Here is a 113,049-nt window from a genome sequence, read left to right on the forward strand (position 1 = left end):
AGGTGGCATCGCGCGGCGACAGCCCGCCCTCGATGTTGCGCTCGACGTTCTCGACCACGACGATGGCGTCGTCCACGACGATGCCGATCGCGAGCACCAGCCCGAACAAGCTGAGCGCATTGATGGAGAAGCCGAACACGTGCATCACCGCGAAGGTGCCGACGATCGATACTGGCACGGCCAGCAGCGGAATGATCGAGGCGCGCCAGGTCTGCAGGAACAGGATCACGACCAGCACCACCAGCGCGATCGCTTCCAGCAGCGTGTGGATCACGGCCTCGATCGAGGAACGCACGAATTGCGTCGGATCGTAGACGATCTGGTAGGACACGCCTTCGGGCATGTTCTTCTTGATCTCGGCCATGGTGGCGCGGACGTGGTCGGAAATCTCCAGCGCATTGGAGCCCGGCGCCTGGAAGATCGGGATCGCGACCGCCTGCTTGTTGTCGAGCAGCGAGCGTAAGCCGTACTCGGACGCGCCGAGCTCGATGCGGGCAACGTCACGCAAGCGCACGACTTCGCCGCGCGAGCCGGTCTTGACCACGATGTCGCCGAACTGCTCCTCGTTCGCAAGGCGGCCTTCCGCATTGACGGACATTTGCAGGTCGATGCCCCTGACGTTGGGCGAGGAGCCGACCACGCCGGCGGCAGCCTCGACGTTCTGCGCCTGGATTGCCTTGACGATGTCGCTTGCGGTCAGCCCATGCTCGGCGGCTTTTTGCGGATCGACCCAGACCCGCATCGAATAGTCGCCGGCGCCGTAGAGCTGGACGTCACCGACACCGTCGATGCGCGCCAGCCGGTCCTTGACGTTGAGCACCGCGTAGTTACGCAAATACGTCATGTCGTAGCGGCTATTCGGCGACAACAGATGCACGACCATGGTGAGGTCGGGCGACGACTTCTTGGTGATGATGCCGAGTTGACGCACCACGGCCGGCAGGCGCGGCTCGGCCTGCTGCACGCGGTTCTGCACCAGCTGCGTCGCCTTGTCGGGATCGGTGCCGAGCCGGAACGTCACCGTCAGCGTCATGGCGCCGTCGGTCGTCGCCTGGCTCGACATGTACAGCATGCCTTCGACGCCGTTGATCTGCTCCTCGATCGGCGTGGCCACGGTTTCCGCGATCACCTTTGGATTGGCGCCGGGATAGGTCGCGCGCACCAGCACTGATGGCGGCACTACGTCGGGATATTCCGAGATCGGCATCGCGAACAGCGAGATCAGGCCTGCGAGGAAGATCAGGACCGAAAGAACGCCTGCAAAAATCGGACGATCAATGAAGAACTTCGAGAGATTCATGGTTTTGCCCCTGGGCAATATTCTGCGGTTCTCCGACAGCTCTGCCGTCATTCCGGGGCGTGGGCGAAGCCCGCGAACCCGGAATCCAGAGGCGAAGTGATCGGAGTCTCGTAACTGCCGGATTCTCAGGTGCGCAATTGCGCACCTTAGTTCGTGCTATGCGCGCACCGGAATGACGGAGAACACTAGCGTTGCACCACGTCCTGGTTGCTGTGGTTAGAGGCCTGCTGCCCGCGCGCGCCCATTGTCGCCACCTCGGTCTTGAGGAGAGCGCCGGGACGCACGCGCTGCAGGCCGTTGACGACGATGCGATCGCCGGGTTTCAAGCCCGTTGTCACGATGCGCAGTCCGTCGACCGAGCCGCCAAGCGTGATCGACCGGTAGGCCGCACGGCTGTCGTCGCCAACCGCCATCACGAACTTCTTGTCCTGGTCGGTGCCGATCGCGCGCTCGTCGATCATGACCAGCGACTGCTGCTTCGGCTGGCCCATGCGCACGCGGGCGAACTGGCCGGGGATGAGACGCCCGTCTTCGTTCTGGAACACGGCGCGCACACGGATGGTGCCGCTCTGGCTGTTGACCTGGTTGTCAATCAGCTGGATATGGCCCTTGGCCGAGAGGCCGCCGGAGGTCGCCATCTCGACAGGGATCTGATCGAGATTGCCGCGCTTGCCGGAGGCATCGGCGATCGAGTTCAACGCCCGCAGCACAACCTCTTCATCCGCATCGAACGAGGCGTAGATCGGATTGACCGAGACAAGCGACGTCAGGACCGGAGAGGCGGTGCCGGCGGCGACGAGATTGCCGACGGTGATCTCGAACTTGCCGACGCGGCCGTCCACTGGCGCCCGCACCTCGGTGTAATCGAGATTGAGCTTGGCGGTCTGCAGCGTCGCTTCGGCCGCCTTCACATTGGCAATGGCTTCGCGATTGGCGTTGTCGCGCTGGTCGTAATCGCGCCGCGTGACGACGGCGTTGCCGACCAGCTGTGCGCCGCGCTCGAGCTCGCTCTGGGTGAAGACCACGCGCGCCTTCGCGGCCTCGAGCTGGGCGTTGGCCTTGTCGACCTCGGCCTCGTAAGGCGCCGGATCGATCTTGAACAGGACGTCACCGGCCTTCACCAGCGCGCCCTCGGTAAAATTGGTCGACAGGATCGCGCCGGCAACGCGCGGCCGAAGCTCGACGCGGTTGATGGCCTCGAGCCGGCCCGAGAAATCGTCCCACAGCACGGTCTGCCGCGGCTCGATCATCGCGACAGTCACGGGGACGGCTTGCTCGGTGGCGGCGGCCGTTGCGGTCGCTTGTGCTGCATGAAAGTAATGGCCGGTCGCGATCGAGCCGGCTGCGGCGAGGGCGCCCACGATGGCAACGCCGCCAACAAGACGGCGGAGGCGGCCGGGGCGAGAGGTATTTTCGGACGGGGGCATTTGCGCGCTCCAGATATGTAGTGTTCACTACAGATGTGGAGCTGGATATCGCAGCGCAAGATACTTATGTACCATTCACTAAGAAAATTGTAGCCCCTTACCGCAAGATTGGGAAGGCGGAAGAGAAAATAAAGCGAGAACAAATAGATAGGATCAGGCGTTAGGTTCAGGGACGACGCCGATACCGAGGAGAGCAGGCACATGGGCATGGGACGCCCCCGCGAATTCGACGCCGAAGTGGCGTTGGATCAGGCGATGGAAGTGTTTTGGCGCCATGGCTATGAGGGCGCCACGATTGCCCAGCTCACGGAGGCCATGGGTATCAACCCGCCTAGCCTCTATGCCTGCTTCGGCAACAAGGAAGGCCTGCTCAAGGCCGCGCTCGACCGCTACACCAAATTGCGCAACGTCTGGATGGACGGGGTCGTCGCGGCGCCGACCGCCCGAGACGTCGCCGAGCGGATGCTGACGGGCATCGCCGAGAAGCAGACCGATCCCGCCAATCCGCCCGGCTGTCTCCTGGTGCAAGGCGGCATTGCCTGCGGCACCGGCTCCGAGAACGTCCCGTTCGAGCTCGCTGCCCGCCGCGCCCAGAACGAAGACCAGCTCCGCGACCGTTTTGTGCGCGCCAAGGCCGAAGGCGATCTCAAGCCGACGTCGGATCCAGCGGCACTCGCGCGATATGTGTCGGCCGTGTCGGTCGGCATGGGCGTGATGGCATCTTCGGGCTCCGACCGCGAGGCGCTGCGGCAGGTCGCGACCGTGGCGGTGCAGGCGGTTGAGGCGCAGTCGGAGCGCAGGTAAGGCTCCCAAAGGGGATCAGCCCTGCGACCTCGCACAAGAGTAGGCAATGTTCGCCCTGACATTTCTCGGGACCTCGGCCAGCGTTCCATCCGCAGAGCGCAACCATCCGGCGCTTCTGCTGGAGGCCGCGGGCCAGCGCATGCTGATCGATTGCGGCGAGGGCACGCAGCGACAGTTGCTGCGAAGCGGCGCCGGCTTCCGGCGGCTCGATCGCATTCTGCTGACGCACGGGCATCTCGACCACGTGCTCGGCATCCCCGGTCTGTTCTCGACATTGGGGCTGCGGCACACCTCCGACGTGATGACCATCCACGGCGGGCCAGGCACGCTCGATATCGTCATCCGCATGCTCGCAGGCCTGTGGGGCGAGGGCCGGGCGCCGATCGCAATAGAGTTCGCGCCGCTCTCTGAAGGGCATGTCGTCGACGCCGGCGACTTCACCATCAACTGTTTTCCGGTCCGTCATCGCGACACCGACAGTTTCGGCTTCGTTTTTCAAAGCCCTGCGCGCCGCCATCTCTTGTCCGATCGCCTCTCTGCGCTTGGTGTGCCCGATGGTCCCATGCGCGGCGAGCTTGCCGCGGGTCGGCCGATCATGATCGAAGGTAGCCGGACGATCGATCCGGAGGATGTCCTGGGTCCGCCGAGTGGCGGCAACAAGCTGGTCGTGATCGGCGACACCGAGGCCACCGAGGGGCTATCAAGACATGCCGCGGATGCGGACCTGCTGGTGATCGAGGCGACGTTCCTGGATCGGGATGCGCCGACCGCGCGGGACTACGGCCATCTCACCGCGGCGGAGGCGGCTCGGTTCGCGGCCACGAATAACGTTCGGCAGCTTGTGCTGACCCATTTATCAGGCCGCTATGAGGACGGAGAGATCCTGGCCGAGGCGGCAAAGATCTTTCCGAACGTCAGGATTGCCGCAGACTTCGATCGTATCGCTGTTTAGGCAGTGCATTGCGCGCTCAGCCCAACAGGCCCGACTTGATCGTGATATCCTGCACCGTGCTCGTCAGCCGCATCAGCTTCGGCAGCGCCTGATCGCGAAAGGTCGGCATGTCCATGCGCATCGCATCCACGGTGACGCTCAGTCCGGCAATCACAAAACCCTGCGCGTCCAGGATTGGCATCGCCAGCGTGCGCAGGCCATAGGCGTTCTCGCCGTCGGAGACGGCATAGCCCTTCTTCTTTACCTGATCGAGCCGGGCGAGCAGGGCGTCGAGATCGGTCAGCGTTCGCTCCGACAGCTTGACGCGGGGCCGTGACTCCAGCCGCTCGATCTGCTCGTTGCGCTGAAGATGCGCCAGCATGGCATGGCCGAGCGCGGCGCTGTAGGCGGGGATGCGCGTGCCCGGCCGACGATCCATCTTGTGGCGGTCGAGGCCGGCGCCGACGCGCGCGAGATAGATCACGTCGCCGCCATCGAGGATGCCGAGCGAGGCCGCATCGCCGACCTCGGGCACGAGGTCGCGCAGCAAGGGCTCGACGATGGTGCGCAACGATCCGTGCGACAGCACGGTGTAACCGAGGTCGAGGCAGGCCACGCCGAGACGGAACCGGCGGCTCTGCGGTACCGCCTGGAGATAACCGAGCTCGATCAGGGTCTGGATCAGCCGGAACGCTGTGCCGCGATCGAGATCGGCGCGTGCGGCAACTTCACTCAGCGTCAGCTCGAACGCCTCGCTGGTGAAGCTCTTGAGCACGGCAAAGGCTTTGCCTACGGACGCGACATGATTCTTGGGATTTTTGTTCTTGGGATTTTTCGGTGTAGCTTCCGGTGCGCGTTTCGCCGCCTTCTTTTCGACCTTGGCCATGCCCGTACGCCCTGCGATGACAGCCACAGCCCTTGACGCGGCGGCAGCCTGATCTTACCAACGGGTCAGATTATAACAAATGTTCGCATTCCGAACAACATCGATCTGACGATCGGAGGAAGCTTTGTCGACATCATCGCTGCACCCCCAGTCCTTGCACCCACATGGCGTGTTCTCCGCCGCGTTGACGCCGCTCGACGCCGAGCTCGCGCCCGATCATGCGCGCTTTGTCGCGCATTGCCGCTACCTGCTGGACGAAGGCTGTGATGCCATCGCGATGCTCGGCACCACGGGGGAGGCGAACTCCTTCTCGGTCTCCGAGCGCACCACGCTGCTGGAGGCCGTGATCGCCGGCGGCATCAAGCCGAAACAGCTGCTGCCGGGCACCGGCGTCGCCGCGTTCACCGAGACTATCGCGTTGACGCGCCATGCGCTGTCGGTCGGCGTCGATACCGTGGTGATGCTGCCGCCGTTCTACTACAAGAACGTCAGCGATGACGGCGTCTATGCCGCCTATAGCGAGATCATCCAGCGCATCGGCGACAAGCGCCTCAGGATCGTGCTCTATCATATCCCGCAAATGTCGATGCAGCCGATCTCGCACGCGCTGATCGAGCGGCTGCGAGCGGCCTATCCGTCGACCATCGCCGGCATCAAGGATTCCTCGGGCGACTTCGCCAACATGACCGCGATGGTCGATCGGTTCCCGGGCTTTTCGGTGCTGACCGGCGCCGACCCGCTGCTGCTCCCGCTGCTGCGCAAGGGCGGCGCGGGCTGCATCACCGCGACCTCGAACCTCGTCGCGCGCGATCTCGCCTATGTCTTCAAGCATTTCCGCGACAGCGACGACGACGCAAGCCTTGCGGCTGCACAGGCGCGCATCGTGAACGCGCGTGAGCTGGTCTCGCGCTTCGCGCAGATGCCCTCCCTGAAGGCGCTGATGGCCGAGCGCACCGGTCACGCCGGCTGGCAGCGCCTGCGGCCGCCGCTGGAGACCTTGCCGGCAGCTCAATTGAAAGAGCTGCTCGCGAATGCCGCGGCATTCGCGACGGCCGCTTAAGGCGGGCGCGAGCGGCGAGGCGATCCGATGTCCGAGTCTTTCCAGGACGCGCTGACCGGGCTCGCCGCCATCCGCCTGCTTGCCGACGACCTGACCGGCGCGCTCGACACCGCGGCGGAGTTCGTTGGCCTGTGCGGACCGTTCGACGTCATCTGGGAGGATACGCCCGCGGCGTCAGGCTCCCCGAGCCTCGCGATCGACAGCGGCACCCGCGAACGTTCGAAAGCCGAAAGCGTCGCGATCGTCGCCCGGCTGGCGCCGCTGCTTCGCGACGGCACGATTGCCTACAAGAAGGTCGATAGCCTGCTCCGTGGCGCCTGGGCGGCCGAGCTCGGCGCCTGCCTGAGCACTGGTCACTGGGCATCATGCGTGGTCGCGCCTGCCTTCGACTATCAGGGACGCCGCACCGTCGATGCCCAGCAATATGCGCGCATGATGGACGGCGACTGGCATCGCGTCGGCGACAATCTGCTGGACCAGTTGAGACAGGATGGCATCGAGGCGCAGCGCGGCAGCGCCGACACGCTGGCGCAAGGCGGCGTTCAGGTCTTCGATGCTGGAACCGACCTCGATCTCGATCGCGTCGTCGAGCTGGCGCGGCGGATGCCCGGGCCGGTGCTGTGGTGCGGAAGCGGCGGGCTGGCCGGTGCACTCGCGCGTGGCCACCGCGCAGATGCACTTTCGAAATTCAAGCGGCCGGTGCTGGGCCTGTTCGGCTCGGACCAAGCCGCCACCGCATCCCAGCTGGATGCATGTGGCGACGCTGCTGTTGCGCTCGCCGAAGGTGACGGCAGTGCGCTCGTTCAGCGCAAGCTGGCCGAGCGCGGCGTGGCGTTGGTGAAATTCTCGCTTGCCGAAGGATTGTCGCGCGCCGATGCCGCGCAACGGATCGCGCGCGAGCTGACGGCGCTGGTCGCGGAGCTCGATCCGCCTGGAACCCTGATCGTTGCTGGCGGAGAGACGCTGAAGGCCGTATGCCTTGCACTCGGCGCGCACGCGCTGCAGGTGACAGGGCGGATCGTGCCGGGCTTGCCGCGCTCGACGCTGCAAGGCGGCCGCTGGGCCGGCGTCGATGTGATCTCGAAATCCGGAGCGTTCGGCGGGCGCGATCTCTGGCGCGATCTGCTCCGGGACAATCATTTGCTCAATATGGGGAGCCCGACATGACCTCTCGTCATCTTGCCATCACCATGGGCGATCCCGCCGGGATCGGGCCGGAGATCATCATCAAGGCCTGTGTGGGATTGAAGGATCGGATCGCGAGTGGCGATCTGCGTCTGCTGATCATCGGCAGCGGCGCTGCGCTGGACGGCGCGAAGGCCGCGCTCGGTGCCAATGTTGCGATCCCGCAAGTCACGGCCGACGATCGCGGCTGGCCCAACCTCTGCTACCTGCAAGCCGACGCCGAGGGCGACCCGATCAGGCCAGGTGTGCTCAGCGCCGATGGCGGCCGCTTTGCCTACAAGGCGATCGCGCAGGGCGTGCGCCTGACGCAGGCGGGCCGGACCGGAGCCATCGTCACGGCGCCGCTCAACAAGGAAGCTCTCAACAAGGCTGGCTATCACTTTCCGGGGCACACCGAGATGCTGGCGCATCTCACCGGCGTGCGCGGCTCGGTGATGCTGCTGGCCCACGGCAACATGCGCGTCAGCCATGTTTCGACCCATGTGGCGCTGGAGGACGTGCCGAAGCGTCTGACACCGGAGCGGCTGCGCATGGTGATCGATCTCACCAATGATGCGCTGCTGCGGCTCGGCATCGCCAGGCCCAAGATCGCAGTCGCTGCGCTCAATCCGCATGCCGGGGAGGGCGGCCTGTTCGGCCGGCAGGATATCGACGTCTCCGTGCCGACGATTGCGAAAGCGGTCGCCGACGGCCTCGACGTCGTCGGTCCCGTGCCCGGCGACACCATCTTCGTCAAGCTGCGCGCCGGCCAGTACGATGCGGTGGTCGCGATGTATCACGACCAGGGGCACATCCCGGTCAAGCTGCTTGGCTTCCAGGTCGATCCCGCCACCGGTCGCTGGCAGGAGCTCTCCGGCGTCAACATCACGCTGGGCCTGCCGATCATCCGCACCTCCGTCGACCACGGCACTGCCTTCGACATTGCCGGCAAGGGCATCGCCAACGAGCACAGCCTGATCGAAGCCATCGACTATGCCGAGCGTCTCGCCGCCGGCGCCGCCGCTTCCAGGTCCTGAGATCGAGCCCACCATGACCAACGCCTTCACGCCCATCGAAATTCTCCGCCCCACCATCCTGGAGTTCGGCAACGGCACGATCACTGCAGCAGCGCGCTTCGCCGAGCGGATCGGTGCCAAGCGGCCGATGGTGGTCTCCGATCCCTTCAATGCGCGTCGCGTCGACACGCTGGCCCTGCCGGGCGCAGTCAAAGTGTTCGGCGACGTCAAGCCCGAGCCGGACCTGCCCAATCTCGAGAAGGCGGTCGCGATGGCGCGCGACGTCAAGCCCGATCTCGTCGTCGGCTTCGGCGGCGGCAGCGCAATGGATATCGCCAAGCTGGTCGCCGTGCTCTGCACCAGTGATGTCGCCTTTGCCGACATCGTCGGGCCGGAGAAGGTCGCCGGCCGCAGCGTCGCGCTGATGCAGATTCCGACCACCTCCGGTACCGGCAGCGAGGCGGGTACCCGCGCGCTGGTCACCGATCCCGTCAGCCAGAATAAGCAGGCGGTGCAGAGCCGCTTCATGCTGGCCGATATCGCCATCGTCGATCCTGACATGACGATGACCGTGCCAAAGGAGATCACTGCAGCCACCGGCGTCGATGCGCTGGCGCACTGCGTCGAAGCCTATACCAGCCGCAAGGCGCATCCGACGATCGATCTCTATGCGCTCGAAGGCGCGCGGCTGGTCGGGCGCTATCTCAAGCGCGCGGTGGCCGACGGCGGCGATCGCGAGGCGCGCGCCGGTCTGTCGCTGGCCTCGCTGTATGGCGGCTATTGCCTGGGGCCGGTGAACACCACCGCCGGACACGCCGTGGCCTATCCGCTCGGCACACGGCATCACATTGCCCACGGTCTCGCCTGTGCTGTGATCTTTCCGCACACGCTGGCGTTCAACATGCCGGCCGTCGAGGCGAAGACGATCGCGGTACTAGGCGCGCTCGGTCTCCCGGAGTGTAACGATGCCAAGCTTGCGTTCGATGCGACCTATGCGTTCTGCAAAAATCTCGGCGTCGAGATGCGGCTGTCGGCGCTCGGCGTGCCCAGGAATGATCTCGGTGTGATGGCCGACGAGGCGCACGCCATTCGCCGGCTGCTCGACAACAATCCGCGCGATCTGAGCCGGGATGCGATCCTGAGCATGTACGAGGTCGGGTTCTAGCTAGCTATCTCCGCCGCGCGCCCGCGGCAACTCAACAACAATACTGTAAAAGGTGAGGAAACTTCGATGAGATCGATGTGGCTTGGTCTTGCTTCGGCAATTCTGCTGGCGATGTCCCCGGCGAGTGCGCAGGACGGCTATCCGTCCAAGCAGGTGAGCGTGATCGTGCCCTTTGCCGCCGGCGGCACCGCGGACATCTTTGCGCGCATGGTGTCGAACCATCTGCAGATGAAGCTCGGCAAGCCGTTCGTGGTCGAGAATGTCGGCGGCGCCGGCTCGATCCTTGGCGTGACGCGGCTGGCGAAGTCGGCCGCCGACGGTATCACGCTCGGGCTTGCCAGCACGTCGGCGCTCGCGATCAATCCGTCACTGTACGGGCCGAAGCTCAGCTATCAGCCGGACAGGGACCTGGCGCCGGTCGCCCAGATCAGCGTCGTGCCCAACGTGCTCGTCGTCAACCCCAGCAAGATCGCGGCGCGGACCGTGCCGGAGCTGATCGCCTATCTGAAGGCGAACCCGGACAAGGTCTCGTTCGGCTCGGCCGGCGTCGGCACCTCGCAGCATCTCGCCGGCGAGCTGTTTCAGCAGATGACCGGCACCAGGATGGTGCACGTGCCCTACAAGGGCTCGAGCCAGATGCTGACCGACCTGTTGAGCGGCCAGATCGATCTCGCCTTCGACAACGTGCCGCTGCTGCTGCCGCAGGTGAAGACCGGTCAGCTCGCGATGCTTGCCACCGCAACGCCGAAGCGCGCCGCCTTCGATCCGGAAGTGCCGGCCGTGGCCGAATTCCTCCCCGGTTTCGAAGCGGTCGCCTGGCACGGCTTCTTCGTTCCGGCCAGCACGCCAAAGCCGATCGTCGAAAAGCTCTCGGCCGAGATCCGCGCCTACATGCAGCAGCCGGAGACGGTGCAGAAGATGGCCGAGCTCGGCGCCACCGCAGTCGCGGTCGATTCCGAGCCGTTCGCGGCATATATCGCCTCCGAGACGGAGCGGTGGAAGAAGGTGATCGAGGCTGCGAATATCAAGGTGGAGTAGGGGGCGGGGCGCGTGCTTGAAGCTGTGGCGGCTGCGCTTGATCCGTTTACAGCCGCGCTTGCCAGCCTAGGGCTGAGCAGGTAGAAGGCTGCCACGCCTGAGCCGCGATTTGCGCCAAACGCGCGGCCGGCCGCAGTCGGACAGATCGGTAAGACCTTGAATTTGTTCGGCTATTCCGTTGGGGAATGGTGTAACGGTAGCACAACAGACTCTGACTCTGTTTGTCTAGGTTCGAATCCTAGTTCCCCAGCCAATTCCAGGCACTCCCACAGGTCTGAATTACCTCTGATCCGACGGCCCGCCGTGCCGCGGCTCGCGACGGTTTGCTTCATCCCGACATCGCCATTGCCAGTCGGATCGGGGCAGATCCGATCGTCCTTGACGTACAACCCAAGGAGATCAGTGATGCCCTATATCGACGGTTTCGTGCTGGCTGTCCGCAAGGACAAGATCGAGGCCTACAAGGCGCTGGCCCGAACGGCTTGCGCGGTGTGGATGGAGCACGGTGCGCTCGACTACGTCGAATGTATCGGTGACGACGTGCCTTACGGCCAGCTCACGTCCTTTCCCCGCGCGGTGATGGCAACGGAGGATGAGATCGTCGTGTTCTCGTGGATCGTCTACCGCGACCGGGCGACTCGCGATGCCGTCAACGCCAAGGTGATGGCCGATCCGCGGCTCAAGGCCGCCGACATGCCGTTCGACGGCAAGCGCATGATCTATGGCGGCTTCACGACGTTGCTTCAGGCGTTGGCCGAGCGTGCTTCGTAGGGTGGGTTAGCCTTGCGGCCGCGCGAAGCGCAGTCCGCTGGCGTAACCTACCTCTTTCGTGTCCGCGGAAATAGACGTGGTGGGTTACGCCGAGCGGTTTGCGCTTCGCGCAATCCGCGGGGCTAATCCATCCTAGAGATCTGCGCAGCCGCAAGACAGCGATGATAGTCACTCCGGTTGTTATCCCTGCACCGAACGACGCCAGACCGAATGCGGGAAGCAGCGTGCGTGATCGCTGCTCCCTTATCCAGCATCGTCGCAATTCGTTTCACCTTGCCGGTATCCGGCTGGCATGCCATCCTCTCGTCGCCAGGTATAAATCAAACGGAAGCGGGGCGCCTCGCCCACGCTTTCCAAAAAATCTTGGTTGGGGAAACCCTTTGGGAGGTCTGATCTCATGACATTGAAGCATGTCACGGGGCTGCTTTGCGCGGCCGCGATGTCCCTTGCGTTCGCGGCCGGCGCGCGCGCCGAGGACAAGGTGGTCAAGATCGGCGTGATCATGCCGATGTCCGGCGGCACCGCCTCGATCGGCGCGCACGCCAAGGCGGCGCTCGAAGTCGCCATGGACATCATCAACAACGCCCATCCCGAGCTTGGCAATTTGCCGCTGGCGAAGAACGCAGGCCTTACCGGCCTCGGCGGCGCCAGGATAGAGGCGGTCTTCGCCGACAACCAGGGCAACCCGGCGACGGGGCAGAACCAGGCGCTGCGCCTGATCACGGAAGACAAGGTCGCGGCCGTGTTCGGCTCGTATCAGTCCGGAGTGACGCTGACGTCGAGCGCCATCGCCGAGAAATACGGCATTCCCTTCCTGAATTCGGAATCGGTCGCCGCCAATCTCACCGAGCGCGGTTTCAAATGGTTCTTCCGCACCACGCCGATCGCGACGGACTTCGCCAAGATCTACACCGACTTCCTCGCCGACATGAAGGCGACCGGCGCCAAGACCGACGCGATCGCGCTGGTCCATGATAACACCGAATACGGCACCTCGGTCGCCAACACGATCAGCGCCGCCTTTAAGGAGAAGGGACAACCGGTCGCGCTCGACGTCGCCTATCCCGTCAATGCGACCGATTTGCAGGGGCAGGTGCTCCAGCTCAAGGATAAGAAGCCCGACGTGATCATCATGATCAGCTACACGTCGGATGCGATCCTGTTCGCCAAGACCATGCAGTCGCTCGACTACAAGCCGGCGATCCTGCTTGCCGACGATGCCGGTTATTCCGACCCCTCCTTCATCAAGGCGGTCGGCAAGATCTCGCAAGGCGTGTTCAACCGCTCGTCCTGGGTCGTCGGACCGCCGGGCTCGGTGTCGGCCGTCATCGCCGACATGTACAAGAAGAAGAGCGGTGAGGAGATGGATGACACGGTTGCCCGCCGGATGCAGGGCTTCTTCGTGCTGGCCGACGCCATCGACCGCGCCGGCTCGACCGACCCGGCAAAAGTCCAGGCCACTCTGAAGGCGACGGACCTGAAGGCCGACCAGCTCATGATCGGCTACAAGGGCGTCAAGTTCGACGACAAGGGCCAGAACATCCTGGCGTCCGGCGCCATCATCCAGCTTCAGGACGGCGAGAACTACGTCTCGGTGTGGCCGAAGGCGAATGCGGAAAAGCCGCCGGCGCTGCCCTACAAGGGCTGGTGAGATTTTTTAAAGGCGGGGCCGCGCGCCCCGTCTGTCCTAATATGATCTGATCAGAGCAACGCGGCTGATGTCCTTTGTCCTCGTGCAGGTGATTGTCGGCGGCCTTCTGCTTGGCGCTGTCTATGCCCTGTTTTCCTCCGGCCTCACGCTGGTGTGGGGCATGATGAACATCGTCAATTTCGCGCATGGCGATTTCGTCATGCTCGGCATGTATGTCGCCTACGTAGTTTATACGTTGATGGGCGGCGGGCCGATCCTCGGTGCGCCGCTGGCAACGCTCGTTCTCGCAACCGTCGGCGTCGTCGTCTACTTCGCCCTGATCCGCGACATCATGAAGGGGCCGATGCTGGCGCAGATTCTCGGCACCTTTGGGCTCGCGCTCCTGCTGCGCTATTCCGTGTTCTGGTGGTTCGGCGCCAATTTCTTGTCGATGCCGCAGAACATCGTCGGCGGCACCTATGCGTTTGCAGGCCTGCGCATCGAGGCCTCGCGGCTGCTGGCCGGCGTGGTCGCGCTGCTGGTGACGCTCAGCCTGCATCTGTTGCTGACGCGCACCTCGCTCGGCTCGAAAATGCTGGCGGTGGCGGAGGATCAGACTGCGGCGCAGCTGATGGGGATCAGGCCCGACGCCATGCAGGCGATCGCCTGGGCGATCGCGGCCGGCGCCACGGGGCTTGCCGGCGCGCTGATCGCGAATTTCTTCTACATCGTGCCGACGGTCGGCGAGACGCTCGGCATCGTCGCCTTCGTCACGGTCTCGCTCGGCGGTTTTGGCAGCGTGCCCGGTGCGCTCGTCGCGGGTCTTCTGATCGGCGTGATCGAGTCGCTCTCCGGCTATCTGATCGGTGCGGTCTACAAGGACATCATCGTCTATGTCATGTTCCTGCTCTTCCTCTGGTTCAGGCCACAAGGCTTAATGGGCAAGACCTGATGGAGAAGTCCTGATGGGGAAGATGTGATGCGGCGCCTGATCTGGCTCTCGGTCGTCGCAGCGATTGCGATCGCCTATCCGTTGCTGTTGTCCTCGCCGTTCCAGCAGCGCCTCGGTGCGCTGGTGCTGCTCTACGCGATTGCAGCGTCGGCCTGGAACATCGTCGGCGGCTATGCCGGCCAGGTCTCGGTCGGCCATGTCGTGTTCTTCGGCTGCGGGGCCTATGCCGCGATGGGGTCCTACGCCAAGTTCGGCCTGTCGCCGCTGTTCGGCGTTCCCGGCGGCATCGTGATTGCAGTGGGGCTCGCCGCGATCATCGGCGTGCCGACGCTGCGGCTGTCGGGGCACTACTTCAGCATGGCGACGATCGCAGTCGCCGAGACGATGCGGTTGATCGTCACCAACACCGACTGGCTGGGTGCGGCGGTCGGCCTCTCGGGGCCGACAGTACCGCGCAACATCTTCGATCTCTCGTTCCTGTCGTCGCTGCCGTACTATTATCTCTTCCTCGTCATCCTCGCGGTCACGCTGCTCGTCACCTGGTGGATGACCAACAGCCGGATGGGATTTTACCTGCGTGCGATCAAGGATTCCGAGCGCGCCGCGCGCTCGCTCGGCGCCCCCGCGAGCCGCACCAAGCTTTACGCCTACATGCTGAGTGCCGCGTTCACCAGCGTCGCCGGCGCGCTCTATGCGATGATGTTCGGCTTTGTCGACCCCGAGTCAGGCCTCGGCATCCTGATCTCGGTGAAAATCCTGATCATGGCGGCGCTCGGCGGGGCAGGGCTGTTGTTCGGGCCATTGGTGGGTGCGGCGATCCTGGTGCCACTGGAAGAGATCTCCAATAGCTGGCTCGGCGGCAGGGGCGCAGGCCTCACCTTCGTGCTCTATGGCGCGATCATCGTGCTGATCGCGCGATTCCAGCCCGGTGGTCTGCTCAGCCTGTTCACGCGGCGCAGGAAACCAACATCCGACACGGGAGCAAGCCATGCTCCTTGAGGCGCGCGGCATCACAAAAGCGTTCGGCAGCTTCAAGGCGGTGGACGATGCCTCTGTGACATTGGAGCAGGGCGATATTCTCGGCCTGATCGGCCCGAACGGCGCGGGCAAATCCACCTTCTTCAATTGCCTGACCGGCGATCTCAAGACCACCTCCGGCCGCGTGCTGTTCGAGGGACGTGATATCACCGATGTCACGCCGGAGCTGCGCGCCGGGCTCGGGCTTGCCCGCACCTTCCAGGTGCCGCAGACCTTTGAAGGCATGACCGTGCTCGAGAACGTCATGATCGGTGCGTTCCTGCGCACCGCGCATCGCCAGGAGGCCGAGACCAAGGCGCGCGCCGTGCTGGAGCGCGTCGGCATGAGCCGGCTTGCGGATGCGCCGGCGCGTTCGCTCGGCACGCCCGGCCGCAAGCGTCTGGAGATCGCCCGCGCGCTCGCGACCGAGCCAAAAGTGTTGCTGCTCGACGAGGCCATGGCCGGCCTCAACGCGCATGAGGTGAAGCTCGCGATCGATCTCGTCCGCGATATCCACCGTTCCGGCATCACACTTGTCATCGTCGAGCACATCATGGAGGTGATCATGTCGTTGGCCAGCCGCGTCATGGTGTTTCACCAGGGCAAGGAAATCGCCCGCGGTAGCCCACGTGAGGTCACCTCGAACCCGGCTGTGATCGAGGCCTATCTCGGCAAGCGCGCGGCGAAGGCCGCCGCCGGCCACACGCCGATCGAACTGATGGGCGGGCCGGACCTATGAGCGGACCGTTGCTCAGGATCGAGCGTCTCGAGGTGCGCTACGGCGACTTGATTGGTGTCTCCGACGTCTCGCTGGAGGTGCCCGAGGGCAGCGTCTTCGCGCTGCTCGGCTCCAATGGCGGCGGCAAGACCACGACGCTGAATGCGATCGCCGGCCTCATCCCCGTGCATTCAGGAACGATCAGCTTTCGCGGCGAGGACATCGCCGGCCAGAAGGCCTTCACGATCGTGCGCAAGGGGCTGGCGTTGTCGCCGGAGGGCTGGCGGCTGTTCGTGCAGCAGAGCGTCGAGAACAATCTCATGCTCGGCGCAACGCCGCTGCACGACAAATCGCGCCAGGCCGCGCTGCTCGAGCGCGTCTACGAGATCTTCCCGCGGCTGAAGGAACGCCGCAACCAGCGCGCCGGCACCATGTCGGGCGGCGAGCGGCAGATGCTCGCGGTCGGCCGCGCCCTGATGAGCGATCCGAAGCTCCTGATGCTGGACGAGCCCTCGCTCGGCCTCGCGCCGGCGGTGGTCGAGTCCATGTACGAAACGTTTGGTCGCCTGCATGGCGAAGGCCTGACCATCCTGCTCGCCGAGCAGTCGATCGAGCTCGCACTGGAGGTCTCGGACTTCGCGACCGTGCTCCAGGTCGGCAAGAGCGTGCTGTCCGGCACCGCGGCAGCCTTGGCCGAGGATCCGCAGGTGCAGAAGGCCTATCTCGGGGTCGGGTGACCGATCTCGGCTTGAGCTGGTCAGTGTTCGAGAGCGAGACGCCCGCTACTTGATCTTGTCGTAGGCCGTCGCGAAATCGCCGAGCGGCATCGGGATTGCGATGGTCTCCTTGGCCATGTTCTGGAAGGAGACCTTCAATTGCTTGCCCGACTTCAGGCTCGCAAGCAGATCCGGCGCGATCGGCGTCGAGGCATAGCAGCCGCGGTTCTCGCAGGTCTGGATCGGGAGATCGACCGTCTTGCCCTCGTCGACCTGAAGCTTGGCGCCGACCGGCAGGTTGAGGCCGAGCGGCAGCTGGAGCAGGGCGACCGGCGTACGGGTGTCGGGCGCGATGCGGATGTTGATCAGGACAATAGTCTGGCCGGTCTTGGTCAGGACCGCGTTCTGCTCGATCGCGCATTCGAGGGGAGCATCGCGGCTCGCGCTGGTGCAGCGCGCGATCCAGCCGGGCTGCGCCGGAGCGCCTTCGGCCTGCTGCGGCTGGGTCGGTGCGGGCGCGGGCTGCGTGGCAGGCGCCGCGGGAGCTGCGTTCTTCTTGGCGCCCTGCTGGGCGTACGTAACACCCGTCGACAGCAGAAGGGCGGCGGCGAGAACGACAAGTCTGGATTGCATGGGCATGGCGAGACCGCGTTGGCGTGAACCGAGGGGCTCGCTGTAGCGTCGCGGGAGCCGCGGCGCAAGCTTACTCGGCGGCTTCCTTCACGGTGCCGTGCTCCGACCTCTCGTGTCCTTCGCCCTCGGCGGAGCGGCCCGAGAACAGGTTCGAGAACTTGTCGAGATAGAGGTAGACCACCGGCGTGGTGAACAGCGTCAGCGCCTGGCTGACGATCAACCCGCCGACCATGGCGTAGCCGAGCGGCTGGCGGATCTCGGCGCCGGTGCCGTGGCCGAGCATCAGCGGCACGCCGCCGAGAAGTGCTGCCATCGTGGTCATCATGATCGGACGGAAGCGCAATAGCGCGGCTTGGCGGATCGATTCCTCCGGCGTCTTCCCGTCGCGTTCGGCAGCGATGGCGAAGTCGACCATCATGATGCCGTTCTTCTTCACGATGCCGATCAGCAGAATGATGCCGATCAGCGCGATCAGGCTGAAGTCGAAGCCGGCGGCCATCAGGATCAGGAGCGCGCCGACGCCGGCCGAGGGCAGGGTCGATAGAATCGTGATCGGATGGATGTAGCTCTCGTAGAGGATGCCGAGGATCAGGTAGACCACGACCAGCGCCGCGAGGATCAGCAGGGGCACGGTGCCGAGCGACTGCTGGAACGCCTGCGCCGTACCCTGGAAGCTCGAGTTCAGCGTCGCCGGCGCGCCGAGATCGGCCATCGCCTTCTGCACGGCCTCGGTGGCCTGGCCGAGCGCCACGCCTTGCGCGAGGTTGAAGCTGATCGTGATCGCCGGGAACTGACCCTGATGGCTGATCGAGAGCGAACGGACCGGATCGGTGGTCCAGGTCGCGAACGTCGACAGCGGCACCTGATCGCCGGTCAGCGGCGATTTCAGATAGAGCTTGTTAAGTGAATCGAGGTTGCCCTGCATCTCCGGCAGGATTTCCAGAATCACGTGATAGCTGTTCAGCTGGGTGAAATACTGCGTGACCTGGCGCTGGCCGAAGGCGTCGTAGAGCGTGTCGTCGATCAGCTGCGGCTGGATGCCGTAGCGCGATGCGGTGTCGCGGTTGATCTTGAGCTGGACCGTGGTGCCCTGGGTCTGCTGGTCGGTCGCGACGTCGCGCAGCTCCGGCAGCGTCTGCATCTTCGCGAGAATCTTGGGCGCCCACGAATTGAGCTCGCCGAGGTCGGCGTCCTGCAAGGTGAACTCAAACTGCGTGCGGGTCGGACGGCCACCTAGGCGGACGTCCTGGGCCGCCTGCATATAAAGGCGGGCGCCGGCGACCTTCTCGAGCTGGGGACGCAGCCGCGCGATGATCTGCTGCGCCGACGCCTGGCGTTCGTTGCGCGGCTTCAGGGTGATGAACATGTTGCCGTTGTTGCCGGCCCGGCCGCTGCCGCCGATGTTCATCGCCGTCGTCGCGACATCGGGATCGGCCAGCACGATCTTGCCGAGCTCGACCTGCCGCCGCTGCATCTCGGCGAAGGAGATGTCCTGGGAGGCTTCGGAGGTCGCGGTGATCAGGCCGACATCCTGCTGCGGGAAGAAGCCCTTTGGAATCAGGACGAACAGATAGACCGACAGCGCCAGGGTGGCGAAGAAGATGACGAGCGTGGTACGGCGCCAGGCGAGAGCGCGGTCGAGTCCGTATTCATAGCCGCGCAGCATCGCGTCGAACGCGCGCTCGCTCCACTGATAAAACTTACCATGGGTCACTTCGCCATGTGAGCGCAGGAAGCGCGAGGCCATCATCGGCGTCAAGGTCAGCGACACGAACATCGAGACGAAGATGGTCATCGCCAGCACGACGGCGAACTCGCGGAACAGGCGTCCGATGATGCCGCCCATCAGCAGCAGCGGGATCAGCACCGCGACCAGCGAGACACTGATCGACACGATGGTGAAGCCGATTTCCTTGGAGCCTCTGAAGGCGGCGGCGAGCGGCTTTTCGCCTTCCTCGATGTAGCGCGTGATGTTCTCGAGCATCACGATGGCGTCGTCGACGACGAATCCGACCGCGATCGTGAGCGCCATCAGCGACAGGTTGTCGAGCGAATAGCCGAATACCCACATCAAGGCGCAGGCGCCTAGAAGCGCCAGTGGCACCGTGATGGCGGGGATGACGGTTGCCCAGAAACTGCGCAGGAAGACGAAGATCACCATCACCACGAGAAAAATGGTCAGCAGCAGCGTAAACTGGACGTCCTCGACGGCGGCGCGGATCGTCGTGGTGCGGTCGCTGATCAGCTCGATCTTGATCGCGGGTGGGATTGCAGCAACGAGCCGAGGCAGGGTGGCCTTGATCCTGTCGACGGTCTCGATGACGTTGGCGCCGGGCTGCTTGAACACCACCAGGAACACGCCGCGTTTGCCGTTGGCCCAGGCTGCCTGCTTGGCATCCTCGGCGCCGGTGACAGCCTGGCCGATGTCCTTGATGCGCAAGGGGCCGCCGTTGCGGTAGGCGATGATGACGTCGTTCCAATCCTTGGACTGCAACAATTGGTCGTTGGCATAGATCGTGTAGGCGCGCTTGTCGCCGTCGATATTGCCCTTGGGGCTGTCGACCGTGGTGATCGCGATCGCGCTGCGCACGTCCTCCAGGGACAGGCCCTTGGCCACGAGTTTCGCCGGGTCGACCTGCACGCGAACCGATGGCTTCTGCTGGCCGCCGATGAACACCTGCGCGACGCCGGAGATCTGGCTGATCTGCTGGGCGAGCTGGGCGTCAATCGAATCGCTGACAGTGGTCAGCGGCAGCGTGTCCGACGTCGCCGACAGCAGCAGGATCGGCGAGTCCGCCGGGTTCACCTTGCGATAGGTCGGCGGCGAGGGCAGGTTCTTCGGCAGCTGGCCGCTGGCGGCGTTGATGGCGCCCTGCACGTCGTTGGCGGCGCCGTCGATGCTGCGGTTGAGGTCGAACTGGATGGTGATCGAGGCAGTGCCCAGATAGCTCGTCGAGGTCATCTGCGCGATGCCGGGAATCTGGGCGAACTGGCGCTCCAGCGGCTGCGCAACCGACGAAGCCATCGTCTCCGGGCTGCCGCCCGGCAGGTTGGCCGTAATCTGGATCGTCGGGAAGTCCACCTGCGGCAGCGGGGCGACCGGCAGCAGGGGATAGGCCACGAGACCGACAAAAAGAATGCCGGCCATCAGCAGCGATGTGCCGATGGGATAACGGATGAAAGGTGCCGAAATCCCGCCTTCGGTCATTCCTGCTGAACCTTGCTTTTCTGAACCGGATCCGAACTCGCCACGGCCGTCGACACGAGACTTCCGGGCTGCACTTTGTATTGACCGCCGGTGATGACTTGTTGACCTGGGCTCAATCCTTCCTCGACGACCGAACGTCCGTCGATGGCGTAGTTGACCTTGATCTTGCGAGCCTCGGCCTTGTTGTCCTGGCCGACGGTATAGGCGTAGAGGCCGTTGGTGGAATGCAGCACCGCGTCGTCGGGGACGATGGTCGCATCCTTCAGGGTCCGCACCAGCAGGCGTGTCGACACCGATTGTCCCGGCCACAGCGTGTGTTCCTTGTTGGCGAACACCGCCTTGAGCCGAATAGTCCCGCTGGTCGTATCGACCTGGTTGTTGATGACGGCGAGCTTACCCTCGGCCAGCGTCTTCTTGCCGTCGGTGGTGAACGCAATCACCTTGAGCTCGCCGGACTTCTGGCCCTCGCTGATATAAGGCAGCTGGTCTTCGGGCGCTGTGAAGATCACCGTGATCGGCTCGACCTGGGCGATGGTGACGACGCCGGTCTGGGTCGAGGCGTTGACGATGTTGCCGATATCGACTTGGCGCAGGCCGGCGACGCCGGTGATCGGCGACTTGACCTGGGTGTAGTCGAGCTGGGTCTGGGCGTTGGCGATCGCGGCTTCGTCGGCGGCGATCTGGGCGGTGAGCTGGGCAACGGTGGAGCGTTGCGTATCGGTTTGCTGCCGCGTCGCGAATTCACCGAGCTTGGTGTAGCGCTGCAGATCGAGATTGGCGTTGGCGAGATTGGCCTCGTCCTGCGCCTTCTTGGCCTTGGCCTGATCGAAGGCGGCCTGGAACGGGCGCGGATCGATCTCGACCAGGAGATCGCCTTGCTTGACCATTTGGCCCTCGGTGAAGGCAATCTTGTCGATCTGGCCGTCCACCCGGGTCCGGACTTGTACGGTGTTGAAGCCCTGCACCGTGCCGAGGCCGGTGAGGTAGACCGGGAAGTCGGCCTTCTGGACCGGCGCAACGCTGACGGGCACGGCGGGGGCCCGCGGCGGACCCTTCTGCGCGGTCTGGGCTTTCGCGGCCTCAGACGCCGAGAAGCGCTGCCAACCGTAATAGCCGCCTCCGGCCACAGCTGCGATGATGACAATCCACAGGATCGGCCGTGACTTTTTCATATCTATTCGTATCGGCTTGTATGCCCAAAGGAACGAAATGCGACGCCAGCAAACGGGTTCCCGGCGCCTGTTGTATAATACACGCCAAGTTCCAGTGTAAACAGCACTATCGGTTGAGAATCCTAAACAATTGGAAAGCTTTGCACCCCTTAGGCAGACGGGTGACGCCGCGGTGTGCAGTGCTGCATTTTCCCGCTGTAAGCCGGCAAAGTGCAAAAGCTGGGCAGTGCTCGCGGACCGCGTGAGTGGTCACTCATGCGCGTGGCGTTGCACGCGGCAGGACGCATCTTCAAAGTTTCGGAGTGATCGCAATTAGGACGGTTCTAAACCGGCCGTGTGCCGTTTCGGTTGTCAGGAAAATCAGTGTCGTTCATATCGGCCCGCCACAACGGGAGCATATGATGGACGAGCTGAACGGCAAGCTGATCGCGTGTCAGATTCTGATCACGGGATTGATCGCACGCGTCGCCAATGAGCAGCGCGATCCCTTGCGCTTCCTCACCGACTTCCGAGACGAGATCAAAGCCGTGGTCAACGGCGTCAATATCGCCGGCATGGACAATTCCGATCGCGTGCGCGCGACCGCGCAGCGCAACGTCGACGAATTGTTCTCGCTGATGAAGCCGCCGAGCAGCGACTGACGGCTGCGCAAAATGACGCGCGAAGACAAGCGCGGCTGTGTCTGGCTGCTTCAACGTGTCGCGCGACATTTTCGGTTATTTCAGATTCGCAATTTTAGAATCGATTTGAACTAGAGCGATTCAAGTGGTCGCGCGCGCCTGCTCGCATTGACCTGATTTTTCGTGATGGATAGCACCACCTCGTCGTTCGTCGCGCATGTTGCGTATCGACGAACTTTAAATGGGGTGTGTTGGAATGGGGCTCGCGGTGGCTCCGCGATCGTTGCGTGCGATCGCGGCAAGAAATTCATTTGAACTCGATGGCAATTCCGGCAAGGCGGTGTCGGCCGTTGCCGGCCTGATCGCGGTGGCGTCGATGTCGAGCGGCGCGCAGGCGCAGCAGTCGAGCCTGCCGCCGGTGAATGTCGATGCACCGGTCGAGCGTTCGCGTCCGGCGGCCTCGAAGCCGACGCCGGAGCAGGTCCGTGCGCGCAACGCGCTTCGCCGCGCCGCGCAGCGCCAGCAGGCGCAGCAGCAGGCTGCCGCCGCCGCACCGGCGCCGGCCGATGCCGTCGATCGCAATCCCTATGCCGATCCGGCTGCGCCCTACAAGGTCGACCACGTCCAGGCCTCCGGCAGGTTTCCCGAGCCGATGCTGAACACGCCGAAGACGATCACTGTGCTCAGCAAGGAAGTGCTGGAGGACAAGAACGCCACGACGCTGAAGGAGATCGGGCGCTCGACCGCTGGTGTGACGCTGGGATCTGGCGAGGGCGGCAACGCCTTCGGCGACCGCTTCTTCATCCGCGGCTTCGATGCGCGCAACGACGTCTTCATCGACGGTATCCGCGATCCCGCCGTGTCGATCCGGGAGAACTTCTTCACCGAGCAGATCGAGATTTTGCGCGGACCGGCATCGTCCTATGCGGGCCGCGGCACCGCCGGCGGCGCCATCAACATCGTGACCAAGCAGGCCGGCGACGTCAACTTCAAGCGGATGGATACCGAGTTCGGGACCGACAGGACCAAGCGCGTCACGCTCGACGTCAACCAGGTCGTCGATCCCTCGTTCTCGGTGCGCACCGGCGGCCTGTTCCAGGACGCCAATGTCGCCGGCCGCAACTACGTGACTGACGATCGCTGGGGCACCTTCCTGTCGACCAAGTATACCCCGACCAACGACATTAAGATCACGACGAACTACGTCCACACCGATCTCAGCGGCCTGCCCGATTTCGGCGTGCCCTATTACAAGCAGGGCAACGTGCCGGTGACGTCGGCCGGCATTCCGCGCGGGACCTGGTACGGCTTTCTCAACCGCGACTTCCAGACCGCGCGGCAGGATTTCGGCACTGCGACCGCGGAGTACAAGGTCAACGACGCCATCACACTGAGCAGCAAGGTGCGCGGCGAGCATTCGCTGCTCAACTATATCGGCACGCTGCCGCAGAACCCGGTGACGACCAACATCAATCCGCTGCTCTGGACCACGACGGCGAGTGCGCAGAGCCGCTACCAGACCGTGGATGTGTGGGCCAACCAGAACGAGGCCACGTTCAAGCTCGACACCGGCGGGGTCAAGCACACGGCGGTGTTGGGCGTTGAATACACCAACGAGAACATCTCTATCGACCGTTATTCGGGCCTCGCATCGGAGCTGGCCGGCGCCGGCTTCACGAGCAACGGGGCTCTCCCGGGGATCAATCTCTACTCACCCCAGTCCACTTATGTCGGTGGCTTCGGTACGCCGTCGCTGACGGGCAATCCGACACGCTATGGCGTCAACACCAGCAGCGTCTACGTCATGGACACTGCGAACTGGCAGGACACCATCATCGTCAATGGCGGCATCCGCTATGACGGCTACAGCATGAGCTCGTCCACCAACGCGGCCTATCTGAAAATGAACTCCGATCTGGTCAACTACAACGTCGGCCTGGTCTACAAGCCGACGTCGATCGGCAGCATCTATGCGGCCTATGCGACCTCGGCCAATCCGTTCGGGTCGGAGCTTGACGCGACCGCCACCGATTACGGCGGCGTTCCCGCCAACACGACCGTTCTGCTGGGACCCGAGCGCAACAAGGCGGCCGAGGTTGGCACCAAGTGGGAGCTCGCCGATCGTCACCTGCTGGTCAGCGCGGCGCTGTTCCAGACCACGAAGGACAACGCGCGCGAGACCAACGCCGCGGGTTTGCTGACCTCGAATGCGGCCTACCGCATCCAGGGCATCGATATCGAGGCCGAGGGCAAGATCACCGATCGCTGGAGCATCTTCGGTGGCCTAGTGCTGATGCAGTCCAAGGTGACGCAGAGCAACATCGCCTCCAATCTCGGCCTGCAACTCGCCAACGTCGCGCACCAGTCGTTCAGCATGCTGACCAAGTACAAGTTCGACGGCGATTGGGAAGTCGGCGGACAGGCCGTGTACCGCTCCAAGGTCTATGGCGGCACGTTCGCGGCCAACACCGGCAACGAGCTACCGAGCTACTGGCGCTTCGACGCGTTCGTCGAGAAGAAGATCGACAAAAACTGGACCATGAAGTTCTACGCGCAGAACCTCACCAACAAGCTCTACTACGACACGCTCTATCGCAGCGCCGTGCCGTTCGTCGCGGTCGCGCCGGGGCGGGCGTTCTATCTGATCACGACGGCCAAGTTCTGATGAAGTTCTGATGAAGTTCTGATTGCGCCGATCCAAACCCGGGGTGCCTGCTACGGCAGGTATCCCTCTGCTTCCGTTACCCATTGCGATGCGCGAGAGCCGGCATTGCAGGGTCATACACCGGCTCCAGTTTAGAACGCCTACAAACTCGAATTTAGAACGGTTCAAGCTCGAGTTTAGAATCGTTTTGATCTGGATCGATTCAAGGTTGCTGCTGCCGTGACTTCGTTGACCCCCTTTGCCCCGCTCGTTACCACCAGTGTGTCGCATTGTCGCAATGCGACACACTGCAGAAATGGAATGGGGCGTAGGATGGGTATGGCGAGAACTCCGCGGTCGTTGCGTTCGACCGCGGCGCGGGGATCATTTGGCAGCAATTTCGATGCCGCGGCAGGCAAGACCGTTTCCACCGTTGCAGGCTTGATTGCGGTCGCGTCCGTCTCGACCGGCGCGCAGGCTCAGCAGTCAACTCTGCCGCCCGTGAACGTCGACGCGCCGAAGGAGCGGCCGCGCTCCACCGCGGCGAAGCCGACGCCCGAGCAGGTCCGCGCCCGCAACGCGCTGCGCCGTGCCGCACAGCGTCAGCAGGCCGCAACCGGCCCGGTTCTCGATGCGGCCGGTCCGGCGCCCGATCGCAATCCCTATGCGGACCCGGCTGCGCCCTACAAGGTCGATCATGTCCAGGCAGGCGGCAAGTTTCCGGAGAAGTTGGTCGACACGCCAAAGTCGATCACTGTTCTGAGCAAGGAAGTGCTCGAGGACAAGAACGCCACGACGCTAAAGCAGGCCATTCTCAGCACCGCCGGTGTGACCCTGGGCACGGGCGAGGGCGGCAACGCCTTCGGCGACCGCTTCTTCATCCGCGGCTTCGATGCCCGCAACGACGTCTTCATCGATGGCGTGCGCGATTCCGGTGTCAGCGTTCGTGAAAATTTCTTCACCGAGCAGGTCGAGATTTTGCGCGGGCCGGGATCGACTTTCGCAGGCCGTGGCACGGCCGGTGGCGCGATCAACATCGTCACCAAGCAGGCGACCACCGAGAAGAGCTTCTACAACATGGACACCACGTTTGGCACCGACAAGACCAAGCGTGTCGTGCTCGACGTCAACCAGGTGATCGATTCGACCTGGTCGGTGCGTGCGGGCGGCATGTTTCAGGACGCGGGCGTCGCCGGACGCGATTACGTCAAGGACAATCGCGACGGCGCATTTGTGGCCACGACCTGGAAGCCGATTGATGCGGTCAAGATCCAGGCCAACTACATCCACACCGAGCTGACCGGACTGCCGGATTTCGGTGTGCCCTACTACCGGCCGAGCACGGCCAGCACCGCGGGCGGACCGTTCCCCGACTTCGGCGCCAATCGCAACAACTGGTACGGCTTCGCCAACCGTGACTTCTTCCGGACGGGGCAGGACATTGGCTCGCTCAATGCCGAAGTTCAGATCACGCCTGATTTGCTGATCACCAACAAGTTCCGGGATTCCTATTCAACCCAGAATTACATCGGTACGCTCCCGGAGGGTCCGGTTCTTGCCACGCCGCTTTCGGCCTCGACACTCAGCGCCAATCCGCAGAGCCGCTTCCAGACTGTCAACGTGATCGCCAATCAGACCGAGGCGACCTACAAGTTCAACGACGATGCCGGCTTCAAGCACACCGCGCTCGCCGGTTTCGAATACGACAATGAAAGGTTGTCGATCGACAAATATCTCGGTCTTAGCTCCGAAACCCTGGGCGGCTTCAGCGGAACCGGATCGTTATCCGGCGTTAGCGTCTTCAATCCGCAGTTCACGAATCTTCCGTTCGGAATTCCCGGAGGTCTGTCGGGTTTGCCCACCAAGGTCACAATCGACACCAAGAGTGTCTATGTGATGGACAGTGCGAACTACAACGATCTGCTCATCCTGAATGGCGGCTTCCGCTATGATGACTACAACATCAAGGTGAGCGGGTATGGCACCGTTGGCGGTGTCGCCAATACCTTCGGTCAGCAGCAGCAAGAGTACGGATTGCCGAACTTCAATCTCGGTCTGACGCTGAAGCCGCTGCCGAACGGCAGTGTTTATGTTGCCTATGCCACATCATCGAACCCAGTCGGTGCTGAATTCGACGGGACGAGCGTTCAGTATGGTGGCCTTGCTCCGTCACTCAACGGGAATCCGAACCAGATCTTCGGTCCCGAAAAGAACAAGGCGATCGAGTTGGGGACCAAATGGGAGCTGTTCAACAGGCATCTGTTGCTGACCGCTGCGTTGTTCCAGACCGAGAAGGACAACGCGCGTGAATCCCGCAATGTGGCAGGGGCCGGAGGAAGCATCGTATCCCTCATCACTGCAGGTGCAGCCTATCGCATCCGCGGTATCGACCTCGGCGTCGGCGGTAAGATCACCGACAAATGGAGCGTCTTCGGCGGTCTGGTGCTGATGCAATCGGAAGTCACGAAGTCGCTAATTCCGCCTGCGAACCCAATTCTCTACGCGACGAACGTCGGCCTGCCGCTCTCGAACGTGGCGCATCAGTCATTCAGCATGCTCAGCAAGTACCAGCTGAACGACACGTGGGAACTTGGTGGCCAGGCGGTGTACCGCTCGAAGATTTACGGCGGCACATTCCTCGCGGCCAACCAGGGCACGTCGATCCCGAGCTACTGGCGGTTCGACGCGTTCGCGGAAGCCAAGATCGACAAGAACTGGCAGCTCAAGCTGTTCGTCAACAACATCTTCGACAAACGCTACTATGACGCACTGTACCAGAGCGCCGCGCCCTTCGTGCTGGAAGCACCGGGCCGCGCCGCCTACCTGGTGATCTCTGCGCGCTACTGATGGAGAGATGACGAGGTGCCATGCTGACATGCATAGACGGTGTCCTGAGCAAGGATGACGTGGCGGATTTCCGCCGCATCATGGACGCCAACGAATGGGAGGACGGCCGTTCCACCGCGGGCGCGCAGTCGGCCATGGTCAAGCGCAACGAGCAGTTGCCGCCGGATAGCGAGGTCGCGCGCAAGCTCGGCCATCGTATCATCTCGGCGCTGACGGCGAACCCGCGATTTCTGGCCGCGGCGATCCCGCTTCAGATCTTTCCGCCGCTGTTCAACCGCTATGCGGCGGACAGCGGCCACCATTTCGGACTGCATGTCGACAACGCGATCCGCGGCGACCGGCTGACCGGCCTTCGCATCCGCACGGATCTCTCGGTCACGCTGTTCCTCAGCGAGCCCGAGGATTACGACGGTGGCGAACTTGTGATCGAGGACACCTACGGCTCGCACGAAGTCAAGTTGCCAGCCGGGGACTGCGTGCTCTATCCCTCGACCAGCCTGCATCTGGTCACCCCGGTGACCAGAGGGGCGCGGGTTGCGTCTTTCTTCTGGGTTCAGAGCATGATACGGGAAGATCAAGCCCGCAGCATGATCTTTGACCTCGACACCGCCATTCAGGCACTGGTGGCTCGGCTCGGGCGTGACGATCCCGAAACGGTCAAATTGACGGGTATCTATCACAACCTCATTCGCATCTGGGCCGAAGTATGAAGATCACATCTTTCCAAGCAAGCCTCGCTGCAGCCGTGCTGCTGGCGGCCACCTGGCTCGCTGCTCCTGTTTCTGCCCAGACGCAAACCCAGCCGGCCGCGCCGGCACGGCCGGTTGCGGCACCGGCACCTGTGGCGGCTCAGCCGGCTCCGGCTGCTCCCGCCGTCGCGGCACAGCCCAGCGCGATTACGGCACCCGCGCCATCGATTGCCGCCCCCACGGCGGCTAGGCCTGCAGCCGCCGCGCCCAGCGCGACCGAGGCTGCCGTGGCCCCGGCATCCGACACGGGTGGCACTGCGAAGGCCGGCATCGTGCCGGCGATGAAGGAACTGTCGCCCTGGGTTATGTTCATGTCGGCGGACATCATCGTGAAGGCGGTGATGATCGGGCTTGCCTTCGCCTCGCTCGTGACCTGGACGGTGTTTATCGCGAAGTCGATCGAGCTGTCGGTCGCGTCCGCCAAGCTCCGTTCGGCGTTGAAGAAGGTCGCGGAGGTGCGCTCGCTTGCGGAAGCCCAGATGGCGCTCGGCAGCAAGGAGGGCATCCTGCCGTCGTTCCTGACGGCCGCGCTGCGTGAGGCGCGGATGTCGGCCGGCCTGTCCAGCGATACCGGCATCAAGGAGCGCGCGGCCTCGAGCTTCGCCGAGATCGTGCGCGCGGAGCAGCGGCGCATCCGCATCGGAATGGGCTTCCTCGCCACCATCGGTTCGACATCGCCCTTCGTCGGCCTGTTCGGCACCGTGTGGGGCATCATGAACAGCTTCATCGGCATCTCGAAGTCGCAGACCACCAACCTCGCGGTGGTCGCGCCGGGCATCGCCGAGGCGCTGCTCGCCACCGCCATCGGCCTCGTCGCGGCGATCCCCGCCGTCATCATCTACAATCACTTCTCGCGCGTGACGAAGAGCTATCTCGAGCTCGTCAGCCGCGCCTCGGGTGCTGCGGCCCGGCTGTTGTCGCGCGATCTCGATCGCAGTCACGGCAGCGCGCATTCGCGCGCGGCGGAGTAGGCCATGGCAGTCTCGCTCACCGACAACGATGACGACGACGATTTCGCGGAAACGCATGAGATCAACGTCACGCCGTTCATCGACGTCATCCTGGTGCTGCTGATCATCTTCATGGTCGCTGCACCTCTGTCGACGGTCGATCTGCCGATCGACCTGCCGACCTCGAGCGCGACGCCACAGAAGAAGCCGGACAAGCCGACCTATGTCAGCATCAAGCCCGATCTGACGCTCGCGATCGGAGAAAATACGGTCAAGCGGACCGATCTGGTCAGCTCGCTCGACGGGATCGCCGACATGAGCAAGGACAAATACGTGTTCCTCCGCGCCGACAAGGCCGTGCCTTACGGCGAGTTGATGGGCGTCATGGAAATCCTGCGGTCCGGCGGCTATTCTCGGATCAAGCTGGTGGCGCTCGAAGCACCTCCTGCGGCGGCTGGGCCGGCGCAGGGGGCGGTCCAACCCTGATGGCAGCGCGATGTCCGACCCTGTGATCGAGGCGAAACCATCGCGGCGGCTCTGGATTCTGGCCGCGATTGCCGCGATCGGCCTGCATCTCGGCGGGGCCGCGCTGGCCCTCGCCAACCTTCGTGCCGACGACGGTGACGACGGCCTCGGCGCCAACGGCGCCGAATATGCCGTCGAGATGACCTCGCCGAAGCTCCCGGAGACGGATCTGCCGCCTGGCCCGGACAGCGAAGCCTCGCAGTTCCAGCCGCAACAGATGCAGCAGCAGGCCGAGGTGAAAGAGACTGACCTGCCGAAGGAAATACCTCAGGAAGCCGAAGACCCGGACCGCCTCGTCACCGAAAACGACTCCAAGAAGCCGGTCGAGGACACCACCAAGGTGGCCAAGGTCGAAACCCAGGCGGTCGAGGAGATGCCGAACGCGCAGGAATCGGCGAGGCAGGCCCTGAACGAAGACGCGCGCGAGGATGAGAAGGCGGCCGCCCCACACCAGGGCATCGGCAAGGATATTCGCAAGCTGACGGCCGAGTGGGGCAAGCGGATCAGCGCCTATTTCGAGCTTCACAAGCGCTATCCCAAGGACAAGAGCAAGACGACGACGGTCAAGCTCAGCCTGGTCCTGAACCGACGCGGCAATGTGGTTTCCGTCGACGTGGCCGAGTCCTCGGGCGATCCCGCCTTCGACAGCGAGGCCATCTCCATGGTGCGCCGCTCTGATCCCGTGCCGGTCCCACCGGCCGACCTCACGGACGATCAGTTCGCCTTCAGCCTGCCGGTGAATTTCAAGAAGCCGTCGAAATAAGCGGCCAGAGCATGATCCGGAAAAGTGCGAAGCGGTTTTCCGAAAAGATCATGCTTAAACAATAGGCTAAAGCGCGATGACGTCATCGCGCTTTAGCCGTCAGCGCCAGTAGAGCTTGATCGAGACGTAGACCACAATCAGGCAGGCGAAGATCAGCGCCACCGGGAGGGGGCGCTTCTCGGTTCCACCAAACATCGTCGCCCCGAACCTGGCGGCCTTCTTTGGCTTGGGGGCCGGGCGCCGGAAGGCGGTAACATTGTCCGCCACCGGCTCAGCCGGCCGACTGCGGACATCGGGCGGGTTCCCGGCGCCGCCCATCTCCAGATAATAGGATTTGTAGACCTCGGCGATGGTGGCCTCTGCCGCTTCGCCCTCGCTCATTCGCTGCAAGAGCTTCTTGTAGCCGTCGAGGAAGCCCTGTGCGTCCTCGGGCAGAGCCGACAACCCATTCAGCTTGGCCATCATCTTCCAGGTGGCGAAATCGGCGCGGGCACGGGTGTCGGCGCGTCGCGCGATCAGCATATCGGCAGCTTTGACCAAGTTGGCCTCTAGCCCTTCGGCTTTGTCTTCAAGTGCAGGATATTCAAGTGCAGAGTCTTGAAGTGCAGGATCTTTAACGCTTCAACTACGCATTGCCGGTCAGCAAGAGAACAGCTTGAATCACATAACCGGTCAACGTTCGCAGTATTGCTGAAATAACATCAAGATTTAGACCGAACTGGGAACCCGCCAGCGGCAACAGGATCAAGAGCGCAATCAGGATCATCATGCCGAACGGCTCGAGCCGCGACAGGGGCAGGGCGAGCGGCCGCGGCAACAGCCCGACCGCAACCCGTCCGCCGTCGAGCGGCGGGATCGGCATCATGTTGAAGACCGCCAGCACGGCGTTGATCAGCAGCGCATTCTTGAGGTTGTCGAATATCCATTGCGCCGAACCGGCCGGAGCCCAGGGCAGCGCATGGAGAGCGAGGCCCGCTGCGAGCGCCAGCAGGATGTTGGTGACGGGGCCGGCCAGGGCGACCCAGACCATGTCGAGCCTGGGATTCTTGAGATTGCGATAATTCACCGGGACCGGCTTAGCGTAGCCGAACAGGAACGGCGAATGCGCAAACAGCAGCATCGCCGGCAGGATCAATGTGCCGAACGGGTCGATGTGGCGGAGCGGGTTGAAGCTGACGCGGCCGAGCTGGAAGGCCGTGTTATCGCCAAGACGATGCGCGACGAAACCGTGCGCGGCTTCATGGAAGGTGATGGCGAGCACCAGCGGCAGCACCCACACCGAGAGGTCATAGTAGGAAATGTTCACGTCGCGTATCCCGGTTTTGCCTGTCGCCTTGCAGACGACCCGGCCAAACCGGCGGTGCAGCAACGCTTCACCTCAACATAGGGTGGCCGGTTCCGAAATGCCACGCTGCAAATGATCGGTCGGGCCCGGCAGCCTTGGCACCGAGGCTTGTCTTGGCGCGGTGCCTGCCGCCGGAGGGGCTACGTCGGGATCGTCCCCATATATTGGATTATACTTTCCTCGAGCGTGACCCAGCCGATCTTCTCGCTGACCCAGATATGCTCGGTCGGTGTGAAGGCGTTGCGGTCGTCGAAGGTCGCGAGCGCCACGCCCGCCAGCGTACCGTTGCGGCGCCAGGAGAATAGCCGCGTGCCGCATGTCTTGCAGAACACGCGGTCGATATTCTCCGACGACGCATAGCGGCCGGTGTCGCCCTCGACGGTCAGCGCTTTCTGGTCGAACTGGGCGCGGGCGAAGTAGGGCGAGCCCATCGCCTTCTGGCACATGCGACAATGGCAGATGCGCACGTTCAGCGGCTCGCCCTCCGCCTTGAACCGCACCGCGCCGCACAGGCATCCACCTTCCCGGATCATGGTTCAGGCCACCCGCCATTCGCTGACCTGGCGGGCCATGTTCCAATTGAGCTCATCGAGTTCGTCATCCATCCTGGTGTTCGGCCGGCTCACATTGGTGAAGGCGGCCCAGCAGAAGCCGCCATGGGTTCTGACCGCAATGGTGCTGGTACCGGGCAGGCTGCCATTGTGCCACCAGTTTCCTGACTTGTTGATGCAAAAGCCCTTGGCGTAGTCCGCACTGTAGCTCGGCGCCGTGGTCATGACCTCGATGCTGCGCGGCCGCAGGATGTTCGCAGGCCGGGCATAGCCGTCGACGTGCATCAGGAATTGCACGAGGTCCGTCGGCGTCGCGATCCAGCCGCCATGGGAATCCATCCGCCGGACATTCATCTCGTAGGGACTTTCGACCTTGCAGTAATAGGCGACCTCGCCGGGCTGGCGCTGATCGCGGGTGTTGCCGGCGATCGTCATGTCGGTGACGCCGCAGCGCCCGAGCACCTCGGTGCGGACGTGTTCGGCGTAGTGCTGGCCGGTGAGCTTCTCGATGACGCGGCCCAGCACGCAATAGCCAAAATTGGAGTAGGCGTAGTGCTGCCCCGGCGGACGGTCCAGCGGCCGGTTCGCCAGCGTCCACGTGATCAGCTGCGCATGGTCCATGTGCGGATGCGTGAACATGGGATCGCTGTTGTCGTTGGTCCAGCCGCCGCCGGTATGCGTCAGGAGATGCTCGAGCGTGATCTGGTCAATGCCGCGCGAGTAGGGCGGCGCGCCGTAGTCGGTGCCGAGCAGCGCGCCGGGGCCGAACACGCGGTCGGTGAGCTTGACGCGATTCTCCTCGATCAGCCTGAACAGCGTGACCGAGGTGATCATCTTGCTGACGCTGGCGATGCGAAACAGATGCTGCGGCGTCGCTGCTTCATTCTGCTCGCGATCGGCAACGCCGAAGGCGACCTGATGGACGATCGCACCCGCATAGCCGATCGCGAAGGAGAGCCCCGGCACCTCGAATTTGTCCATGAAGGTCTGCGCCAGCCGGCTCATCGCCGTGCGCTCGGCCGGCGAGGGCGGGCGGATGCTCGGCGGGTTGGGTGCGAGCTGCGCGAGTGTCGTCGATGACAGCAGCGGCAGCGCGCCTGCGCTCGCTGCGAGCTTCACAAAATCCCGACGTCCTAGGTCCATGGTCAGCCCCCTCGGACGGCCAGTGCTTCAGTAGGTCGCCCGTCCCCCGGAAATATCAAAGACCGCGCCGGTGGAGAAGGCACAATCTTCGGATGCAAGCCACGCCGCCATCGCGGCGAGCTCTTCCACCAGGACGAAGCGCGCTTTGGGGATCTTCGCCAGCATGAAGTCGATATGCTGCTGCGTCATCTGGTCGAAGATCGCCGTCTTCGCCGCAGCCGGCGTCACCGCGTTCACGAGAATGTCATGGGCGGCGAGCTCCTTGCCGAGCGACTTCGTCAGCGCGATCAGTCCGGCCTTGGACGCCGAATAGTGCGAGGCGTTCGGATTGCCTTCCTTGCCGGCGATCGAGGCGATGTTCACGATCCGCCCGTATTTCTGCTTGAGCATCACAGGCACGATGGCCTTGCAGACGATGAAGGGGCCGTCGAGGTTGATGCGCAGCACCTTGCGCCATTCCTCGAGATCGGTCTCCCAGACCGGCTTGTTGACGCCGGCGATGCCGGCATTGTTGACGAGGATGTCGATCTTGCCGAAGGCGGCAAGCGTCGCGTCGCGCGCCTGATCGACGCCGGCGGTGTCGGTGACGTCGACCTTGAAGACACGGGCGTTGTCGCCGATCTCCTTCGCCGTCTTCTCGGCCAGCGCGGCGTCGAAATCCCAGATCGCGACCCTGGCGCCGGAAGCTACGAAGCGCTCGGCGATCGCGCGGCCAAAACCCTGCGCGCCGCCGGTGACGACAGCGACGCGGCCGTTGAGATCAATCTTGTTCATGAGATGTGATCCCCGGAGTGATCAGAGCATATAGCCGCCGTCGACGACGAGGTCGACGCCGGTGGTGAAGGCGCTTTCGTCACTGCCGAGATAGACCGCCATGGACGCGATCTCGTCGGCGGTGCCGAGCCGGCCCATCTTCTGGCGGGAGACGAACATCTCTTTGCCCTGCGGCCCTTGGGCTGCGGCGCGATCAAGCATCGACGGCGTCTCGACAGTGCCGGGGCAGATCGCGTTGCAGCGGATGCCCTTGGTGATGAAGTCGAGCGCGACAGCGCGCGTCAGCAGCGACACCGCTGCTTTCGACGAGCTGTAGACGTAGCGGTTCGCCGGCGGTCGCAATGCCGCGCAGGACGAGATGTTGACGATGCTGCCGCCACCGCCCGCGAGCATCCCGGGCAGGAATGCCTTGATGGTCCGGTGCATCGACTTGACGTTGAGGTCGAACGAGAAATCAAAATCCTCTTCCGAGCACTCCAGGATGGTGCCGTGATGCACGAAGCCGGCTGCATTGAGCAGAATGTCGATCTTGCCGATCCGCTTGGCGAAGGCGTTGACGTCGGCGGTGTTGCGCACGTCGAGCTTTGCGGTCTCGGCGATGCCTTCCTTGGTCAGGCCCGCGATGCCGGCCTCGTTGATGTCGGTGGCGATGACGGTTGCGCCTTCACGCGCGAATGCGAGGGCGCATGCGCGCCCGATGCCTGCGGCTGCAGCCGTGATGACGGCGCGCTTACCCTTGAGGCGGTCTGCCATGTTATTCTCCCTTGTGTTCATTCGAATGCCAACCCCACGTCATTGCGAGGAGCCCGCGACAAAATTGCAAGGCAATTTTGCGCTGGTGCGACGAAGCAATCCAGGACTGTCTCCGCGGAGATATCTCTGGATTGCTTCGCTTCGCTCGCAATGACGGTGTGGCTGCTAGTGATTATCCCGCGCCACACCGAAGGTGCCGGCGACGTTCTGGTAGCGTGTGGCGATCTCCACGCAGGCGCCGGTGGCGTGCTGGCCAACCGTGTTGCGATAGAGCTCCTGCCACGGCGTCTGGTTCGCCGGATGCTTGAAGCCGCCATTGGCCTTCAGCTCGGCGTGGCGCTTCTTCAGCTCGTCGTCCGAGATCAGGATATTGGCGCTGCCCTTGTTGAGGTCGATGCGGACCTTGTCGCCGGTCTTGAGGATCGCGAGCCCGCCGTTGGCGGCCGCTTCCGGTGAGGCGTTCAGGATCGACGGCGAGCCCGAGGTGCCCGACTGGCGGCCGTCGCCGATGCAGGGCAGGGAGTGGATGCCGCGCTTGATCAGGGCGGCCGGCGGCTGCATGTTTACGACCTCGGCGCCGCCGGGATAGCCGATCGGGCCGGTGCCGCGGATGAACAGCACGCAGCGCTCGTCGATGTCGAGCGAGGCATCGTCGATCCGCGCGTGATAATCCTCCGGGCCCTCGAACACGATGGCGCGGCCCTCGAAGGCGTTGAGATCCCCGGGGCTGCTCAAGTAGCGGTCGCGGAATTCCTTGGAGATCACAGAGGTCTTCATGATCGCGGAATCGAACAGATTGCCCCTCAGCACCAGGAAGCCCGCATCCTTCACCAGCGGCTTGTCATAGGCCCGGATCACGTCGTTATCGGGCTTGGGCGCATCCTTGCAGTTCTCGCCGATGCCGCGGCCGTTCACCGTGACCGCGTCCTCATGGATGCGCTTGTGCTTCATCAATTCGCGCACCACGGCCGGCACGCCGCCGGCGCGGTGGAATTCCTCGCCGAGATAGAAGCCGGCCGGCTGCATGTTGACCAGCAGCGGCACGTCGTGGCCGAATTTCTGCCAGTCGTCGATCGACAGCTCCACGCCGATGTGGCGGGCCAGCGCATTGATGTGGATCGGCGCGTTGGTCGAGCCGCCGATCGCCGAGTTGATGACAATGCAGTTCTCGAACGCCTTGCGGGTCAGGATGTCCGACGGCTTGAGGTCTTCCCAGACCATCTCGACGGCGCGCTTGCCGGTCTCGTAGGCGATCTGGCCGCGCTCGCGGTAGGGGGCGGGGATGGCCGCGCAGCCCGGCAGCGAGAAGCCGAGCGCTTCGGCGAGCCCGTTCATGGTCGACGCCGTGCCCATGGTGTTGCAATGGCCGACCGAGGGCGCCGAGGACGCCACGATCTCCATGAACTCTTCATAATCGATCTCGCCGGCGGCAAGCCGCTCGCGCGACTTCCAGACGATGGTGCCGGAGCCGGTGCGCTCGCCGGCATGCCAGCCGTTGAGCATCGGGCCGCCCGACAGCACGATCGCGGGCAGGTTCACGGTCGCCGCCGCCATCATGCAGGCCGGGGTGGTCTTGTCGCAGCCGGTGGTCAGCACCACGCCGTCGAGCGGATAGCCGTAGAGGATCTCGACCAGGCCGAGATAAGCGAGGTTGCGGTCGAGCGCCGCGGTCGGGCGCTTGCCGGTCTCCTGGATCGGGTGGGTCGGGAATTCCATCGCAATGCCGCCGGCCTCGCGGATGCCTTCGCGGACACGGTGGGCAAGCTCGATATGATGCCGGTTGCAGGGGGAGAGGTCGTTGCCGGTCTGGGCGATGCCGATGATCGGCTTGCCGGACTGCAGCTCTGAGCGGGTGAGGCCGTAGTTCAGATAGCGCTCCATGTAGAGCGCCGTCATCCCCGGATTATGCGGGTTGTTGAACCATTCCTGCGAGCGAAGGTGGCGGCGGGTGCCGTTACCGGCGGGCGCATGCCCATTGGTTGGCTTTTTTGTCATTGGTTTCTCCTTCAATGCAAACGCGCGGACCGACGTCCGGGATGTCGATCGATGCGATGCCCGGCAGCGCGAGCATGTAACGACGGCCCGCCTGCTGGCGAACGTTTCCTCACAAATGCGATACTACTCATGGGTCGTTGGTAACGCTATCATTTTGTACGACTGGCGCCCATTCCGGCGCGCGCGGGCCGGCTGCTGGCCGCTGCGTCTGCGAGCTCTGCCGCTCGATCACGGTAAAGCCGAGATCGAGCACGGGCTCTTGGGGACGCCTGCCTTCAATCGCCTCGATCAGCATCGCGGCAGCGGCGCTGCCCATTTCGTAACGGTTGGTCCGCACACTCGTTAGCGTCGGCACCGAGGAGGCCATGAATTCGAGGTCGTTGAAGCCGACGATCGCGATCTGCTCGGGGACCGCGATCTCCCGGCGCCGGCATTCGAAGAGCACGCCGAGCGCGAGGTCGTCATTGGCGCAGAACACCGAGTCGATGCCGGACTCGCGCGCGAGCAGATCGGCGAACAGCGCGCCGCCCAGCGTCACCGAGGTCGGCGTCGCCGTCGTCACGATCAGTCTTTGGTCGAACAGGCCGGCGTCCTTCATGGCCGCGACATAGCCGTCGAGCCGGCGCTGCACCCGCGGATCCATGCGTGCGCCGACGAAGCCGACCTTGCGGTGGCCCTGCGCGAACAAATGAGCAATCGCCGCGCGCGCTGCATCATAATGGGAAAAGCCGATCATCATGTCGACCGGGTTGGGCCCGATCTCCATGATCTGCACGATCGGGCAGTCCGCCGCCTCCAGCATCGCGCGCGATTCCGTGGTCTGGTCGATGCCTGTGACGATCAGTCCCGCCGGCTTCTGCGCCAGAAACAGGCGCAACAGCTTCTCCTCCTGGAGAATGGAGTAGCGTGTGTTGGACAATTGGATCGAGTAGGGGCTGCCTTCGAAAGCGTCATAGATGCCGCGCAGCACGTCGGAGAACACGTTGTTGGTCAGTGACGGAATCAAGACCCCGATCACCTCGGTGCGCTGCGAGGCCAGCGCGCGTGCCGCCAGGTTGGGAACATAGCCGAGCTCCTGGGCCGCGCTTTCGACCCGCGTCCGCTTGGCGACCGACAGCGCCTCGGGATTGCGGAAGAAACGGGAGGCGGTAATCGGGCTGACGCCGGCGAGCTCGGCGACTTCTGCCAGCCGAATCTTGCCAGACTTGGTGCGCTTTCGACCCATTTGTTGCTCTTAACACAGCCACTCCCGCAAACAAAGGATCGTTGACAGCGCTACCAGCAACGACTAACCAAAGACAAATTGCCAAAGCCGCACAAACTGCTGACAATGTCGCCTGTTAAGAAGGGCTTCGGGTCGGCGAAGTTCAGAAAAAACAAGACGGTGGCGGCGCCACAGTTGCGTCGTCTAAGTCGGAGGAGGGAGCTAGATGTCGTCTGTGCAAATCCGCGACGTGCGGAAATCGTTCGGCAATTTTGAAGTCCTGCACGGCGTCTCGATTCCGATCGAGGACGGCCAGTTCGTCGTTCTGGTTGGCCCCTCCGGCTGCGGCAAGTCGACGCTTCTGCGCATGCTCGCAGGCCTCGAGAACATCACCTCCGGCACCATCTCGATCGGCGACCGCGTCGTCAACAATGTCCAGCCCAAGGAGCGGGACATTGCGATGGTGTTCCAGAACTACGCGCTTTATCCGCACATGACGGTTGGCGAAAACATGGGCTTCTCGCTGAAGCTGCGCAATGCCGGCTCCGACGAGATCAACAAGCGCGTCAAGCGCGCCGCCGAAATCCTCGCGCTGACGCCATTGCTCGAGCGCTACCCGCGCCAGCTCTCCGGCGGCCAGCGCCAGCGCGTCGCCATGGGCCGCGCCATCGTGCGCGATCCCCAGGTGTTCTTGTTCGACGAGCCCTTGTCGAACCTCGACGCCAAGCTGCGCGTCGCCATGCGCACCGAGATCAAGGAGCTGCACCAGCGGCTCAAGACCACGACCGTCTACGTCACCCACGACCAGATCGAGGCCATGACCATGGCCGACAAGATCGTCGTGATGCATGACGGTATCGTCGAGCAGATGGGCACGCCGCTCGAGCTCTATGACAAGCCGGAAAACCAGTTCGTCGCCGGATTCATCGGCTCGCCCGCGATGAACTTCCTGAAGGGGCATGTCCGCGTCAATGGCGTGGCGACCTTCGAGGGGCCGAACGGCGTCAAGCTGCCGCTCAGGAACGCCCCGGCCGGCTCGGATGGCAAGCCTGTGGTCTATGGCGTCCGTCCCGAGCATTTCACCATCGCCGATGACGGTGCCGACGCCGAGATCGTCGTGGTCGAGCCGACCGGCTCGGAGACGCAGGTGTTTGCGAAGGTCGGTGGCGAGCAGGTCGTCGCAGTTTTCCGCGAGCGTCACCAGTTCAACCCGGGCGACAAGGTCAAGCTGAAGCCCGATCCGACTTTGGTGCATCTGTTCGACGAGGCGACGGGCAAGCGCATGTAGCGGCGTTTCGTGACGTAAGACGGCCAAATACAAATATAAAATTCAGGGAGAGAACGATGAGCCATTTCGACAGGCGTAGTGTGCTTAAAGCCAGCCTGGGCGGCGCAGCTTTGCTCGCTGGCCCAGGGATCGTCCCGGTGCGTGCTGCGGAGTGGACCAACACGCCGGAGCCGAATGCCTCCATTCGCGTGCTGCGCTGGAAGCAGTTCATCCAGGCCGAGTTCGACAAGTTCGCCGAGCAGACCAAGAAGTTCTCCGAGAAGACCGGCGTCAAGGTGAAGCTCGAGGCCGAGAGCTGGGAAGACATCCGGCCGAAAGCCGCGGTTGCCGCCAATGTCGGCGCGGGCCCCGATCTCATCGTCGGTACGCTCGACGATCCCTTCAAATTCCCCGAGAAGCTGATCGACATGACTGACATTGCTGATTATCTCGGCAAACAGTATGGCGGCTGGTATCCTGTTGCCGAGCGCTACGGCAAGAAGGGCAACAGCTGGATCGCCATTCCGCAAGGCGCGACCGGCGGCTGCCTGAACTACCGCATCAGTCACGTGAAGGCCGCGGGCTTCGACGAATTCCCAAAGGACACCGACGGCTTCCTCAAGCTGTGCCAGGCCCTGAAGAAGAACAACACGCCGGCCGGCTTCGCGCTCGGCCATGCCACGGGCGACGCAAACGGCTGGTGCCAGTGGGCGCTGTGGGCGTTCGGCGGCAAGGTCGTCAACGACAAGAACGAGGTCGTGATCGACTCGCCGGAGACGATCGCTGCTATCGAATACGTCAAGCAGCTCTATGCGACGTTCATTCCGGGCGTGCTGTCGTGGAACGACTCGAACAACAACAAGGCGTTCCTGAACGGCGAGCTCAGTCTCACCCTGAACGGCATCTCGATCTGGACCGTCGGCAAGAACTCCACCGATCCCAAGCAGCAGGAGATCGCCAAGGACATGAACCACGCGCCGATGCCGATCGGGCCCGTGGGCGTGTCGACCGAGCAGCAGAACGTCCTGGTCTACTACGGCTACAAGCACTCGAAGTATCCGAAGGCGGTCAAGGAATTCATCAAGTTCATGATGGACAAGGAGAACTACGACGCGTGGGAGGTCGCCTCCAACGGCTACGTCTCGCCGCCGCTCCCGGCCTATAACGACAACCCGGTCTGGACCTCCGATCCCAAGATCACGCCGTATCGCGACTGCCTGAAGCGTTGCCGCGACAACGGCTATGCCGGCGATCTCGGCTACGCCTCGGCCGCCGTGATGGGCGACTTCGTCGTGGTCGACATGTTCGCGGAAGCCGCCTCCGGACAGGCCACGCCGAAGGAAGCAGCCGCCCGCGCCGCCGAGCGTGCCAAGCGCTACTACCAGGTCTGATCAGCCACAGCCGGCGGCGTCCAGTTCGCTGGGCGCCGCCGTCGTCGTTTCCGTGAGGGGAGTCCGACATGGCAGTTATGGCCGAGCCCGTCGCCGCGCAGGTCAAGCGCAGCAGCCTGTGGTCCAGAGCATTCGAAAGCCGAAACTTTCTCGGCGCGATGTTCATGGTGCCGGCAATCGCCATCCTCATTCTGTTTCTGGCTTATCCTCTGTTGCTGGGGTTGTGGCTCGGCATGACGGATACCAAGATCGGGGGCGTCGGCCGTTACATCGGCTTCGCAAACTTCGTCTCGCTGGCAAAGGACTCCGTGTTCTGGCTGTCGGTGTTCAACACGATTTTCTACACGGTGGCCGCCAGCGTCGTGAAATTCGCGATCGGCCTTTACCTGGCGCTGCTGCTCAATGAGCGGCTGCCGTTCAAGTCGATGATCCGGGCGATCGTGCTGTTGCCCTTCGTGGTGCCGACGGTGCTCTCGGCGATCGCGTTCTGGTGGATCTATGACAGCCAGTTCTCGATTATTTCCTGGGTGCTGATCAAGGCCGGCCTGATCACGCACTACATCGACTTCCTCGGCGATCCCTGGAATGCGCGCTGGTCGGTCGTCGTGGCCAATATCTGGCGCGGCGTGCCCTTCGTGGCGATCACGCTGCTCGCGGGATTGCAGACCATCTCGCCCTCGCTCTATGAGGCCGCCAATCTCGACGGCGCCACCAATCTGCAGCGCTTCCGACACATCACGCTGCCGATGCTCTCGCCGATCATCGCGGTCGTGATGACGTTCTCGGTGCTGATGACCTTCACCGACTTCCAGCTGATCTACACCATCACCCGCGGCGGGCCGATCAACGCCACGCACCTGATGGCGACGCTGTCGTTCCAGCGCGCCATCACCGGCGGCAATCTCGGCGAGGGCGCGGCGATCTCGAACGCAATGATCCCGTTCCTGGTCGCGGCGATCCTGTTGAGCTTCTTCGGGCTTCAGCGCTCCCGCTGGCAGCAGGGCGGAAGGGACTGACTATGAGCACAGCGGACGACCAAAGCGTCGGAATGGACTACCTGGAAAGTTTTCCGCGGAAGTTTCTCCGCGTCTACCTTCCGCTCGGCCTGATCATGGTCTTCCTGCTGTTCCCGTTCTACTGGATGACGGTCGCGACCTTCAAGCCGGATGCGGAGATGTACGACTACGAGAAGTACAATCCGTTCTGGATTTTGCATCCGACGTTCGAGCACATCACAAAACTGTTCTTCGAGACCGACTATCCGCTGTGGATGTGGAACACCATCATCGTCTCGGTGTCCTCGACCTTCATCTCGCTGTTCGCCAGCGTCTGCGCGGCCTATGCGATCGAGCGTCTGCGCTACAAGGGCTCGCGCTATGTCGGCCTGGCGATCTTCCTCGGCTATCTCGTCCCGCCCTCGATCCTGTTCATTCCGCTGGCCGCGATCGTGTTCCAGCTCGGCTTGTTCGACGGCAATCTGGCGCTGATCCTGACCTATCCGACCTTCCTGATCCCGTTCTGCACCTGGCTCCTGATGGGCTATTTCCGCACCATTCCCTACGAGCTTGAGGAATGCGCGCTGATCGACGGGGCGACGCGGCTCCAGATCCTGACCAAGATCACGCTGCCGCTGTCGCTGCCGGGGGTGATCTCGGCGGGCATCTTCGCCTTCACACTGTCCTGGAACGAGTTCATCTACGCGCTGACCTTCATCTCCTCGTCGGAAAACAAGACGATTCCCGTCGGGGCCATCACCGAGCTCGTCAATGGCGACGTCTACCATTGGGGTGCCCTGATGGCGGCGGCCCTGACCGGCTCGGTCCCCGTAGTTATCCTTTATTCCTTCTTCGTAGAGTACTATGTGTCGGCGATGACCGGCGCCGTGAAGGAATGATCGCGGGGCCTGCCTGAGAACGCGCCAAGAACGTCTCAAAAGGGACTTTCAGGAGCGGCGCGTTCCGGCCAATAAGAAGGAGTAGGCTCTTGCACATTCTGGTTCTGGGCGCTGCCGGCATGGTCGGCCGCAAATTGTGTGAACGGCTGTTGCGCGACGGCCGGCTCGGCAAGAGCGACATCACCAAGCTGACCATGCACGACGTGGTCGAGCCCAAGAAGCCGGAGAAGGCCGGTTTCCCCGTCGAGACCGTCTCGGGCGACTTCGCCGTCCCGGGTGCTGCCGAAAAGCTGATCGCCGGCCGCCCCGACGTGATCTTCCATCTCGCTGCGATCGTCTCTGGCGAGGCCGAGCTCGATTTCGACAAGGGCTACCGCATCAATCTCGACGGCACGCGGATGCTGCTGGATGCCGTCCGCCTCGTCGGTGGCGGCTACAAGCCGCGTGTGGTGTTCACGTCCTCGATCGCGGTGTTCGGTGCGCCGTTTCCGGATGCGATCGGCGACGAGTTCTTCCACACGCCGCTGCTCAGCTACGGCACCCAGAAAGCGATCGGCGAGCTGCTGCTTGCGGATTATTCGCGCCGTGGCTTCCTCGACGGCATCGGCATTCGCCTGCCGACCATCTGCATCCGTCCCGGCCTACCCAACAAAGCGGCTTCGGGCTTCTTCTCCAACATTCTGCGCGAGCCGCTCGCCGGCAAGGAAGCGGTCCTCCCGGTGTCCGAGGACGTCCGCCACTGGCACGCCACGCCGCGCTCGGCGGTCGGCTTCCTGCTTCACGCCGGCACCATGGACCTCACCAAGGTCGGTCCGCGCCGTAACCTGACCATGCCGGGCTTCTCGGCCACGGTCGGTGAGCAGATCGCCGCGCTCAGGCGTGTCGCCGGCGACAAGGTCGCGGCGCGCATCAAGCATGAGCTCGATCCTTTCATCGCAGGCATCGTCGGCGGCTGGCCGCGCAATTTCGAGGCGAAGCGGGCGCGCGAGCTCGGCTTCACCACCGAAGAGAAGAGCTTCGATGATATCATCCGCATTCACATCGACGACGAGCTCGGCGGCAATTTCGTTGCCTGATCGTTGGAGATGAACAGCCTGGATATGACGATGGCGAGCGTTGCTTGCATCGGTGAATGCATGGTCGAGCTCCGGCAGGCCCAAGGTGGGCAAGCCGGGCAGGGCGGTGGCCTGTTCTCGCGCGGCTTCGGCGGCGACACCCTCAACACGGCGGTGTATCTGGCGCGGCTCGAGGTCAAGGTCGACTATCTCACCGCGCTCGGCGACGATGGCATGAGCGAGGAGATGATCGCGGCCTGGAATGCCGAGGGCGTCGGCACGCGCCGCGTGGTGCGGCTGCCGGGCAAGCTGCCGGGCCTCTACATGATCCAGCTCGATGCCAATGGCGAGCGTCAGTTCTTCCACTGGCGCGACAGTGCGGCGGCGCGCCAGCTGATGAGCCTGCCGGAGACCGACGAGCTCCTGAACTCGCTGATGAGCTATGACATCGTCTATCTCTCCGCGATCACGCTCTCGATCTACGAGGCGGCCGGACGCGATCGCCTGTTCGCGGCGATCAAGCGCGCCCGGCTGCTCGGCACCCGCTTCGTGTTCGACACCAATTTTCGCGCGCGCGGCTGGCCGGACCGCGACGTCGCGCGCGAGGTGTTCGCCGCGGCGTTTGCAGCCGCCGATATCGTGCTGACCTCGACCGAGGATCTGCTCGCGCTCTATCCCGGCGAGAGCCCCGAGCAATTGATGGCGCGCATCCCCACGCCCGAGCTGGTGTTCCGGCTCGCCGAGCCTGTCAGCCTGCTGCGCTTTCCCGGCGGGACCAGCGAGGTCCGCGCCGAACCAATGACCAAGCCCGTGGTCGACACCACAGCGGCCGGCGACAGCTTTGCTGCGGCCTATATCGCGGCTCGCCTCGCCGGTTCCGAACCTGTCGAGGCCGCCCAGGCCGGGCATCGCCTCGCCAGCCTCGTGATCTGCTATCCTGGTGCCATCATTCCGGGCTATGCCATGCCGCCGAAGAAGCGGCACCGGCCCGCGACCACGCGTCAAGCGACCAAGTAAAACGAAAGCCAAGATGACCACCGCTGCCCAACAGAACCACCTCGTCGCGCTGTTCAAGACCGCGACCGTCATTCCCGTCCTCACCATCGAGCGTATCCAGGATGCCGTGCCGCTGGCGCGTGCGCTGGTGGCCGGTGGCGTCCGCACGCTAGAGGTGACCCTGCGCACCCCCGTCGCGATCGAGGCAGCAAGGGCGATGATGGCCGAAGTGCCCGAGGCGGTCGTCGGCATCGGCACGATCCTCAATCCGGCCGACTTCACCCGTGTCGAGAAGCTCGGCGTCGCGTTCGGCATCAGTCCGGGCCTGACCCCCGATCTGCTGAAGGCCGCCACCGATAGCTCCTTGCCGTTTGCGCCGGGCATTGCCACGGCGTCCGAACTGATGATGGCGTTGTCCTACGGCTTCGACGTCGCAAAATTCTTCCCGGCCGAGCAGGCCGGCGGCATTAAGGGCCTCCGCGCGCTCGGCGGACCATTCCCGAATGTGCGGTTCTGCCCGACCGGCGGGGTCGGCGAGGCCAATGCGGCGAGCTGGCTCTCCGAGCCCAATGTGGTCGCGGTCGGCGGTTCCTGGCTGTGCCCGACGGCGGAGATCAGGGCCGGGAACTGGGCCGGCATAACTGCCATCTGCCAGCGCACCCTCCAGGCCCTTAAACCTGCGTGAAGTCTTGCCGTCCCTGGGCTAAGACTTAGCTCAGCAAGAGACCGCCAGGGAGAAAAGACCATGACCGCCAGCATCGTCGGGTGGGCGCATACGCCGTTCGGCAAGTTCGACACCGAAACCGTCGAAAGCCTCGTCACCCGCGTCGCCAACGAGGCGATGGCCGATGCCGGCATTTCGGCCGCCGATGTCGACGAGATCGTGCTCGGCCATTTCAACGCCGGCTTCTCGGCGCAGGATTTTACCGCCTCGCTGGTGCTCCAGGCCGACCCGAAGCTGCGCTTCAAGCCGGCGACCCGCGTCGAGAACGCCTGCGCCACCGGCTCCGCGGCCGTGCACCAGGGCCTGCGCGCGATCGCCGCAGGGGCCGCCAAGATCGTGCTGGTCGTCGGCGTCGAGCAGATGACCCGCACCCCGGGTCCGGAGATCGGCAAGAACCTGCTCAAGGCGTCGTACCTGCCTGAGGACGGCGATACCGTCGGCGGTTTCGCCGGCGTGTTCGGCAAGATCGCCAGTTCCTATTTCCAGAAATACGGCGACCAGTCCGATGCGCTGGCGCTGATCGCGGCCAAGAACCACAAGAACGGCGTTGCCAATCCCTTCGCCCAGATGCGCAAGGATTTTGGCTTCGAGTTCTGCCGCGCCGAGAGCGAGAAGAATCCGTATGTCGCGGGCCCGTTGAAGCGCACCGACTGCTCGCTGGTCTCCGACGGCGCGGCCGCGCTGGTGCTGGCCGATGCCGAGACCGCCAAGGGCATGGGCAAGTCGATCGGCTTCCGAGCCACCGCGCACGCGCAGGACTTCCTGCCGATGTCCAAGCGCGACATCCTTCAGTTCGAGGGCTGCACCATCGCCTGGCAGCGCGCGCTGGAGCAGGCGGGCGTTGCGCTCACCGATCTCTCCTTCGTCGAGACCCATGACTGCTTCACCGTCGCCGAGCTGATCGAGTACGAAGCGATGGGCCTGACGCCGAAGGGGCAGGGCGCCCGCGCCATCAAGGAAGGCTGGACGCTCAAGGACGGCAAGCTGCCGGTCAATCCGTCCGGCGGGTTGAAGGCCAAGGGCCATCCGATCGGCGCCACCGGCGTCTCTATGCATGTGATGACCGCGATGCAGCTCGCAGGGCAAGCGCCCGAGGGCATGCAGCTCAAGAACGCAAAGCTCGGTGGCATCTTCAACATGGGCGGCGCCGCCGTCGCCAACTACGTCTCCGTCCTGGAGCCGCTGAAGTAGGTCTCGTCGGGTGGGCAATGGCGCGTGCGCGCCGTGCCCACCTTTTTCTCGCGCTAGATCATGGTGGGCACGCTACGCTTTGCCCACCCTACCTACCGCTCCTGATTGATTTGCAGGGGATGTATTATGAGCAATAGCTACGAAGATTCGCTTCCTCTCGACGCCCTCAACGAGCGCATCGCGATCCTCGAGGACAATATCCGCCAGCTGATCGAGCAGGCCGCGGCCGCCTCGGGTGAGCAGAACGAGTCGCGGATCGCCGACCGCATCAGCCAGCAGAACGACGAGCTCGACCGTCTCATCAAGATCCGCGACTCCCGCCAGAAGAAATAGCGGACGCATCGCGCATGCGGCCATACCCCGGCCGCCCTTGCGCGCGCGAAAGCTGGTCCCGTTCTTTGAAGAAGACGTAGTGGGATTCCGTCATTCGGGGGCGGTCCCAAGAAAAACAACTTGGGACCGAGCCTGGAACGGGTATTCTGGGCCTGGCTTGTGCGAAGGCCACCCCGGAATGACGAAAACTCTCACACGCTAGCTCAACGCCCGTAGAACAAGATGCTGGCGATGACCAGCATCGCCGTCACCGCCAGCATATGCGCGAGCGCACCCGAGGCCGCCCCCTTGGTGGCTTCCTTCATGCCAATTTCTCCCTAGACTTGGGCGTGACTCATCGTTGCGTGGTGAGCGCAAGGACGGCCAGTTTATTTTACTCGGAACACCCCACTTCGCGTATTCGCCGCGATCAAGTCCCCACGTGGCGAATATCGACTGTACCAAGGTCGATCAGCAATGCGGCGGCATTTTGACTCGATGTTGTTGCTCCTGCGTCGCTGCGCGAATACAATTTTTCGGGAACTTGCCCCGACAACGACAATAAGCATCAAAGGCTCAAGGAAAAAATTCCACCATGGCCCGCATCGACTACAGCGATCCGTCCAAGGCATCCGACCGCACCCGCGAAATCCTCGACAAGAACCGTAATGCCAACATCTTCCGCATGATGTCGCATTCGCCGAGCTATTTTGAGCAGTACTGCCGCCTCGGCGGCGCCATCCGCCACAAGGGCGAGCTCGATCCGATCGTGCGCGAGCTCGCGATCACGCGCACCGGAATTTTGTGCGAGGCGCCGTACGAGATCGTCGCGCACAAGCGCATCGGCAAGAACGTCGGCGTCACCGACGCGCAGAACGAAGCGCTGGAAAACTGGCAGGCCGCTGACTGTTTCGACGAGACGCAGCGCGCCGCGCTCGCCTTCACCGACGAGATCGTGAAGCTGAAGAAGCCAACGGATGCGACCTTCAAGGCGATCGCCGCAAAACTGACGCCGGCAGCGCTCGTCGAGCTGCAGCTCTCGGTCGGCTTCTACATCATGACGTCAAAGTTCCTGGAGACATTCGAGATCGATCTCCAGCCCGTCACCGAAGTGGTGGGCTGAACCAAGGCTTGGCTTGCGAGGGATGATCATGACAATCGATGAATATGCGGCTTGGGCCGCAACCATTGCCAAGGTCGATGAGCATCCCTCGAACGAGCGGCTGTCCTATCTCGGGCTCGGCCTCGCCGGTGAAGCGGGCGAGGTGGCCGACCACATCAAGAAGCTGCTGCGCGACGACTGGCTCGACAAGGCGGGTCTCGTCGACGAGCTCGGCGATGTCATCTACTACTGGGCCTGCCTGTGCGCTGCGACCGGCCAGCAGCCATCCGAATTGCTCAAGGCCAGCGCAGCCAAGATCAAGCGGCGGCTCAGCGAGGCGGCGAGCCGGTAGGCTCAGCTCACGTCGACGTCAGGATGTCGACCTTGGTGTTGGCGACGATCAGGCGATCGGCCAGGAGCTGCGCCAGATTGCGCATGATGCGCTCGGAGGCGCGCGGGTGCTGCCTGCGAAAACGCTCGAAATCCTTCAGCGGCACTTCGAAAGCGGTCGCGGCCATGTCCGCGAACACATCGGCTGAGCGGGCGGTCTCGATTAGCGCCATCTCGCCAAAGGCCATGCCGGCGGTCAGCGTCGCGAGCCTGACGCCGTCGGGCAGGGTGACATGCACCGCGCCGCTGCGCAGGAAGAACAGGGCGTCCGCAGGATCGCCTGTCGTAAGGATCTTTGCGCCGGACTGATAGGTCCGGATCGTGCAGATCGAGGCGAGGTCCGTCAGCTCCTCGGCGCCGAGGCCGTCGAGCAGCGGCTGTTCGGACAGCTCTGTGGTCTCGTGAAAATCGATCGAGCCGCCATAGCGGTAGACGATCTGGTCCTCCGCCCATTCGATCGCGGTATCGAGCAGATAGAAGTCGCGGACGTTCTTCAGCTCCGCAGTCCATTCCCGCAGCGTATTCCACTCCTTCGACGCGCGCCTGACGCCGGATATCACCACCGTGACGTCGAGCGCGGCGAGATCCTCGAAGGCCTCCGCAATCAGCCGCGCGCCGGCCCGCGTGGTGGCGGTCACACGGTGCAAGTCGAAGATCACGAATTGCGGCCGCTGCCGCTCCGCCAGCCGGCGCGAGACGTAGTCGACCGCCGACAGCGACAGCGTGCCCACCAGCTCGATGACCCGCACCTCCTGCTCGTGCGCGGCCAGGATGTCGCGCTCCTGCTGGCGGCGAACGCGGCGTGACGGGCTCTTGCCGATGTCGTAGTCGGCGATCACCGCGTTGCGGGCGTCGTCGCTACGGTTGAGCATGTGCAGATCGTAATGCGAGGACAGCGCCTCGCAGACCTTGATGCCGCGCACGCTGTTGCCGTGCTTGTCGAGCTTCGGCGAATAGCTGCCGAGCCCGAGGCGGGCGGGGAGCGCCGCCAGAATGCCGCCGCCGACGCCGCTCTTGGCGGGAATCCCGATCCGGTAGATCCACTCGCCGGCATAGTCGTACATGCCCGATGACGTCATCACCGAGAGCGTGCGCGAGATCGCGTAAGGCGTCAGCACCTGCTCGCCGGTGACCGGATTGACGCCGCGATTGGCGAGCGTCGCCGCCATCACCGCGATGTCGCGCGCGGTGACCAGCACCGCGCATTGCCGGAAATAGACGTCGAGCACGCCGGCGACGTTGTCCGAGATCACCGCATTGGTCTTGAGGAGATAGCCGATGGCGCGATTGCGGTCGCCGGTCTGGCTCTCCGACGTGTACACAGCTTCGTCGACGGCGAGGTCGCGCCCGGCAAAGCGGCCGAGCGCGAGCCGGATCTGCTCGAAAGCCTCAGCGCCCTTGCTGTCGTAGATCAGCCCGGTGCAGGCGATCGCGCCGGCATTGACCATCGGATTGAACGGATGGTTCTCCGCATTGAGCCGGATCGAGTTGAAGGGATCGCCCGAGGGCTCGACGCCGATCGCGCTCTCGACCTTGCCTGCGCCGAGCAAGTCCAGCGCCAGCGCGAACACGAACGGCTTCGACATCGACTGGATGGTGAAGGGCACCCGGCTGTCGCCCACTTCATAGACATGGCCGTCGAGCGTCGCGAGGCTGATGCCAAAATAGGCAGGGTCGGCCTTGCTCAGCTCGGGAATGTAGTCGGCGACATGGCCCGAGATCTCGGCGGAGAATTCGTTGAGACAAGTGTCGAGAAACCGCAGCAACGGCGGTCTCGAGCGGGTCCAGGCGGAGGCGGGCGGTTGCGCTATCATCGGCTCCCTTGTGCAACGCAATCAGAGCACGCGCAACCCGTCCGGCACCTGTGTCCGTCGTGACGCCCGAACGCAAGACGCCGCGCAGCATCGCAATATGATCTGTTTCAGATTGTCGCGGATGAGAAGCCGCTGGCGGCGCGTGCTCAGCTCGCGACGATCGCGATCGTCTGGCCTTCGGCGACGAGGTCATCGATCTTCACGAGCAGCGATGTAAGCGTGCCTGAAGCAGGCGCGGGCACCGGTATCTCCATCTTCATGGCTTCGACGAACACAATTTCATCGTCATCCACGACGGTTCCTCCAACTTGCACGGGCGTTGCGCAGATGCGGCCGGCGACTTCAGTGACGATCTTAATTTCTGGCATGCCATCGCCTTTTTGTTGTGGTGGCAAAATGCCTGAGGTAGCGTCGTCTGCAAGCGGAATTTAATTCCGCACAGCGGAACAACTGGTAGGGATCATGGGACGACGTTCGGAGCGGTTGAGCAGACAAGGTGCACTCGCTGGCGATGCCGGTGAAGGTGATGTCATCCAGGTGGTGTCGCGCGCGTTCGACGTGTTGCGATGCTTCGAGGGCCACGATAGCAGGCTCGGCAATCTGGAGATTTCAAATCGCTGCGGCTTGCCGCGCTCGACGGTGTCGCGGCTCACGCATACGCTGACGCGCATGGGGCAGCTGGTCTATCTGCCGCGTGACCAGAAGTATCGCATCGGTCCGAGCGCAGTGGCGATGAGCGCCTCGATGATGAAGGGCGCGCAGCTGCGCAGCATGATCCGGCAGCGGCTGCAGGAGGTCGCCGAGCAATTGCCGGGCACCGTCGGCTTCGTCGTGCCCGATCGCTTCCATCTCGTCTATCTCCAGTTCGCGCGCTCGGCCTCTGCGCTCGGTTTGCACGAGGGCACCGGCAGCCGCATCTCGATGGCCTCGACCGCCGCGGGCGCGGCCTACACCGCGGCCTTGTCACCGGAAGTCGGCGATGCCTACATTGCGGAAATGGAGCGCGAAGCGCCGGAGGCCGCAAAGATCTTGCGGCCGCGCATCGAGGCCAACCGGCAGTCGCTGCGCGAGCGCGGCTATGTCACGGCCTGCGGCCTGTGGAGCCCGCACATCAACGGGCTCGCGGTGCCGATCTGGTCGCCGCAGTATCAGACCTTCGTGGTCGTCACGATCGGCCTTCTCTCGGCGATGTATGACGAGCAGCGTCTGCATGCCGAAGTCGCGCCGTCGATGGTCGCGCTCGGCCGTTCGCTCGGCAGCCTGATGGAGGGCGCGGAAGGCGACGCCTTCAACGCGCGCATCCCGCGCAAACCGGTCGCAATGGCCGTGCACAACAATAACAAGCCGATCAATTCGGAGGGAGTGAATGAACTGGAAGCCGGAACTCGACGAGCTCGCCCGGCGCGAAGCCTTCGCGCGGGAGATGGGCGGCGTTGACAAGGTCAAGCGACAGCATGACCAGGGCCGGCTGACTGTTCGGGAACGCATCGACAGACTGGTCGACAAGGGCAGCTTCCACGAGATCGGTGCCGTTTCCGGCATCGGTGAGTACGATCCCAAGGGCGAGCTGAAAACCGTGACGCCGGCGAACTGCGTGTTCGGCCGCGCGCGCGTCGACGGCCGCACATTGGTCGTCGTCGGCGACGATTTCACGGTTCGCGGCGGCTCGGCGGATGCGTCGATCTCGGCAAAGCCCTTGATGGCGGAGGAGATGGCGCACGACTTCCGTCTGCCCATCATCCGCATCATCGAGGGCTCCGGCGGCGGCGGCTCGGTCAAGACCATCGAGACCAAGGGCGCGGCCAACCTGCCGGGTGGCATCGGCGGCACGCGCTGGTATCGCTTCACGACCGAGAATCTGTCGCGCGTGCCGGTGGTCGCGCTCGGCCTCGGCTCGGTTGCGGGCTTAGGCGCCGCGCGTCTGGCCGCAAGCCACTATTCCATCATGACGCGGAAGTCCGCGATGTTCGTCGCGGGTCCGCCGGTGGTGAAGGCGCTGGGGCAGAACCTCTCGAAGGAGGAGCTCGGCGGCGCCGAGATCCAGACCCGCGCCGGTGCGGTCGATCATGCCGTCGACACCGAGGAGGAAGCTTTTGCCTGCGCGCGGCGCTTCCTGTCCTATCTGCCGTCATCGGTCTACGAGCTGCCGCCGACCTTGCCCTGCATCGACAATCCGGAGCGCAGCGAAGAGGCGCTGATGAATGCGGTGCCGCGCAACCGCAAGCAGGTCTACAAGATGCGGCCGATCATCGAGCAGGTGGTCGACAAGGGCTCGTTCTTCGAGGTCGCCAGTAATTTCGGCAAGCCGATCATTGTTGGTCTGGCGCGGCTCGAGGGCAGGGCGGTGATGTTGCTCGCCAGCGACAGCTTCCACTATGGCGGCTCCTGGACGGCGGATGCCTGCCAGAAGGTGGTGCGCTGGGTCGACTTCGCCGAGACCTTCCATCTGCCGATCGTCTATCTCATGGATTGCCCTGGCTTCATGATCGGTCTCGACGCCGAGAAGGCGGCGACCATCCGCCACGGCGTCCGCGCCATGGCCGCGGTCAACCAGACCACCGTGCCCTGGTGCACCGTGATCCTGCGCAACGCCTTCGGCGTCGCCGGCGTGGTGCATCAGCCGGCCGACCGCTTCTCGATCCGCTACGCCTGGCCGTCGGCCTATTGGGGCTCGCTGCCGCTCGAGGGCGGCATCGAAGCCGCCTACCGCGCCGACATCGACGCGGCCGAGGACAAGGCCGCCAAGCTCAACGAGATCCAGGAGCGGCTGAACAAGCTGCGCTCGCCGTTTCGCTCGGCCGAAAAATTCTGGGTCGAGGAGATCATCGACCCGCGCAAGACGCGCTCGCTGCTGTGCGAGTTCGCACGGCTCGCCGAGCCGCTGCGAAAAGCAGGACCGCCGGAGAACATGACGATCCGGCCGTAGGTTTCGTCGGGCCTCAGGAACGATTTTCGGCGCTCCGCATTCAACCCGCATGAGGAACCTGTATTTCGGCATCGGCGCTCTCGCCGGCGCGCTGGTTCTCCTCACGGTTTGGCTGGGCCAGCACGAACGCCAGGCGTCAATCGATCGCCTCGAGCAATGGGAGCTTCCGCGCTCACCTGAGCGCTAGAGCATGATGATCAGGCTCGATGTGGCAACGAGTGAGATGCGCTCCCTCCCTCGCTTGCGGGGGAGGGTTGGGGAGAGGGTGTCTCCACAACGGGAGAGTCCCCAAGAGGAAAGAACCCTCACCCGGCGCGCAGGACGATGCTTCGCATCGCCCGGGCGCGCCGACCTCTCCCGCAAGCGGGAGAGGTGAACGAGCCCGCCGGTTGATTTAGCCTAAAGCCATTCCGTTTTAGCGGCGATGTCACCACTGGCGGGCACGCCACTGCCGCCGGCGTTGGCGGCGGCAGTGATGTGAGTGTTGACGATCAACGCTTGGGTAGCGACGCCATCACTTCGCCCGCGTCTCCGTCTTCGAGGCAGGGTGTGACGGTCAACGGGAGCAGGTCGGACCATTGCGCGAGCCAACGATACATGGCTTTGGGATCACTCGATTCAGAGATCGCAAATCCCTGTCCGTTCATGCCATGCCAGCGCCCCAACATCTTGACGCCTTCGGGTGGTGCGCCGCCAGTTTCTAGAAATCGGGCGACGGCTGCATTGAAGGTGCCTTGGGGTACACTCCAGGTGGTTATGAATTTCATGCGATTCTCCCATAACTGGAATTATTGGATGAATGCCGCGGCTGCGCCGCCTGCGCACGATAGCGCCTGCGTATCGAATAACAACGGCGAATGAATGGGTGCGTTGGTTTGATCCAGGGCGCGGTTCTCTGACACCGTCGCGATCTTCTGCGTCGGGCGCAAAGCGAGCCTGGTCGCATGTCGCAAAGCGTTGGAAGCGCCAAAGGAGGCGTTCGTACTCTGCGAGTTAATCATGTCGATCGCAACGTGTAGCTTATGAAAATTGAAGACAGCGGCGCACAAAGGCAGCCGGTTTCGGCCGTTCTTTAGGCCCATTTCAGCCAAACTGATATTGGTTTCTCATTGCCCGGGGCAGGTCTTCAATTTCGGAGTCCTGCAATGTTCAAGCAAGTTCTTTCTGCGTGTTTCTTCTTTGCCGTTAGCTCCATCGCCTCGGAAGCACGACCGTACCACCTTCAACAAGCTTCCGAATGCAATGTGACCATGCCCTGCGACTTCTCGTATTCGCAAACGCGCCGCGAGCGAGTGTCCAGGAGCTCACTGCAGGCGTACCGTTCGATGCGACTGACAGTGACTGACGCCGGTGGCGCCGCCGCGGCGGCGAATGTCTCCGGCGCGCAAATCGTCGGCGGCAGGCCGGCCGGTTGCCCGTCGTCCTTCTGCGGCTGCGGCGCGGCCCTGCGCGTGTTTGGTCATATCGTGCCGGAATTGAATCTCGCGGCCAATTGGCTGCGCTTTCCGCGGACATCGCCGGCGCCGGGAATGGTTGCGGCGCGACACGGCCACGTCTTCGTCCTGGAGCAGCCCCTGGGAGGCGACATGTGGATGGCCTATGATGCCAATTCGGGCGGCCATGCCACGCGCATGCACGCGCGTTCGCTGCGGGGCTACACCGTGGTCAACCCGCGCGGCTGAAACGACGGGGAGGGTGCCCGGCCTTCATCACAGCCGCAGCACCTTCCCCGGATTCATGATGTTCTGCGGGTCGAGCGCGCGCTTGATGGTGCGCATGATGTCGAGCTCGGTCTTGGAGCGGTAGTGGCTGAGCTCGTCGAGCTTTTCGATGCCGATGCCGTGCTCGGCCGAGATCGAGCCGCCCATGGAGGTGATGAGATCGTTCACGGCCCGTGTGATCGCGGCGGTGTATTGGTTCAGGGCCTGCTGATCCATACCCTTCGGCCCCATGAACGAAAAATGCAGATTGCCGTCACCGATGTGGCCCAGCGGATAGGGGCGAATGGACGGGAGAATATCGAGCGCGGCCTTGAGCCCCTTGTCGATGAACTCCGGAATTTTGGAGATCGCCACCGACACGTCGTAGCTGAGCCCCGGACCCTCGGCGCGTGAGGCCTCGGCCATGGCCTCCCGGATGCGCCACATGTTGCGCGATTGACCGACGGTCTGCGCGATCGCCGCGTCGAGCACGCGACCGACCTCGAGCTGGTCGGCGAGAAACTGCTCCAGCTTCTCGGACATGCCATCGGCCCCGTCCTGCCGCGGGCGCGAGGACGACCATTCAAGCAGCAGGTACCACGGCGTATCCGCCTTGAGTGGATCCTGGACGCCGGGGATGTGGCGCATCACGAGGTCGACGGCCGCACGGCTCAGCAGCTCGCAGGACCCGACATTGTCCTCGGAGGCCGCATGCGCGTCGGACAGGATCTCCAGCGCCGCGCGCGGATCGCGGACAGCCAGCCACGCCGTGGCGACGTCCTTCGGCGCCGGCCATAGCTTGAGGACAGCCTTGGTGATGATGCCGAGCGTCCCCTCGGCGCCCATGAAGAGGTGCTTGAGGTCGTAGCCGGTGTTGTCCTTCTTCAGCGCACGCAATCCGTTCCAGACCTCGCCGTTCGGCAGGACGACCTCGAGCCCGAGCGCGAGGTTGCGCGCGTTGCCATAGCGCAGCACCTGCACACCGCCGGCATTGGTCGAGAGATTGCCGCCGATCATGCAGGAACCCTGGGCGCCAAGGCTCAACGGCAGGAACCTGTCGTGCTCGGCCGCGGTTTCCTGAAGCGTCTGCAAAACGCAGCCGGCCTCGACCGTCATCGCATAGCCGACGGGATCGACGTCCAGCACGCGGTTCATGCGGCCCAGCGACAGCACGATGCCGGTGTGTGCAGGCCAGGGCGTGGCGGCGCCCATCAGCCCGGTGTTGCCACCCTGCGGCACGATCGCGACGCCGTGCTCATGGCAAAGCCGGACCACTTTCGAGACTTCCTCGGTGCTGCCAGGACGTATGACGGCCCCGGCGCCACCAGCCAGCAGCCCCCGCCAGTCTGTCACGAACGGCTGCTTGCCGTGCTCGTCTTCGATAATGCCCTTCGCGCCCACGATCGCGCGCAACGCGTCGCGTAGCTGGGCGGTCAAAGGCGCGGTCGGAATGGCGGGTACGGGCGACGGGAAGGCAGTCGGCATTTTGTTTCCCCTGGCGCATCTTGGTGTGCACTGCGCGCGCGAAGCGCTTGGACCGCATTGTCCACGTTTGGGCCGCGAAGTCTATCGGCAACACTTGAACGATTTCAGCAAGGCGGTTGTCACATGCCCGCGCCCGTCGGGCAAAACACCCTGTCAATCCCTCCGCGTAAAAACATTCTTGTTTACCGAAATTCGGTTATAGCGCATATTGCGTCCATCCTGCCCGCCGCAAGGGGCGTTTCGCGATCGTCACGGGACGCGGGCAGGGAGGCGGTGGCCGCGACTGCGTCGGCGCGCATTCCAGGCTGCAGGGCGGGGCTCCTTCAGGGGTGTTCCGTGAGCAGCATGAGCGCGGCACGACACGGCGCTGACAGCGTCTTCGTCCGGCCCGGATGGCGAGCGCACGCCAGCCATCGGGGCGAGGGGCGGAGATGTGCGCGGACGGCAAAATCGTGTGGTCCTGGCGCCCGGAGCCTGTGCGTCAAGTCTTGTGGTGATGTGCGCTGTCCAACCGGGCTCGCAGATCAGTCATCCGCAAGGTGACGGGGGCAATAGTGCATCGCTCCCCGGGGAGAGCGCGACATAAGCCGTAAAGCCATTCGCGCAGGGAAGGCCGGGCGTTCCGGCGTCACCTGTTGTCCACCCCGTGCGCGTTTTTCCGCACACGGGACGCGGGTGCCAGCCGGCGCCCGGCCTTCCCTGTGCCCTTTCCATCAGAAGGGCGCGAAGATGAGAGCAAAGCTCGGGCGAAATGAGCCGCGAGGATGCGAAGGTGTGTCTGCAAGCGAAAATGCGAATTGGGTGAGCGCAACGATGCGTCATACTCCGTCATTGCGAGCGCAGCGAAGCAATCCAGACTGTCTCCGAGGAAAGACTCTGGATTGCTTCGCTGCGCTCGCAATGACGATGGGAGGCAGCTCTCGTTCCACGCTCGATCAGGCTCGCAATGACGAGGAGAATAGGACTACGACGCGCTCTCCGTCTCCCGGTGCACGTCGTGCACCACGAGGCCCATGCCTTCGTCGGGCATCTTGATCCAGTCGCGGCGCTTCAGGGTGCGCTTGGTGTCCTCGTACCCGCTCGTCCAGTGCTCGCGCATCGAGGTGCCAGAGAATTCGTGGTCCTTGGCGTCGCCCTCATAGGCCTTCTGCTGATAGATCAAATGCAGGATCGCGATCTCCGGCATGTTGCGCAGGCTCGTCTTGAGGCTGCGATCCTCGTCGGACAATTGCTCGTCCGGAATCTTCGCGAGCGCCTTGTAGAGCAGCACCTTGAGATTATGCGTGCGGCGGTAGACGTCGGTATTGTGGCGGGTGCGCGAGGAATACATGATGTCCTTGTGGCGGGCCATCACGTCCTGGATCGAGCGCGGCAGCACGCCGCGCGCGCTGAACAGGTCGACCTGGAACACCAGTGAATTGATCGCGTCCTCCTGGTCGAGCAGATGCTGCAGCGGCGTGTTGGAGACGATGCCGCCGTCCCAGAAATGATCGGTGCCGATCCGCACCATCGGCAGCGCCGGAGGCAGCGCGCCGGACGCCATGATGTGCTCCGGCTCGATCTCGTCATGGGCGTTGTCAAAATAGATGAAGTTGCCCGAGAGCACGTTGACCGCGCCGACCGCGAAGCGGATCTTCTTCTCGTTGATGAGGTCGAAGTCGACGAGCTCCAGCAAGGTCGCCTTGAGTGCCGCCGTGTCATAATAGCTCGTCGCGGTTCTGGCACCGACGGCGCTGAACCAGGGATTGACCTGGTGCGGGGTGAAGAAGCCCGGCTGGCCCATCGCGGACGTCATCCAGGAGCTGTAGAGGTTGCGCCACTGGCGGAAAATGTCGCCGTCGGGTGTGTAGTGCCAGATCTTGCGATTGGTGATGCGCTCCCAGAACACGCGCAGCGCATCGAGCCGCTTCTCCGGCCTGTTGCCGGCGATGATCGCCGAGTTGATCGCGCCGATCGAGACCCCGGTGACCCAGTCGGGCTCGATGCCGGCCTCGTCCAGCGCCTGGTAGACGCCGGCCTGGTAGGCACCGAGCGCGCCGCCGCCTTGCAGCACCAGCGCGACGCGGTCGCAGCGCTCCGGCCGCCAGCCCCGTGCGGGCGGCTGGCGGGTCTGATGTGTCTGTTGCGACGTCTGTGTCGCCTGCGACGTCCGGGCGTCCATGATGATGCCTCCTGCCTTCATTGGACGATTGCGGCCGGTGGTGACGGCGTGATGACAAAGCCGGCCGATGCATCCTTTGCATGCAGGTCAGTCGGGGCGGGAATGGCAGGAGGTCGTGCGGCTGACGGAAATCGGTCACATCGCAGTCAATGACGGCGGCTAGCAATTTGGGTAAAGTCGGAACTTGCCGGACATCACAGCATCACCAGAGGAGACAGCGATGCGCAGGGAAGATTTGCTGAGGCTTCCGTCCATGCCGGCCGCCGGGCCGAGCTATCCGGCCGGGCCGTACCGCTTCGTCAACCGCGAATTCCTGGTCATCACCTACGAGACCGATCCGGACCTGATCCGTGCCGGCCTGCCTGAGCCGCTGGAGCCGATCGACCAGCCGATCGTGCACTACGAATGGATCAAGATGCCGGACTCCTCCGGCTTCGGCAGCTACACCGAGTCCGGCCTCGTGATTCCAGCGCGGCTGCACGGCGAGGAGGTCAACTTCGTCTCGCAGATGTATCTCGACGATGATCCGCCGATCGCGGCCGGCCGCGAGATCTGGGGCTTTCCCAAGAAGTACGCCCATCCAAAACTCGAGATCGTCAAGGACACGCTGACGGGCACGCTTGAATATGCCGGCCAGCTCGTCGCCATGGGCACGATGGGCTACAAGCACGAGAGCATGGCCGGCAACGGCGATCTCACCCGCGCCACGCTGTCGAAGACGCAGATCAATCTGAAGATGATCCCGGGCGTCGACGGAAATCTCGAGGTCTGTCAGCTCGTCGCCATCAACCTGATCGACATCGTGCCGAAGGGCTCCTGGATGGGTCCCGGCCGGCTGCATTTGGTGCCGCACGTCAACGCCCCGGTCGCGGATTTTCCGGTCCGCCGCTGTATTGGCGCGCATCACTACATCGCCGACCTGACGCTGCCGTTCGGCCGCGTGGTGCACGATTACATCAAGGAAGCGGAGACTGAGGCTGCGACGGGGTTGGCGGCGGAGTAGGGCGGCGCGCCATCATCAAACTGTAACACTGGCGTAATTGACTGCACCGGAGGACCCGGAGGAGGCCAGTAACGGTCGCCCGGGATTGGGCTGCAATAATTTGGGGTTAGCATGGCTGAGCCGGCAAAGCTTGTCAGCGCGGCATCGGATGTCGCGCCTGTCATTCCTGGACTGGTGTGGGCGTTTCGTTTGCATGGGGACGGCAGCGCCGAGGCGCTGCCGATCGACCAGCCGATCGAGTTCAGCCATGATGGCCGGCTCTGGCTGCATTTCAATTTGACAGATGGTCGCGTGCGGCCGTGGATCGCGGTGTCACAGCTGCCGCCGCTGGCGCGCGATCTTCTGTTGTCGAGCGACACGTTCCAGCAGCTTCACGTCATCGACCATTGCGTCTACGGCGTGTTCTCCGATCTCGTCCGCGACATCGATGCTGCTACGGAAGAGACCGCGTTCCTGCGCTTCGCAATGACCGAGCATCTCTTGGTCTCGGGCCGCCATCAGGCGCTGTGCTCGGCGGATGCGACGCGGCGCGTCCTCGAAGGCGGTTATCGCGTCGACAATGTCGCCCATCTTCTGGAGAAGATTGTCGACGAGGTCGCCGACACGCTCGACAGGATGGCCGACAAGCTCGGCCAGGAGATCGACGGCATCGAGGAACGCATTCTCGCCGACGACGCCAAGCCGGAGATGCGCCGCACGCTCGGAAGGTTGCGCCGGACCTGCGTGCGGCTGCACCGCCAGCTCACCGGCCTGCGCGTGCTGTTCCATCGGCTCGACCAGAAGAACACCGATCATCTGTCGCCCGGCTTGCGCATCCAGGCCGGCAAGCTTGCCCAGCGGCTCGACGGTCTCGACCACGACATCGTCGAGCTCCGGGAGCGCAGCCGCCTGCTCGAAGAGGAGCTGCGCTTCAAGAACGAGGAGGAGAGCAACAAGCACCTCCACACGCTCTCGATCGTGACGACGCTGCTGCTGCCGCCGACGCTGATCACCGGCATCTTCGGCATGAACACCAAGGGCCTGCCGCTCACCGACGTGGACGAGGGCTTCCTCTGGGCGGCGGCGCTGATGGTGAGCTCGATCGGCCTTGCCTACCTGTTCATGCGGCGCACCGGCATCTTCAAAAAGTAGCGCATGCAAGCCGGTGTCAGCCGTGAGTGGGATTGCCCAGACATTTGCGTTGCGACGTTCGGTCGTGATCGCGGCGATGTTGCTCGCGAGCACCGGCGCGTTCGCCGGCGCCAAGGATGAGAGCGCTGCCGACTGGCTGTTCCCAAAATGGTTCAACGAGTGGCATGACGGTCTCGCCAACAAGGGGCTGAATTTCGGCGCGACCTACATTGCCGACAACATCGGCAATGTCTCGGGCGGCGTCTCGCGCGGCGCCATCCATTTCGGCCGGCTCGATCTCTCGGTCGACGCCGATCTCGACAAGCTCGTCGGCTGGACCGGCGGCCGCATCTTTGCCAATGGCTACATCATCTACGGTCGCGGGCTCAGCCGGAATTACATCTATAATCTCGCCACCATCAGCGAGATCGAGGCGCTGCCCGACCAGCGGCTCTACAACGCCTATTTCGAGCAGAGCTTCTTCAACGACCGGCTGAACATCAGGGCCGGCCAGCAGGCGGCCGACGTCGAGTTCTTCGACAGCCAGACCGATGACCTCTTCATCAACGGCACCTTTGGCTGGCCCGCGATCAAGGCCTCCAACCTTCCGGCCGGCGGCCCGGCGCCGCCGATCGCGGTGCCCGGTATTCGCGTCAAGGCTCAGGTCGCGGACAACGTCACCGTCTTCGGAGCGGTGTTCAACGGCAATCCAGCCGCGCCCGGTGGCGGAGATCCGCAGACGCGCGACAATCATGGTCTGGCGTTTCGCGTCAACGATCCGCCCTGGCTGATCGGGCAGGTCCACTTCGACTATCATGTCGACATCGGCGGAAGCACGCTTGCCGGCAATGTCACACCCGGAGGCTGGTATCATTTCGGCGATTTCGACAGTCAGCGCTTCACGGCCGACGGCTTCTCGCTCGCAGACCCTACCGGATCCGGCATTCCGGCGAAGCTTCGCGGCAATTACGGAATCTATGCGGTCGTCGAGCAGGCCCTTTGGCGGCCGCCTGGGACAGAAACCGAAAAGACCGTGTCGGCCTCGATCCCCGGCGTCACCGCCTTCGGCCGCATCGCCTACAGTCCGCCCGACCGAAATCGGATCGATCTTTATCTGGACGGCGGCGTCGGCTTTGTCGGCTTCACGCCCGGCCGTCCGCTCGACCGGTTCGGGATCGGCGTGGCCTATATGCGGATTTCGGGCGCAGCACGAAGCCTCGACGTCGATACGCAGTTTTTCAACGGCATCCAGAGCCCGGTGCGCAGCAGCGAGGCCTTGCTCGAAATCATCTACGAGGCGCACATCAGGCCGGGCTGGCTGATCGCGCCTTACTTCCAATATGTATTCAGACCGTCGGGCGGCATCCCGAACCCGAACGATCCGACCGGCGTGTCGCGGATCGGTGACGCCGCTGTGTTCGGCGTCACCACCACGATCAGGTACTAGGCCATCGCGGGTTTTGCTTGCGGCTTCGGCTGCCGCGACAGTGCCAGCACGATCAGCGAGGCGAACACGCAGAGCGCGCCGGCCACGAAGAAGGCGGGCAGGTAGCTTTGCAGCAGCGTCCGCGACAGGCCCGCGCCGAAGGCGGCGGTGCCGGCGCCGAGCTGATGGCCGGCAAAGATCCAGCCGAACACCAGATTGGCGCGTTCGGGCCCGAATTTCTGCGCGGTCAGCCGCACCGTCGGCGGCACGGTCGCGATCCAGTCGAGGCCGTAGAACATCGCGAAGATCGACAGGCCATAGAACGAGAAATCGCTGAACGGCAGGAAGATCAGTGAGAGCCCGCGCAGGCCGTAGTACCAGAACAGCAGGAAGCGGTTGTCATAGCGGTCCGACAGCCAGCCCGACATGATGGTGCCGAAGAAATCGAAAATGCCCATCGCCGCCAGCAGGCTCGCCGCCTGCACCTGCGGGATGCCGAAATCGAGGCACATCGGAATCAGATGCACTTGCACGAGGCCGTTGGTCGAGGCGCCGCAGACGAAGAACGTTGCAAACAGGATCCAGAACGCGCTCGACTTCGAGGCATCACGCAGCGCGCCGAGCGCAACACCCGTGATCGAGCCGTGGTTCACCGGTGGTGCCGGCAGGGGCTCGGTGCCTTCGTCGCCGAACGGACGCAGGCCCAGATCGCTCGGGCGATCGCGCATCACGAGCAGCACTGCCAATGCAGAAACGCCGAGCATGATGCAGACGAAGCCGAGCGCAAGGCGCCAGCCGAAGCGTTCGGTGAGGCTTGCGAGCAGCGGCAGGAACACGAGCTGGCCGGTGGCGACGCTCGCGGTCAGGATACCGACGACCAGGCCGCGCCGCGCGGCAAACCAGCGCGTGGAGATGGTGGCGCCCAGCACCAGCGCGGTCATGCCGGTGCCGATGCCGATCACCACGCCCCAGAGCGCCACGAGCTGCCAGATCTCTGTCATGCCGAGCGAGAGCACGAGCGCCGAGACGACGATGAGCTGGGCGGTCAGCGTGACGTTACGCAGGCCGTAGCGGTTGAGCAGGGCGGCCGCGAACGGCGCCATCAGCCCGAACAGGATGAAGCGGATCGAGAGCGCGGAGGAGATCTCTGCAGTGCTCCAGCCGAACTCCTTCTGAAGCGGAACGATGAACACGCCGGGCGCGCCGACCGTGCCGGCGCTGATCAGCGCGGCGAAGAAGGTTACGCCGACCATCACCCAGCCGTAGTGGATGTTGCGACGGCCGAGTGCGGCCGAAAGCCAGTTCGAGATCATTGCCCCTCAATCCAGGTTGGCGGGTTTCGGGCGACCCGCGTCATTGTTGTAATCTGGCACGGAAACGGGAGGTCTGAAATGAGAGACTTCCCTCAATTCAGGACGTCGCGGCCGCTAGTGCGTGAAGCGCTCCACCGCGATCGCAGTGGCTTCGCCACCGCCGATGCAGAGTGCCGCAACGCCGCGCTTGAGGTTGTTGGCCTCGAGCGCATGCAGCAGCGTCACGATCAGCCGTGCGCCGGTGGCGCCGATCGGATGGCCGAGCGCACAGGCGCCGCCATTGATGTTGAGCTTTTCGCGGGGAATGCCGAGATCGCGCTGCGCTGCCATCGCGACCACTGCGAACGCTTCGTTGATCTCAAAGAGATCGACATCGCCTGCGCTCCAGCCGACCTTGTCGAGCAGCTTGCGGATCGCCGGGATCGGCGCGGTGGTGAACCATTGCGGCTCCTGGCTGTGGGTGACATGCCCTTTGATCACGGCGAGTGCGGGCAGGCCGTTACGATCGGCGAGCGAGCGCTTCGTCAGCACCAGTGCGGCGGCGCCATCGGCATTGGCGGAGGCGGCCGCGGGCGTGATGGTGCCGTTGGCGCGGAACGCCGGCTTCAATCCGGGAATCTTCGCGGGATCGACCTTCAGTGGGTGCTCGTCATTGGCAATCACGCGCGGTCCGGCCTTCTCGGTCAGCGTGATCGGTGCGATCTCCGCCTTGAAGGCGCCGCCCTCGACCGCCTTGCGCGCGCGGCTCAGCGTCTCCATCGCGTAGGCGTCCTGGTCCTTGCGGGTGAACTGATAGGCCTCGGCCGTCGCCTCGCCGAAATCGCCCATGGAGCGGCCGGTCTCGTAGGCGTCTTCCAGGCCGTCCATCATCATGTGGTCGATGATGCGGTCGTGGCCGGCGCGATAGCCGCCGCGCGCCTTCGCCAGAAGATACGGCGCGTTGCTCATGCTCTCCATGCCGCCGGAGACGACGATCTCGGCCGAGCCGGCGCGGATGATGTCGTGCGCCAGCATGGTCGCCTTCATGCCGGAGCCGCAGACCTTGTTGACCGTGGTCGCCCCGGTCGCGTCGGGGAGGCCCGCGCCACGTGCAGCCTGGCGCGCGGGGGCCTGGCCCTGGCCGGCCGGCAGCACGCAGCCCATGAACACCTCATCCACTCTCTCGGGCGCGAGCTTGGCGCGTTCCAGCGCCGCATTGATCACGTGCGATCCGAGCTTGTGCGCGGCAAGCGGCGACAACTCGCCCATGAAGCGGCCGAGCGGGGTGCGGGCGGCGGAGACGATGACGACGGGATCGGCGGCTTCGGCCATGACGAGACTCCCTGGCGATGGCGACTGAGATTATGGTCATCATATGATGCGGCGCAAAAAATGCAACCGCGCGAGCATGAGAAATTGTCGTGGATTGGATGAGAATTGGTCGTTCGAACGGAGGAGTCGCTACCGCTTCCGGTTCACAAACGCCTGCATCAGCCGCGTGGGCTCGTCCGTCAGAAACGACTCGCCGAACACCTTGACGCTCAAATTCACCGACTCCGTCAATGGCAGCTCCTCCCATTGCCGCAGCAGCGCCTTCTGCGAACGCAGCGCCTCGGGGCCGCATTCGAGCAGCGCGTTCACGAGATGCTCGATCTCGGCATCCAGTCCGCCGGCCGGCGCGATTCTGTCGATCAGGCCCCAGGCCAGCGCCGTCGGCGCGTCGATATTCTCCGCGGTCATCACCAGCCAGCGCGCGCGGGCCCAGCCGATCAGGCGCGGCAGCAGCGCGGCGTGGATCACCGATGGAATGCCGACGCGCACCTCCGGCATGCCGAAATGCGCATCATGCGCGGCGATGCGGAAATCGCAGGCCGCGGCGACTTCGAGCCCGCCGCCGAGGCACCAGCCGGGCAGGCGCGCGATCACGGGGGCCGGGAAGTGGCGTACCGCTTCGCAGAGATCGCGCAGGCGGCTGATGAACGCTTCGGCCGATGTCTGGTCGAGCTTGGCCATCTCCTTGATGTCGGCGCCGCCGATCATGCTCTTCTCGCTCTGGCCGCGTAGCACCATGATTCGGATGCTGCGGTCGCTGGCAAGCTTTTGCAGGCCTTCGCGCACTGCATCGGTCACGGGCGATCCCAGAATATTCAGCGGGCCGGCATTGCAGATCGCGACATGGACGACGCCACGGGCATCGCGCGTCACGCCGCAGTGGTTGTTGAGCATTTCCATCGTGGGATCTCTGAGTTTCGTGGATGCGCGCGGCCGCACCGGTCGGGTTCACTTCCGGGCCGAAATGCATTGCTTGTCAAGCGGGGATGGGCGGTGGAGTTGCCAGCGCGAAGTCCGCAGCATAGTATGATATTTATCATACAAAGGGATGGACATGACCAAACTCGCTCAACTCGACCTGTTTTCGCCAGCGCAGCGGCGCGAGCGCGTGGTGGATTGGCAGGTGCCGGCGCCGGTTGCGAAAGCGGCCATGGGCCTTTCCGGCATCGACGCCATGCGCGGCATCCGCGACGGCTGGCTGCCGCCCCCACCCTTCGCCAAGCTGATCGGTTTCGTCATGGCCGTGGTCGAGCCGGGCCGGATCGTGATGGAACTGGAGCCGCGCGAGGATCTCGAAAATACCATCGGCCTCCTGCACGGGGCGACCGCCGCCGCGCTCCTCGACACCGCCATGGGCTGCGCGATTTCCACGCGGCTGGAGGCCGGGCAGTCGTCGGTGACGCTCGACCTGAAAATGACCTTTCTGCGTCCGCTCTCGGTCCGGTCGGGGCTGATCTCGGCCGAAGGCAAGATCATCAAGCTGGGGCGCCAGAGCAGCTACACCGAAGGCTTCGTGCGCGACGGCAAAGGCGCCCTCGCAGTCCATGCAACTGCAACCTTTTCCATGATCGGCAACAATTTTACCGGGAATTAATGCGCCGCCGGACCGATATTCGTGTTATGAGATGACCTCCGACATCCAATGAGAGCCGCATGCGCTATTCCCGGGAACACAAGCAGGAAACCCACGACCGCATCGTGAAGAAGGCGTCCGTGCGGCTGCGCGAAAAGGGTGCCCACGGCATCGGCGTCGCCGACCTCATGAAGGAGGCGGGCCTCACCCATGGCGGCTTCTACGCGCATTTCGATTCGCGCGAGGCGCTGGTGATCGAGGCCTTCGGCTACGCCATGGACCGCGCAATGGAGCACTGGCGCAAGCAGTCCGATCAGGTCGCGCCCGAAAAGCAGCTTGCCCAGATCGTTGAGACCTATCTCTCCATATTGCACCGCGACAATCCCGGCCACGGCTGCTCGATCCCCGCGCTCGGCGCCGAGATCGCCCGCGAGAGCCCGAAGACGCGAAAAGCCTTTGCCGGCAAGCTCGACGAGATGGTCGAGATGATCACCGATTTCATCCCCAATTTGCCGCGCAAGGCCGCGCGCAAGCAGGCGATCGCGACGCTGGCCACGATGGCCGGTACCATGCTGCTGGCGCGGATCGCCGGCTCCAGCGAGCTGTCGGACGAGGTGCTGAGGGCCGGGAAGGACAGCGCGCTTGAGGGTGCGAAGCGTGAGCCTGCGAAGGCTGCACCGGCCAAGAAGAAGCAGAACTAGAGCGGTGCGGTAGGGTGGGCAAAGGCGCTCTTGCGCCGTGCCCACCATCTCTCCGCGTTCGCGTTTGGCAATGGTGGGCACGCTTCGCTTTGCCGCACCCTACGGGAGCCGCGTCTATCGCCCCGCAAACAACGCCCGCTCGCGCTCCACGATCTCGCCGATGTAATCCGCCACCGCCCTGATCCGCGCGAGATCCTTGCTGTCGGCGTGCATCAGCATCCAGAACGTGCGCGTGATCGAAACCTCCTCCGGCAGCACCGCGACAAGCTGCGGATAGTCGCTCGCCATGAAATGCGGCAGCACCGCGATGCCGAAGCCTGATAGCGTGGCGTTGAGCTGCGCGATCAGATTGGCGCTGCGAAAGCGCGCCGAGATGCGCGGCGACACCTGCGGCAGATAATCGAGCTCGGGCGTGAACAGCAGCTCCTCGATGTAGCCGACGAAGCGGTGCTGCGGCAGCACCTCGCGCGAGGCGATCTTCGGGAAACGGTCGAGATAGGCCGGCGAGGCATAGAGCCCGAGGCGGTAATCGAGCAGCTTGCGGCCGACGATGCGGCCTTCCTTCGGCATGGTCAGGCTGATCGCGATATCGGCCTCGCGCTTGGAGAGACTGAACAGCCGCGCGGTGGCTACAAGTTGCAGATCGAGATCAGGATAGCGGTCGGCGAAGGGCGCCAGCCGCGGTGCCAGGAAGGCGGTGCCGAACCCGTCAGGCGCGCCGATCCGCACTGTCCCGGTCAGTCGTGCCACGGAGCCGCCGACCTGCTCCTGGTTGGCGACGATGGTGGATTCCATCGCCTCGGCGCTGTCGGCGACGCGCTGGCCGGCCTCGGTGAGGAGGTAGCCGGTCTTGCGCCGGTCGAACAGCTTGGCTGAGAGGTGCTTTTCCAGCCGGTCCACACGGCGGATCACCGTGGCATGGTCGACGCCGAGCTGTTTTGCCGCAGCCGACACCGAGCCGCCCCGCACGATGGCCAGCACGAAGCGGAAGTCGTCCCAGTCGATGTGACCTTGATCCAGCATTTTCGCACATCTATGGTGCATTATCTCAGACTTGAATCCTATAAAATGCAGGTCGATAGGATTTGTCAAAGCGGATCAGGCCTGAAGGAGTTCATTCCATGCGCGCAGTCGGACATTTCATCGGTGGCAAGGAGGTCAAGGGCACCTCGGGCCGCACCGCCGACGTCTTCGAGCCGATGACCGGTGATGTCCAGGCCAAGGTCGCGCTGGCGTCCAAGGCCGAAGTCCGCGCCGCCGTCGAGAACGCGCGCGCAGCACAGCCCGAGTGGGCCGCGACCAACCCGCAGCGGCGCGCCCGCGTCATGACGAAATTCGTCGAGCTGGTGCAGCGCGACTACGACAAGCTCGCCGAGTTGCTCGCGCGCGAGCACGGCAAGACCGTGCCCGACGCCAAGGGCGACATCCAGCGCGGTCTCGAAGTCGCCGAATTCGCCTGCGGCATCCCTCATCTGATGAAGGGCGAGTACACCGAAGGCGCCGGCCCCGGCATCGACATCTATTCGCTGCGCCAGCCGCTCGGCGTCGTCGCCGGCATCACGCCGTTCAACTTCCCGGCGATGATCCCGATGTGGAAATTCGCGCCCGCGATCGCCTGCGGCAACGCGTTCATCCTCAAGCCGTCCGAGCGCGATCCCGGCGTGCCGATGATGCTTGCCGAGCTGATGATCGAGGCGGGCCTGCCGGCCGGCATCCTCAACGTCGTCAACGGCGACAAGGAAGCCGTCGACGCCATCCTCGACGATCCCGATATCAAGGCCGTCGGCTTCGTCGGCTCCACGCCGATCGCGCAATATATCTATGAGCGCGCCGCCCAGACCGGCAAGCGCTGCCAATGCTTCGGCGGTGCCAAGAACCACGCCGTCATCATGCCGGATGCCGACATGGATCAGGCCGTCGACGCTCTGATCGGCGCGGGTTACGGCTCGGCCGGCGAGCGCTGCATGGCGGTTTCGGTCGCCGTGCCCGTCGGCAAGACCACCGCGGACCGCCTCATGGAAAAGCTGATCCCGCGCGTCGAGTCCTTGAAGATCGGCACCTCGATCGATCCGTCCGCCGATTACGGTCCGCTGGTGACGCGCGAGGCGGTCGAGAAGGTCAAGAGCTACATCGATATCGGCATCAAGGAAGGCGCGACGCTCGCCGTCGACGGCCGCGGCTTCAAGATGCAGGGCTACGAGAAGGGCTTCTATCTCGGCGGTTCGCTGTTCGACAACGTCACCAAGGACATGCGGATCTACAAGGAAGAGATCTTTGGCCCCGTGCTCTCGGTCGTGCGCGCGCACGACTACAAGGAAGCGCTGGCGCTGCCGTCCGACCATGACTACGGCAACGGCGTCGCCATCTTCACCCGCGACGGTGACGCCGCGCGCGACTTCGCGGCCAAGGTCAATGTCGGCATGGTCGGCATCAACGTGCCGATCCCGGTGCCGATCGCCTATTACACCTTCGGCGGCTGGAAGAAGTCGGGCTTCGGCGATCTCAACCAGCACGGTCCGGACTCGATCCGCTTCTACACCAAGACCAAGACGGTGACCTCGCGCTGGCCGTCCGGCGTCAAGGAAGGTGCGGAGTTCTCGATCCCGCTGATGAAGTAATCTCCTCGGCCGTCATTGCGAGGAGCCCGCGACAAAATTGCGAAGCAATTTTGCGCTGGTGCGACGAAGCAATCCAGCATCTTTCCGCGGAGGCGGTCTGGATTGCTTCGCTTCGCTCGCAATGACGAGAGAAAAATGAGCAACCCAGCATGCAGTTCGCTCTGAACGAGGATCAGGTCGCGGTTCGCGATATGGCGTTGGCGTTTGCGGCGGAAAAGATCGCGCCGCACGCGCTGCGCTGGGACGAGGAGAAGCATTTCCCCGTCGAGGTGATGCGCGAGGCGGCCACCCTCGGCATGGGCGGCATCTATATCCGCGAGGATGTCGGCGGTTCCGCCATGACGCGGTTCGACGCGGCGCTGATCTTCGAGGCGCTGGCGACGGGCTGCCCGACCACCTCGGCCTTCATCTCTATCCACAACATGGCAAGCTGGATGATCGATGCCTACGGCAACGACACCCAGCGCCACACATGGCTGCCGAAGCTCTGCACCATGGAGCTGATCGCGAGCTACTGCCTGACCGAGCCGGGCGCCGGCTCGGATGCGGCCGCGTTGCGCGCCCGCGCGGTGCGCGACGGCGATCACTATGTGCTCAACGGCCAGAAGCAGTTCATCTCCGGCGCCGGCGGCACCGATCTCCTGGTCGTGATGGTCAGGACCGGTGGCGATGGCCCCGGCGGCATCTCGACCCTCGTTATCGACGGCAAGACGCCGGGCGTCTCGTTCGGCGCCAATGAGCGCAAAATGGGCTGGAACGCGCAGCCGACCCGCGCCGTGATTTTCGAGAACGCCCGCGTGCCTGTTACCAACCGGCTCAGCGAGGAGGGCGTCGGCTTCAGGATCGCGATGGCCGGCCTCGATGGCGGCCGCCTCAATATCACGGCTTGCTCGCTCGGCGGCGCGCAGACCGCGCTCGACAAGGCGCGCAGCTACATGAAAGAGCGCAAGGCGTTCGGCAAACGCCTCGACGAATTCCAGGCGCTGCAGTTCCGCCTCGCTGACATGGCGATCGAACTGGAAGCGGCGCGCACTTTCCTGTGGCGCGCTGCTGCCGCGCTCGACCGCAAAGACCCCGACGCCACCATGCTGTGCGCGATGGCAAAACGCTTCGGCACCGATGTCGGCTTCGAGGTCGCCAACCACGCGCTCCAGCTTCACGGCGGCTACGGGTACTTGAGCGAATACGGTATCGAGAAGATCGTGCGCGATCTGCGCGTGCACCAGATCCTCGAAGGCACCAACGAAATCATGCGGCTCATCGTGGCGCGCAAACTGATCGAGGGCGCGCGATGAGTTCGGTGGAAGAGGGCGACCTGATCGTTCGCCGCGAGGGCGCGGCTGGTGTGATCCGCCTGAATCGTCCGAAGGCGATCAATGCCATGACGCTGGAGATGTCCGAGGGCATCGATGCTGCGCTTGACCGCTTCGAGACCGATCGTGAAGTCGCCGTGATCATCCTGGAAGGCGCCGGCGAACGTGGCCTGTGCGCCGGCGGCGACATCCGTGGCCTCTGGGAGAGCTCGCGCGAAGGCGGCGACCTCGGCGCGCGGTTCTGGCGCCAGGAATACGTCATGAATGCGCGGATCGCGAAATATCCGAAGCCGTATGTCGCCTTCATGGACGGCCTCGTGATGGGCGGCGGCGTCGGCCTGTCCGGTCATGCCAGCCATCGAATCGTCACCGATCGTACCAGGCTTGCGATGCCCGAGGTCGGGCTCGGCTTCTTCCCGGATGTCGGCGGCACCTGGCTGCTGTCGCGCTCGCCGGGTGAGATCGGCACTTATTTCGGCCTGACCGGCCAGACCATGAACGGACCCGACGCGATCCATGCAAAATTTGCGGATGCCGTGGTGCCTGCGGCGAAATGGCCTGAGCTGCGCGCGGCGCTGACGAAGGTTCGTGAGGGCGTGACTGCGGCTGATGTCACCAAGCTCATCAACGGAGTTGCAACCGGCGAAACCTCAGGGCCGGTGGCCGCAAAAGAACCGATCATCGACGCGTTATTCGGTTTCGACCGTATGGAAGACATCTTCGCGGCGCTCAAGCGCGATGGCTCGGAGTTCGCGCTGGCGACGCTCAAGACGCTCAACGAAAAATCGCCGCGCGGCATGGTGGTTACCCTAAAACTCTTGCGGCTGGCGCGCAGCGCGTCGAGCCTGGAACAGTGTCTGGTGCGCGAATATCGCGCTGCGCTGGAAGTCTTCCGCAGCGACGATTTTCGCGAAGGCGTGCGCGCGGCCGTGATCGACAAGGACCGCAATCCGAGCTGGTCGCCGCCGCGGATCGAGGATGTGACGCCGCAAATGCTCGCGCCATATCTTGCCGAGATCGGCGCCGACGAGCTGAAGTTCAACTAATCAACGAAACGCATCACGGGAGGACATCGAGATGGCCACGATCGCATTCATCGGTCTCGGCAACATGGGCGGCCCGATGGCCGCCAATCTGGTCAAGGCCGGCCACAAGGTGGTGGCCTTCGATCTCGCCGAGGCCTCGCGCAATCAGGCCAAGGCCGACGGCGCCAGCATCGGCGAAAGTGCCGCGAGTTCGGTCAAGGGCGCCGACGTTGTCGTCACCATGCTGCCGGCCGGCAAGCATGTGCTCGGCGTCTGGAACGAGGTGGTGCCCGCCATGGCCAAGGGCGCGCTGATCATCGACAGCTCCACCATCGACGTCGAGAGTGCGCGGCAGGCGCATGCGCTCGCGGCTAGGCATGGCGTGCTCTCGGTCGATGCGCCGGTCTCCGGCGGCACCGGCGGGGCCAAGGGCGCGACGCTCACCTTCATGTGCGGTGGCGAGGAGGGCGCGTTCGCTGCGGCCAAGCCGGTGCTGGAAAATATGGGCAAGAAGATTGTGCATTGCGGCGGCAGCGGCGCCGGCCAGGCGGCGAAGATCTGCAACAACATGATCCTCGGCATTTCCATGATCGCGGTCAGCGAGGCGTTTGTGTTGGCTGAGAAGCTCGGGCTCTCGCATCAGGCGCTGTTCGACGTCGCCTCGACCTCGTCGGGTCAGTGCTGGTCGCTCACGACCTATTGCCCGGTGCCGGGCCCGGTGCCGACCTCGCCCGCCAACAATGATTACAAGCCGGGCTTTGCCTCGGCGCTGATGGTGAAGGATCTGACCCTGGCGCAGGACGCTGCGAAGGCCGCCGGCGCAGCAACGCCGCTCGGCCAGCACGCGCAGGAGATTTACCAGGCCTTCGACAGGGCGGGTCAGGGCGGGGTGGATTTTTCCGGAATTATCAAGCACGTTAGGGGGCTGACCGGGAAAGCTTAATGACGACGTTTCAGGAAGCGCGCGCGTTTCTGCTGCACAACCGCACGGATTACGAGACAGCAGTCAGGGATTTCCGCTGGCCCGATCCGGTTGCTTTCAACTGGGCGCTCGACTGGTTCGACGAGCTGGCGAAAGATGCGGAAGCCAAGGACAGACCCGCGCTCTGGATCGTCGATGCCGCGCAGGACAAGCAGACCAAACTGTCTTTCGCGGCGCTCTCGAAGCGCTCCAATCAGGTCGCCAACTTTCTCCGCGCGCAGGGCCTGAAGCGTGGCGATCATCTTCTGCTTCTCCTCGGCAATGTAGTCCCGCTCTGGGAGACGATGCTCGCCGCGATGAAGCTCGGCGTCGTCGTGATTCCCGCGACCACGTTGCTTACCGCGGATGAGCTGCGCGACCGGCTCGATCGCGGCAAGGCCAAGGCGGTGGTGGCGGCCGAAGACCAGGTCGCGAAATTCACAAGCCTCGACGCCGAGAACATCGTGCGCATCGTGGTCGGCGCGGCCTCCGACGGCTGGCTCGCCTATGATGAGGCAACGAAAGCGCCGGAAAGTTTTGCCGCTGACGGTCCGACCAAGGCCAACGACCCGATGCTGCTCTATTTCACCTCGGGCACGACGGCAAAACCAAAGCTGGTGCGGCACAGTCAGCGCAGCTATCCCGTCGGGCATCTCTCGACCATGTACTGGATCGGGCTGAAGCCCGGCGATATCCATCTCAACATCTCCTCGCCCGGCTGGGCCAAGCACGCCTGGAGTTGCTTCTTCGCGCCGTGGAATGCGGGTGCGACCGTGTTCGTGGTCAACCAGCCGCGCTTCGATGCCAAAGGTCTGCTCGCCACCATTGGTCGTTGCGGCGTCACCACGCTGTGCGCGCCGCCGACGGTGTGGCGGCTGTTCATCCAGGAGAACCTGGCGTCGTTCAAGGTGAGCTTGCGCGAAGTCTGCGGCGCCGGGGAGCCGCTCAACCCTGAGGTGATCGACCGGGTCCAGGCCGCCTGGAGCCTCACCATCCGCGACGGCTACGGCCAGACTGAAACGACCGCACTCGCCGGCAACTCGCCGGGGCAGAAGATCAAGGTCGGCTCGATGGGCCGGCCGCTGCCGGGCTTTCGCGTGCAGGTGAGCGATGCCGACGGCCATCCGGCCAGGGAAGGCGAGGTGGCGTTGCTGCTCGGCACTGACCGTCCGGCTGGCCTGATGCAGGGCTATCAGGGCGATGACGGCGAGCTCTCGGGCGCCGAAGGCGAGCTCTATCGCAGCGGCGACGTCGTGTTCGAAGACGAGGATGGTTACCTCACCTTCGTCGGCCGCTCCGACGACGTGTTCAAATCCTCCGACTATCGCATTAGTCCGTTCGAGCTGGAGAGCGTGCTGCTCGAGCACGAGCTGGTTGCCGAAGCCGCGGTGGTGCCGAGCCCCGATCCGATCCGGCTCGCGATCCCCAAGGCCTTCGTGCTGCTGACCTCGGGCGCCGAGCGAACGCCGGAGACAGCACTCTCCATCTTCAGGCACCTGCACACGCGGCTTGCGCCATTCAAGCGCATCCGCCGCCTCGAAATCGTCACCGAACTGCCGAAGACGATCTCTGGCAAAATCCGCCGCGTGCAGCTACGACGGCTCGAACGCGACGATGATCGCAACGATCCGCTGCGCGGCCGGGAATTCCGCGAGGAGGATTTTCCGGAGTTGCCGAAAACAAGAAGTGAGACCTGACGCGACATGAACGAAATCTGGAAGAAGCCGCCGATCACGCTGGAAGCCTATCAGGCCCTGGTTGGCAAGGAGATCGGCGTGTCGTCCTGGCACCTGATCGATCAGCCCCGCATCGATAGCTATGCCGAGGTGACCGAGGATCGCCAGTTCATCCATGTCGACCCCGAGCGTGCCAAGAAGGAAACCGCCTTCGGCACCACCATCGCGCACGGCTTCCTGACGATGTCTATGATGTCGGTGATGTCCTACGAGGTGATGCCGGCGATTGCGGGTACCACGATGGGCGTCAATTACGGCTTCGACAAGCTGCGCTTCATCTCGCCGGTCCGCTCGGGCAAGCGCGTCCGCGGCCGTTTCGTGCTGGCGGAAGCCAAGCTGCGCAAGCCCAACGAGTTGCAGTCCCGTACCAGCGTGACGGTGGAGATCGAAGGCGAGGACAAGCCCGCGCTGGTCGCCGATTGGCTAGGCTTGATCTATTTCGCGTAAGTCAGCCGGACGTGGCCGGGCTTGACCCGGCCTTCCATCGCTGCTCAAAACCCTCTCGATTTTGATAGATGGCCGGGTGAGGACCCGGTCATGACGCCTCACATCCAGGAAGCACACCCATGGCAATCAGGTTCGACGGACGCGTCGCCATCGTCACCGGCGCGGGCAATGGTCTCGGCAAGGCGCATGCGCTGGGCCTGGCGAGCCGCGGCGCGAAAGTCGTCGTCAATGATTTCGGCGGCGCGCGTGACGGCAGCGGCGGCTCCCTCTCGCCGGCCGAGACCGTCGTCGAGGAGATCCGCAAGGCCGGCGGCACCGCGATGGCCGACGGCGCCGACGTCTCGAATTTCGAGCAGGTCACCGCCATGGTCGAGCGCGCCACCAAGGAGTGGGGCAGCGTCGACATCATGTGCGCCAATGCCGGCATCCTGCGCGACAAGTCGTTCGGCAAGATGGAAGCGACCGATTTCCAGAAGGTGCTCGACGTGCATCTCGTCGGCACCTTCTATTGCTGCAAAGCGGTCTGGGCCGGCATGCGCGACCGCAATTACGGCCGCATCGTGCTGACGACCTCGTCCTCCGGCCTCTATGGCAATTTCGGCCAGGCCAATTACGGCGCGGCCAAGTCCGGCATGGTCGGCTTGATGAACGTGCTGGCGGAAGAGGGCCGCAAGACCAACATCCGCGTCAACATCATCTCGCCGACCGCGGCCACCCGCATGACGGAAGAGCTGCTGCCGCCGCAGGCGCTGCAGCTCATGAAGCCGAACGCGATCACGCCCGCCGTCGAGTACATGCTGAGCGAGGACGCGCCGACCCGTACCATCATGGGCGCCGGTGCCGGCTCCTTCGCCGTGATCAAGATTGTGGAGAGCGAAGGCATCAATCTGCCGGAGTCCGACTGGACCCCCGACGCGATCGCTGCGCATTTCGCCGAGATCAGCGACATGTCGAAGGCAAAAGCGCTGACGGGTGCGTTCGAGCAGACCCAGAAGTATGTGGCGCAGGCCGCTGCGCGGGCGGGGATCAAGCTCTGACTGACGTCGCCGTCATCGGTGCCGGTCCCGCCGGGCTGATGGCGGCGGAGGCGCTCGTGTCGGGTGGCGCCCGCGTCACCGTCTATGACGCCATGCCGTCCGCAGGCCGCAAATTCCTGATGGCCGGCCGTGGCGGTCTCAATCTCACGCACAGCGAGCCGTTGGCGGATTTTCTTGCGCGCTACCGGGAAGCAATGCCGGATCTGCGCGCGGCGATCGAGGCGTTTCCGCCGGATGCGCTGCGCGACTGGAGCGCGGCACTTGGGCAGCCGACCTTCGTCGGCAGCAGCGGACGGGTGTTTCCCAGAACGTTCAAGGCCTCGCCCTTGCTGCGCGCCTGGCTGCGGCGGCTGGATGCGGCCGGCGTGCAATTCGCGTTTCGGCATCGCTGGACCGGCTGGGACGAGGCGGGCCGGCTCCAATTTCAAACGCCCGATGGCGCGCGTGCCATCGCCCGGAGAGCAACCGTGCTCGCGCTCGGCGGCGCGAGCTGGCCGCGGCTGGGCTCGGATGGCGCTTGGGTCGATTGTCTCGCCGCCAGGGGCGTTGCCGTTTCGAAGCTCAGGCCGGCCAATTCCGGTTTCACGGTCGCATGGTCCGACGTGTTTCGGGATCGGTTCGAAGGCCAGCCGCTCAAGGGCGTGGCGCTGACGGTCGGTGCGCACACGGTGCGCGGCGAAGCCATGATCACCCGCAGCGGTATCGAGGGCGGCGCGATCTACGCGCTGTCGGCAGAGCTGCGCGAGGCGGTGCTGGGGATCGGACGGGCGACGTTGACGATCGCCTTGCGGCCCGATCTCGACGCCGACGCGCTGACCAGGCGGCTGTCGGGCACGCGCGGCAAGCAATCGCTGGCGAACTTTTTGCGCAAGGCGGCACAATTGTCGCCGGTCGGCATCGGGTTGATGCAAGAAGCGGCCATTGCGTCTGGCCGGTCGCTGGCGGCGCTTGCGCCTGCGGAGCTCGCGCATCTGGTGAACGCGATCCCGGTTCAGCTCACCGGTGTTGCCACGATCGATCGCGCCATCTCGTCCGCGGGTGGGATTGCCTTCGATCAGCTCGACGAGCATTTCATGCTGAGCAAACTGCCCGGCGTGTTCGCCGCCGGCGAGATGCTGGATTGGGAAGCGCCGACCGGCGGCTATCTACTGCAGGCGTCGTTTGCGACCGGTGCGGCGGCGGGCAGGGGCGTGTTGGAGTGGCTTGCGTCCTCCTGTTCATGACGTCCCCGTCCTTGTCACGACATCCGTGAGGAAACCGAGCACACCAAAGCTCGCCGCCACCACACAGACCGCGGCCCAGCCGCCAAAACTCCAGGCCAGCGAGGCCGCCGCTGAGCCGATACCGCCGCCGATGAAGAACAGCGCAACGAACAGGCCGTTGATGCGGCCGCGCGCCTCGGGCCGCAGCAGATTGATGGCGCGGCGGCCGAGCGTCTGGTCGGCGGTGATGCCAATGTCGAGCAGGATCGTCCCGAGGCTCAGCACCAGCAGAGCCGCCACGCGCGATTCCATCGTACCGGCCCAGGCGCAGAGCGCGAGCGAGCCGATGATGCCCAGATGTGCGGCGAAGAACAGCGGACGTGCCCAGCCCTTGTCGCCCCAGCGGCCTGCAAGCGGCGTCGCCGCGGCGCCGATCAGCGCGAAAGCAGCTATGCCCTTGGCGTCGAGCGCAAACGGTGCTTCCGGCAGGCGCAGCGCGACCGCGGACCAGAATGCGGTGAAAGATGCCATGACCAGCGATGCGGTCCAGGCCCGCACGCGCAGTACCGGCTCTTCCCGCAGCAATTTTGGGAACGAGCGCAGCAGTTCGCCGTAGCCGACGCGGGCCGCCGGTTGCAGCGTCGGCAGATAACGGCCGAGCGCACCGGCGAGGAACGTCATCAGGATCGCTGAGGCGAGATAATAGGCGCGCCAACTCCAGAGATCGGCGATCAGGCTCGCGGCAGGTCGGGACAACAGGATGCCGATCATCAATCCGCTCATGACTTCACCGATGGCCTGGCCGCGACGCTCTGGCGCCACCATCGAGGCCACGAGTGGAACCATCATCTGGATCGCGGCGCAGGACGCGCCGAGGACGAAGGTGGCGGTCAGGAGCAGCGAGGGCGTTGGCGCGAGTGCGGTTGCCAGCGCGGCGAGGATCGCGCAGCCGAGCGTGCGCAGGATCAGCAGCCGGTTCTCGATCAGATCGACCAGCGGTACCAGCAACAGCAATCCGAGCGCATAGCCGAGCAGTGTCAGCGTGCTGACGAGGCCAGCCTGCGAGGTGGTCATGGACAGGGATCGGCCGATCAGTCCAACGAGAATCTGCGGCGCGAACAAATTGGTGACGACCACGCCGGTGGTGATGGCGCCGAGCCAGATCAGCGGTCGCTCGGCGAGTTGCTTTCGGGATGCGAGCTTGGTGGTTTCGGAGAGGGTCATGGGGCCTCGCGGGCTGGATGCGGGTCCCTCTTTAAGGCGGGCTGGCAATATGCTACAATTCAATTAAGCCTATAAAGAATATGCGAGTTCGTTATGAACACCCATGACCTCGTCGCGTTCGTTGCTGTGGTCGAGACCGGATCGATCGTTGCGGCCTCGATGCGCCTCAATCTCACCCAGCCTGGCGTGACCCGGCGCATCCAGAATCTCGAGGAGATGCTGGGCGCGCAGTTGTTGGACCGCCTGTCGAAACCGCTGAAGCCCACGGCCGCAGGTCATGAGGCCTATGAGCAGGGCCGGCGCCTGCTGAGGATGCTGGATGATCTCAAGGCCGGCGTCGCTGATGATGGCGTAGTACGCGGCGAGTTCAGGCTCGGCCTCACGCCATTTCTCTCCGAGGCCGGACTCAGCGCGCCGCTCGATGCGGTGCGTGCCGAATTTCCGGCGCTGAGCGTGCGGGTCGTCTCGGGCTGGTCGCCCAACCAGGTCGAGAGGGTCAGCCGCAATGAACTCGATGCCGCTGCGATCTGCCTGCCCGACGGGGCAGTTCCGCCCGCCGATCTCGTCGCCGACGATCTCGGGTCGCAGCCGGTGGTGTTCGTCGTCGCGCGCGAGATGAAGATCCCGCGCACCGTCGACCTCGAGCGTCTGTCGCAGCTCTCATGGGTGATCAACCAGGACGGCTGCGGATTTCGCGACACGCTCAAGCGTCGCTTCGACGCCGAGCATTTGCCGTTCACCGTCGCCGTGGAGGCGCTGGACAGCGAGCTTCGGCTGTCGCTGGTGTCACGCGGTCTGGGCGTCGGGCTGGTCACACCGATTGCGCTGAAGCGCAGCGCGTTTCGAGACAAGCTCAAGCCGGTCGCTGCGCGCGACTTCAATCCCGCCGTGCGTGCATGGCTGGTGCATCGCCCACCGGCCGGCCGTCTGACCGGCCCAATCAAGCTGTTCCGCGACGGCCTGGATCGGGAGCTACAAGCTCTAATTCACGCCTAGCGCAGCTTCCCACGCGCCGCCACCGGCAGCGTGCCGATGATCTCCTCGCCGCGGACCATCACGATCTCGTCCATCATGTTGACGACGACGCAGACGTGGTTTGGCACGATGCGGACGACGTCGCCGACGTTCGGTCGTGTGTTGCTGCGGGAGAGGTCGAGGAAGCCGTGCTCCTCGGCGAAGCGCGCGATCTTGGCTTCGGGGTGCTCCAGGATCAGGCCGTGGCCGTCGAGGCCGCCGGTGTCCGTCGTCAGCGTCTTCGAGCCGGCGTCGAGGATGCCGCGCTCGGGTGCGGCGCGGCTCACCACCGTCGAATAGACGTGCAGGGCGCAATCGTCCCAGGTGGCGGAGCCGGCTGCGACCTGCATGCGGTCGTTGTAAATGTAGGTGCCGAAGCGGTGCTCGGTGCCGCCTTTGAGCTTGCCGATGTTCTTGAGGTTCGGCGTGCCGCCGGTCGAGACGATCTTGGCATCGAGCCCGTGCGCGCGCACGCCGGCCAGCGCCTCGTCGAAGAATTTCTGCGCATCGCCCCAGCCGGTCTCGGTCGGGTAGAGCATGAAGCCGGCAAACTCCAGTCCCCTGGACGCCGCGATCTCGCGCGCGAGCGCAATCGCCTCCGCCGGCGTCTCGACGCCCGCGCGCTTGCGGCCCGTGTCGCATTCGACGACGACCGAGAGCGGACGGCCCGAGGCTGCTGCAGCTTTGGGGAGGCCGGCAACGACGGTCGAATTGTCGGCGGCGACCGTCATGTTGGTTTTGGCATTCAGCGCGCCGAGGCGCGCCATCTTTTCCTCGCCCAGCAGATTGTAGCTGATCAGGATGTCGTCGATGCCGGCATTGGCCATGATCTCGGCCTCGCCGATCTTCTGGCAGGTGATGCCTTTGGCGCCGGCCGCGACCTGCATCTTCGCAATGGTCGGATTCTTGTGCGTCTTGATGTGGGGACGGTTGGCGATGCCGGCGTCGTCGCAGGCCTTCTGGATCCGCGCGATGTTGCGCTCGACCTTGTCCATGTCGATGACGGCGCAGGGCGTACCGTATTCACGGGCGAGTTTTGCGGCAAGAGCAGTTGTCATGGGTTATGCCTGTTCGATTTCTTCGCGGAGCATTTCAAGTTCAAGCCAGCGCTCTTCGGAGGCGGACAATTCGTCGTGCGCCTTGGCGATCGCGGCGGAGGTGTCGTCGAATGTTTTGCGATCCTTGACATAGAGGTTGGGATCGTCGAGCAGGCGTTGCAGCTTGGCGATATCGGCCTGCAATTTTTCCATCTTCTTCGGCAGCGTTTCCAGCGCATGCTTCTCGTTGAAGCTCAACCGCCGTTTTGACACGGCGGCGGGAGCCGCGGCCCGCTCTTCCTTCTTCTCCGCGGGCGCTTGCGGCTTCGCAGTCTCGCGCTTCAGGTCGGCGCCGCGTTGCGTGAGCATGTCGCTATAGCCGCCGGCATATTCGGTCCACTTGCCGTTGCCCTCGGGCGCGATCACCGAGGTTACGACGCGGTCAAGGAAATCGCGGTCATGGCTGATCAGGATCACGGTGCCATCGTAGTCGCCGAGCATGTCTTCGAGCACGTCGAGCGTTTCGAGATCGAGATCGTTGGTCGGCTCGTCCAGCACCAGCAGGTTCGACGGCTTCGCCAGCGCGCGCGCCAGCATCAGCCGGCCGCGCTCGCCGCCCGAGAGCACCTCCACCGGCGTGCCGCGCTGTTCCTGGGCGAACAGGAAATCCTTCATGTAGCCGACCACATGCTTCGGCTTGCCGCCGACCATGATCTGGTCGCCACGGCCACCGGTCAGCGCCTCGGCCAGTGTCGACTTGGGATCGAGGCTTTCGCGGTGCTGGTCGAGCGTGGCCGTTTCCAGATTGGCGCCAAGCCGCACGGTGCCGGAATCAGGCTGTGCGCCGCCGGTGAGGAGATTGACCAGCGTGGTCTTGCCGGCGCCGTTGGGACCGATGATGCCGAGCCGGTCGCCGCGCTGGATGCGGGTGGAGAAATTGTCGACGATGATACGGTTGCCAAAGGCCTTGGTGATGCCCTTGGCCTCGATCACGAGCTTGCCGGATTGCTCCGCCTCCGACGCGGCGAGACTGGCGGTGCCGGCGGTGCCGCGATAGTTGCGGCGCTGGTCGCGCAGCGCATGCAGATTACCGAGCCGCTTGACGTTGCGCTTGCGCCGCCCGGAGACGCCGTGGCGCAGCCAGTGCTCCTCGTCGACGATCTTGCGGTCGAGCTTGTGCTGGTCGCGCTCTTCTTCCGCCAGCACCTCGTCGCGCCAGCTCTCGAACGAGGCGAAGCCGCGGTCGATCTGCTTGATCCTGCCGCGGTCGAGCCATGCCGTCGCGCGCGAGAGATTGCTGAGGAAGCGGCGGTCGTGGCTGATGATCACCAGTGCGCTGCGGCGGCTGTCGAGCTCCTTTTCCAGCCATTCGATGGTGGCGAGATCGAGATGGTTGGTCGGCTCGTCCAGCAGCAATATGTCGGGCGAGGGCGCCAGCACCCGCGCGAGCGCCGCGCGGCGGGCCTCGCCACCGGAGACGTTGGCCGGGCTCTCGTTGCCGGTCAATCCGAGTTGTTCGACCAGGTAGCGCGCCTGGTATGGATCGTCACCGGGCGCGAGGCCCGCCTCGACATAAGCGAGCGTGGTCTTGTGGTCGCCGAAATCAGGCTCCTGCTGCAAATAGCGAACCGTCGCGCCGGGCTGCACGAAGCGTGTGCCGCCGTCGGGCTCAACCAAGCCGGCGGCGATCTTTAGCAGCGTCGACTTGCCGGAGCCGTTGCGGCCGATCAGGCAGACGCGCTCGGATGGCGCGACATTGAGCTCGACGCCGCTCAAAAGCGGCGTGCCGCCGAATGTCAGCTTGATGTCCTTGAGTTGGATCAGCGGCGGCGCCATGGTCAGCCTTGACTCGAATTCTGGCTCATTGCGGCCTGGTCGGCGCGCCGGCGCTGGATCCGGCGCAGCGTCTGGTCCAGCGCCGAGAGGAATGTTGAGCGGTCGCGCGGCGCGAACGAGCGCGGGCCGCCGGTCACTTCGCCGGCTGAGCGCAGATCCGTCATGAGATTGCGCACCGCCAGCGTCATCCCGATCGATTCCTCCGTGAACGGTTTGCCGTTCGGCGCGATCACGTCGGCGCCCGCCTTCACGCAGCGGCTCGCCAGCGGAATGTCGGAGGTGATGACGACGTCGCCGGGCTTGGCCTTCTCGGCGATCCAGTCGTCGGCCGCGTCCATGCCCGCGCCGGCGGCGATACGCTCGATGAGGGGATCGTTCGGCACACGGATAAAGTTGCCGGCGACCACGCTCACGGGCACGCCGTGGCGGAGCGCGACGCGGTAGATTTCGTCCTTCACCGGGCAGGCGTCGGCGTCGACATAGATGCGGGTGGGGGTGTCAGTCATTCGCCGCGTGGTACCCCATTCGCGCCGCAAAGGCGAGGGGATTGACCCCGGTTCCGTGAGGCCTACGATCGGCTCTGAAAGAACAAAAACATAGGGAAAAGCCCGCCATGCCGAACCGGCTCGAAACCTACCGCGTCGAGGCCTACAACACCGCCAAGCAATCCGAAAACAAGATGCATGACGATACGGTGGCGCGCCGCTTCGGCTTTTCCGGTGGCCTGGTTCCGGGCGTCGATGTCTTCGCGTACATGATGCATGTGCCGGTGGCGCGCTGGGGCCGCGATTTCCTCGCGCGCGGGCTGGTCGAGGCGCGCTTCATCAAGCCGGTCTATGACGGCGAGACTGCCGATATCGATGCGACCGAGCACAACGGCCTGCTCACGATCGAGGTCTTCAGCCGCACCGAGCTTTGCGCCACCGGAACGGCGTCGCTGCCGGCGGCGGCGCCGACTGTGTCGTTGGGAGACTATGTCGAAGTGCCCGCGGTGGTCGAGCGCAAGCCGGTCAGCCCAGGAATCTTCGAGGTCGGCAAATGGCTCGGCACGACGCCGCGCCGCTGGGCCGGGCAGGCAGCGAGCGACTACCTCGCCGATGTCAGGGAGAGCGATCCGATTTTCGCGCGCGAGGGGCTCGGCCATCCCGGCCTGATCCAGCGCGTCATGAACCGCGTACTGGTGGACAATACGATCCTCGGCCCGTGGATCCATGTCGGCAGCCACATGCAGATCTTGTCGGCTGCACGCGCCGGCGATGAGATCGTTGCGCGGGCGAAGGTGACCGCGAACTACGAGAAGAAGGGCCACCGCTTCGTCGAGCTCGACGCGCTGGTCGTCGCCAATGGCACGACGCCGTTGGCGCACTGCCAGCACATCGCGATCTACCAGCCGCGGGAGCAGGCGGCGGCGTAGGGAAGGGGCACAGCGCATCCTCACATTCTCTGTCATTCCCCGCGAAGGCGGGGAATCCAGTAGGCTGCGGCCGATCCGTGAATCACGACTGCCTCGGCGCCCTGGATCGCCCGATCAAGGCGGGGCGATGACAGCATTGTTGTTGAGGCAGAAGTGCCTGTTACGCCTTGCCCTTCGCGTCCTGGATCGCCCGCCACACCCGTTCCGGCGTCAGCGGCATGTCGATGTGCTTGATGCCGTAGTCGGAGAGCGCATCGAGCACCGCGTTCACCACCGTCGACAGGCTGCCAGCGCAGCCGGCTTCGCCGCAGCCCTTGGTGCCGAGCGGATTGCTCGTGGCCGGCACCGGGTGATCGCCGACCTCCATGTACGGCACATCCTCGGCACGGGGCAGCGCATAGTCCATCAGCGAGCCGGTGATGGGCTGGCCGCTCTCGTCATAGCGGACGTGCTCCATCAGCGCCTGGCCGATGCCCTGGACGACGCCGCCATGGAGCTGGCCCGCGACCAGCATCGGATTGATCACCGTGCCGAAATCGTTCACCGCGCTGTAGCGCACGATCTGCACCACGCCGGTGTCAGGATCGACCTCGACCTCGGCGACATGGCAGCCGTTCGGGAAGGCCGAGGGCACTGGCTCGCTGGTGTGATCGACGTCGAGTGAGTCAGGCACGCCGTCCGGCACCTTGGCGTCATGCAGCTTCTTGGCGAGCTCCATGATGTCGATGCTGCGGTCGGTTCCGGCGATGGTGAAAGCACCGTCGGCGAACTCGATGTCGGCCTCCGACGCTTCCAGCATGTGCGCGGCGGCGCGCTTGCCCTTTTCGATCACGAGGCGCGAGGACTCCACGATGGCTTGTCCGGTCGCGGTGATCGAGCGCGAGCCGCCGGTGCCGCTGCCGGCGTGCACGATGTCGCTGTCGCCCTGCACGAGCTTCACGCTCTCGAAGGGAACGCCGAGCTGCGCGCTCAGCACCTGCGCAAACGGCGTGGCGTGGCCCTGGCCGTAGTCGAGTGTGCCGGTGATGAGCTGCACGCTGCCATCGGGATCGAACACGATCTTGCCGAGCTCGGGGCTCGGCGGCGCCGTCACCTCGAGATAGGAGCCGACGGCGATGCCGCGCAGCTTGCCGGATTTCTTGCTCTCCTTCTTGCGCCTGGCGAAATTCTCGTGGTCGGAGATTTCGAGCGCCTTGGTGAAGACCGCCTGGAAGTCGCCGCTGTCATAGGTGACGCCGGAGGAGGCCGGAAACGGCATCTGGCTCTGCTTGATGAAGTTGCGCTTGCGCAGCGTCAGCCGGTTGATGCCCATCTCGTCGGCGGCGCGGTCGATCAGCCGCTCCATGTAATAGTTGGCCTCGGGCCGGCCGGCGCCGCGATAGGCGCCCATCAGCGTGGTGTTGGTCAATACCGTCTTGATGTCGATGCTCATCAGCGGCGTGCGGTAGACGCTGGAAAAATTCTTGCCGGTATTGAGCGAGAGCGGGCTCGGTGAAACCCCGGTGATGTAGGCGCCGAGATTGCCGTAGCCCGAGAGCTTCGCCGCGAGGAAGTGCCCCTCGGCGTCGAGCGCGAGCTCGGCATGGATCTTTTGCGCGCGGCCATGGCTGTCGGAGAGAAAGCTGGTGGAGCGCTCGTCGAGCCACTTCACCGGACGTCCCAGCGCCTTCGCCGCGTACAGGATGCACATGTATTCGGGATAGTTGACGTTCTTCATGCCGAAGGAGCCGCCGACATTGGCGGTGAGGATGCGCACCTTCTCGTTCGGCACCTTCAGGTTCTTGGCGAGGTTGGCGCGGTTGCCCGCGACGCCCTGCGTCGGCATCTGGATGGTGTAGCGCTCGGTCTTCCTGTCGTAGGAGGCAAGCCCGACGCGCGGCTCCATCGAGACCACGGCGACGCGGGTGTTCTCGATGTCGACTTTGGTGACATGGGCGGCGCTGGCGAAAGCGGCGTTCACCTTCTCCATGTCGCCATAATGGTAGTCGAGCGCGACGTTGTTCGGGATGTGGTCGTAGAGTTGCGGCGCGCCGGGCTTGGTGGCCTCCTCGGGATCGGTCACGGCCGGCAGCGGCTCGATATCGAGCTCGACCGCCTCGGCCGCGTCGCGCGCCTGGGCCAGCGTATCGGCCACCACGAAGGCGACGGGGTCTCCGACGAAGCGGACCTTGTCGGTCGCCAGCGGCTGGCGGTTGGTCTGGAGCAGGGGCGAGCCGTCACGGCTCTTCAGCGGCAGGCCGCAGGTAAAGGGGCCATAGCCGGCTGCGTCGAGGTCCTTGCCGGTCCACACCCCCAGCACGCCCGGCATGGCCTTGGCGGCCTCGGTGCCGATGCCGCGGATGGCGCCATGGGCATGGGTCGAGCGGACGACCACGCAATGGGCCTGGCCGGGCAGGTTGAAATCGTCGGTGTAGCGGCCCTTGCCGCGCACCAGCGTGTCGTCCTCCTTGCGGCGGACCGGCTGCCCGACGCCGTATTTCTGCAGTGCAATAGCGTTTTCGAGCGTCGAGGATTTGGTGTGTTCTTGCATGGGAATGACCTGAAAAGCCGGCAATTGCGCGTTTTTGGGCGCCTTTTGGGACCGGACCCCATTGAAATAACCCACCGACCCGTTCACGACAACGCACGAATGGACATGGTCCCATGTGATGCGTTGTTGCGCAGGCCTGCCGCGCTGCTAATGTTTCAGGCGAAAAAGCAATTCCAGATCGGCCCAACCGGCCGCGGAAAGACAGTTTGTATGAATGACCACACGCGGCTCCGCGACGGCCATGGGCCGCACGGTGAGCTCGAGGGGTCGATGGCGGCGGTGGCGTTGGCCCCCGAACCGGCCGTCGCCGCGCAAGCGCCGGGAACCGGCGTCTACGCGGCGCTGGACCTCGGCACCAACAATTGCAGGCTCCTGATCGCCTGTCCGACCCACGACGGCTTTCGCGTGGTCGATTCCTTCTCGCGCATCATCCGGCTCGGCGAGGGCGTCTCGGCGACCGGCTCGATCAGCGAGGCCGCGATCGATCGCGCCATCGCCGCGCTCAGCATTTGCCGGGACAAGATCAACCTGCGCAAAGCCAAGCGGCTGCGGCTGATCGCCACCGAAGCCTGCCGCGCGGCCTCGAATGCGGAGGGCTTTCGCAGCCGCGTCGCGGCCGAGACCGGCATCGACCTCGAGGTGATCGACCGCGAGACGGAAGCCTCACTCGCCATGCTCGGCTGCTCGCCGCTGGTTGATCCGAGTGGGCGCGGCGCCATCCTGTTCGATATCGGCGGCGGTTCCACCGAGCTGGTGTGGATCGAGCGCGACCCGCAAAATCCGGAGCCGCGCATCAAGGCCTGGATGTCGATCCCGCTGGGCGTGGTGACGCTGGCCGAGCAGTTTGGCGGCCGCGACGTGACGCCGGAGATCTACGCCGCGATGGAGCAGGAGGTCGCCAACCATGTCGCGCCGTTCGCGCAAGCGCATGGCCGCGATCTCGCCGACATGCATCTGCTCGGCACGTCGGGCACCGTGACCACGCTCGCCGGTATCCATCTCAATCTCGCGCGCTACGACCGCCGCCGCATTGACAGCATCTGGATGAAGGACACCGATATCACCGCGACCATCAGCAAGCTGCTCGGCATGACCTACCAGGAGCGCGCGAACAACAGCTGCATCAGCTTCGAGCGCGCCGATCTGGTGCTGGCCGGCTGCGCCATCCTCGATGCGATCCGCCGCGCTTTCCCGCTGCCGCGCCTGCGCGTCGCCGACCGTGGCCTCCGCGAGGGCATGCTGGTCGAGATGATGCGCGAGGACGGCGCGCTCGGGAGCTGGTGAGATGGCTAAGGACACCACCGGCCGCTTGCACGTCCAGGTCAAGACCGGCGGCAAGCGCAAATTGTCATCAAAACTCTGGCTGGAGCGGCAGCTCAACGATCCCTATGTCGTCAAGGCCAAGGCTTTGGGCTATCGCTCGCGCGCTGCGTTCAAGCTGCTCGAGATCGACGACAAATATCGCCTGCTGAAATCAGGCATGGCCGTGGTCGATCTCGGCGCGGCCCCCGGTGGCTGGAGCCAGATCGCCGCCAAGCGCGTCGGCTCGATCGACGGCAAGGGCAAGGTCGTCGCGATCGATCTGCTGGACATGCCCGAGATTGCCGGCGTCGACTTCGCCCAGCTCGACTTCATGGACAACGACGCGCCGGCGAAGCTCAACGCCATGCTCGGCGGCGGCGCCGACGTCGTGATGTCCGACATGGCCGCCAACACCACCGGTCACCGCAAGACCGACCAGCTCCGCATCGTCGGCCTGATCGAGACGGCGGCGGCGTTTGCCTGTGACGTGCTCAAGCCCGGCGGCTCGTTTCTGGCAAAAACGTTCCAGAGCGGCGCCGACGCCGATCTGCTCGCCCAGCTCAAGCGCGATTTTGCCACAGTGCGTCACGTCAAGCCGGCCGCGAGCCGGCAGGATTCGTCCGAACGCTACGTACTCGCGACGGGCTTTCGCGGCGAGGCGAAGGCGTAGCCGCAGACTCCGTCATTGCGAGGAGCCCTTGCGACGAAGCAATCCAGACTTGATCCGCGGAAAGATTCTGGATTGCTTCGCTTCGCTCGCAATGACGAGATCAGCAACTACCCCAGCCGCTGATCCCGCATGTCCTGCGTGTCTTCCGTCGCCACCTTGACGGCGGCGGTTGCCGCGCTCTTGGCTGCGCCCTTGCGGCTTGCGATCTCCACCGCCTTGCGCCCGGAGATCTCGTGGCCGGCGTCGGCGGGCATCTGCCAGAAGAACCAGCTCGACGCCGCCGAGGTCAGCGCCACCACGACGAAGGCCGGCGAGAACATGGTGGCGTTGAGCTCGCTGACATGGCTGAGCCACATCGTGGTCTCGACCGAGGCGGCACCGACCGCGACGCCGGCGGAGATCGCGAGCTGCTGGTTGACGCTGACCAGCGTCGTGGCGCGGCTCATCTGCGCACTCTCGACGTCGGCATAGGCCACCGTGTTGATGGCGGTGAACTCGAGCGAGCGGAAGAAGCCGCCGACCACCAGAATCACCAGGATGATCAGCAGCGGCGTCGTCACCGTGAACAGCGCGCAGACGCCGAGAAAAAATGCGCTGATGATGGCGTTCACTGTCATCAGGTTGCGGAAGCCGAAGGTGCGGATGATCCGCGCGGCCAGCGTCTTCATGCCCATCGCGCCGAGCGAGGAGCCGAAGGTGACGAGGCCGGAATGGAATGGCGACAACCCGAAGCCGATCTGCATCAACAGCGGCAGCAGGAAGGGCAAGGCGCCGATGCCGAGCCGGAACAGGAAACCGCCGAGCACGGCCGCGCGCAGCGTCGGGAGGTTCAGAAGCGAAAAGTCCAGCACCGGCGATCCCGTCCGCCGGGCATGGATGACGTAGAGCGTCATCGAGATCGCGCCGCCCGCGATCAGGGCCGCAACGATGCTCCAGGGCAGCAGGTTGAGCCCGGCCACGGAGAGACCGAATGCGATGCCGGCAAGCCCGATGCCTGCCAGCACCATGCCGTAGAGATCGAACGGCTCGCGGTTCTCGCTCTTGATGGGATCGATGAACTTCAGCGCCATGAAGATGCCGAGCAGCCCGATCGGAATGTTGATCAGGAAGATCCAGTGCCACGACGCGTAGGTGGTGATGAAGCCGCCGAGCGGCGGACCGATGACGGGACCGATCAGGGCAGGGACCGTCACCCAGGCCATCGCGTTGACCAGCGCGCTCTTGTCGACGGAGCGCAGCAGCACGAGGCGCCCGACCGGCGTCATCATCGCCCCGCCCATGCCCTGGAGGATGCGCGCGATCACGAAGTCGGTGACCGAGGTCGAGAGCGCGCAGCCGACCGAGCCGACCATGAACACGCCGACGGCGATCGCGAACACCATGCGCGCGCCGAATCGATCGGCGGTCCAGCCGCTCGCCGGGATGAACACCGCGAGCGACAGGAGGTAGGACGTGATCGCGAGCTTCAGCGTCAGCGGGCTGGAGCCGATGTCGGCCGCGATCGCCGGCAGCGAGGTGGCGATCACCGTGGAGTCCATGTTCTCCATGAAGAGAGCGGTGGCCACGATCAGCGGAATGATGCGTTGCTTGTCGACCATGACGGATTGGTAATGGAAATCAGAAGGAGAGGCGGACTTGCGGCTTATCACCACGACTCGGCCGCGACCATTGCGCATCAACGCATAGCACCTAAATCCTGCGTGAGCAGGCCATCGCAATGCGCGATGAATCCGCTTGCCGAACTTATCGCATTATGCGATATATCCCGCGTGAAGGAGATCGAATTCACCTCCGCTGCGGTCCGCCAATGGCGCAAGCTGACTGCCGCCACGCGTGCCCAGATCGATCTCAAGCTACAGGCCTTTGCGCAGACCGGAGCAGGCGACGTCAAGGCGCTGAAAGGTGTGCCGGGCATGCGGCTTCGCGCCGGCGACTGGCGGGTGCTGTTCACGGTGAAAGGCAACACGATTACGATTCACGCGGTTGGGCACCGCCGTGAAATCTATGACTGAGAGGACTCCATGGCGAAATCCGGCACCGCGAAGAGCACTGTCCAGTTCATCCGGACGCCGGGAGGCGATGATCTGGCAATCCTGCCGCGCAACGAGTATGACCGGCTGGTCGCCCTTGCGGCGGACGCGCAGGAAGATGCTGCCGCGAGCCGCATTGTCCGAAACTCCACTCGCGCCGTGAAGGAAGGACGCGAGCTGGTGTTGCCGAAGGCGGTTGTTGACCGTCTTACCGACGGCGAGAATGCAATCCGGGTCATCCGCGAATGGCGCGGCATGATCCAAGGCGAATTGGCCGTGGCGGCCGGTATCAGTCAGAACTATCTGTCCGAGATCGAGAACGGCCGGCGCAAAGGGCCTGCCGAGCTACAGAAGAAATTTGCGCGCGTATTGGGTGTTCCGGTCGATCTGTTGATCGATTGAGGCCGGCGCGGTCTTCGTTACTGCGCCAGATATAAGCGGGCAGGGCCTCTCGCTCCCTCGTCATTTCGGGGCGCGCCCTTGGATTGGGCGCGAGCCCGGAATTCTTGCGCATCGGCCCGGAATGACGGTGGGGCCACCGCCCGGCTGCCCCCGCCGAATTTACCTAAAAAGCCCGTGCATGGCTGGCCAGCGGTCCGATTTGCTTTGATTCGTCGCGCGGCCGTGCTATCGACCCGCGTCAACCCCACCGATGGGCTCCGATTCTCCGGCGATGCCGCAAGGTACGCCGAGGGCGGCGCTCATCCATACTTATTTGCGGCACGGCCGCAGGAAGGAGTTGGCAGATGGCCACGGTGCAACTTCAGGGCATCCGCGAAGCCTTTACGTTCGACGACGTGCTGTTGAAGCCGGGTCTGTCGGACGTCATGCCGGGCGAGGTCGACATCCGCTCCCGCGTCACCCGCGCCATCCCGCTCAACATTCCGATCATGGCCTCCGCCATGGACACCGTCACCGAGGCCCGCATGGCGATCGCCATGGCGCAGGCCGGCGGCCTCGGCGTCATCCACCGCAATTTCGATCCCGAAGGCCAGGCCGCCCAGGTGCGGCAGGTCAAGCGCTACGAGTCGGGTATGGTGGTGAACCCGCTCACCATCAGCCCCGAGGCCTCGCTCGACGATGCGCTCAAGCTGATGAGCGATCACGGCATCTCCGGCATTCCCGTTGTTACCGGTGCCGGCAAGTCCACGCCGGGCAAGCTGGTCGGCATCCTCACCAACCGCGACGTGCGTTTTGCCACCGACCGCCGGCAAAAAGTCTCCGAGCTGATGACGCACGAGAACCTCGTCACGGTGCGCGAGAATGTCAGCCAGGATGAAGCCAAGCGGATGCTGCATCACCATCGCATCGAGAAGCTGCTTGTCGTCGACGATCAGTATCGCTGCGTCGGCCTGATCACGGTCAAGGACATCGAGAAGGCCGTCGCCCATCCGCTCGCCTGCAAGGATGCGCAGGGCCGCCTCCGCGTCGCCGCCGCCACCACCGTCGGCGACACCGGCTTCGAGCGCACCGAACGGCTGATCGATGCCGGCGTCGACCTCGTCGTGGTCGACACCGCGCACGGCCATTCCCGCCACGTGCTGCACGCCGTCAACCGCATCAAGCGTCTCTCCAACTCCGTGCAGGTCGTCGCCGGCAACGTCGCGACATCCGAGGGCGCGCAGGCGCTGATCGATGCCGGCGCGGACTGCATCAAGGTCGGCATCGGCCCGGGCTCGATCTGCACCACGCGCATCGTCGCCGGTGTCGGAGTGCCCCAGCTCACCGCGATCATGGATGCGGTCGAGGCAGCGAAGAAGTCGGACATCCCCGTCATCGCCGATGGCGGCATCAAGTTCTCCGGCGATCTCGCCAAGGCGCTCGCTGCCGGTGCTGATATCGCGATGGTCGGCTCGCTGCTCGCGGGCACCGACGAGACGCCGGGCGAAGTGTTCTTGTGGCAGGGCCGCTCCTACAAGGCCTATCGCGGCATGGGCTCGGTCGGCGCGATGGCGCGCGGCTCGGCCGATCGCTATTTCCAGCAGGACATCAAGGATGCGCTCAAGCTCGTCCCTGAAGGGATCGAGGGCCAGGTGCCCTACAAGGGCCCGGTCGGCAACGTCATGCACCAGCTCGCCGGTGGCTTGCGTGCTGCAATGGGCTATGTCGGCGCAAAGGACATGAAGGAGCTGCACGAGAAGGCCAATTTCGTGCGCATCACCGGCGCGGGCCTGCGCGAAAGCCACGTTCACGACGTGACCATCACGCGCGAGGCGCCGAATTATCCGGGCGGGGGTTAGTAGTTACGTCCGACGCAAGGTCATGTGTTGATCGTTGTCAGTGATGGGATCGGCGGAGCGGAGTGATCCAGCGCTGCGGCGTCCGGTCTCTTGCTGCTGATCAACGACCAGATGAGGGCAACTTGCCACCCCAGGAATGCCCACCACGCTTCGCCGCCAAGCCCGATCCAGCTGAGGACGCATATGCCGATCGAGCAGAGGACGCCGATCAAGACGAAAAGGAAATTTGACAAGAGTATAAACTGGACATGGCGGTGATTGAGAAAGAGTGCGATCCATGTCGGCAAGAGGATCAGCACTAGACCTGCAAGACCGCCTGACGTTTCACGAAGGTCAGGGGACGTGCCTGTGAGCCACGCAATGAGCGTGGGTCCGATCACAAAGATGAGTATCGGCAAGGCAGCTAAGGCGGCCGTTACTTTCCACGCCGTGTTCTTCGGGGCTGCGAGCCCCATTTGCCCGACTTGCTGCCTCAACAATGCCGTTCCCTGTCCAACTATCATTTTGCTTGCCGTGTTTGGAACCACTTCCTGCCCAACGGCCCCGTTCGGCTGGCGAAGAGCCTGAGGGTGCCGCACACGGCAGAGTCGAAACGATCTCCTCGATGCAGCCTAGACTAGTAGGAATAGCTGATCGCGGCCTTAATCCGGCACTTAAAATTTTCTAAGGACCATAAAGCGCCAGTCGCGCCCGTGCCCCGGACGCGGCGCAGCGCTTCTTCAGCGGTGCGCTGCAGAGCCGGGGCCCATCTCTTCGCTTGGTCACCTGTCGCCATATGGGTCCCGGCTCTGCGCAGCAGCGCAAGAGCGCTGCAGCGCGTCCGGGACACGAGACGTGCGTATGGCCTGCGACCATCCAATCCATCGCTTTTGTATTGACGCAGCTACCTCCCTCCGCTTCCGTCGTCGAAAGACAGCCAGGAGGAAGCCATCATGTCCCAAGCAAAACGCATCGTTCTCGCCGCACGTCCCGTCGGCGAACCCAAATCATCCGATTTTCGCCTTGAGGAATTTGCCGTCCCGACGCTTGGCGCAGGCGAGGTCCTGCTACGCACGATCTGGCTGTCGCTCGATCCCTATATGCGCGGGCGGATGAGCGAGGGGCCGTCCTATGCCGCGCCGGTGCCGGTCGGTGGTGTGATGGAAGGCGAGGCGGTGAGCGAGGTCGCGGCCTCCAACAATCCTGATTTCGCGGCAGGCGACATCGTGAGGATCCGTTCGGGCTGGCAGACGCACGCGATCTCGAACGGCAAGGGCCTCATCAAGGTCGATCCCAGGCTCGGTCCGATCTCGACCTCGATCGGTGTGCTCGGCATGCCCGGCATGACCGCGTATACGGGCCTGCTCGACATCGGCAAGCCGCAAGAAGGCGAGACCGTCGTCGTCGCCGGCGCTTCCGGCGCGGTCGGCTCGGCCGTGGGGCAGATCGCGAAGATCAAGGGAGCACGCGCGGTCGGCATCGCTGGCGGCAAGGACAAGTGCGACTACGTGGTGAACGAGCTCGGCTTCGATGCCTGCGTCGATCACCGCGATCCTGATCTCGCCGCGAAGCTCAAGGACGCCTGCCCGAAGGGGATCGACGTCTATTTCGAGAATGTCGGCGGCGCGGTGTTCGAGGCGGTCTTCCCGCAGCTCAATCAATTCGCGCGCGTGCCGGTGTGCGGCCTGATCGCGCATTACAACGACACCGAGGCCAAGCCGCCGAAATGGGCGGCGTCGATGATGCGCGCGACGCTGACCAAGCGGCTCACCTTCCGCGGCTTCATCGTCTCCGACTTCGCTTCGCGCCATGGCGACTTCCTGCGCGACATGTCGGGTTGGGTCCGTGACGGCAAGGTGAAGTACAAGGAGTTCGTCACCGAGGGCCTGGAGAGCGCGCCCGCCGCCTTCATCGGGCTCTTGAAGGGCGCCAATTTCGGCAAGCAGCTGGTCCGGGTCGGGCCGGACAAGGCCTGATTTGGCACAACCAGCCCCTTCAGGGGGCTGGTTGGTTAAAAAAGAGTCACCGATTGGCCACACCACCCCGCAAAAGCCGCCTGTGTGACCGGCGGTTCATTGACGGAAAAGCGAAGGCATTGAATCATCGCGCATATTTTGGGTGTTGCGATGTTAGAGATCGGTATTTTCTGCGTAATCCTTTTGGCTGCCGGCTATTGGGCGGCCATGTATGTCATGGGCCGTCGCGACGACGTCATCCATGGCAAGTTCGTGCACGCCGACGACGAGGGTGCGTTCACGCAACCCGCGATGCCGACGCCTCCGCCGCGCTTCCCCAAGCGTCCGCTCAAGGCAGCCGAGTCCGTCAAGTCTGTGCCTGTGAATGATCGGGTCGCTCAGCCGGTGAGCAGCCAAGCGCTGCAGTCGTTGCTCGCTGCGATCCAGCAGGATCTCAAGAGCGTCGCGTAAGACGCGGTGCTAGTGCTCGCCGCCCATCTGGGCGAACAGCTCTTCGATATCCACATCGATCTGGCCTGCGGCGCGGACGTGGCGGACTTCGAAGCTGTCAGGCGCGAAGCGGTACTCGACGAGGCCGGTCTCCTTGATCGCGATCCGGTCCTGGCGTGAATCGTTGATCTTGAAGCCGGCCGACGGCGCCCAGACGTGCCGCGTGTGGCGGAACGTGAAGTCGCGACGCTGGTGCACGTGACCGCTCGCGATGAGGCGGAGATCGACATGCGCAAACATCTCGATCAACCGCGCGCGCGCCGGCTGCGGCACGTAGCGGATCGAGGTCTCCGGGGCTTCAGGCTCGTCCGGCAAATGGAGAAACACCGGCTTGTGCAGGAACAGCGCGACCGGCTTGCCATTCACGCGTGCGATTTCCCGGGACAGCCAGTCGAACTGCTCGGCCTCGAACGCGAGCCCTGAATTCATCACCAGCGAGTTGAGGCCCATGAAGCGCCAGCCGGCGGCCTCGAACGACCAATGGTCCTCGCCGATGATGTCGCGGAATTGCTGGCGGTGCGCTTCCGCGATCGCAGGCTTTGGCGCAGGCCCGAGTGCGGTCGGATTGTCGCCGATGTCGTGATTCCCTGGAAGATAGCGACAGTCGACGGGCAGGGCGTCGTGCAGGCTCTTCGCAAACTGCACATCGTCGCGGCTCGTGGGCCCGTCGAAGGAGACGTCGCCTGTGTTGATGACGAGATCAGGCCTGTCGGCGTCGATGTGATCGCTGACACGATGAAAGTTCGCGATCAGGCCGGGAAAACGCCGGCCGAGATGCGTGTCGGAAATCTGGGTGAGGCGAAATTCGGACATGGGCGAAGTCTCGCCCGCGCAGACGTCGGAACGATGACGCGCGGGCAAAATCCGCGATCGAACAAAGTTTAAAGCACGCGGTAGTCAGCGGCGGGGTATCTCTCGCCGGGCTCCAGCGGGCCAAAATCGCTGCCAAAACCACTGCAATGATCGGCGGTTGGTCGCCCAATCGGGAACGCCGGTTCAACTCGTCGATTGTCAGCGCCAGAAGTCGCGGCTAATGACGGTCCGCGGCACGCCGCGTTACGGGAAAGTTCCGATGTCCGTCCAAATGGTCTTGTTGCCTGTCTTCGTGCAGGTCGGTCTCACCTTCGCGCTCCTGATCGGCATGGTGTTCGGGCGCCGCAATGCGCTGGTCTCGGGCGAGACCAAGGTCCGCGACATTGCGCTCGGCGAGCCGAACTGGCCCAAGGGCGCCACACAAATCGGCAATTGCTACCGCAACCAGTTCGAGCTGCCGGTGCTGTTCTACGCCTTGATCGCGCTGGCGCTGCCGCTGCGCCATGCCGATCTCTTCATCGTGCTGATGTCCTGGGTGTTCGTGGTGACGCGCTTTGCCCATGCCGGCGTGTTCGTCGGCTCGAACGATCTCGGCCGGCGCTCGTCGCTCTGGCTCGCCGGCGTGCTGGTGCTGCTGGCGATGTGGATCTACTTCGCACTGAAAATCCTGTTGCTGATCTGACGGTTGACCGTCGGATTTGATTTGAAAGATTCAAATGACTCCCGCTGCCCGGCTGTCCGCAGCCATCGAACTGATCGACACCATCGAACGCGACCGCGTGCCCGCGGCGAAAGCGCTGAAGGAGTGGGGCACCGCGCACCGCTTTGCCGGCTCCGGCGACCGCGCTGCCATTGCCGGCCTGGTCTGGGACGTGCTGCGCCGCTATGCCTCCAGCGCGTTCCTGATGGATTCCGATACCGCACGCGCACGGTTGATCGGCATGCTCAGCCTCGAGCGCAACATGGACACCGCAACCATGGAGGCTCTGTTCGACGGCAGCCGGTTCGCGCCTGAGCCGCTGACCGAGGCCGAGCAGGCGGCGCTCAGCCATCGCTCCCTGAAAGACGCGCCGGCGGCAATTGCCGGCGATTATCCGGACTGGCTCGATTCCCATCTGGCCAAAGTGTTCGGCGAGGACCGGGCGGCCGAGGCCGTCGCGATGGCGAGCCGGGCGCCGCTCGATCTGCGCGTCAACACGCTAAAATCCAATCGCGACAAGGTGCTGAAGGCGCTTGCTCATCTTCATGCGAAACCGACGCAATGGTCGCCAAATGGCCTGCGCATCGAGCTTTCGGCCGATGCGCGCAACCCCGGCATCCAGGCCGAAGAGGATTTCATCAAGGGCGGCGTTGAAGTGCAGGATGAAGGATCGCAGCTTGCGGCCCTTCTCACCGCGGCAAAACCGGGCGAGCAGGTGATCGATCTCTGCGCCGGCGCCGGCGGCAAGACGCTGGCGCTCGCCGCGATGATGCAAGGCAAGGGCCGGCTGATCGCGACCGACAGCGACAAGCGCCAGCTTGCGCCCATCCACGAGCGCCTGTCGCGCGCCGGCGTCCACAATGCCGATGTCCGCACACCCAAGGGCGAGGTCGATCCGCTCGCCGATATCAGCAATAGCGCCGACCTGGTCGTGATCGACGCGCCCTGCACGGGAACCGGCACCTGGCGCCGCAATCCCGATGCCAAATGGCGCATGCGGCCGGGTGCGCTGGAGCTTCGCCTCAAGGACCAGGCCGAGGTGCTGGAGCGCTCCGTACCGCTGGTGAAGGCGGGCGGCCGCGTCGCCTACATCACCTGCTCGGTGCTGGCTGAGGAGAACGGTGAGCAGGTGAGGGCCTTCATTGGCCGTCATCCCGAGTTCGCGGTGGTGCCGCCGGAGCAGACCGCGAGCGTGCTCTGGGACAAGGCCGAGACGTTTGCGCAAGCCGCGCTGCAATCGCCTGAGGGCTGGCTGATGACCCCACGCCGCACGGGCACGGATGGGTTCTTCGTGTCGGTGCTGAGGAAGACAGGCTGAACTATCCCCCGTCATTCCGGGGCGCCCGAAGGGCGAGCCCGGAATCCATCGGGCGGCGCATTCTGCGGATCAATGGATTCCGGGCTCTCGCTTCGCGAGCTCCGGAATGACGAATGGGCAAACAAAAACCCCGCGAACCGGAGCCCGGTCGCGGGGTCTCTGAACTCAACGATCTGCCGGTACGTCCGTGGTCAGATCGCGAATTGCGCGGTCAACTAGCCGGCGCGGAGGTTGTCGGCCGAGGACTTGCCGCTGCGGCGATCCGCAACGATGTCGAACGAAACCTTCTGGCCCTCGTTGAGGGTGCTCAGACCAGCGCGTTCAACGGCGCTGATGTGAACGAAGACGTCCTTCTGGCCGTCATCCGGCTGGATGAAGCCAAAGCCCTTTTGGTTGTTGAACCACTTCACGGTGCCCATTGCCATAGTCATTTCCTTTCAATTGACGATGCACTCAGGGGGACAAATGCACATTGCTGCGCCCATCATCCCGGTTGGTCGATTTTGGAGAAATACCTGAAACGTGCTCGTCCATTGGAAATGAGACGGAGCGGCCCAGTCGTTCGGCCAAGGATCGATTATCACAATCTAGCGATTTTTTGGGGCAACTTCAAGGCGGCACGCGCTCACAGCGAGCGCTGCGCATTTTGCTATTTTGCGCTGCACACCGCTCGGTTCCATCAGTCCACGATGAAAAGAGTGGCGCCCACAGCCGTCGATGAGCGATGCGCGGCGTCGCCAAAGTCCGAGACCTGGTAGCTCATCCCCGGCGTAAGCCTGAATTTGCGCCCGTCGCGCAGCTCGCTGTCGAGCTCGCCCGCGAGCACGTAGAGCACGTGGCCGCGGTCGCACCAATGATCGGCGAGATAGCCCGGCGAGTACTCCACCATCCGCACCCGGAGATCGCCGATGTTGAGCGTGCGCCACAGCGCGTGCCCGGTTTCACCGGGATGCGTGGTGGCCTCGACCTTGCTCCAGTCGGTGACGGTGAAGGGCGAGGTGGGGAGCTTCATGGGAGGATCCTGTAGGTGAGCAATGTTGCTTGGGGCATGCTCTTAGCAATAAACTCCGTCATTGCGAGGAGCTCTTGCGACGAAGCAATCCAGACTGTCGCCGCCGAGAGATTCTGGATTGCTTCGCTGCGCTCGCAATGACGGGGAGGGAGCGACGTCAATCCGGTAGATGGTTCGCCGATCCCTGCACGATCAGCCCCGCATCATTCACCCGCAGGTATTCGCAGATCCGCTTGCCCCGCTCGTTCTCGTAGAACACCACCACGCTGTCAGGGCTGACGAACACGTCAATCAGTGAAAAGTGCAGGTCCGGCAGCAGCCCGAGCGCCTTGCCCCAATAGGCGCGCAACGCGTCCTTGCCGCGCACGGTGCCGCTGGCGCCGAATCCCATCGCGGGGATCCGGTCCGACGTCATCACGGCCGCGTCGTCGTAGAGCGTGAGCACGCGCTCGAGATCGCGCGTGTTCCAGGCCTCGACCCAGGTCCGGCCGAGCGCGGCTAGCGTTGATGGCTGATGGTGCTGTGACATGGCGTTTCTCCCTGATTGGCCCCGGTTTGGTGGAGGGGGGCAATTAGGTCAATAATACTTACCTATATCCATTTGTCCATGCCCAAAGAAGAATGTGGGCGCGCCCCGACACGCGGTTGCGAGGAGGGGCGCGGTCGCGTATCTGCTTGCCATGACAGCAGCACAGAACGACCGCTCCGCGTCGACGCTCTCCGTGGCCTCGGCGCACGACAAGATTCTCATCGTCGACTTCGGCAGCCAGGTGACGCAGCTGATTGCGCGTCGCGTGCGCGAGGACGGCGTCTATTGCGAGATCGTCCCGTTCAACAAGGCCGAACAGGCCTTTCTGGAGATGAAGCCGAAAGCGGTGATTCTCTCCGGCGGCCCGGAGTCGGTGCATGAGGCCGGCTCGCCCCGCGCGCCGCAAGCGATCTTCGCCTCCGGCGTGCCGGTGATGGGCATCTGCTACGGCCAGATGACCATGGCGGAACAGCTCGGCGGCACCGTCGAGGGCGGCCATCACCGCGAATTCGGCCGCGCCGATGTCGAGGTCAAGGCGCCGAGCAAGCTGTTCGAGGACGTGTGGTCACCAGGCGGCAAGAACCAGGTCTGGATGAGCCACGGCGATCGCATCACCAAAATGCCGCCGGGCTTCTCGGTGGCCGGCACCTCGCCGAACGCGCCCTTCGCGATCATCCAGGACGAGACGCGCAAATATTACGGCCTGATGTTCCACCCCGAAGTGGTGCACACGCCCGACGGCGCCAAGCTGATCCGCAATTTCGTCCGCAAGATCGCCGGCCTCACCGGCGACTGGACCATGCGCGCCTTCCGCGAGGAGGAGATCGCCAAGATCCGCGCCCAGGTCGGCAAAGGCAAGGTGATCTGCGGCCTCTCCGGCGGCGTCGATTCAGCCGTCGCCGCCGTGCTGATCCACGAAGCCATCGGCGACCAGCTCACCTGCGTGTTCGTCGACCACGGCATGCTGCGCCTCGACGAAGCCAAGACCGTGGTCGATTTGTTCCGCCACCACTACAACATCCCGCTCGTGCACGTGGACGCCTCGAAGCAGTTTTTGGGCGAGCTCGAAGGCGTCACCGACCCCGAAACCAAGCGCAAGACCATCGGCCGCCTCTTCATCGAGGTGTTCGAGGCTGAGGCCAAGAAGATCGGCGGCGCCGACTTCCTGGCACAAGGCACGCTCTACCCTGATGTGATCGAGAGCGTCTCCTTCACCGGCGGTCCCTCGGTGACGATCAAGTCGCACCACAATGTCGGCGGTCTGCCCGAGCGCATGAACATGAAGCTCGTCGAGCCCCTGCGCGAGCTGTTCAAGGACGAGGTGCGCAAGTTAGGGCGCGAGCTTGGTCTTTCCGAAATCTTCGTCGGCCGCCACCCGTTCCCGGGCCCCGGCCTCGCCATCCGCTGCCCCGGCGACATCACAAGCGACAAGCTCGACATCCTGCGCAAGGCCGATGCCGTCTACATCGACCAGATTCGCAAGCACGGCCTCTACGATGACATCTGGCAGGCCTTCGCCGTGCTGCTCCCCGTCAAGACCGTCGGCGTCATGGGCGACGGCCGCACCTACGACTACGTCGTCGGCCTGCGCGCCGTCACCTCCACCGACGGCATGACCGCGGACTTCTACCAGTTCGACATGAAGTTTTTGGGCGAGACCGCCACGCGCATCATCAACGAGGTCAAGGGCGTGAATAGGGTGGTCTATGATGTGACGAGCAAGCCGCCTGGGACGATTGAGTGGGAGTAGGGAGATTCGAACTCGATTCGTCAGTCGAGACCGCGTGCGCGTAGTGGTAGAATCGCCTGGCTGCGATAACTTGGGCTTGCGCCCCTCGCCGGATTGACCCAAGTTTGCGTACGCTTGACCCCTGTACCCTGGCCTTATTGCGGGAAACACGCCATTGCAGACCCCCCTTAACGCGTCCGCCAGCACTGCCGGAGCATTGCTCTCGAGTTCAATCTTCGAGGTACCGCAGTTTCAGAGAGAGTACTCTTGGGAAGAAGATGAAGTGGAGGAGTTCTGGAAAGATCTGAGCAATGGTCTCGACTCCGACTCTTATTTTCTCGGCCTCGTGATACTCACCGACGAAGTAGGGAGAAAGCACGTTGTTGATGGTCAGCAGCGTCTGATTACCCTAAGCCTTCTTGCAAACGCGATTTATTTTGAGGCCCATGCCCGGGGGCGGACCGCGCTTGCCGACCGCATCCGCGCGGATTTCTTAAAATCTATCGACTACGACTCTGATGAAACGAACCCACGAATTGTACTTTCGGACGAGTCCGACAATAAAACTTTCCAGGCGATCTTAGAGACTGGAGAGATCTCTGATGACGCAGGAGATGAAGAATCGGTCTCGCGGCGGCTTGGTGAATCTTACAATTTTCTCAAGGCAAAGCTGCAGGAGGATCTGACGAACGATCCCTTTAGGCGGCTCGGCAAGTGGACGGAATTTCTGACGCACAGGGTATATTTTGCCGTCTTTATCCATCCTGATCCTACGTCAGCTTATCAAGTTTATGAAGTGATCAACACCCGTGGCAAAGAGCTTACGACAGCCGATCTTCTAAAGAACTACGTCTTGAGCCAGACCGCTTCACCTCAGAGAAAGGCTCGCTACCGCGAGTGGCAACGCATTTCGGGGCAATTCTTGCAGGATTCGTCGAGTACGTTTGTTCAATACATACGTCACTCCGTCACCATTCAGAGCGGGCACATTCTTCCTAAAGACCTGTTCGGCTTTCTTGCCAACCGAGTAAAGCATCAGGGAAAGAAGCCGCCGACGCCCGACGAACTTGTGCGTTTACTCAAGCGGTACTTGCCTCTCTACTTGCAGATGATTGATCCTACGTCGGCCGGGCCCGCTGAGCCGGAGGCGCTTAAAGTCTTCGCTGCACTGAATGCGTTGAGCGTGATCGCGGTTCGTCCAATCTTGCTCGCGATTGCGAACACGAAAGACCCGCTTGAGGGTATGGAATATATCCTCCGATTGGTTGTACGAAGAATAGTTGTTGGAAATCTGGGCACTGGTAACGTTGAAAGGCGCTTTGGGGAAGCGGCACGAAAAGTCCATGAAGCGAAGACATGGACGGTGCTTGTTGATGATCTCAAGGACCTCAATCCATCGAAGGATGAATTTGTCAATCAGTTGGGGAAGCGCTCGTTCAACAAGGGCGTTCTCGGCTTTCTTAGGCGTTCGGTGCTTGCCGAAACCATAACGCCAGATGAATTTGGCGTATTGCACTTTGTAAGGCCTAGATCGAGTACCGAGTGGGACGGCATGAGCGAGGAGGACGGGGCGTTTTGGGGAGCAACTATCGGAAACACCTTTGTCGCTGATTTAGAAAGGCGTCCCAAGGGTGCGGCAGACTGGGAAGGGTTCAAGCAGCACATGCTTCCGCACGCAGTGCCCAGCGAATGGAGGACGCGCCTTGTGCGGATACAGGAGTGGGATGCCAAAGCAGTTGAGGCTTTAGGCAAGGAGTTAGCTAAAGCAGCTGGCAAAATTTGGTACCCTTAGAGCAATTTATGGATCAAGCAGAAGCGCAGCGTCGTCTGATAAGTGTGCTGGATCGACAGGTTGCATGCGATTCACTCAATGCGCTTGTATCGGCCATGAAGTCAGATCCAGCGACAGTTACGTTGGAGGACACTGCAATTGGTCTGGATGCAAATGTGTTTCTACGTCTTGCGAGTCACCCGAAGAGCGCTGACATAATCGATTATTTGGGGGCGCGCCATCCAGCTCCTCTAATTCTCCCCGGGCAGGCCATCCAAGAGTTTTGGAATAATCAGCTGCAGGTTGTTGACACTGTCGCCGCAACATTGCGCAAACAATTCGATAGCTTCAAATCATCGCTTGCAAAAGTCGACGCGAACTTTGGGGACTACGTCGAGCAGATCGACGGTCTTCTTGATCAGTTCAGTGCCGAACACGGTCACGTTTATGACGAAGCGACTGTCAGAAGAACTTTATCGCTTTTGGAGATCCTGACCAAGAAAGCTTCCGTGTCTTACGCGCAGCGAGCGCCATTTCACGATATCGGAATTTTAAGGAAGAAGACAAAGACTCCCCCCGGCTTTCGAGACGATGGAGACGGTGATTTCTACATATGGGTTGATCTATTGATAGGTCTTCTGCAAGCGCGGGTGGAAGGAAGCAGCTACCAGCGCGCGGTTTTAGTTTCGCTTGACAAGAAAATAGATTGGAGCCGCGCTGGTGTGGCGCATCCGATTTTGGTGGCAGAGGTTCGGGCACTGCTCCAGGTACCTTTCGAAATCTGGACGATCGAAAAGTTAGCTAAGGAAATTGCGTTAGTTACCTGAGCGGCAGAGTTTCCTCAGGTGCATGCCCCCGTCGTCGGCCTCGACAAGATAGCGCAATCGTCGTCATCCACGTCAGTTTGTAGGATGGGTAGTGCGCAAGCGAAACCCATCATCGCTCCTCCGCATCGATGGGTTTCGCTGCGCACTACCCATCCCACGAACTGCAAACCGCAAGATCGGTCGAGCGCATCACGGCCATCGCGGTCTAACTCAAGCCGCCACGGAGGAGGGACGATGACGGCGGCGCTGCGGAACTATCAGGCCCGGATGCGGCGGGTGCTCGATCATATCGACCGGCATCTCGACGCGGATCTGGACCTGGACAGCTTGAGCGCTGTCGCGGCGTTCTCGAAATTTCATTTCCATCGGCAGTTCACGGCGACCTTCGGGCTGTCGGTGCATCGCTATGTCCAGCTGGCCCGTCTGAAGCGCGCGTCGCATCAGCTGGCCTACAATGACGCCCTTGATGTCACCGATATCGCGATGGATGCGGGTTACGACGCACCTGACGCTTTCGCCCGCGCCTTTCGGCAACGGTTCGGGCAATCGCCGTCGTCGTTCCGGAAATCGCCGGACTGGGAGCCGTGGCTTGCGGCCTTCGGGCCTCTCGACAACGCCAGGAGCAAGCTCATGCAGACGAACTTCACCACTGACGACGTGACGATCCGCGATGTGCCGCCCACCAGGGTGGCGATCATGGAGCATCGGGGCAATCCTGAGAAACTCGGTGACACGATCCGCCGCTTCATCGCGTGGCGCAAGGCGGCCAACCTGCACCCCAGCACAAGTCCGACCTTCACCATCTGGCATTCCGAGGGGCGTCCGGTGCACCAGGACGAATATTGGATAGACCTTTGTGTCGGGACCGACCAGCCGATCGCGGCGAATGGCGAAGCGGTCAAGGACGGCGAGATTCCCGGCGGCCGCTGCGCGGTGCTGCGCGTCGTCGGCTTTACCGACAATCTGGAGCCCGCCGCGCTCTATCTCTATCGCGACTGGCTTCCGGCCAGCGGCGAGGAAGCCCGCGACTTCCCGATCTACTGTCAGCGGCTGAGGCTTTTCCCGGAGGTGCAGGAGCATGAGACGGTCGCGGACGTGTTCTTGCCGCTGAAGTAGCGCCCCTGACGACGGGCCCGTCCTGCAAGCCGGATCAAACCGCTGCGCGGACGGGATTGACAACCTGAAGTCCGGCGAAGTCCTTTTCGTTGTCCGTGACCACCACGCAGTCGTTTGCACCGGCGACTGCGGCGATGATCATGTCGAGGCCGCTGCGCGGTTTGCCGGCCGCTTTGCCTTCGGCCATCAGCCGGGCCCAGATGAGCGCCGCCTTGTCGTCAAAGGAGAGGATTCGGCCTGCAAAAAGTGCCTGCGGTCCCTCGAAGCCTGAAAACCAGTTGTCGAGTGCGTCGCGCTTCTTGCCCCGCGGCTTCTCCAAAATGCCGCGGCGGATTTCGCCAACCGTCAACGATGCAACAAACAAATCCTCGTCACGCTGCATCGCCATCCATGACAAGAGAGATTCCGATGGCTTCGGTTTGACAACGTTGCTGATGATGTTGGTATCGAGGAGATAGCGCGTCACAGATCGACCTTGCGCCCCTTCTCTCGAGGCCGCGAAAGATCGAGATCGGCCCCGACGAGCGGCGACCGGCGCAACGCGGCGAGAATCCCGCCGGACCTGGGCGGCTCGCCCGCGATGGACTTGCTGACGGTGGCACGAAGTTCGGACGCCTCGGCCGTATCCTCCGCGAGGCGTCTGGCGAGCGAGCGGATAAGATCGCGGTCAGCATCCCGACCGAGGACCTCAAAACGCGCCAGACCGCGCTCGCCCAGGCGCGATCGGTACTGCTGGATAGCGCGCTTCTGTGAATTTCCCACGGAGGTCTCCAGAGTTATTTCCAGTAATATAGCCGGGAATTCAGATTTCCACAAGATGCACGGGACGATGCCAGACACTTATTCCCGCGCCATCTTCTCAAACCTCTTCACCAGCCTCTCGCGCTTGAGCCGCGACAACCGCTGGATCCAGAATAGGCCGTCGAGCTGATCGATCTCATGCTGATGGCAGACGGCGCGCAAGCCATCCGACTCCTCGCTGTGCGTGTTGCCGTCGAGATCGTGATAGCTGATCCGCACGCGCGCGTGGCGCTGCACCTCGTCATTGACGCCGGGCATCGAGACGCTGCCTTCCCTGTGCAGGATCATCTCCGGCGAGGCCCATTCGATCTCGGGATTGACGTAGGTCTGCGGGCCCGCTTTGGCGTCGAGCTCGAGCACAACGACGCGCAGGGGCACGCCGATATGCGGCGCCGTGATGCCGATGCCGGGCGCGGCGCGCATCGTCTCCAGCAGGTCGGCTGCAAGCTCGCGCAAGCCGTCGTCGAAGGCGGTGACGGGGCGGGCGGGCATGGCGAGCCGGCGGTCGGGATAGCGGACGATCGGGCGAATGGTCATTCAAGGCTCCTACCACTCACGGGGGAGTGAAGCACCCGCGCTTGACGCTCTACCAACTGGAAGGTAGTCATTCTCCATGACCAACGTTTCCTCGACCGCCGACGACATTCTGGCTTGTGCCCGCACGCTGATCATCGCGGGCGGCTACAATGGCTTCAGCTATGCCGACGTCGCCGAAGTCGTCGGCATCCGCAAGCCGAGCATCCACCACCATTTCGCCAGCAAGGTCGACCTGGTTCGCACCCTGGTGTCGCGCTATCGCGAAGAGGCCGCGGCGGGATTGGCGGCGCTCGAGCGCAACATCCCTGATCCGCGCGAGCAGCTCAAAAGTTATGTCGGTTATTGGGAGGCGTGCATCACTGACGCGACGGCGCCCTTCTGCGTCTGTGCGCTGCTGGCGAGCGAGCTTCCGATCCTGCCGGAGGAGGTGGCGCTCGAAGTCCGCTCGCATTTCCGTTTCCTGGCGTCCTGGCTGACATCGGTGATGGAGCGCGGCAAGCGGAAGGGGCAGCTCAAGCTGTCCGGAACGGCACGGGTCGAGGCTGAAGGATTCATGGCGACCATGCACGGTGCGATGCTGTCGGCGCGCGCCTATGGCGATCCCAAGATGTTCGGTGTCATTACCGCTCCGCTGCTGGATCGGCTGTCCACTAAACACTGAGAGACATCGGCAAGACGTCTACGCGCCCGCAGGCATCGGGTGAAGGCATCTTGCTGCGCGTGAAACTACCAACTAGTAGGTAAAGGACTGAAAGCAGTGGCTCATCATCAAATGGATCTCGTTCGTGACGACCGCGAGCAATGGCTCAAGCAATACTACTTCCTCCGCGCGGCATTCTCCGTCGCCTGGGTCGCTGCCGCGTTTGCCGTCGCGCCGTCGTCCCCGCCAATCGCCGGCGCCTTGCTCGTGCTCTATCCGGCATGGGACGCGGCCGCCAATTTCGTCGACGCCTTGCGCAGTGGCGGGCTCACGCAAAACCGCACGCAGGTTCTCAACGTTGTGGTCAGCCTGGCGACCACCATTGCGGTCATCGTCGCACTTCGAACAGGCATGAACTGGGTGCTCGGCGTCTTCGGCGCCTGGGCAATCCTGTCCGGCTTGCTCCAGTTGGGGACCGCGATCCGGCGCTGGAAAAGTTTTGGCGCGCAATGGGCCATGGTGCTCAGCGGCGGTCAGTCGGCGCTCGCCGGCGGCTTCTTCATCGCACAGGCCTTGACGCCCGCGGTCCCGTCGATCGCGAATGTCGCGGGTTATGCCGGGGTCGGCGCGCTCTACTTCTTCGTCTCGGCCGTATGGCTCACCGTCAGTGACTGGCGCCGGCGCGCCGTGACGTAGCGCTGCGTCGCTTCCGGTCACGCGTCCGGATAGGGCGTGCCGTCCTTGTGCACGAACCTTCCGTCCGAATTTGCGCTCATCATGTCGATGTCCGAGCAGGTCGTGAGGTCGTCGGGCGAGCGCGAGCCGATCTCGAGATAGACGGCTACCGCGTCCGACCGGTTGATCATGTGATGGCCGTTGCCGCTGCCCTTCGGGAAGGCGGCGCAATCGCCTGCGCGCAGCACGGTTTCGCCGTCGTCCTCGATCAGCACCACCTCGCCTTCGAGCACGTAGACGAATTCGTCCTCGTGCGAATGCCAGTGCCGCTGGCTCGACCAGTTGCCAGGCGGCAGACGCATCAGATTGACGCCGAAATCGGAAAGGCCTCCGGCATTGCCGAGCCGCTTGCGGATGCGATCGGCGCAAGGAGCGTTGAAGGGCGCGGGATAGCCCGAACCCTTGCGGACTGGCAGGGCGGCAATGTCGATTTTTGGCATGGACATATTCCGTTCATTCGCAGTCGAGGCGAAGGCACATCTTGTTGGCTTGGAGCATCGACGTCTGGACCACGAACCGCTATTTTCCTGGAACGGGCGTGGCAGCGCGCCAGCATCGGCGGCGCGTTCGAACACTATAACGCTCTGGTCGAAACGGCTATGCTGCCTGCCGATAATCTGGGTCGTGGAATCGCTGCAAGTGCTCTCGGACGTTCTCAAGCGAAAAGAAATCTATAGTTATTTCAACCGCTCGGCGATGGAGAAGGCGCACGCCTATCAGTCGCAGGGTCGCGTTTCGGCGGTCGGCGTCAGCGACGACCTGACCCACATCAGTTCCCGGGTGCTAGGCAGCGCGTCCTCGAATTATCGCGTTGACATCCAGCTGGAGTTCGACAACGGCAGGCTCACCGACATCGACGGCGATTGCAGTTGTCCGATGGCCCTCAACTGCAAGCATGTCGCAGCGACCCTGCTTGAAGCGCTGAGCGACAAGCAGCCGCCGACGCTGCCGCCGGTGCCGCTCCCGCAGGCAGCCAAGCCTGCCAAGGCGCAAGCGCCGACGGCTCCGCCGGTCCTGGGTCTCGAGGTCAACAACTGGATCGACAATGTGGGCCGCGCGTCGCGGAGCAGCGATCATGCCGCGGACGAGAGCCAGCGCTTGCTGTATTGCCTGCAGCCGTCGGACGACCCGATGCCTTACCTCGCCATAACCCTGCGATCGGTCCGGCTCCGCAAGGGCGGAGATTTTGCCGACAACTACACCAGTCCCAGCCTGTACGAATTCAAGCCGGAACGGGCGCCGAAATACTTCCGTGACGTCGACGTCGACATCGTGACGGAGGTGAACGGCCGCATCCGCAAGTCCTACACCCAAGGGCCGTGTCCGGAAGAGCTGTTGCACCGGATTGTCGCGACCGGCCGCGCATTCTGGCTTGACCACAGGCGGGCGCCGCTGAGCTGGGGCGAAGTGCGCGAGGGCCGGATCGAATGGCGCCCGGCGACCAGAGGCGTTGCACCGAACCTCGTCGTATCGGGAGCGGTCGCGCTGAATGCCGAACCGCCGGTCTATGTCGACGAAGCCAGCGGCGTGATCGGGCCCGTACAACTCGGCCTGTCGCCTCGGCTCGCTTGCCAGTTCCTGGCCGCACCCGCCATTCCCCGCGCGCAACTCGAAGAGGTGTCGCGCCGCCTGAGCCAAAGGCTGCCCGAGCTTCACCACGGACTGCTGCCGGTGCCGCCGGCGGCCGCGGTGCTCATCGACGAGGAACCTCGTCCCGTGCTGAGGCTGAAGCTGGGGCATCTCGGTGCAAGCTATTATTACTATCGCAGCAAGAGCGAACAGTCCGGTCCCGCTGGCGTGGCCAGCCTCGGCTTCCGCTACGGTGGGTTCGACATCGACCCGAGCCAGCGCGCAAGCCGGCTGGAGCTGTTCCAAGGCGGGCAGGTCTATGCGATCGCACGCCGCCAGGCGAAGGAAAGGCAGGCACGCAAGCGCCTCACCGACGCCGGTCTCACCGAAGCGAGATCGGCGCTTCCGATGCTCGATTATCGTCATGCCATGGACCTTACGCTGCGCGACCAGCGCGGCTGGTTCGATTTTCTCGCGCTGCACGCCGGGCAATTGCGTGCGGAGGGGTTCGAGATCCTGATCGACGACGATTTTCCGTTCCGGCTGGCGGAGTCGTCGGGCGATTTCGATGCGGTGCTGGAGTCCAGCGGCATCGACTGGTTCGAACTGTCGCTCGGCATCGAGATCGAAGGCGAGCGGCGCGATCTCGCGCCGCTCCTGGCCGCGCTGGTTTCGACGCCCGGCTTCAGCCCCGAATCGCTGACGGCACTCGCGGACAAGGGCGAACGTTTCCTGCTGCCTCTCGCCGACGGCCGGCACGTCGCGCTGGCTGCGGATCGCTTCCTGCCGCTCGTGCTGGCGCTGCATGGCCTGCACATGAGTGGCGCTTTCGAGGACGCCTCCAGGAGCATCAGGCTGTCGCGCGCGGACGTCGTTCCGCTGCTCGGCGTCGAGAACGAGCGCTTCGCCTTTCAGGGAGCCGACAGTCTTCGCCGCCTCGCAGGCCTGCTCCAGGCGCGCGGCTTGACCGCGCCGGAACTGCCGGCGAGCTTTCGCGCCACGCTCCGGCCTTATCAGGCGCAGGGTGTGGCATGGCTCGATCTGCTCCGCGAGAGCGGGCTGGGCGGAATCCTTGCCGACGACATGGGTCTGGGCAAGACTGTCCAGATCCTGGCCCTGATCGCGCTGGAGAAAGCGCGAGGTCACCTCGCCAATCCCGTGCTGGTCGTCGCGCCAACCAGCCTGATGACGAATTGGTCCGCCGAAGCGCAGAAATTTGCGCCGGAGCTGAAGGTCCTCGTGCTGCACGGGGCAGATCGCAAGCACAAGTTTCCCGCCATCGCCGAGCACGATCTGGTCCTGACCACCTATCCGCTGATCGCGCGGGATCGCGAAATTCTGCTGGCGCGGGAGTGGCATATGGCCGTGCTGGACGAGGCGCAGACGGTGAAGAATCCGGATGCCGCCACTACGCGATTTCTGCGCGAGACCAAGGCGCAGCATCGCTTCTGTCTCACGGGCACGCCGATGGAAAATCATCTCGGCGAACTCTGGTCGATCATGAGCTTCGTCAACCCCGGCTATCTCGGCGACAAGGCGGCCTTTTCGCGCCAGTGGCGCACACCGATCGAAAAGCGTGCCGACAAGCCGCGGACCGCTGCATTGGCGCGGCGCGTCAAGCCGTTCCTGTTGCGACGAACCAAGACGGAGGTGGCGACCGAGCTGCCGGCCAAGAGCGAAATGGTGGAGACCATCACGCTGGAAGGGCCGCAGCGCGATCTCTACGATTCGATAAGGCTCGCGATGTCGCGCAAAGTTCGCGAGGCCATCGCAAAGCGCGGTCTTGCCAAGAGCCACATCGTGGTGCTCGAAGCCCTGCTTCGGATGCGGCAGGCCTGTTGCGATCCGGCGTTGCTGAAACTGGACGACGGCGTCGAACGGCCATCGGCCAAGCTCGATCGTCTGATCGACATGGTGGGCGAGCTGCTGAGCGAGGGGCGCAAGATCATCATCTTCTCGCAATTCACCTCGATGCTCGATCTGGTCCGGAAGCGCCTTGACACGGGAGGCCTGCGCTACAGCATCCTCACCGGTCAAACCAAGGACCGAAAGACGGCGATTGAAACCTTTCAGCACGGCGCGGCCGAAATCTTCCTGGTCAGCCTGAAGGCAGGCGGTGTCGGCCTCAATCTGACGGCCGCCGATACCGTCATCATTTTCGATCCCTGGTGGAATCCCGCCGTTGAGGAACAGGCGATCGATCGGGCCTATCGCATCGGGCAGGACAAGGCCGTCTTCGTTTACAGGCTGGTGGCCACCGGGACGATCGAGGAAAAGATGGACGAGCTCAAATCCAGAAAGCGCGCGCTCGCCGACGGCCTGTTCGACCGTGACGGCGGGATCGCGTCGGCCCTCACGGAGAGCGATGTGAATGCATTGTTCGAGGCGTAGCCGGGCGCAGCGTGGCGGTGACCCCACAATCGCGAAGTTGCCCGGATTTGTTCAGGTTGACAGATGTCAGTGCGCTGCAGGATCGGCGTGCCGAGTAAAAAATGCATGGATCCGGCAGACGGCGCGCAAATGCATAGGCCACTAGGGTAGCGGATCTAAGAAACTGCTGCCTAGGCCGGAAAACCAAGCTTCTATGTCGACGTACGGCGCGTCGTCGATGCCTGTGATGGACGGAAGAAACATCTTGTCGCCAACGTGTTCCCCCAAAGCGCGATAGGCCTCGAATTGAACCTCGGTAAAAAATTGGTTCGCGGTGGTATGGTGCGGAAATGAAGGCTCATCCAACTTTAGTCGCCGAATGAATTCTCCTTCGTTTCCGGTTAGAGAGAGCTTAAGATAGACGAGATACCCAATTTCCTCGTGCTGATCATGCTGCTCAAGAGGGTATCTAATGCGACAGAACCGGAAGTGAGATCGACTGAGGCCTTCACTTCCCAACCTTAGATCGTCCAGGTTCGCGTCAATCGTGATTCCGAAGTCGATGTAGGCGAGGCGTTGCAAGTTGGTTAAGCCGTGGAAAGTCATCGTCTCGTCGTGCTCACCGTCGACGGCGACGATAAAGCGACATCGGCGCCGCAAGAGTTCATAGACCCCAAGATTCTCTATATGCCCACCGTCCGAAATCTGAACATACGGGCCGGTTTCGTCTGCGGTCGCAAGCAATTCCTGAAGAAGATACTTGCCATTGGGCCGACGTTCACGCGGCGGCGTGGCCTTGGGATTCATCAGCCAAGCGCCCAGACGCAAATTTAAGATCGTCAGCCAGAAGCTGCTATAGCGATTCGTCTTTAGTCCCATCTGGGGAGAGATCGCGGCTCCGGACAGAGCCATCGCGGTTGCCAGATCAAGCGAGGGATTTGCTCGTTCCCAATCCGCGATGGACGAATGACCAATGAGGGAAGCGCCAGCAGACACGGGGGTAAACGACATCACGTCCGCATGACGCCCGCGCGTTTTGGGGTCTGTCGAGCCGGGAACGTTAAGTGCGCAATTTAAGATCGGAAAGAGCGTCGAACCGTGAGCGATCGCACTCAGTTTAATGGGCGGAGATTCGCGGCAATCTGCGTCGAATAGAAACGCCCGGGCCAATTTGGCGCGATAGTAA

103 protein-coding genes, 1 tRNA gene and 1 pseudogene (2 of these 105 cut by a window edge) are annotated in these 113,049 nt (G+C 63.8%); 66 read left to right on the forward strand and 39 right to left on the reverse strand.

All coding sequences use genetic code 11. The features are described 5' to 3' along the window. Both ABIC09_RS17660 and ABIC09_RS17665 read right to left on the reverse strand, forming a co-directional pair. Positions 1–1,300, reverse strand: partial view of an efflux RND transporter permease subunit gene (locus ABIC09_RS17660; RefSeq protein ID WP_354110037.1) — the 5' end (the start) only. Its footprint begins 1,901 nt before the window's first position; only the first 1,300 of its 3,201 coding nucleotides appear in the window; the start codon lies at positions 1,298–1,300; the stop codon falls past the left edge of the window. Between the two features lie 185 nt (positions 1,301–1,485). After that, positions 1,486–2,727: an efflux RND transporter periplasmic adaptor subunit gene (locus ABIC09_RS17665; protein WP_354110038.1), complete on the reverse strand. Its 1,242-nt coding sequence runs from the start codon at positions 2,725–2,727 to the stop codon at positions 1,486–1,488. Between the two features lie 201 nt (positions 2,728–2,928). Between ABIC09_RS17665 and ABIC09_RS17670 the strand changes: the two genes are divergently transcribed. Beyond that, positions 2,929–3,531: a TetR/AcrR family transcriptional regulator gene (locus ABIC09_RS17670; protein ID WP_354033957.1), complete on the forward strand. Its 603-nt coding sequence runs from the start codon at positions 2,929–2,931 to the stop codon at positions 3,529–3,531. Positions 3,532–3,577: 46 nt separating this feature from the next. Then, positions 3,578–4,483, forward strand: a complete 906-nt coding sequence (gene rnz / locus ABIC09_RS17675; RefSeq protein ID WP_354110039.1) for a ribonuclease Z — start codon at positions 3,578–3,580, stop codon at positions 4,481–4,483. Between the two features lie 16 nt (positions 4,484–4,499). Here rnz and ABIC09_RS17680 read toward each other — a convergent pair whose 3' ends face one another. After that, a complete protein-coding gene (locus ABIC09_RS17680; RefSeq protein WP_354110040.1) occupies positions 4,500–5,348 on the reverse strand; it encodes an IclR family transcriptional regulator in 849 nt (282 codons plus the stop codon). Between the two features lie 139 nt (positions 5,349–5,487). Here ABIC09_RS17680 and ABIC09_RS17685 point away from each other — a divergent pair, with 139 nt between their 5' ends. The 12 genes from ABIC09_RS17685 to ABIC09_RS17740 all read left to right on the forward strand — a co-directional run bounded on the left by ABIC09_RS17685 (position 5,488) and on the right by ABIC09_RS17740 (position 16,616). Further along, positions 5,488–6,408 carry a dihydrodipicolinate synthase family protein gene (locus ABIC09_RS17685; RefSeq protein WP_354110156.1) on the forward strand — a complete coding sequence of 307 codons (921 nt, stop codon included), beginning with the start codon at positions 5,488–5,490 and terminating at the stop codon, positions 6,406–6,408. Positions 6,409–6,435: 27 nt separating this feature from the next. Further along, the gene (locus ABIC09_RS17690) at positions 6,436–7,575 is read left to right on the forward strand and encodes a four-carbon acid sugar kinase family protein (RefSeq protein ID WP_354110041.1); all 1,140 of its coding nucleotides are present in this window, start codon (positions 6,436–6,438) and stop codon (positions 7,573–7,575) included. Then, complete coding sequence (pdxA, locus tag ABIC09_RS17695) at positions 7,572–8,609, forward strand: 4-hydroxythreonine-4-phosphate dehydrogenase PdxA (protein ID WP_354110042.1); 1,038 nt, start codon at positions 7,572–7,574, stop codon at positions 8,607–8,609. Before ABIC09_RS17690 ends, pdxA begins: the two co-directional genes overlap by 4 nt. A 13-nt stretch (positions 8,610–8,622) precedes the next feature. Further along, entirely contained in the window at positions 8,623–9,753 is a 1,131-nt protein-coding gene (locus ABIC09_RS17700) for an iron-containing alcohol dehydrogenase (RefSeq protein WP_354110043.1), read from the forward strand. 66 nt (positions 9,754–9,819) lie between these two features. Beyond that, entirely contained in the window at positions 9,820–10,791 is a 972-nt protein-coding gene (locus ABIC09_RS17705) for a Bug family tripartite tricarboxylate transporter substrate binding protein (RefSeq protein ID WP_354110044.1), read from the forward strand. Between the two features lie 179 nt (positions 10,792–10,970). After that, positions 10,971–11,044 (forward strand) — tRNA-Gln (locus ABIC09_RS17710). 152 nt (positions 11,045–11,196) lie between these two features. After that, positions 11,197–11,562: a DUF1428 domain-containing protein gene (locus tag ABIC09_RS17715; RefSeq protein WP_354110045.1), complete on the forward strand. Its 366-nt coding sequence runs from the start codon at positions 11,197–11,199 to the stop codon at positions 11,560–11,562. Between the two features lie 397 nt (positions 11,563–11,959). Next, positions 11,960–13,213 (forward strand): ABC transporter substrate-binding protein, encoded by a 1,254-nt coding sequence (locus ABIC09_RS17720; RefSeq protein ID WP_354110046.1) that lies wholly within the window; start codon positions 11,960–11,962, stop codon positions 13,211–13,213. Between the two features lie 67 nt (positions 13,214–13,280). Beyond that, positions 13,281–14,144, forward strand: coding sequence for a branched-chain amino acid ABC transporter permease (locus tag ABIC09_RS17725; protein ID WP_354110047.1), 864 nt, complete (start codon positions 13,281–13,283; stop codon positions 14,142–14,144). A 27-nt stretch (positions 14,145–14,171) separates the two neighbouring features. Then, complete coding sequence (locus ABIC09_RS17730) at positions 14,172–15,143, forward strand: branched-chain amino acid ABC transporter permease (RefSeq protein ID WP_354110048.1); 972 nt, start codon at positions 14,172–14,174, stop codon at positions 15,141–15,143. Continuing rightward, complete coding sequence (locus ABIC09_RS17735; RefSeq protein WP_354110049.1) at positions 15,133–15,900, forward strand: ABC transporter ATP-binding protein; 768 nt, start codon at positions 15,133–15,135, stop codon at positions 15,898–15,900. Before ABIC09_RS17730 ends, ABIC09_RS17735 begins: the two co-directional genes overlap by 11 nt. After that, a complete protein-coding gene (locus tag ABIC09_RS17740) occupies positions 15,897–16,616 on the forward strand; it encodes an ABC transporter ATP-binding protein (protein ID WP_354110050.1) in 720 nt (239 codons plus the stop codon). Before ABIC09_RS17735 ends, ABIC09_RS17740 begins: the two co-directional genes overlap by 4 nt. A 45-nt stretch (positions 16,617–16,661) precedes the next feature. Here the strand turns inward: ABIC09_RS17740 and ABIC09_RS17745 are convergent, their stop codons facing one another. The 3 genes from ABIC09_RS17745 to ABIC09_RS17755 all read right to left on the reverse strand — a co-directional run bounded on the left by ABIC09_RS17745 (position 16,662) and on the right by ABIC09_RS17755 (position 21,608). After that, positions 16,662–17,234: an invasion associated locus B family protein gene (locus ABIC09_RS17745; RefSeq protein ID WP_187434634.1), complete on the reverse strand. Its 573-nt coding sequence runs from the start codon at positions 17,232–17,234 to the stop codon at positions 16,662–16,664. Between the two features lie 64 nt (positions 17,235–17,298). After that, on the reverse strand, positions 17,299–20,436 hold the full coding sequence (locus ABIC09_RS17750) for a multidrug efflux RND transporter permease subunit (RefSeq protein ID WP_354110051.1): 3,138 nt from the start codon (positions 20,434–20,436) through the stop codon (positions 17,299–17,301). After that, the gene (locus ABIC09_RS17755) at positions 20,433–21,608 is read right to left on the reverse strand and encodes an efflux RND transporter periplasmic adaptor subunit (RefSeq protein ID WP_148749411.1); all 1,176 of its coding nucleotides are present in this window, start codon (positions 21,606–21,608) and stop codon (positions 20,433–20,435) included. The genes ABIC09_RS17750 and ABIC09_RS17755 overlap by 4 nt, the downstream gene beginning before the upstream one ends. A gap of 401 nt (positions 21,609–22,009) precedes the next feature. Here ABIC09_RS17755 and ABIC09_RS17760 point away from each other — a divergent pair, with 401 nt between their 5' ends. The 7 genes from ABIC09_RS17760 (at position 22,010) to ABIC09_RS17790 (ending at position 30,706) form a co-directional block, all read left to right on the forward strand. Beyond that, positions 22,010–22,249, forward strand: a complete 240-nt coding sequence (locus tag ABIC09_RS17760) for a hypothetical protein (protein ID WP_354110052.1) — start codon at positions 22,010–22,012, stop codon at positions 22,247–22,249. 235 nt (positions 22,250–22,484) lie between these two features. After that, positions 22,485–24,893, forward strand: coding sequence for a TonB-dependent receptor (locus tag ABIC09_RS17765; RefSeq protein ID WP_354110053.1), 2,409 nt, complete (start codon positions 22,485–22,487; stop codon positions 24,891–24,893). 312 nt (positions 24,894–25,205) lie between these two features. Beyond that, positions 25,206–27,719 (forward strand): TonB-dependent receptor, encoded by a 2,514-nt coding sequence (locus ABIC09_RS17770; protein ID WP_354110054.1) that lies wholly within the window; start codon positions 25,206–25,208, stop codon positions 27,717–27,719. Positions 27,720–27,739: 20 nt separating this feature from the next. Continuing rightward, entirely contained in the window at positions 27,740–28,429 is a 690-nt protein-coding gene (locus ABIC09_RS17775; RefSeq protein ID WP_148749414.1) for a Fe2+-dependent dioxygenase, read from the forward strand. Beyond that, the gene (exbB, locus tag ABIC09_RS17780; RefSeq protein ID WP_148749415.1) at positions 28,426–29,439 is read left to right on the forward strand and encodes a tonB-system energizer ExbB; all 1,014 of its coding nucleotides are present in this window, start codon (positions 28,426–28,428) and stop codon (positions 29,437–29,439) included. The genes ABIC09_RS17775 and exbB overlap by 4 nt, the downstream gene beginning before the upstream one ends. Positions 29,440–29,442: 3 nt before the next feature. Continuing rightward, complete coding sequence (gene exbD / locus ABIC09_RS17785; RefSeq protein WP_354033984.1) at positions 29,443–29,904, forward strand: TonB system transport protein ExbD; 462 nt, start codon at positions 29,443–29,445, stop codon at positions 29,902–29,904. A gap of 10 nt (positions 29,905–29,914) precedes the next feature. Further along, entirely contained in the window at positions 29,915–30,706 is a 792-nt protein-coding gene (locus ABIC09_RS17790; RefSeq protein WP_354110055.1) for a TonB family protein, read from the forward strand. Between the two features lie 99 nt (positions 30,707–30,805). Here the strand turns inward: ABIC09_RS17790 and ABIC09_RS17795 are convergent, their stop codons facing one another. The 8 genes from ABIC09_RS17795 to gntR all read right to left on the reverse strand — a co-directional run bounded on the left by ABIC09_RS17795 (position 30,806) and on the right by gntR (position 38,492). Continuing rightward, complete coding sequence (locus ABIC09_RS17795) at positions 30,806–31,228, reverse strand: hypothetical protein (protein WP_354110157.1); 423 nt, start codon at positions 31,226–31,228, stop codon at positions 30,806–30,808. 103 nt (positions 31,229–31,331) lie between these two features. Then, a complete protein-coding gene (locus ABIC09_RS17800; RefSeq protein ID WP_148749418.1) occupies positions 31,332–32,012 on the reverse strand; it encodes a site-2 protease family protein in 681 nt (226 codons plus the stop codon). Between the two features lie 179 nt (positions 32,013–32,191). Further along, complete coding sequence (locus ABIC09_RS17805; protein WP_148749419.1) at positions 32,192–32,584, reverse strand: GFA family protein; 393 nt, start codon at positions 32,582–32,584, stop codon at positions 32,192–32,194. A gap of 3 nt (positions 32,585–32,587) precedes the next feature. After that, on the reverse strand, positions 32,588–33,745 hold the full coding sequence (locus tag ABIC09_RS17810; RefSeq protein ID WP_354110056.1) for a serine hydrolase domain-containing protein: 1,158 nt from the start codon (positions 33,743–33,745) through the stop codon (positions 32,588–32,590). 27 nt (positions 33,746–33,772) lie between these two features. Beyond that, positions 33,773–34,519: an SDR family NAD(P)-dependent oxidoreductase gene (locus ABIC09_RS17815; protein WP_354085293.1), complete on the reverse strand. Its 747-nt coding sequence runs from the start codon at positions 34,517–34,519 to the stop codon at positions 33,773–33,775. A gap of 21 nt (positions 34,520–34,540) precedes the next feature. Then, positions 34,541–35,272 carry an SDR family oxidoreductase gene (locus tag ABIC09_RS17820; RefSeq protein WP_354085292.1) on the reverse strand — a complete coding sequence of 244 codons (732 nt, stop codon included), beginning with the start codon at positions 35,270–35,272 and terminating at the stop codon, positions 34,541–34,543. Positions 35,273–35,437: 165 nt separating this feature from the next. Beyond that, the gene (locus ABIC09_RS17825) at positions 35,438–37,267 is read right to left on the reverse strand and encodes an IlvD/Edd family dehydratase (protein ID WP_148749423.1); all 1,830 of its coding nucleotides are present in this window, start codon (positions 37,265–37,267) and stop codon (positions 35,438–35,440) included. Positions 37,268–37,394: 127 nt separating this feature from the next. Further along, positions 37,395–38,492 (reverse strand): HTH-type transcriptional regulator GntR, encoded by a 1,098-nt coding sequence (gene gntR / locus ABIC09_RS17830; RefSeq protein WP_354110057.1) that lies wholly within the window; start codon positions 38,490–38,492, stop codon positions 37,395–37,397. A gap of 205 nt (positions 38,493–38,697) precedes the next feature. On the opposite strand from gntR, the gene ABIC09_RS17835 reads away from it, so the two are divergent. From ABIC09_RS17835 to ABIC09_RS17885, 11 genes are all read left to right on the forward strand, one after another. Beyond that, positions 38,698–39,759: an ABC transporter ATP-binding protein gene (locus ABIC09_RS17835; protein WP_354085291.1), complete on the forward strand. Its 1,062-nt coding sequence runs from the start codon at positions 38,698–38,700 to the stop codon at positions 39,757–39,759. Between the two features lie 56 nt (positions 39,760–39,815). Further along, complete coding sequence (locus ABIC09_RS17840; protein WP_148749425.1) at positions 39,816–41,129, forward strand: ABC transporter substrate-binding protein; 1,314 nt, start codon at positions 39,816–39,818, stop codon at positions 41,127–41,129. Positions 41,130–41,197: 68 nt separating this feature from the next. Next, complete coding sequence (locus ABIC09_RS17845) at positions 41,198–42,145, forward strand: carbohydrate ABC transporter permease (RefSeq protein WP_148749426.1); 948 nt, start codon at positions 41,198–41,200, stop codon at positions 42,143–42,145. A 2-nt stretch (positions 42,146–42,147) separates the two neighbouring features. Continuing rightward, positions 42,148–43,023 (forward strand): carbohydrate ABC transporter permease, encoded by an 876-nt coding sequence (locus ABIC09_RS17850; RefSeq protein ID WP_148749427.1) that lies wholly within the window; start codon positions 42,148–42,150, stop codon positions 43,021–43,023. An 89-nt stretch (positions 43,024–43,112) separates the two neighbouring features. Beyond that, positions 43,113–44,099 carry a D-erythronate dehydrogenase gene (denD, locus tag ABIC09_RS17855; protein ID WP_354110058.1) on the forward strand — a complete coding sequence of 329 codons (987 nt, stop codon included), beginning with the start codon at positions 43,113–43,115 and terminating at the stop codon, positions 44,097–44,099. A gap of 30 nt (positions 44,100–44,129) precedes the next feature. Further along, complete coding sequence (locus tag ABIC09_RS17860; RefSeq protein WP_354033996.1) at positions 44,130–45,095, forward strand: sugar kinase; 966 nt, start codon at positions 44,130–44,132, stop codon at positions 45,093–45,095. Between the two features lie 13 nt (positions 45,096–45,108). Then, positions 45,109–45,759, forward strand: a complete 651-nt coding sequence (gene eda, locus ABIC09_RS17865) for a bifunctional 4-hydroxy-2-oxoglutarate aldolase/2-dehydro-3-deoxy-phosphogluconate aldolase (protein ID WP_354110059.1) — start codon at positions 45,109–45,111, stop codon at positions 45,757–45,759. Positions 45,760–45,819: 60 nt separating this feature from the next. Further along, on the forward strand, positions 45,820–46,989 hold the full coding sequence (locus ABIC09_RS17870; protein WP_354085287.1) for an acetyl-CoA acetyltransferase: 1,170 nt from the start codon (positions 45,820–45,822) through the stop codon (positions 46,987–46,989). A 126-nt stretch (positions 46,990–47,115) separates the two neighbouring features. Beyond that, a complete protein-coding gene (locus ABIC09_RS17875) occupies positions 47,116–47,322 on the forward strand; it encodes a hypothetical protein (protein WP_148749432.1) in 207 nt (68 codons plus the stop codon). Positions 47,323–47,896: 574 nt separating this feature from the next. After that, a complete protein-coding gene (locus ABIC09_RS17880; protein WP_354110060.1) occupies positions 47,897–48,424 on the forward strand; it encodes a carboxymuconolactone decarboxylase family protein in 528 nt (175 codons plus the stop codon). 28 nt (positions 48,425–48,452) lie between these two features. Continuing rightward, complete coding sequence (locus ABIC09_RS17885) at positions 48,453–48,755, forward strand: nucleoside triphosphate pyrophosphohydrolase family protein (RefSeq protein ID WP_187434639.1); 303 nt, start codon at positions 48,453–48,455, stop codon at positions 48,753–48,755. Between the two features lie 7 nt (positions 48,756–48,762). On the opposite strand, the gene glsA is transcribed toward ABIC09_RS17885, so the two are convergent. Together glsA and ABIC09_RS17895 are read right to left on the reverse strand one after the other, a co-directional pair. Next, positions 48,763–50,607 (reverse strand): glutaminase A, encoded by a 1,845-nt coding sequence (gene glsA / locus ABIC09_RS17890; protein WP_354110061.1) that lies wholly within the window; start codon positions 50,605–50,607, stop codon positions 48,763–48,765. A gap of 146 nt (positions 50,608–50,753) precedes the next feature. Continuing rightward, positions 50,754–50,975, reverse strand: a complete 222-nt coding sequence (locus tag ABIC09_RS17895) for an acyl-CoA carboxylase biotin carboxyl carrier protein subunit (protein WP_354110062.1) — start codon at positions 50,973–50,975, stop codon at positions 50,754–50,756. A gap of 94 nt (positions 50,976–51,069) precedes the next feature. On the opposite strand from ABIC09_RS17895, the gene ABIC09_RS17900 reads away from it, so the two are divergent. After that, positions 51,070–52,044 (forward strand): IclR family transcriptional regulator, encoded by a 975-nt coding sequence (locus tag ABIC09_RS17900; protein WP_354110063.1) that lies wholly within the window; start codon positions 51,070–51,072, stop codon positions 52,042–52,044. Continuing rightward, on the forward strand, positions 51,974–53,533 hold the full coding sequence (locus tag ABIC09_RS17905; protein ID WP_354085281.1) for an acyl-CoA carboxylase subunit beta: 1,560 nt from the start codon (positions 51,974–51,976) through the stop codon (positions 53,531–53,533). Before ABIC09_RS17900 ends, ABIC09_RS17905 begins: the two co-directional genes overlap by 71 nt. A gap of 491 nt (positions 53,534–54,024) precedes the next feature. Here ABIC09_RS17905 and ABIC09_RS17910 read toward each other — a convergent pair whose 3' ends face one another. Beyond that, positions 54,025–54,300, reverse strand: coding sequence for a DUF3303 domain-containing protein (locus ABIC09_RS17910; protein ID WP_018319867.1), 276 nt, complete (start codon positions 54,298–54,300; stop codon positions 54,025–54,027). Between the two features lie 378 nt (positions 54,301–54,678). Here ABIC09_RS17910 and ABIC09_RS17915 point away from each other — a divergent pair, with 378 nt between their 5' ends. Then, a complete protein-coding gene (locus tag ABIC09_RS17915) occupies positions 54,679–55,215 on the forward strand; it encodes a hypothetical protein (RefSeq protein ID WP_187434642.1) in 537 nt (178 codons plus the stop codon). Between the two features lie 27 nt (positions 55,216–55,242). Here ABIC09_RS17915 and ABIC09_RS17920 read toward each other — a convergent pair whose 3' ends face one another. Both ABIC09_RS17920 and ABIC09_RS17925 read right to left on the reverse strand, forming a co-directional pair. Beyond that, positions 55,243–56,718 (reverse strand): FAD-binding oxidoreductase, encoded by a 1,476-nt coding sequence (locus ABIC09_RS17920; protein ID WP_354110064.1) that lies wholly within the window; start codon positions 56,716–56,718, stop codon positions 55,243–55,245. Between the two features lie 964 nt (positions 56,719–57,682). Further along, on the reverse strand, positions 57,683–58,879 hold the full coding sequence (locus ABIC09_RS17925; RefSeq protein ID WP_354110065.1) for a patatin-like phospholipase family protein: 1,197 nt from the start codon (positions 58,877–58,879) through the stop codon (positions 57,683–57,685). Positions 58,880–59,099: 220 nt separating this feature from the next. Here ABIC09_RS17925 and ABIC09_RS17930 point away from each other — a divergent pair, with 220 nt between their 5' ends. The 3 genes from ABIC09_RS17930 to ABIC09_RS17940 all read left to right on the forward strand — a co-directional run bounded on the left by ABIC09_RS17930 (position 59,100) and on the right by ABIC09_RS17940 (position 62,439). Continuing rightward, on the forward strand, positions 59,100–59,882 hold the full coding sequence (locus ABIC09_RS17930) for an acetoacetate decarboxylase (protein ID WP_148749441.1): 783 nt from the start codon (positions 59,100–59,102) through the stop codon (positions 59,880–59,882). A 111-nt stretch (positions 59,883–59,993) separates the two neighbouring features. Next, on the forward strand, positions 59,994–61,013 hold the full coding sequence (locus ABIC09_RS17935; protein ID WP_354110066.1) for a transporter: 1,020 nt from the start codon (positions 59,994–59,996) through the stop codon (positions 61,011–61,013). A 22-nt stretch (positions 61,014–61,035) separates the two neighbouring features. Next, positions 61,036–62,439 carry a carbohydrate porin gene (locus ABIC09_RS17940; RefSeq protein WP_354110067.1) on the forward strand — a complete coding sequence of 468 codons (1,404 nt, stop codon included), beginning with the start codon at positions 61,036–61,038 and terminating at the stop codon, positions 62,437–62,439. Here the strand turns inward: ABIC09_RS17940 and ABIC09_RS17945 are convergent. The 3 genes from ABIC09_RS17945 to ABIC09_RS17955 form a co-directional block, all read right to left on the reverse strand. After that, the gene (locus tag ABIC09_RS17945) at positions 62,436–63,731 is read right to left on the reverse strand and encodes an MFS transporter (protein WP_354110068.1); all 1,296 of its coding nucleotides are present in this window, start codon (positions 63,729–63,731) and stop codon (positions 62,436–62,438) included. The two genes, ABIC09_RS17940 and ABIC09_RS17945, sit on opposite strands and share 4 nt — an antisense overlap. Before the next feature lie 114 nt (positions 63,732–63,845). Beyond that, complete coding sequence (locus tag ABIC09_RS17950; RefSeq protein ID WP_354110069.1) at positions 63,846–65,042, reverse strand: acetyl-CoA C-acyltransferase; 1,197 nt, start codon at positions 65,040–65,042, stop codon at positions 63,846–63,848. 129 nt (positions 65,043–65,171) lie between these two features. Next, on the reverse strand, positions 65,172–65,942 hold the full coding sequence (locus tag ABIC09_RS17955) for an enoyl-CoA hydratase (protein ID WP_354034014.1): 771 nt from the start codon (positions 65,940–65,942) through the stop codon (positions 65,172–65,174). Between the two features lie 154 nt (positions 65,943–66,096). Between ABIC09_RS17955 and ABIC09_RS17960 the strand changes: the two genes are divergently transcribed. Together ABIC09_RS17960 and ABIC09_RS17965 are read left to right on the forward strand one after the other, a co-directional pair. After that, positions 66,097–66,636 (forward strand): PaaI family thioesterase, encoded by a 540-nt coding sequence (locus ABIC09_RS17960; RefSeq protein ID WP_354110158.1) that lies wholly within the window; start codon positions 66,097–66,099, stop codon positions 66,634–66,636. Positions 66,637–66,695: 59 nt separating this feature from the next. After that, positions 66,696–67,316, forward strand: coding sequence for a TetR/AcrR family transcriptional regulator (locus ABIC09_RS17965; RefSeq protein WP_354110070.1), 621 nt, complete (start codon positions 66,696–66,698; stop codon positions 67,314–67,316). Positions 67,317–67,430: 114 nt separating this feature from the next. Here ABIC09_RS17965 and ABIC09_RS17970 read toward each other — a convergent pair whose 3' ends face one another. After that, positions 67,431–68,339 (reverse strand): LysR family transcriptional regulator, encoded by a 909-nt coding sequence (locus ABIC09_RS17970; RefSeq protein ID WP_148749447.1) that lies wholly within the window; start codon positions 68,337–68,339, stop codon positions 67,431–67,433. A gap of 98 nt (positions 68,340–68,437) precedes the next feature. Here ABIC09_RS17970 and ABIC09_RS17975 point away from each other — a divergent pair, with 98 nt between their 5' ends. The 8 genes and pseudogenes from ABIC09_RS17975 (at position 68,438) to ABIC09_RS18010 (ending at position 77,676) form a co-directional block, all read left to right on the forward strand. Further along, entirely contained in the window at positions 68,438–69,934 is a 1,497-nt protein-coding gene (locus ABIC09_RS17975) for a CoA-acylating methylmalonate-semialdehyde dehydrogenase (protein WP_148749448.1), read from the forward strand. Between the two features lie 149 nt (positions 69,935–70,083). Then, positions 70,084–71,229: an acyl-CoA dehydrogenase family protein gene (locus tag ABIC09_RS17980; RefSeq protein WP_354110071.1), complete on the forward strand. Its 1,146-nt coding sequence runs from the start codon at positions 70,084–70,086 to the stop codon at positions 71,227–71,229. Continuing rightward, positions 71,226–72,293 carry an enoyl-CoA hydratase/isomerase family protein gene (locus ABIC09_RS17985; protein ID WP_354110072.1) on the forward strand — a complete coding sequence of 356 codons (1,068 nt, stop codon included), beginning with the start codon at positions 71,226–71,228 and terminating at the stop codon, positions 72,291–72,293. Before ABIC09_RS17980 ends, ABIC09_RS17985 begins: the two co-directional genes overlap by 4 nt. A gap of 13 nt (positions 72,294–72,306) precedes the next feature. Beyond that, positions 72,307–73,215: pseudogene (gene mmsB / locus ABIC09_RS17990) on the forward strand (3-hydroxyisobutyrate dehydrogenase); the annotation flags it as partial. After that, complete coding sequence (locus ABIC09_RS17995) at positions 73,215–74,930, forward strand: AMP-binding protein (protein ID WP_354110073.1); 1,716 nt, start codon at positions 73,215–73,217, stop codon at positions 74,928–74,930. The pseudogene mmsB and the gene ABIC09_RS17995, both read left to right, overlap by 1 nt. Before the next feature lie 6 nt (positions 74,931–74,936). Next, a complete protein-coding gene (locus tag ABIC09_RS18000) occupies positions 74,937–75,416 on the forward strand; it encodes a MaoC family dehydratase (protein WP_354110074.1) in 480 nt (159 codons plus the stop codon). Between the two features lie 119 nt (positions 75,417–75,535). Continuing rightward, positions 75,536–76,453, forward strand: coding sequence for an SDR family NAD(P)-dependent oxidoreductase (locus tag ABIC09_RS18005; protein ID WP_354034027.1), 918 nt, complete (start codon positions 75,536–75,538; stop codon positions 76,451–76,453). Further along, the gene (locus tag ABIC09_RS18010) at positions 76,450–77,676 is read left to right on the forward strand and encodes a BaiN/RdsA family NAD(P)/FAD-dependent oxidoreductase (protein ID WP_354110159.1); all 1,227 of its coding nucleotides are present in this window, start codon (positions 76,450–76,452) and stop codon (positions 77,674–77,676) included. The genes ABIC09_RS18005 and ABIC09_RS18010 overlap by 4 nt, the downstream gene beginning before the upstream one ends. Here the strand turns inward: ABIC09_RS18010 and ABIC09_RS18015 are convergent. After that, complete coding sequence (locus tag ABIC09_RS18015; protein ID WP_354110075.1) at positions 77,671–78,879, reverse strand: MFS transporter; 1,209 nt, start codon at positions 78,877–78,879, stop codon at positions 77,671–77,673. The two genes, ABIC09_RS18010 and ABIC09_RS18015, sit on opposite strands and share 6 nt — an antisense overlap. Before the next feature lie 93 nt (positions 78,880–78,972). Here ABIC09_RS18015 and ABIC09_RS18020 point away from each other — a divergent pair, with 93 nt between their 5' ends. Beyond that, positions 78,973–79,875: a LysR family transcriptional regulator gene (locus ABIC09_RS18020; protein ID WP_354034030.1), complete on the forward strand. Its 903-nt coding sequence runs from the start codon at positions 78,973–78,975 to the stop codon at positions 79,873–79,875. Here the strand turns inward: ABIC09_RS18020 and ABIC09_RS18025 are convergent. Genes ABIC09_RS18025 through ABIC09_RS18035 form a run of 3 tightly spaced genes read right to left on the reverse strand, consistent with a single transcriptional unit; the run spans position 79,872 to position 83,272 of the window. After that, positions 79,872–80,951, reverse strand: a complete 1,080-nt coding sequence (locus ABIC09_RS18025; RefSeq protein WP_354110076.1) for a D-TA family PLP-dependent enzyme — start codon at positions 80,949–80,951, stop codon at positions 79,872–79,874. The genes ABIC09_RS18020 and ABIC09_RS18025 overlap by 4 nt on opposite strands. 3 nt (positions 80,952–80,954) lie before the next feature. After that, entirely contained in the window at positions 80,955–82,766 is a 1,812-nt protein-coding gene (locus tag ABIC09_RS18030; protein ID WP_354110077.1) for an ABC-F family ATP-binding cassette domain-containing protein, read from the reverse strand. Positions 82,767–82,768: 2 nt separating this feature from the next. Beyond that, complete coding sequence (locus ABIC09_RS18035) at positions 82,769–83,272, reverse strand: YaiI/YqxD family protein (protein ID WP_354110078.1); 504 nt, start codon at positions 83,270–83,272, stop codon at positions 82,769–82,771. A 107-nt stretch (positions 83,273–83,379) separates the two neighbouring features. Between ABIC09_RS18035 and ABIC09_RS18040 the strand changes: the two genes are divergently transcribed. Next, positions 83,380–84,180 carry a hypothetical protein gene (locus ABIC09_RS18040; protein ID WP_354110079.1) on the forward strand — a complete coding sequence of 267 codons (801 nt, stop codon included), beginning with the start codon at positions 83,380–83,382 and terminating at the stop codon, positions 84,178–84,180. Between the two features lie 160 nt (positions 84,181–84,340). On the opposite strand, the gene ABIC09_RS18045 is transcribed toward ABIC09_RS18040, so the two are convergent. Then, positions 84,341–86,710: a xanthine dehydrogenase family protein molybdopterin-binding subunit gene (locus ABIC09_RS18045; RefSeq protein WP_354110080.1), complete on the reverse strand. Its 2,370-nt coding sequence runs from the start codon at positions 86,708–86,710 to the stop codon at positions 84,341–84,343. Between the two features lie 210 nt (positions 86,711–86,920). On the opposite strand from ABIC09_RS18045, the gene ABIC09_RS18050 reads away from it, so the two are divergent. Next, a complete protein-coding gene (locus ABIC09_RS18050; RefSeq protein WP_354110081.1) occupies positions 86,921–87,994 on the forward strand; it encodes a Ppx/GppA phosphatase family protein in 1,074 nt (357 codons plus the stop codon). Position 87,995: 1 nt separating this feature from the next. Next, positions 87,996–88,682, forward strand: a complete 687-nt coding sequence (locus ABIC09_RS18055) for an RlmE family RNA methyltransferase (protein ID WP_148749464.1) — start codon at positions 87,996–87,998, stop codon at positions 88,680–88,682. 107 nt (positions 88,683–88,789) lie between these two features. On the opposite strand, the gene ABIC09_RS18060 is transcribed toward ABIC09_RS18055, so the two are convergent. Next, entirely contained in the window at positions 88,790–90,280 is a 1,491-nt protein-coding gene (locus tag ABIC09_RS18060; protein WP_354110082.1) for an MFS transporter, read from the reverse strand. Here ABIC09_RS18060 and ABIC09_RS18065 point away from each other — a divergent pair. From ABIC09_RS18065 to guaB, 3 genes are all read left to right on the forward strand, one after another. Beyond that, a complete protein-coding gene (locus ABIC09_RS18065; RefSeq protein ID WP_354110083.1) occupies positions 90,266–90,694 on the forward strand; it encodes a type II toxin-antitoxin system RelE family toxin in 429 nt (142 codons plus the stop codon). The genes ABIC09_RS18060 and ABIC09_RS18065 overlap by 15 nt on opposite strands. A gap of 9 nt (positions 90,695–90,703) precedes the next feature. After that, positions 90,704–91,114, forward strand: coding sequence for a helix-turn-helix transcriptional regulator (locus ABIC09_RS18070; RefSeq protein WP_354110084.1), 411 nt, complete (start codon positions 90,704–90,706; stop codon positions 91,112–91,114). A 344-nt stretch (positions 91,115–91,458) separates the two neighbouring features. Further along, positions 91,459–92,952 carry an IMP dehydrogenase gene (gene guaB, locus ABIC09_RS18075; RefSeq protein WP_354110085.1) on the forward strand — a complete coding sequence of 498 codons (1,494 nt, stop codon included), beginning with the start codon at positions 91,459–91,461 and terminating at the stop codon, positions 92,950–92,952. A gap of 20 nt (positions 92,953–92,972) precedes the next feature. On the opposite strand, the gene ABIC09_RS18080 is transcribed toward guaB, so the two are convergent. Then, positions 92,973–93,428, reverse strand: coding sequence for a hypothetical protein (locus ABIC09_RS18080; RefSeq protein ID WP_354110086.1), 456 nt, complete (start codon positions 93,426–93,428; stop codon positions 92,973–92,975). 456 nt (positions 93,429–93,884) lie between these two features. On the opposite strand from ABIC09_RS18080, the gene curA reads away from it, so the two are divergent. Further along, the gene (curA, locus tag ABIC09_RS18085) at positions 93,885–94,907 is read left to right on the forward strand and encodes an NADPH-dependent curcumin/dihydrocurcumin reductase (protein ID WP_354110087.1); all 1,023 of its coding nucleotides are present in this window, start codon (positions 93,885–93,887) and stop codon (positions 94,905–94,907) included. 150 nt (positions 94,908–95,057) lie between these two features. Further along, entirely contained in the window at positions 95,058–95,357 is a 300-nt protein-coding gene (locus ABIC09_RS18090) for a hypothetical protein (protein WP_354110088.1), read from the forward strand. A 9-nt stretch (positions 95,358–95,366) separates the two neighbouring features. Here the strand turns inward: ABIC09_RS18090 and ABIC09_RS18095 are convergent, their stop codons facing one another. Next, positions 95,367–96,209: a metallophosphoesterase family protein gene (locus ABIC09_RS18095; protein WP_354110089.1), complete on the reverse strand. Its 843-nt coding sequence runs from the start codon at positions 96,207–96,209 to the stop codon at positions 95,367–95,369. Positions 96,210–96,468: 259 nt separating this feature from the next. Between ABIC09_RS18095 and ABIC09_RS18100 the strand changes: the two genes are divergently transcribed. Both ABIC09_RS18100 and ABIC09_RS18105 read left to right on the forward strand, forming a co-directional pair. Then, positions 96,469–96,891, forward strand: coding sequence for an MAPEG family protein (locus tag ABIC09_RS18100; protein WP_354110090.1), 423 nt, complete (start codon positions 96,469–96,471; stop codon positions 96,889–96,891). 34 nt (positions 96,892–96,925) lie between these two features. After that, a complete protein-coding gene (locus ABIC09_RS18105) occupies positions 96,926–98,227 on the forward strand; it encodes an RsmB/NOP family class I SAM-dependent RNA methyltransferase (protein WP_354110091.1) in 1,302 nt (433 codons plus the stop codon). Between the two features lie 215 nt (positions 98,228–98,442). Here ABIC09_RS18105 and ABIC09_RS18110 read toward each other — a convergent pair whose 3' ends face one another. From ABIC09_RS18110 to ABIC09_RS18120, 3 genes are all read right to left on the reverse strand, one after another. After that, positions 98,443–98,652, reverse strand: a complete 210-nt coding sequence (locus tag ABIC09_RS18110; protein WP_148749473.1) for a cold-shock protein — start codon at positions 98,650–98,652, stop codon at positions 98,443–98,445. Between the two features lie 254 nt (positions 98,653–98,906). Beyond that, a complete protein-coding gene (locus ABIC09_RS18115; protein ID WP_354085255.1) occupies positions 98,907–99,239 on the reverse strand; it encodes a DHCW motif cupin fold protein in 333 nt (110 codons plus the stop codon). Between the two features lie 157 nt (positions 99,240–99,396). Further along, positions 99,397–99,768, reverse strand: coding sequence for a nuclear transport factor 2 family protein (locus tag ABIC09_RS18120; RefSeq protein WP_148754210.1), 372 nt, complete (start codon positions 99,766–99,768; stop codon positions 99,397–99,399). Between the two features lie 151 nt (positions 99,769–99,919). On the opposite strand from ABIC09_RS18120, the gene guaA reads away from it, so the two are divergent. The 4 genes from guaA (at position 99,920) to ABIC09_RS18140 (ending at position 105,211) form a co-directional block, all read left to right on the forward strand. After that, a complete protein-coding gene (gene guaA, locus ABIC09_RS18125; RefSeq protein WP_354110092.1) occupies positions 99,920–101,518 on the forward strand; it encodes a glutamine-hydrolyzing GMP synthase in 1,599 nt (532 codons plus the stop codon). Between the two features lie 154 nt (positions 101,519–101,672). Then, the gene (locus tag ABIC09_RS18130) at positions 101,673–103,289 is read left to right on the forward strand and encodes a DUF262 domain-containing protein (protein WP_354110093.1); all 1,617 of its coding nucleotides are present in this window, start codon (positions 101,673–101,675) and stop codon (positions 103,287–103,289) included. Positions 103,290–103,297: 8 nt separating this feature from the next. Continuing rightward, the gene (locus tag ABIC09_RS18135) at positions 103,298–104,095 is read left to right on the forward strand and encodes a hypothetical protein (RefSeq protein ID WP_354110094.1); all 798 of its coding nucleotides are present in this window, start codon (positions 103,298–103,300) and stop codon (positions 104,093–104,095) included. A gap of 234 nt (positions 104,096–104,329) precedes the next feature. After that, complete coding sequence (locus tag ABIC09_RS18140) at positions 104,330–105,211, forward strand: AraC family transcriptional regulator (protein ID WP_354110095.1); 882 nt, start codon at positions 104,330–104,332, stop codon at positions 105,209–105,211. Positions 105,212–105,245: 34 nt separating this feature from the next. Here the strand turns inward: ABIC09_RS18140 and ABIC09_RS18145 are convergent, their stop codons facing one another. The 3 genes from ABIC09_RS18145 to ABIC09_RS18155 all read right to left on the reverse strand — a co-directional run bounded on the left by ABIC09_RS18145 (position 105,246) and on the right by ABIC09_RS18155 (position 106,549). Then, the gene (locus ABIC09_RS18145; RefSeq protein WP_354110096.1) at positions 105,246–105,677 is read right to left on the reverse strand and encodes a type II toxin-antitoxin system VapC family toxin; all 432 of its coding nucleotides are present in this window, start codon (positions 105,675–105,677) and stop codon (positions 105,246–105,248) included. Further along, positions 105,674–105,973: a hypothetical protein gene (locus ABIC09_RS18150; protein ID WP_354110160.1), complete on the reverse strand. Its 300-nt coding sequence runs from the start codon at positions 105,971–105,973 to the stop codon at positions 105,674–105,676. The genes ABIC09_RS18145 and ABIC09_RS18150 overlap by 4 nt, the downstream gene beginning before the upstream one ends. A gap of 78 nt (positions 105,974–106,051) precedes the next feature. Further along, positions 106,052–106,549 carry a peptide deformylase gene (locus ABIC09_RS18155; RefSeq protein ID WP_354110097.1) on the reverse strand — a complete coding sequence of 166 codons (498 nt, stop codon included), beginning with the start codon at positions 106,547–106,549 and terminating at the stop codon, positions 106,052–106,054. Positions 106,550–106,625: 76 nt separating this feature from the next. On the opposite strand from ABIC09_RS18155, the gene ABIC09_RS18160 reads away from it, so the two are divergent. Together ABIC09_RS18160 and ABIC09_RS18165 are read left to right on the forward strand one after the other, a co-directional pair. Further along, positions 106,626–107,210: a TetR/AcrR family transcriptional regulator gene (locus ABIC09_RS18160; RefSeq protein ID WP_354110098.1), complete on the forward strand. Its 585-nt coding sequence runs from the start codon at positions 106,626–106,628 to the stop codon at positions 107,208–107,210. A gap of 96 nt (positions 107,211–107,306) precedes the next feature. Continuing rightward, positions 107,307–107,885, forward strand: coding sequence for a DUF308 domain-containing protein (locus tag ABIC09_RS18165; protein WP_354110099.1), 579 nt, complete (start codon positions 107,307–107,309; stop codon positions 107,883–107,885). A gap of 17 nt (positions 107,886–107,902) precedes the next feature. On the opposite strand, the gene ABIC09_RS18170 is transcribed toward ABIC09_RS18165, so the two are convergent. Beyond that, complete coding sequence (locus ABIC09_RS18170; RefSeq protein WP_354034067.1) at positions 107,903–108,364, reverse strand: cupin domain-containing protein; 462 nt, start codon at positions 108,362–108,364, stop codon at positions 107,903–107,905. Positions 108,365–108,548: 184 nt separating this feature from the next. On the opposite strand from ABIC09_RS18170, the gene ABIC09_RS18175 reads away from it, so the two are divergent. Further along, positions 108,549–111,884 carry a DEAD/DEAH box helicase gene (locus tag ABIC09_RS18175; protein ID WP_354110100.1) on the forward strand — a complete coding sequence of 1,112 codons (3,336 nt, stop codon included), beginning with the start codon at positions 108,549–108,551 and terminating at the stop codon, positions 111,882–111,884. 141 nt (positions 111,885–112,025) lie between these two features. Here ABIC09_RS18175 and ABIC09_RS18180 read toward each other — a convergent pair whose 3' ends face one another. Continuing rightward, on the reverse strand, positions 112,026–113,049 hold the 3' portion of the coding sequence (locus ABIC09_RS18180) for a patatin-like phospholipase domain-containing protein (RefSeq protein WP_354110101.1). It continues 1,721 nt past the right edge of the window; only the last 1,024 of its 2,745 coding nucleotides appear in the window; its start codon lies beyond the right edge, outside the window; its stop codon occupies positions 112,026–112,028.

The sequence above is a fragment of the Bradyrhizobium sp. S3.12.5 genome (genome assembly GCF_040548225.1).
Classification (GTDB): domain Bacteria; phylum Pseudomonadota; class Alphaproteobacteria; order Rhizobiales; family Xanthobacteraceae; genus Bradyrhizobium; species Bradyrhizobium cytisi.

What these genes read in the sequence shown, in the direction of transcription:
- ABIC09_RS17665 (WP_354110038.1), bottom strand. Translation starts at nt 2,727, where the DNA reads ATGCCCCCGTCCGAAAATACCTCTCGCCCCGGCCGCCTCCGCCGTCTT.
- ABIC09_RS17670 (WP_354033957.1), top strand. Translation starts at nt 2,929, where the DNA reads ATGGGCATGGGACGCCCCCGCGAATTCGACGCCGAAGTGGCGTTGGAT.
- rnz (WP_354110039.1), top strand. Translation starts at nt 3,578, where the DNA reads ATGTTCGCCCTGACATTTCTCGGGACCTCGGCCAGCGTTCCATCCGCA.
- ABIC09_RS17680 (WP_354110040.1), bottom strand. Translation starts at nt 5,348, where the DNA reads ATGGCCAAGGTCGAAAAGAAGGCGGCGAAACGCGCACCGGAAGCTACA.
- ABIC09_RS17690 (WP_354110041.1), top strand. Translation starts at nt 6,436, where the DNA reads ATGTCCGAGTCTTTCCAGGACGCGCTGACCGGGCTCGCCGCCATCCGC.
- pdxA (WP_354110042.1), top strand. Translation starts at nt 7,572, where the DNA reads ATGACCTCTCGTCATCTTGCCATCACCATGGGCGATCCCGCCGGGATC.
- ABIC09_RS17700 (WP_354110043.1), top strand. Translation starts at nt 8,623, where the DNA reads ATGACCAACGCCTTCACGCCCATCGAAATTCTCCGCCCCACCATCCTG.
- ABIC09_RS17705 (WP_354110044.1), top strand. Translation starts at nt 9,820, where the DNA reads ATGAGATCGATGTGGCTTGGTCTTGCTTCGGCAATTCTGCTGGCGATG.
- ABIC09_RS17715 (WP_354110045.1), top strand. Translation starts at nt 11,197, where the DNA reads ATGCCCTATATCGACGGTTTCGTGCTGGCTGTCCGCAAGGACAAGATC.
- ABIC09_RS17720 (WP_354110046.1), top strand. Translation starts at nt 11,960, where the DNA reads ATGACATTGAAGCATGTCACGGGGCTGCTTTGCGCGGCCGCGATGTCC.
- ABIC09_RS17725 (WP_354110047.1), top strand. Translation starts at nt 13,281, where the DNA reads ATGTCCTTTGTCCTCGTGCAGGTGATTGTCGGCGGCCTTCTGCTTGGC.
- ABIC09_RS17730 (WP_354110048.1), top strand. Translation starts at nt 14,172, where the DNA reads ATGCGGCGCCTGATCTGGCTCTCGGTCGTCGCAGCGATTGCGATCGCC.
- ABIC09_RS17735 (WP_354110049.1), top strand. Translation starts at nt 15,133, where the DNA reads ATGCTCCTTGAGGCGCGCGGCATCACAAAAGCGTTCGGCAGCTTCAAG.
- ABIC09_RS17740 (WP_354110050.1), top strand. Translation starts at nt 15,897, where the DNA reads ATGAGCGGACCGTTGCTCAGGATCGAGCGTCTCGAGGTGCGCTACGGC.
- ABIC09_RS17745 (WP_187434634.1), bottom strand. Translation starts at nt 17,234, where the DNA reads ATGCCCATGCAATCCAGACTTGTCGTTCTCGCCGCCGCCCTTCTGCTG.
- ABIC09_RS17750 (WP_354110051.1), bottom strand. Translation starts at nt 20,436, where the DNA reads ATGACCGAAGGCGGGATTTCGGCACCTTTCATCCGTTATCCCATCGGC.
- ABIC09_RS17755 (WP_148749411.1), bottom strand. Translation starts at nt 21,608, where the DNA reads ATGAAAAAGTCACGGCCGATCCTGTGGATTGTCATCATCGCAGCTGTG.
- ABIC09_RS17760 (WP_354110052.1), top strand. Translation starts at nt 22,010, where the DNA reads ATGGACGAGCTGAACGGCAAGCTGATCGCGTGTCAGATTCTGATCACG.
- ABIC09_RS17765 (WP_354110053.1), top strand. Translation starts at nt 22,485, where the DNA reads ATGGGGCTCGCGGTGGCTCCGCGATCGTTGCGTGCGATCGCGGCAAGA.
- ABIC09_RS17770 (WP_354110054.1), top strand. Translation starts at nt 25,206, where the DNA reads ATGGGTATGGCGAGAACTCCGCGGTCGTTGCGTTCGACCGCGGCGCGG.
- ABIC09_RS17775 (WP_148749414.1), top strand. Translation starts at nt 27,740, where the DNA reads ATGCTGACATGCATAGACGGTGTCCTGAGCAAGGATGACGTGGCGGAT.
- exbB (WP_148749415.1), top strand. Translation starts at nt 28,426, where the DNA reads ATGAAGATCACATCTTTCCAAGCAAGCCTCGCTGCAGCCGTGCTGCTG.
- exbD (WP_354033984.1), top strand. Translation starts at nt 29,443, where the DNA reads ATGGCAGTCTCGCTCACCGACAACGATGACGACGACGATTTCGCGGAA.
- ABIC09_RS17790 (WP_354110055.1), top strand. Translation starts at nt 29,915, where the DNA reads ATGTCCGACCCTGTGATCGAGGCGAAACCATCGCGGCGGCTCTGGATT.
- ABIC09_RS17795 (WP_354110157.1), bottom strand. Translation starts at nt 31,228, where the DNA reads ATGCTGATCGCGCGACGCGCCGACACCCGTGCCCGCGCCGATTTCGCC.
- ABIC09_RS17805 (WP_148749419.1), bottom strand. Translation starts at nt 32,584, where the DNA reads ATGATCCGGGAAGGTGGATGCCTGTGCGGCGCGGTGCGGTTCAAGGCG.
- ABIC09_RS17810 (WP_354110056.1), bottom strand. Translation starts at nt 33,745, where the DNA reads ATGGACCTAGGACGTCGGGATTTTGTGAAGCTCGCAGCGAGCGCAGGC.
- ABIC09_RS17815 (WP_354085293.1), bottom strand. Translation starts at nt 34,519, where the DNA reads ATGAACAAGATTGATCTCAACGGCCGCGTCGCTGTCGTCACCGGCGGC.
- ABIC09_RS17820 (WP_354085292.1), bottom strand. Translation starts at nt 35,272, where the DNA reads ATGGCAGACCGCCTCAAGGGTAAGCGCGCCGTCATCACGGCTGCAGCC.
- ABIC09_RS17825 (WP_148749423.1), bottom strand. Translation starts at nt 37,267, where the DNA reads ATGACAAAAAAGCCAACCAATGGGCATGCGCCCGCCGGTAACGGCACC.
- gntR (WP_354110057.1), bottom strand. Translation starts at nt 38,492, where the DNA reads ATGGGTCGAAAGCGCACCAAGTCTGGCAAGATTCGGCTGGCAGAAGTC.
- ABIC09_RS17835 (WP_354085291.1), top strand. Translation starts at nt 38,698, where the DNA reads ATGTCGTCTGTGCAAATCCGCGACGTGCGGAAATCGTTCGGCAATTTT.
- ABIC09_RS17840 (WP_148749425.1), top strand. Translation starts at nt 39,816, where the DNA reads ATGAGCCATTTCGACAGGCGTAGTGTGCTTAAAGCCAGCCTGGGCGGC.
- ABIC09_RS17845 (WP_148749426.1), top strand. Translation starts at nt 41,198, where the DNA reads ATGGCAGTTATGGCCGAGCCCGTCGCCGCGCAGGTCAAGCGCAGCAGC.
- ABIC09_RS17850 (WP_148749427.1), top strand. Translation starts at nt 42,148, where the DNA reads ATGAGCACAGCGGACGACCAAAGCGTCGGAATGGACTACCTGGAAAGT.
- ABIC09_RS17860 (WP_354033996.1), top strand. Translation starts at nt 44,130, where the DNA reads ATGGCGAGCGTTGCTTGCATCGGTGAATGCATGGTCGAGCTCCGGCAG.
- eda (WP_354110059.1), top strand. Translation starts at nt 45,109, where the DNA reads ATGACCACCGCTGCCCAACAGAACCACCTCGTCGCGCTGTTCAAGACC.
- ABIC09_RS17870 (WP_354085287.1), top strand. Translation starts at nt 45,820, where the DNA reads ATGACCGCCAGCATCGTCGGGTGGGCGCATACGCCGTTCGGCAAGTTC.
- ABIC09_RS17875 (WP_148749432.1), top strand. Translation starts at nt 47,116, where the DNA reads ATGAGCAATAGCTACGAAGATTCGCTTCCTCTCGACGCCCTCAACGAG.
- ABIC09_RS17880 (WP_354110060.1), top strand. Translation starts at nt 47,897, where the DNA reads ATGGCCCGCATCGACTACAGCGATCCGTCCAAGGCATCCGACCGCACC.
- ABIC09_RS17885 (WP_187434639.1), top strand. Translation starts at nt 48,453, where the DNA reads ATGACAATCGATGAATATGCGGCTTGGGCCGCAACCATTGCCAAGGTC.
- glsA (WP_354110061.1), bottom strand. Translation starts at nt 50,607, where the DNA reads ATGATAGCGCAACCGCCCGCCTCCGCCTGGACCCGCTCGAGACCGCCG.
- ABIC09_RS17895 (WP_354110062.1), bottom strand. Translation starts at nt 50,975, where the DNA reads ATGCCAGAAATTAAGATCGTCACTGAAGTCGCCGGCCGCATCTGCGCA.
- ABIC09_RS17900 (WP_354110063.1), top strand. Translation starts at nt 51,070, where the DNA reads ATGGGACGACGTTCGGAGCGGTTGAGCAGACAAGGTGCACTCGCTGGC.
- ABIC09_RS17905 (WP_354085281.1), top strand. Translation starts at nt 51,974, where the DNA reads ATGAACTGGAAGCCGGAACTCGACGAGCTCGCCCGGCGCGAAGCCTTC.
- ABIC09_RS17910 (WP_018319867.1), bottom strand. Translation starts at nt 54,300, where the DNA reads ATGAAATTCATAACCACCTGGAGTGTACCCCAAGGCACCTTCAATGCA.
- ABIC09_RS17915 (WP_187434642.1), top strand. Translation starts at nt 54,679, where the DNA reads ATGTTCAAGCAAGTTCTTTCTGCGTGTTTCTTCTTTGCCGTTAGCTCC.
- ABIC09_RS17920 (WP_354110064.1), bottom strand. Translation starts at nt 56,718, where the DNA reads ATGCCGACTGCCTTCCCGTCGCCCGTACCCGCCATTCCGACCGCGCCT.
- ABIC09_RS17925 (WP_354110065.1), bottom strand. Translation starts at nt 58,879, where the DNA reads ATGGACGCCCGGACGTCGCAGGCGACACAGACGTCGCAACAGACACAT.
- ABIC09_RS17930 (WP_148749441.1), top strand. Translation starts at nt 59,100, where the DNA reads ATGCGCAGGGAAGATTTGCTGAGGCTTCCGTCCATGCCGGCCGCCGGG.
- ABIC09_RS17935 (WP_354110066.1), top strand. Translation starts at nt 59,994, where the DNA reads ATGGCTGAGCCGGCAAAGCTTGTCAGCGCGGCATCGGATGTCGCGCCT.
- ABIC09_RS17945 (WP_354110068.1), bottom strand. Translation starts at nt 63,731, where the DNA reads ATGATCTCGAACTGGCTTTCGGCCGCACTCGGCCGTCGCAACATCCAC.
- ABIC09_RS17950 (WP_354110069.1), bottom strand. Translation starts at nt 65,042, where the DNA reads ATGGCCGAAGCCGCCGATCCCGTCGTCATCGTCTCCGCCGCCCGCACC.
- ABIC09_RS17955 (WP_354034014.1), bottom strand. Translation starts at nt 65,942, where the DNA reads ATGGAAATGCTCAACAACCACTGCGGCGTGACGCGCGATGCCCGTGGC.
- ABIC09_RS17960 (WP_354110158.1), top strand. Translation starts at nt 66,097, where the DNA reads ATGACCAAACTCGCTCAACTCGACCTGTTTTCGCCAGCGCAGCGGCGC.
- ABIC09_RS17965 (WP_354110070.1), top strand. Translation starts at nt 66,696, where the DNA reads ATGCGCTATTCCCGGGAACACAAGCAGGAAACCCACGACCGCATCGTG.
- ABIC09_RS17970 (WP_148749447.1), bottom strand. Translation starts at nt 68,339, where the DNA reads ATGCTGGATCAAGGTCACATCGACTGGGACGACTTCCGCTTCGTGCTG.
- ABIC09_RS17975 (WP_148749448.1), top strand. Translation starts at nt 68,438, where the DNA reads ATGCGCGCAGTCGGACATTTCATCGGTGGCAAGGAGGTCAAGGGCACC.
- ABIC09_RS17980 (WP_354110071.1), top strand. Translation starts at nt 70,084, where the DNA reads ATGCAGTTCGCTCTGAACGAGGATCAGGTCGCGGTTCGCGATATGGCG.
- ABIC09_RS17985 (WP_354110072.1), top strand. Translation starts at nt 71,226, where the DNA reads ATGAGTTCGGTGGAAGAGGGCGACCTGATCGTTCGCCGCGAGGGCGCG.
- ABIC09_RS17995 (WP_354110073.1), top strand. Translation starts at nt 73,215, where the DNA reads ATGACGACGTTTCAGGAAGCGCGCGCGTTTCTGCTGCACAACCGCACG.
- ABIC09_RS18000 (WP_354110074.1), top strand. Translation starts at nt 74,937, where the DNA reads ATGAACGAAATCTGGAAGAAGCCGCCGATCACGCTGGAAGCCTATCAG.
- ABIC09_RS18005 (WP_354034027.1), top strand. Translation starts at nt 75,536, where the DNA reads ATGGCAATCAGGTTCGACGGACGCGTCGCCATCGTCACCGGCGCGGGC.
- ABIC09_RS18015 (WP_354110075.1), bottom strand. Translation starts at nt 78,879, where the DNA reads ATGACCCTCTCCGAAACCACCAAGCTCGCATCCCGAAAGCAACTCGCC.
- ABIC09_RS18020 (WP_354034030.1), top strand. Translation starts at nt 78,973, where the DNA reads ATGAACACCCATGACCTCGTCGCGTTCGTTGCTGTGGTCGAGACCGGA.
- ABIC09_RS18025 (WP_354110076.1), bottom strand. Translation starts at nt 80,951, where the DNA reads ATGACAACTGCTCTTGCCGCAAAACTCGCCCGTGAATACGGTACGCCC.
- ABIC09_RS18030 (WP_354110077.1), bottom strand. Translation starts at nt 82,766, where the DNA reads ATGGCGCCGCCGCTGATCCAACTCAAGGACATCAAGCTGACATTCGGC.
- ABIC09_RS18035 (WP_354110078.1), bottom strand. Translation starts at nt 83,272, where the DNA reads ATGACTGACACCCCCACCCGCATCTATGTCGACGCCGACGCCTGCCCG.
- ABIC09_RS18040 (WP_354110079.1), top strand. Translation starts at nt 83,380, where the DNA reads ATGCCGAACCGGCTCGAAACCTACCGCGTCGAGGCCTACAACACCGCC.
- ABIC09_RS18045 (WP_354110080.1), bottom strand. Translation starts at nt 86,710, where the DNA reads ATGCAAGAACACACCAAATCCTCGACGCTCGAAAACGCTATTGCACTG.
- ABIC09_RS18050 (WP_354110081.1), top strand. Translation starts at nt 86,921, where the DNA reads ATGAATGACCACACGCGGCTCCGCGACGGCCATGGGCCGCACGGTGAG.
- ABIC09_RS18055 (WP_148749464.1), top strand. Translation starts at nt 87,996, where the DNA reads ATGGCTAAGGACACCACCGGCCGCTTGCACGTCCAGGTCAAGACCGGC.
- ABIC09_RS18060 (WP_354110082.1), bottom strand. Translation starts at nt 90,280, where the DNA reads ATGGTCGACAAGCAACGCATCATTCCGCTGATCGTGGCCACCGCTCTC.
- ABIC09_RS18070 (WP_354110084.1), top strand. Translation starts at nt 90,704, where the DNA reads ATGGCGAAATCCGGCACCGCGAAGAGCACTGTCCAGTTCATCCGGACG.
- guaB (WP_354110085.1), top strand. Translation starts at nt 91,459, where the DNA reads ATGGCCACGGTGCAACTTCAGGGCATCCGCGAAGCCTTTACGTTCGAC.
- curA (WP_354110087.1), top strand. Translation starts at nt 93,885, where the DNA reads ATGTCCCAAGCAAAACGCATCGTTCTCGCCGCACGTCCCGTCGGCGAA.
- ABIC09_RS18090 (WP_354110088.1), top strand. Translation starts at nt 95,058, where the DNA reads ATGTTAGAGATCGGTATTTTCTGCGTAATCCTTTTGGCTGCCGGCTAT.
- ABIC09_RS18095 (WP_354110089.1), bottom strand. Translation starts at nt 96,209, where the DNA reads ATGTCCGAATTTCGCCTCACCCAGATTTCCGACACGCATCTCGGCCGG.
- ABIC09_RS18100 (WP_354110090.1), top strand. Translation starts at nt 96,469, where the DNA reads ATGTCCGTCCAAATGGTCTTGTTGCCTGTCTTCGTGCAGGTCGGTCTC.
- ABIC09_RS18105 (WP_354110091.1), top strand. Translation starts at nt 96,926, where the DNA reads ATGACTCCCGCTGCCCGGCTGTCCGCAGCCATCGAACTGATCGACACC.
- ABIC09_RS18110 (WP_148749473.1), bottom strand. Translation starts at nt 98,652, where the DNA reads ATGGCAATGGGCACCGTGAAGTGGTTCAACAACCAAAAGGGCTTTGGC.
- ABIC09_RS18115 (WP_354085255.1), bottom strand. Translation starts at nt 99,239, where the DNA reads ATGAAGCTCCCCACCTCGCCCTTCACCGTCACCGACTGGAGCAAGGTC.
- ABIC09_RS18120 (WP_148754210.1), bottom strand. Translation starts at nt 99,768, where the DNA reads ATGTCACAGCACCATCAGCCATCAACGCTAGCCGCGCTCGGCCGGACC.
- guaA (WP_354110092.1), top strand. Translation starts at nt 99,920, where the DNA reads ATGACAGCAGCACAGAACGACCGCTCCGCGTCGACGCTCTCCGTGGCC.
- ABIC09_RS18135 (WP_354110094.1), top strand. Translation starts at nt 103,298, where the DNA reads ATGGATCAAGCAGAAGCGCAGCGTCGTCTGATAAGTGTGCTGGATCGA.
- ABIC09_RS18140 (WP_354110095.1), top strand. Translation starts at nt 104,330, where the DNA reads ATGACGGCGGCGCTGCGGAACTATCAGGCCCGGATGCGGCGGGTGCTC.
- ABIC09_RS18155 (WP_354110097.1), bottom strand. Translation starts at nt 106,549, where the DNA reads ATGACCATTCGCCCGATCGTCCGCTATCCCGACCGCCGGCTCGCCATG.
- ABIC09_RS18160 (WP_354110098.1), top strand. Translation starts at nt 106,626, where the DNA reads ATGACCAACGTTTCCTCGACCGCCGACGACATTCTGGCTTGTGCCCGC.
- ABIC09_RS18170 (WP_354034067.1), bottom strand. Translation starts at nt 108,364, where the DNA reads ATGCCAAAAATCGACATTGCCGCCCTGCCAGTCCGCAAGGGTTCGGGC.